The sequence below is a fragment of the Arthrobacter sp. TJ-236 genome (genome assembly GCF_058269235.1).
In genome coordinates, this window is record NZ_JBZCNI010000006.1 from 1 (window position 1) to 85,597 (window position 85,597).

The following is an 85,597-nucleotide window of genomic DNA, read 5'->3' on the forward strand; positions in this document are numbered from 1 at the left end:
ACTGCGTCGACGTCCCCTGCGTCGAAGGTCTCGAAGTAGGCATTGCTTGCGATGTCGCGGGCGGTGAGTTGCGTTGTCATGGTGGTCTCCTGGTTGCGGATTGGTAGACCCACGATGCACTATGGGAAGTAGTTTCCCGCAAGATACTAATGGAGTCGACATGAGTAACGTTTGGACAACGCTGCCGCATGACACCGACGAGTGTCCGGTCGATCGCACGGTGCAGGTTGTTGAGGGCCGTTGGGCGACGTTGATCGTTCGCGAGCTTCTCTCGGGGACGAAGCGTTTCGGCGAGCTGCGTGCGGCGTTGCCGGGTATCAGTCCCAAGACGCTCACCGATCGGCTCCGGCACCTCGAGGCGCAGGACGTCGTGATTCGGGAGGCTTTCTCGGAGATTCCTCCCCGGGTCGAGTATCGGCTGACCGAACGGGGGTTCCGTCTGGAGCCGATCCTGGTCGCGATGTGGGAGTGGGGACACGAGGATCTCACTGCGAGGCCGCGATGAGCCCGTGGGTGCGCCGTATCGCTCGTGGTGGATCGGTTCGGGTGGCCCTGCCGAGTGACGAGGTGGGAGTCTGGTCGGTTGCAAGGTAGGGAGGACCCGCGACTGTTGCGCACGAGGGCGAAGGTCCTCCTGGGCTCTACTCGACAGGTGAATTCTTCGGAGACGTCGCAGGTTTTGCCGTAACTTGGCTCCTTGTCGCGAGTGCTGGCGTTCTCGGCGGTGGAGCAGGGCTTGTGGTATCCGGTGCTGCCATCGGTGGATGCCTCGGTGGAACTGTCGGAGAAGGCTCAAGTAACTACATCGACGGCGAAGATACAAGCTTGGGTGATGTTGCGGCTACTTGCGCTGTCGGAGCTGTGTCAGGCAGCTTGCTCGGGTAACCAGATCAGAGACCAGAACGGATCTCTCGAACGGTAGATAAGTGAGAAGGGCGGGTGATCTGAGATCACCCGCCCTTCTTCATGGGCGGCCCTCAGAGAAGGCCAACGGGTGTCACCCGGCGCCTGGTCTTACCTTCGACGAATCGTCGATAATCCATCTTATGTCGACTAATGTTGACGCGCGCCCTATTCGCTGCCGTTCGAGCTGATCTGAGCAAAGGCGGCCGTGAGGTCGTCGGCAACTGGCAGTGCCCGTTACTCCGCACCCGGCAAGCTCTCATACGTGTACACCCGGATCGGCTGAGATTCCTTCGCCGGAACGCGTGGAGAGTTCGCCTCCGGAACTGGTCGAGGCACCAAACCCAAGTGATGTGGACTAGCCCCCGCCAGCCTACCTGCTGAGCCCTTCACCAGAGGCCTGTCAGGCCGCGGTGAGCTCGGCGAGCAGTTCGTCGGACCTTGTTTGACCTCCCGGATCAGCCATTCCGCCACTGACCAGTAGTTCGTCGGCTCCGGTCCGTGTTTGCAGCGCGACAAGCTGCTGCACCACGTCCTGCGGCGTCCCGTGGACGGCGCTGGTAGGGGATTTTTCGACGAGCGTTCGTTCGCGGGTAGTCGAACTGTCATCCAGGGCGGGATCAAGCGGTGGGAAGTAGCCCTTGGTACGCGAAGTGGCCAGTGCGTGGGCCTCCGGCAACAGTAAGTCGCGGGTTGCGGACGTCGTGTCACTGACGGCAATGGTGAGGGTCGCCGACACGTACGGGTGGGACCACCACGAAGACGGTTGAAATCGTTTCGGTACCGCTCGAGTGCCGCATTCCCCTCATCCGACAACGCAGGTCCCCCCCACCACGACGGCGAGCCCGGCACGGGCCGCGATCTCCATGCCGTGCCCCGTGGCGAGGACGAACACAGGTAGACGCCCAGCCACCGGCGGTTGCGCGGTGATCGACGCCGACCCGTCGAGGAACTCGAGAAGTTCCTCGACGTCGTTCCCGAAGCGGCCGGCCTCCTTCGTCTCTGCTCGAAGTGCAGACGGCACTGCCGGTGTGAACCCGAGTGAGCGGCCCACACCCAGATCGAACCGACCATCAAAGAGCAGTGCCAGGGTGGCAGCCTGTTCGGCGACCACCAGCGGCTGATGATTGGGCAGCATGATGCCCCCCGTACCCACGCGGATCGTCGAGGTTGCCGCGATGACGGCCGCAGCGAGGACGGCGGGAAAAGAACCAGCAATCCCCGGTCCCCCGTGGTGTTCCGCCACCAGAACCGCTGGTAACCCGACGTCTCGGCCCGCTGTGCTCGTTGTACGACGCTCCGCAGCGCACCCGCGGCGGACTGACCAAGGTGTAATCGGGCACGGTCGAGAATGGACAGGGAGGAGAACGGAAGCACACGCAGTGAACGGGACGCCAAGACTGAGCACTCCGCTCGTGTTCTCACACTCGTTGTGCTCGCCCCATCCGCACAATGAACCTTCCCCGGTCCTTCGGTCCGCGTGCCTGCCCGAGGAGGGGGAAGCTCACTACAGTTGGTCCTGCACGGACAGCACTCATGCCTCACAGGTACTTCTCGCAGGCATCTCGCATCAGGGGGGGACGCATCACATGATCAAGGGTTTCAGGGACTTCATCCTGCGAGGCAACGTGATCGAACTGGCCATCGCCGTCGTGATCGGCAGTGCCTTCACCGCGCTGGTCAGCGCGTTCACGGCCAACATCATCAACCCGGTGATCGCCTCGGCCGGGGGCATCGACGCCGAGGGGTTCGGCTTCGCGATCCGCCGCGGCAATGACGCCACGTTCGTCGACATCGGCGCCGTGCTCACGGCCGTGGTGACGTTCCTCATCACCGCAGCCGTGGTCTACTTCGTGTTCGTGGTCCCGATGAACCGCGCCAACGCGCGGCTACGCACCCTCGCGGCTCCCGAGGAGCCCGCCGAGACCCCGACCCCCGTGGACATCGTGCTGCTCACCGAGATGCGCGACATCCTTCGTGAGATGTCGACGAGGGACGCTCGGCCATGAGCGCCGGCGCGGAGAGGACGGCCGCTCCCGCGGCCGGAACGGTCCCCGTCCGCGCGATCGTCCGGATCGGCGTCGCGGCGCTGGTGGCCCTCGCGGTCGTCTCCACGTATCTCGACACCGCATCCAGGGCCACCATCAACCCCTTCAACTTCTTCGGTTTCTTCACGATGCAGAGCAACATCATGGGGGCGGCGGCCCTGCTGCTGACGGCCGTCCTCCAGCTGCGCGGAGTCCGTGATCCGCACTGGTTCGCACCGGCCCGTGCCGCGGTCACCACCTACATGGTCGTCGTGGGCGTGGTCTACAACCTGTTGCTCGCCGGGCTGGCAGGCGGTGTGGAGCTCGCGTGGGCCAACTGGGTGCTGCACGTGGCGTTCCCGGTCTACGCGGTCCTGGACTGGGTGTGCACCAGGGACCGCCGGCCGCTGTCCTACCGCGTCATCCGCCTGATCCTCGTGTACCCGCTCCTGTGGGCCGTCGTCGTCCTGGTTCGCGGGGCCACGGACGGGTGGGTGCCGTACCCGTTCCTGGACCCGGCCTCGGGGTACGGCTCGGTGCTCCTCTACGTGGTGGGGATCGCCCTGACTTTCGCGGCGTTCGGAGCGCTCGTCATCCTCGTCAGCCGCCGGGTGCCACCGCTCGGCCGACTCCTCGTAGGGCTGACCGGCCGAACCCGCCGGGCCTGATCGCCAGGCCTGATCGCCCGGTCCCGCCCGGATCAGCGGCGCGTGTCCGAGAGGTCCGACGTCGACGGACCCTCGAGCAGCGTGCCGTCCGCCGTGAAACGCGACCCGTGCAGCGGGCAGTCCCAGGACCGCTCGGCGTCGTTCCAGCTCAGGATCCCCTTCAGGTGCGGGCACACGGCGGAGACGCGGTGCTGCACGCCGTCGACCGTGCAGATCCCGATGGGCCGGGCGCCCTCGCGGACCACCCGTCCCTCGCCCTCCGCAGGAGCGGAGGTGCCGGCCTTCGCGAGGCCCCCGAGCCAGCCGGACACCAGTTCCAGGCCCACGACGGCGTTCTTCTGTACGGTCTCGAGGGCGTCGGTCGCGCTGACCTTCGTGCGGTACAGCGTCCGTGCCCACGGCATGTTGCCCCCGAGGATCTCCGCGGACAGCGCGAGGGAGGCGGCGACGGCGTTGGTCATGCCCCACTTGTTGTACCCGGTGGCGGCATAGATGTGTCCGCCGCCCGCCGGGACCTTGCCCACGTACGGCACGCCGCTCGACGGCGTGTAGTCCTGCGCGGACCAGGCGTAGGCGGGCTTCGCGGTGGGGAAATACTCCTGCGCCCAGCGCGTGAGGTCGTCCACGCGCGCCTGGGTGGTGGAGCTGCGTCCCGTCTTGTGGCCGTTGCCGCCCACGATCAGGTACTTCGTGCCATTGACTGTCGCGGTGCGGAGCGAGCGCGTGGGCGAGTCGGCGCTGAGGTACATCTCCTCGGGGACGTCGTCGACCACCGTGAGGGCCACGCAGTACGAGCGCATGGGCTGGAGCACGGCGAAGTAGCCGCCGCGATCGAGGATCGGGATGCCCGTGGCGAGCACCACGTTCTTCGCCGTCACGGTCCCTGCGCTCGTGGCGAGTTCGACGCCGTCGTCCCCGGTCCTCGACACCCCCTTCACGCGCACGCCTTCGACCAGCGAGCCGCCGTGCCGGTGGAGCTCGGCGGCCATCCCCGCGAGCACCTCGAGGGGATGGAACTGTGCCTGGTCCCTCAGGCGCAGAGTCTTCCGCACGGGGAAGGGGAGCGATGCCGCCGCGCCGAGCTCGGTCTCGAGCCCGGCCGCCGTGCAGGCCTCGTGCTCGGCGACCAGCGCGCGGGCGCCGGTGTCCGTGGTGGCGTAGTCCACCGCGTCGCGGCGCTGGTAGGCAATGCCCTGCTCGTCGCAGAACCGCAGCAGCCAGCTCTGACCCTCACGGTTACCGGTGACATAGGCGCGCGCGAGCTCGTCGTCGTGGTGCTTCCGCACGGTGGAGATGCTGGTGCCCTGGAGGAGGGAGACCTTCGCGGTGGTGTTGCCCGTGGTCACGGCGCCCGTGGTGCGGGCCTCGAGCACGGCAACGCGGTGCCCGGCCCGGGCCAGCAGGAGGGCCGTGGTGAGTCCCGTCAGCCCGGCCCCCACCACTACCGAGTCGTAGGAGCCCGGCTGCAGCGTGTCCGTCGGGATGGAAGGAGCGGTGTCGAGCCAGAGCGATCGCATGGGGGTCCCTTCGGTGCCTGTCGGTACTCCTCACGCAATCACTCAGCATGCTGACAGTCAAGGAGTGCTGTCGGCGGCGGGCGCTAGGGTTGCGGATGTCGCTCGTCCACCACCGGAAGGCCCGCAGCGTGCACGTCCAACTCGTCCTGCCGCACCAGTTGTTCGAGGAGCACCTCGAGGCGTCCCCCGAGACCCGCTTCGTGTTCCTCGAGGACGATCTCCTGTTCCGGAGCCTCCGCTTCCACCAGCAGAAACTGGTGCTGCACCGCGCGGGGATGATGATTTTCGCCGAGCGAGTGCGTGCCGCGGGCTACGAGCTGGACTACATCGAGACGTCGGCCGACGCTCCGAGCCAGGACCGGCTCGCCGCCGTCCTCACCGACCGCGGAGCCACCACCGTGACCTACTACGACGTCGTGGACGACTGGCTGGACCGCCGCCTGACGCGCACGCTGGCCGCCGCCGGCGTCGAGGCACGCGTGCTGGAGACCCCCCAGTTCCTCACGTCCCGTGACGTCTTCGGCACCTACTTCTCCTCCCACACCTGGCGCATGCAGACCTTCTACGAGTGGCAGCGCAAGCGCCTCGGCATCATGGTGGAACCCGACGGCTCGCCCACGGGCGGGCGGTGGAGCTTCGACGCCGACAACCGCAAGAAGCTGCCGAAGAAGATCGAGCTCCCGGACCTGCCGACGTTCGAGCGGCCGCAGGAGGTGGAGGACGCCATCGCCTGGGTGCAGGAGGCGTTCCCTGACAACCCCGGCCATGCGGAATCCTTCAACTGGCCCGTCACGCACCGCCAGGCGTACGACGCCCTCGAGGCCTTCCTCACCGAGCGCTTCGAGCTCTTCGGTCCCTACGAGGACGCCATCGCCGAGGGGCAGACGTACCTGTTCCACTCGGCACTGAGCTCGAGCATGAACACGGGACTGCTGAGCCCGGGGGAGGTGGTGGATCTTGCGCTCGATTTCGCGGAGCGCCACGGGACGGCCATCGCGAGCGTGGAGGGCTTCATCCGGCAGGTCATCGGCTGGCGTGAGTACATCCGGGCGTCCTACGTGCTCCGGGGCCGTGAGATGCGCATCGGCAACACCCTGAAGCTCACGGCCGATCTCGACGAGCGCTGGTGGACGGGGAAGACGGGGCTGAAGCCCGTGGACACGGTGATCGCCCGGATCCTCGACACGGCCTACGCCCACCACATCGAGCGGCTCATGATCCTCGGGAACGCCGCGCTCCTCATGCGCGCCAAGCCCGACGCCGTCTACGAGTGGTTCATGGAGATGTTCATCGACGCCTACGACTGGGTGATGGTCCCCAACGTCTACGCCATGAGCCAGTACGCCGCCGGGTCCATGATCACCACCAAGCCCTACGTGAGCGGCAGCAACTACGTGCGCAAGATGAGCGACTTCAAGGACGGCCCGTGGTCCTTCAGCTGGGACGCCCTGTACTGGGAGTTCATCGGTGACCACCGCGACATCTTCGCGCGGAACCCGAGGTCGAACATGGTGGTGAGGCTGCTCGACCGCATGGACGGCGAGCGCCGCACGGAGCTGCAGCACGAGGCGGCGCGCTGGATCCCCGGGAAGGGCTCCACGGCCGTGGGGCGGCAGCAGGCGGACGCGCGCTCCGGTGTCCGGTCGCCCTCCGGGGCCCGGGCACCCCTCGAGGACGGCACGACGCCGGAGGCCGGCTCCCGCGAGGAGCGGGCGATGGCTGCCGGGAAGGAACCGGCGGAGGCCACGCTCCCCGGCCTATAGTCGAAAGCATGGAACAGAGAACCCTTGGAAGAACCCGCCGTCCCGTCTCCGTCGTCGGGCTCGGCACCTGGCAGCTCGGGGCCGACTGGGGTGAGGTGGAGGACAAGGACGCCGTCGCCGTCCTGGACGCCGCCGTGGAGGCGGGCGTGACCTTCTTCGACACCGCGGACGTGTACGGCGACGGGCGCAGCGAATCGACCATCGGCGGCTTCCTGAAGGACAACCCGGACATCGAGGTTCTGGTGGGTACCAAGATGGGCCGGCGGGTGGACCAGACGCCCGAGAACTACACTCTCGCGAACTTCCGGCAATGGACCGACCGCTCGCGGACCAATCTCGGCGTCGACACCCTCGACCTCGTGCAGCTGCACTGCCCGCCCACCGCGGTCTACAGCTCCGACGAGGTGTACGACGCCCTGGACACCCTCGTGGCCGACGGCGTGATCAGGAACTACGGCGTCAGCGTGGAGCGCACCGACGAGGCCCTCGCGGCCATCGCCCGCGGGAACACGGCCAGCGTGCAGATCATCCTCAACGCCTTCCGCCTCAAGCCCCTCGACGAGGTGCTGCCCGCCGCGAAGGCCGCCGGCGTCGGCATCATCGCGCGCGTCCCCCTCGCCTCGGGGCTGCTCTCGGGCACGTACACCAGCGAGACCTCCTTCCCCGAGAACGACCACCGCAACTACAACCGCCACGGGGCCGCCTTCGACGTCGGGGAGACCTTCTCCGGCGTCGACTACGAGACCGGCCTGCAGGCCGCCCGCGAGTTCGCGGACCTCGTGCCCGAGGGGGTCACGACGGCGCAGGCCGCCCTCGCGTGGATCATCGCGCAGGACGGCGTCAGCACCGTCATCCCCGGAGCCCGCAACCCCGAGCAGGCGCGGGCGAACGCCGGAGCGGTCGCGCACGTGGCGCTCGGTGCAGGGATGAACGACGACGTCGTGGGTATCTACGACCGCCACTTCCGCGCCGTCGTGCACGGGAAATGGTGACCCGGACGCCCGCGCCACGCCGCTGAACGGACGCCCCGGGAGGCCGGGTTCCGGAAGGCACGGGGCTCGGCTAGGGTGGCATCATCCAGGTCAGACGGAGTTAGAGGACGTCTGTCATCGATCACCGGCAAAGGAATCGACATGACTGAAAACACCTCAAGCACAGGCGAGACGCACACCATCCGCGACTGGACCGATCTCGCGGAGGAGATGTGGTCCTACCTGACCGGACGCGGCGCAGCCATCAACTACACGCTCGAGCAGATGACCGTCGAGGTGCCCCGCGACATCGGGCCCGACGCCCCGCGTGCCACGTGGAAGTTCGACGGGACCCTGCGTATCACCACGAGTGACAACGCCTCCGGCGGCTCCGACCCCCACGCCAACTGAGTCGTAGCGAGAACATGACGTCATCAGTACGGTTCGACATCGACATCGGCTTCTCACTCGAGGAGCCGGCCGTCGACGGCAAGGCGGCGACCGGCCTCACCGGCACCGTGAAGGCTGCGGGCACCACGGTCGAGGTCTTCGTGGATGACCCCGCCGCGTTCCGCGGCAACAACCTGCCCGGCATCGGTCAGGTGCGCACCGTGGCCAAGCAGTTGGCCTCCCGCGGGCTCGCCGTGTCGGTCAGCGGACCGAAGGGCCTGTTGGTGGCCATCGGCGCCGTGCAGACCAACATGGCGCAGCGGCTCCTCACACGGTCGCCGCACATCCGCCTCGGGTCGCCGGGGACGCTCGCGCCGCTCGTCGGGATCGGTCGCCGGGCGTTGGAGAAGGGCGACTCGCCGTCCCTGATCCCACCGGGTACTCCGTTCCCGCTCGTGCCGACGGTCAATCGCCGCATCAACCGCCGCATCACCACGACGCACTACTCCCACGGGAGCGGGCGCCCGCGCCTGATCTTCGTGGAGAACTCGCAGGTCTGGAACGGGCAGGTGCCGCGGGAGTTCGAGCTCGTGGGTGACCGCGTGGTCATCGGCAGCGGTGACGGTGCCGATCTCCTGCTTCCCGGGCTCGAGGACGTGCACGCCGAGGTGATCCACACCGAGGACGACGAGTACGTGCTGGTGCCGCACGGCCCCATCACGGGCAGCGTCAGCGGTAACCGCGAGACGGTCCTGAGGACGGGCGCGCGGATCAAGCTCGGTGACTGGGCGCTCGCGTTCTTCCGTGAGGAGTACGCGGACCACGGGCGTCCCTTCGGCGGGCGCAACGGTGGCGAACTCGCCTACCAGCGTCCCCAGCGCAACCCCCGTACCGGTGCCACGGAAGTCGATGGCACGGGTGGCATCGGGGATTTCCGCCGGCCACTGGCCTGAGGTGAGCGGATCTGGCACTACGGACCCGGCAGGAGCGACGACGCGTGGCCGATAGCGTCGAGCTCCTGCTGGATCCGGAGTCCCACCGTCTCCTGCTCGACGACTGGTCTGCGCTCGAGGCGGAGGACCTTCCGAACCAGGGGCGGCACCAGTCCTTCAGCAACGCACCCCACATCACGCTCGCGGCGGCCACTCGCATCGATGCCCGCTACGACGCCGACCTCGCTGCCGCCGCGGCAGGGCCCGCGCTCACGCTGGTCACCGCCGGATTGCTGGTCTTCCCCACGCGCCGGAAGTTCGTGCTCGCGCGCCACGTGGTCGCCGACGTCGCACTCACCGCCCTCCACCGCCGGGTCTGGTTCGCCCTCGACGGCGTGGCCGAGCCCGTCCCCACGACGGTGCGGGGCTCCTGGACGCCCCACATCACCATCGCGCACGGCCTGACCGCGGAGCAGCTCGCGGCCGCCTGCGTCATCCTGAAGAACCGGCCCGTCGACCGCCTCGGCGGCGGCACGGTACGCCGCTGGGACGCGAAGAACCAGCAGCTCGTGACGCTCGGCGGCGGAGGCCTCGTCTGGCCCGAGCCCACAGGGCCCGTGCCCTAGGGTCGGGAGGACGCCGTCAGGTCGACGAGCGCCTGGACGGGCGCGTGGTCACTGGCCCACCGCCCGTCGAGCGTGGAGACGTTGACAGCCGCCTGGCGGACCAGGACGTCGTCGGTCGTGAGGATCCAGTCGATCCGACGTCCACCCACCTCCGCCGTCCGGTAGCGAGGGAAGGTGCCGAAATCGGGCGTGAGCCGCTCGTCGGCGGCCACCCAGGCGTCACGCAGTACACCGGAGTCCACGAAGCTCCGGTACGCGGAGGACGGCCCGGCGTCGGAATTGAAGTCCCCCATCACCACTGCCGGTAACTCCGGGCGGAAGAATCGCACCAGGTCGAGCACGGCTCCGGCGCTCCGGACACGCGCCTCGTCCGACTCGTGGTCGAAATGCGTATTGACGAGCAACATCTCGCAGCCCGTCGCGGTGTCGTGGAAGCGCCCCCACGTGACGATGCGCGTCACGCCGTTGCCCCAGCTGCTCGACCCGATCAGGTTCGGCGTGTCCGAGAGCCAGAACTGGCTCCACTCGATGAGCCTGAGCCTCAGGGAGTCGTAGAAGATGGCCGAGTACTCACCGCGACTGCCGCCCTCCCGGCCCACTCCGACCATCCGGTACGTGGGGGGCAGCGCTGCGGCGACGACGTCCAGCTGGTGCAGGAGCGCCTCCTGTACGCCGAGCACGGCCGGCACCTCGCGCGCGAGGATGTCCTGCAGCGGCGCGATCCGGTCCGCCCAGTAGTCGATGTCACCCGGCCGCGCCGAGGGGCGGTCGTAGCGGATGTTGAAGCTCATGACGTGCAGGAGGGTGGCGTTCGGCGCGATCAGGGGTGGAGCGGGCGTTCCCGACATGGGCTCTTTCCGGTGGGGCGGATGACGTACGCGGCGGGGCGGGGGCTCAGTCGAGATGGTCCACCAGGTCCGCCGCAATGCCGGTGTAGCGCGCCGGAGTGAGCGCGAGCAGGCGCTGCTCGGCCTCCGGGCTCAGCCCGAGGCTCCCGACGAACTCGCGCATCCGCTCGCCGTCCACCCGGTGCCCGCGGGTCAGGTCCTTCAAGCGCTCGTAGGGATCGTCGAGCCCGGGGACGCTGGCGATCGCCTCGGCGCGCATGACCATCTGGACGGCCTCGGCGAGCACCTCCCAGTTGCCGTCGAGATCGGCGGCCAGGACGTCCTCGGCGACGTCGAGCCGCCCGAGCCCCTTCGCCACGTTCGAGATAGCGAGCAGCGAGTGGCCGAGGGCCACGCCGATGTTCCGCTGGCTCGACGAGTCCGTGAGGTCCCGTTGCCAGCGCGAGGTGACGAGGGTGGACCCGAGGACGTCGAGCAGGCCGGAGGAGATCTCGAGGTTCGCCTCGGCGTTCTCGAAGCGGATGGGGTTCACCTTGTGCGGCATGGTGGAGGAGCCCGTGGCGCCCGCGACGGGGATCTGCGCGAAGTAGCCGATCGAGATGTAGCTCCACACGTCCGTGCAGAAGTTGTGGAGGATGCGGTTGAACCGCGCGACGTCCGCGTAGAGCTCGGCCTGCCAGTCGTGGGACTCGATCTGCGTGGTGAGCGGGTTCCAACGAAGGCCGAGGCCTTCCACGAAGGACCGTGAGACGGACTGCCAGTCGGCCTGTGGTGCCGACGCGTAGTGGGCGGCGTAGGTGCCCGTGGCGCCGTTGATCTTGCCGAGGAATTCGGTGGCGGCGATGCGCTCGAGCTGGCGGGTCAGGCGGTGCGCGACGACCGCCATCTCCTTGCCGAGCGTCGTCGGCGTCGCCGGCTGGCCGTGGGTGCGGGAGAGCATGGGTGTGGCGCGGGAGGTCCGGGCGAGCTCACCGATCGACGCCACCAGCGCACGGGCGGCGGGCAGCCAGACCTCCGTGATGGCCCCCTTGATCCCCAGGGCGTACGCGAGGTTGTTGATGTCCTCCGACGTGCAGCCGAAGTGCACGAGCGGCTTGAGGTGGGCAATGCCGAGACCGTCCAGGCGCCGCCCGATGAAGTACTCGACCGCTTTGACGTCGTGCACGGTGACGGCTTCGAGGTCGGCGAGTTCAGCGACCGACGCCGCGTCGAAGGACGTCACCATGGCGCGCAGGCCCGTCTCCTGGTCCTCGGCGAGCGGCTGCGTCCCGGGCAGCACGGCGTTCTGCGTGAGGTGGAGGAGCCACTCCACCTCCACGTGCACGCGGTCACGGTTGAGCGCGGCCTCCGAGAGGAAGTCGATCAGGGGGGCCACGGCCTCCCGATAACGGCCGTCCAGGGGTCCGAGGGTCAGGGACGTCGCCTCCCCTCGGGGGAGTGCAGCGAAATGGACCCGGGAGCGCGCGGAGTCAGCCATGCGTCCATCCTTCCACGGCCAGTCCGTCGGGGCCTGATCGCCTGTCCACATACGGGGTCGCCGGGCGGGCACGTCCGCGTCCGGCTCGTAGCGTCGGCATATCGGGGAGGGAAGAGGGGATGTCATGGAAGGCTCGGGACGAGCACTCATGGGAGCTGGACGCGGGCCGTTCGCGGCGACGACGGAGGCGGGTGAGCGGATCGATGCGCTCGGCGTGGCGCTCCGGCGGCAGGCGCAGCAGCTCCGGGAACTCCAGCGGCAGGCTGCGGGGGTCAGCCGGCTCACGTGGGAGTCGCCCGCGGGTGATGCCTTCAGGTCCTATCTCTCGGAACGCTGCCGGAACATCATGGGCTCGATCGATCTCCTCGAGACGGCCGCCGCCCGGCTCGAGGAGTACGGACGGCTCGTGGCCGAAACCGAGCTGCTGCAGCGGGGTGTTGCGCCGTGACGGAGCGGCTCCTGCCGTTGCCGGGCGACGACGGCGGGCTGAACGTGCGCGGCGGCGTGGGCGGCATCCGGTTCCAGTGGGAGGAGCTCGAGGAGGCATCGAGGGTCCTCGAGGGACTTGCAGCAGACGCGGGGGAGGTGGCTCTCGCGCTCGGTATCACCGCCCGGGACGTCCGCGAACTCCCCTGGCGCGTCCTGCATCTCGACACGTCGGGAGGAGGGTTGTTCCTGCACCAGGAGGCACTGAGTCAGGTGGACGCCGCGTCGGCCTCGGTACGGAGCAACGAGGAGGAGCTCGAGGGGACGAAGGATCGGCTGGTCTGGAACCTCCGCACCTACCGGGCCGCGGACGCCGTCGCGCTGGCGGCGACCGAGGCGGTGCGCATGGCGGGCGCCGAGGTGGCTCGGCGGGCTGCACGGGTGGCGACGGCCGGCGGCGCGGTGGTCGTCGGGCCCGTCGTGGTGGAGCCGGGCGAGGGGAGCGAGGCGGTGACCTTCGACGGGTCGGTGTCGGGCGTCCTGGACCGTCTTGCGGCGGTCGAGGCCGGACCGCCCGGGTCCTTCGAGATCCTGACGGCGGGCACCGCGGAGCGGCCCGTCCACGTGGTCGTCCTGCCGGGAACGCAGACGGGAACCGTGGACGGCCGCACCGGCAGCAACCCGTTCGACGTCGGAGGGATCGCCGAGGCACTCACCGAGGACAGCCGGTACACCGAGGAGGCGGTCCGGGCGGCGCTGGTCGAAGCCGGAGCGAGGCAGGGGGACGGTGTCATCATCGCCGGCTACAGTCAGGGCGGTCTCCACGCGGTGAACCTCGCGAGCCCGGAGCGTTTGGGCTCCCTCTACGACGTACACCTCGTCCTCACCGTCGGCTCGCCCACGGGGTGGGAGGCACCCGTGCGCGGGGAGTACCTCCATCTCGAGCACGGGCGCGACGGCGTACCGGTCCTGGACGCCTCGGCGAACGGGGACGGCCGGAACCGGACAACGGTCTCCTTCGACCACGAGGTGCCACCCCTTGGCGTCGCAGGGGACGGCACGCCGGAACCCTGGGGGCTGGGCCCGGCGCACAAGCTGGAGAACTACGCGGAGGGCGCCCGGCTGGTCGATGCGAGTGACGCACCGTCGCTCGCGCCTGCCGCGGCGCTGCTCGCGGCGGCCGGGGCATCCGGGACCGCCCGTCGGCACTCGTTCACGGCGGTGCGCCCGCTGCAGGGCGCGGCGCCCGCGCCCGCACGCCCGCAGGGCCGAAGGCGTGCGGTCTAGGCTATGGCCATGACTTCGATCGACGACCTCCCGGCACCCTCATCCCACGACGCCCCGGCGGGCGAAGCGGCCGGCACAGCGACGGGCGACGCGCCGGTCGACGCAGCCGTCGAGGCTGCGCAGTCCGACGGCGTCCGCACGGTCAGGCCCCGCGGAGTCGTCGGGAGGCTCCCGCGCTATGCCGCCGGGAAGCCGCCCGTCGTGGTCGAGGGCCTGCAGAGCTTCAAGCTGTCCTCCAACGAGAACCCCCTCCCGCCGCTGCCCGCCGTATTGGAGGCGATCGCCGCCGAGACGTCGATCAACCGGTATCCCGATCCCCTGACCACAGCGCTCCGCACGGAGCTGGCCGGGTACCTCGGGGTCCCGCCCACGGACATCGTCACCGGGGCCGGCAGTCTCGGGGCCCTCAACCAGATCCTCGCCACCTTCGCCGGGCAGAACGACTTCGACGCACCCGACGAGGTCGTCTACGCCTGGCGCTCCTTCGAGGCGTACCCGATCAGCATCGGACTCGCGGGAGCAGCGGGGGTGCAGGTGGCGGTCCGCCCTGACGGCACCCATGACCTGGACGCCATGGCTGCGGCCATCACGGACCGGACGCGCATCGTCATGCTGTGCACGCCGAACAACCCCACCGGCCCCGCACTCACGCGGGACCAGGTGGTGGGGTTCCTGGCGAAGGTCCCCGCGGACGTCGTCGTGGTCATCGACGAGGCCTATCAGGAGTTCGTGCGGCGCCCGGACGCCGTGAACGGGATCGACCTGTACCGCTCCTACCCCAATGTGGTGGTGCTGCGGACGTTCTCGAAGGCTCACGGTCTCGCCGGCCTGCGTGTGGGGTACTCCGTCTCGCAGGAAACGCTCACGCAGCATCTTCGCGTCAGCGCCGTACCCTTCGCGGTGTCGCAGATCGCCGAGCACGCCGCGGTCACCTCCCTGCGCCACATCGACAAGGTAAAGCAGCGCGTGCAGTCCATCGTGGACGAGCGCGTGCGCGTCGTCCTGGGTCTGCGGGAGCTGGGCTGGGCGGTGCCGGAGGCTGAGGGGAACTTCGTGTGGCTCGCGCTGGGCGAGCACACCCAGGACTTCGCGGAGCGGGCAGCAGCACAGGGACTGTCGGTGCGGGCCTTCGGGTCCGAGGGAGCACGGGTGTCGATCGGCGAGCCGGAGGCGAATGCGCGGTTCCTCGAGCTCTGCAGAGGCTACGCACATGGTCCCTCTGCGTGACCAGCCCGTCTTAAATAGGCCCGAACGCGCCCGCTGACTAGTCTTGATCAGTACGCCGCCGGAACATATGTACTCCGGTGTATGACTCACGACATACATTCCCTCCTCGGCATATCAAGGGAGGGTGAGGAGCAGCGATGAACAGCAGCCGTCTGCCTGCCGCGGAGTTCGAGGTCGAGGAACTCACGCTGGCGGCTCATCGAGCCGACGCCGATCAGCACGCCGATCACGCCGAGCACGTCGCTGGTGGGCTGGAGAGGCCGGGCGGACCGGACGGGCCGGACGGCGACATGCTGCAGGTCCTGACTCCCGACGGCTCCCTGGCGACGACGCTCGAGACCAGCATCATGGGCGAGCGCGTGGACCTCACGCCGTACCTCGCCCCGGAGGACGCCGACCATCTGAGGTCGCTGTACCGCGACATGTTCCTCGTCCGGCGGTTCGACCAGGAATCCACGGCGCTGCAGCGGCAGGGACAACTGGCGCTCTGGGTGCCGCTCACGGGTCAGGAGGCAGCCCAGATCGGGTCCGGCCGGGCGCTGGCTCCGCAGGACTACGCCTTTCCCACGTACCGCGAGCACGGCGTCGCTCTCACGCGCGGCGTGGAGTTCGCCGAGATCCTGAGGCTCTTCAGGGGAGTGACCAACGGCGGCTGGGACCCCCGCGAGAAGAACTTCCACCTCTACACCCTGGTGCTCGCGGCGCAGTCCCTGCACGCGGTCGGCTACGCCATGGGTATGCAGCGCGACCAGCTCGCCGATCCGTCCCTGCCGCCCGGCGCGTCCATCGCCTACTTCGGCGACGGGGCGAGCTCGGAGGGTGACGTGCACGAGGCCATGGTCTTCGCCGCCTCCTTCGACGCGCCCGTGGTGTTCTTCTGCCAGAACAACCAGTGGGCCATCTCCGTGCCGGCGACGGTGCAGACCCGGGTGCCACTCGCGAAGCGGGCCGAGGGCTACGGCTTCCCCGGTATCCGCGTGGACGGGAACGACGTCGTCGCGGTCGAGGCGGTCACCCGCTGGGCCCTCGAACACGCACGCTCGGGGAGGGGACCGGTGCTCATCGAGGCCTACACCTACCGCATGAGCGCCCACACCACCGCCGACGACCCCACGAAGTACCGGCTCACGCGTGACGAGCAGGAGTGGCAGCCGCGTGATCCGCTGCTGCGCCTCGAAGCCCACCTGCGGGCCGCCGGGCTGGCCGACGATGCTTTCTTCGAGGCGCTCGGTGCGGAAGCGCGCGCCATGGCGACCTCGCTCCGGGAATCGGTGCTCGCCATGAAGGCGCCCGATCTCGAGAGCCGGTTTGCCGCCGTGTACGCGGAGCCGCACCCCCTCGTGCAGGAGGAGCTGCGCTTCTTCCAGAGGTACGAGGCCGGTTTCGCCGAGGAAGGACGGCAGGACTGATGGCCACGATGACCATCGCGAAGGCGACTAACGAGGGGCTTCGCGCTGCACTGGAGAACGATCCGAAGACGCTCCTCATCGGTGAGGACATCGGCGAGCTCGGCGGCGTCTACCGCGTCACCGACGGCCTCAAGCGCGACTTCGGGGCCCTGCGCGTCGTCGATTCGCCGCTCGCCGAGTCGGGGATCATCGGCACCGCGATCGGCCTCGCCCTGCGCGGCTACCGGCCCGTCTGCGAGATCCAGTTCGACGGATTCGTGTTCCCCGGGTTCAACCAGATCACCACGCAGCTCGCCAAGCTCCGCACCCGCAGCGACGGCATGCTCAGCGCGCCGGTGGTCATCCGGATCCCCTACGGCGGCGGCATCGGCAGCGTGGAGCACCACTCCGAATCACCGGAGGCGCTCTTCGCCCACACGGCCGGGCTCCGCATCATCACGCCGTCGAACCCGCAGGACGCCTACTGGATGATCCAGCAGGCCGTGACGTGCGAGGACCCGGTCATCGTCTTCGAACCGAAGCGGAGGTACTGGCTGAAGGGCGAGGTGGACACGACCGCGCCCTCCGGTGATCCGTTCTCGGCGCACGTGCTCCGTACCGGGACCGACGCGACCGTCGTCGCCTACGGCCCGCTGGTGCCGGTGGCGCTCGCGGCCGCCGCCGCGGCGGAGGAGGACGGCAGGAGTATCGAGGTCATCGACCTGCGGTCCATCTCCCCGATCGACTTCGACACCGTGACCGAGTCCGTCCTGCGCACCGGACGCCTCGTCGTCGCGCACGAGGCCCCGACGTTCGGCGGCATGGGCGGGGAGATCGCCGCGCGCATCACCGAGCGCGCGTTCCTCTCCCTCGAGGCACCCGTGATCCGCGTGGGCGGCTTCCACATGCCCTACCCCGTGGCGCGTGTCGAGGAGCAGTACCTGCCGGACATCGATCGCATCCTCGAGGCACTCGACCGTGCCCTCGCGTACTGAAGGGCCGACCATGACGCTGAAGACCTTCAACCTGCCCGACGTCGGCGAGGGCCTCACCGAGGCGGAGATCGTCCAGTGGCGCGTCGCCGCGGGCGCGAGCGTGGCGGTCAACGACATCATCTGCGAGATCGAGACGGCGAAGTCCCTCGTCGAGCTGTCCTCGCCGTACGCCGGGACCGTGTCGGCGCTGCTGGTGGACGAGGGCGAGACCATCGAAGTCGGGACGCCCATCATCTCGGTCGACGAGGGTGCCGCGGCAGGTCAGCCCCGTGACGACGACGGCGGAGCAGGCGTGGGCACAACCGCCAGGGGCACGAATGGGGCCGCCGACGGAGCCGGCGACGACGGCGGCGACGGCAGTTCTGCTGTGGTCGGCGAGGCGAACGGTGCCGTGCCCAATCCTCAGATGCCGGGCGAGGTGGCCGGTCCGGCGACGGCGGCGGACGGCGACAACACCCAGCAGGCCTCGGAACCGTCCACGTCGACAGCGCGCGCCGGCGGGGCCGCGGCGGGTACCACCGATCACGCGCCGGGCGAGTCGGCACCCGGGCCCCTCGTCGGCACGGGCCCGAAGGCGGACGCCGTCAAGCGCCGTCCGCGCAAGCCTCAGGACCACCAGGAGCCCACACCCGTCGGAGGGCCGCAGCAGCAGCCTGACGCCGTCACGAGCCCGCCGTCGCGCGCGGTCCACGCCGTCGCCTCCGCAAGCGGAGCCTCCGCGAGCGGATCCGCCGCACCGGACGCCCCCACGCCCGCCCGCGTGCATCCGCTGAACCAGCTCATCAACCGCGTCCTCGCGAAGCCCCCCGTCCGCAAGGCCGCCCGGGACCTCGGCATCAACCTCGCGGACGTCCCGGCCACGGGCAGCGCGGGTGAAGTGACGAAGCAGGACCTGATCAGCTACCAGGCGCAGCGCGAGGCCGAGCAGGACGGCGCCGAGTCCTTCTGGTCGGGGCGGAAGCTGATGGGCGGTGACCGGGTGGAGCGGATCCCGGTGAAGGGCGTCCGGAAGGCCACGGCGAAGGCCATGGTGCAGAGCGCGTTCACGGCGCCGCACGTCAGCATCTTCGTGGACGTCGATGCCTCGCGCACCATGGAGTTCGTCAAGCGGCTGAAGACGAGCCGCGACTTCGAGGGCATCAAGGTCTCGCCGCTGCTGATCCTCGCGAAGGCGGTCATCTGGGCCGCCGCGCGCAACCCGTCGGTCAACGCCACGTGGAACGACGACGAGATCCTGGTCAAGCACTTCATGAACCTGGGGATCGCCGCGGCCACCCCGAGGGGTCTCATGGTGCCGAACATCAAGGACGCCCAGGACCTCTCGCTGAAGGAGCTGGCTCTCGCGCTCAACGAGTTGGCGACGACGGCGCGCGCCGGGAAGACACAGCCCGCGCAGATGCAGGGCGGCACCCTGACCATCACCAACATCGGCGCCCTCGGCATCGACACGGGGACGCCGATCATCAATCCGGGCGAGGTGGCCATCGTGGCCTTCGGGACCATCAAGCAGAAGCCCTGGGTGCTCGACGGCGAGGTGATCCCGCGCTGGATCACGACGCTGGGTGGATCCTTCGACCACCGCGTGGTGGACGGCGATCTCAGCGCGCGCTTCATGGCGGACGTCGCGTCCATCCTCGAGGAACCGGCGCTGCTGCTGGACTAGGGTCGATGAGCCTCGATACGCCTCGATTAGGGTTGGCAGCATGAGTCAGAACCCGCAGGGGCGCGATCCTGCCCGCCGTCCCCGCTACTCCGTCAGCCGGTTCGCGCTGGTGGTGGCGATCGGCCTGGCGGCGTCGCTCGTGCTGCAGGCCCTCTTCCCTGACCTCGGCACCATCGCGCGGCTGTCCATCCTGCTCATCGCGGCCGCGCTGATCTCGATCGGCGTGACCCTGTGGCAGCAGAAGAGGCCCCCGCGCTGACGCTCAGTGCCTCCCGGCGCATCCCGGCGCCGGCGTTGCCGCTACTGCTTGCCGTACTTGCGGTGCACCGCCTGCTTCGTCACGCCGAGACTCTGCGCGATCGCTTCCCAGGAGAGCCCGGCCTGACGGGCGCTGCGCACGAGACCCGCCTCCGTGCGCCCGACCTCCCGGTGGAGCTCCGCCACGATCTGCAGGGCTTCAGCGGGTCCCTTGCCGTCCATCGATCCGACGAGTGTCTTCATGCGTCCCACCTCCATTCCGTCAACATTAGTTGACGAAGGGACGTGGCGGCAAGAGCCGGGAAAGTCTCGGGCCTAGGCCCGGTTCTCCTGAATGGCCGTGCGCAGGATCGGCGCGAGGCGTCGGACGCCCTCCACGATGTCCTCCGGGGACACCGCACTGAAGGCGAGTCGCAGCTTGTTGGACGGCTCGTCCGAGGGCGTGAAGGCCGCCCCGGGGATGAAGACCACGCCGGCGTCGATCGCGGAGTACAGCAGCGGGTAGGTGTCGATGCCGTCGGGGAGCGTGACCCAGATGAAGAAGCCGCCGTCGGGAGTGGTCCAGTGCACGCCCTCCGGGAACTCCTCGGCGAGCGCCCCGAGCATGGCGTCGCAGCGTTCGCGGTAGAGGCTCCGCATCGAGTGAAGGTGGCCGCGCCAGTCGTACTCGGTGAGGTAGTCGATGACGAGCATCTGCGTCAGCGGTGACGGGCAAAGCACCACCGCTTCGCAGGCGAGGTAGAACCGGCGGTGCAGGTGCCTCGGTACCAGCGCCCAGCCCAGCCGGACGCCGGGCGCGAAGATCTTCGAGAAGGAGCCGAGGTAGATGACGTCCTCGGGGTTGTCCGCACGCAACGGCGTGAGGGGCTCGCCGTCGAACCGGAGCATGCCGTAGGGGTTGTCCTCGAGGACCAGGATGGTGTGGTCCCGGCAGATGTCGACGACGCGCTGGCGGCGATCGGCGGACATCGTGATGCCGCTCGGGTTGTTGAAGCTCGGGATCGTGTAGAGCAGCTTGATGGCGCGCCCCTGGGCCTCGAGCTCGGCGATGACGCGCTCGAGCTCGTCCGGGATCAGCCCGTTCTCGTCCATCGGGACCGTCACCACCTCCACCTCGTAGGCCTCGAAGGTGTTGAGTGCGCCCACGTAGGTGGGGTCCTCGCAGAGGATCACGTCGCCGGGGTTGCAGAAGACTTTCGCGGCGACGTCCTGCGCCGACTGCGAGCCCGTGGTGATCACGACGTCGTCCGGGTGGGCTCCGGTGATCCCCTCCGCCGCCATGACGTCGCAGACGAGGCGGCGCAGCTCCTCCATCCCCTGCCCGCCGCCGTACTGCAGGGCCTCGAGGCCCCGTTCGGCGATGATGCGCTGGGCGCTCCGGCCGAGCTCCTCCAGCGGGAGGGACTTCAGGTAGGGGCTGCCGCCGGCCAGGGAGACGAGGCCGGGCCGGATGGAGATGTCGAAGACGTCCCGGACGGCTGACTGCTTGATGTTGGCGGCGCGCGAGGAGAACAGTGCCTGGTGCCGCTCGGCGGCGACGACCGCCCGTTCGAGGGCGGCCTCGGTCTCGGCGGGAAGGATGTCGGGGGAGTTGTCGCTGACTGAGGTCACGCCCGCAGTCTAGGTGGCAGGTTAACCAGCAGGCAACACCTGTTGCCCTGATGGCGTGGTCGGATCACGGTCAGATCCAGCCGGCGTCCCGCGCCTTCAGGGCCGCCTGGAACCTGCTCTCGGCGCGCAGTGTCTCGAGCATCCAGGCGATGTGCCGCCGGCAGGTTCTCACGTTGATGTCGAGGCGACGCGCGATCGACTCGTCGGACAGGCCGCTGGCGAGGCCGTGCAGGATGGAGCGCTGCATGCTCGTGAGCGGCGAGGCGACCTCGGCGGGAGCGAGGAACGGTTCACTCAGCTCCCACGCGAGGTCGAACAAGCCCGTGAAGATGCTGATGAGGTTGTGGTCCCGCACCACGAGCGCCGCCTTGTCGTCACGCGAGAGCTGACGGCCCACCACGGCGAGCTTGTCGTCGAAGATCAGCATGCGCAGGGGGATGAACGGCAGCACCCCGAACTCACCGCCGCCGGCCGCGATCGCCTCGACGGCCTTCCGTGTGGGCACGTGGTCCCTCGTGCTGGTGTCGTAGAGCGTGCGCCGCCGCACACCGTGCTCGAGCAGGTCCAGGTCCTTCCGCACGCTCTCCTCGTGGACGTCCGCCGTGGAGCCCTGACCCGGCTGCGAGATGTACACCTTCTCCGTGACGTCCCGCCCGTAGTCGATCAGGACACGGTGGATGAGGTGCGGATCCTCCAGCGTCTCCACCGAGGTGGTGGACAGGACGTCCTTCCGTGCCTCGAGGAACGTGGGCAGGAGTGTGGAGAGCTCCCGTCGTCGCGCGCTGATCCGCGCCTTGAGGTCCTGCACACTGCGTTCATCCGCGTCCACGAGGTCTGCGAGGGCGACGTCGGGGGAGACGGCGACGAGCCCGTCACCGGAGCCCGCGCGCGGGCTGAGGAGACGCTGGGCGGAGAGCGCCTCGATGGACTCGTCGATGCGGCGCAGGGTCAGCCCGAGCGCGTCGGAGGCCTCGGAGCGGGTCCAGCCGGGATGCGCGACGGCGTAGCGGTAGACCTCGAGCGACGTCGCGTCGAGCATGAGCGGTCCCCGTCCCTGTCGCTGAGGCCAGCGGCATCTGCCCTCGAAAAAGATGACATGTCCAGTTAATGACACTACGCCAACGGTCGCAAGAAGAGTGCGCAATGAGACGTCGCGAGCCCGGAATGACGCGGATCCGAGGTGATCCCGTGAGCTCGGTGCGGCGGGCAGGCCGACCGCTGCGTCCTCTTCACGTCATGTCCACAACCGGCCAGCCCTACCGCTGGACACCGACTTCCGCCGCCGGACATCCTTGGGAGGCCGGTCCACCTCGGCTGTCCGACTGGACGCCGACGGTACCACGGGCGCTGCACCCCGCAGCGCGGACCAGCTGAACCGACCCGGACAAGGGTGAGGAAGGACCGCCATGAAGAAGGTATTGGGCGCAACTGCAGGCCTGTTGATTCTCATGGGGGCCGTTGCGCCGGCAGGCCAGTCCATCAGCGCAGGGAGCTGGGATTGGCCGAAGGGTCAGCCCACAGCGAGCAGCTGGGACTGGCCCAAGTAAAAGGGGTCTCCGGACTAGAGCCCGGAGGTTCCGCCCAGAGCCCGCCCCAGCGGGGGTGATCACAAACCCTGAAGGAGAGAGCCATGAGCCAGCTGACAGCCATTCGAACCGCCTCACGGACGGTCGTCAGCACTCAGTGGTGGCATCTCTCCCTCTCGACGGGTGGCTTCGATGTAGCGGACGGCATCATCGAGGAGCAGGTCACCCCGCTGGTGGCGCAGGCCCAGGCGCTCGGCGCCAAGCGCTGGTACTTCACGCGGTGCGAGGACGCATCCACGGGAGTGGTCAGCCAGATCAAGGTCAGCATCCACGCGCACCCCCGCGTGCTCGAGAGGCTGCGCGCCTTCCAGCGCGTGCTGCAGACCCGCAGTGCACGCACGCTGCCCCTGCTCACGGTCCGGCAGCAGTTCACCGCCCCGGCCAGCAACACCTACTACTCCGGTGGTCCCGAGATGGCCGACCCGCAGATGGAGGCCAACCTCGTGAAGTACGGCGGGGTGGAGGGCCTGCATCTCGCCGAGGAGGTCTTCGAGCTCAGCTCCGAACTCGCCGTCTGGGCGAACCAGCGCTTCCCCCGCATGCAGAGCCGGTCCGCGCTGGGCGCCCTCGTCCTCTTCGACGCCGCGAACGCCATGATGCGCGGCCCGCGCTCCGCCGGCTGGCCCGACCGCCGTCGTCTGTCCTGGGACTTCTACTGGGACAGTCACCTCCGCACCTGCACGGCCGACGTCGGACCGCGCGCGGCGGGAGTGCGTGAGGCGATGACGGCGCAGGTCTCCTCGAAGTCCACGGGCTTCCACGCCCTCATGGCCGCCACGGCGGCGGAATCCGCGGTGCACAACTGGCGACGCCGGTGGTCACGCGCGGTGGACACCTACCTGTACCGCGCGGACAAGGTGCGCGTCAGCCGCAGTGCGCAGCACCTCACCGTGTACCAGGCGCACATGGCGCTGAACCGCCTGGGCTTCGTGGCCCGCGAGGAAGCCGCCCTGGGTCTGTATGCACGCTCCTGGCGGCCGCAGGTGGATCCCCTGCACTCTGCCCGCGCCACTCCCTGAACCGACCCCGAGCCACCACGCACCGATCGAAGGAGAGCACTATGAACGCCAGGAACAGCATCGTGCTCGCGGCGGACGACGCCGCCCTCTCCGAGGCCCTCGGGTGCTCCTTCGAGACGGTGGAATCGCTGCAGCACGACGGCGTCCTGGAGTTCCAGGGCCAGCTGTGGGAAGTGGGACCGGCGCGTGACTACCTGCGTGACGCGGCGTGGGCCGACAACATCTGGCACTGATCCGTTCGTCGTCCGGTATCGATCTGCGAGCCGCCGGACCCGGCTGTCAAGAACAGAGGACGCCGTCGCACCGTGCGACGGCGTCCTCTGCTGTGGGTGTGGGTTGCGTGTCGGCTCAGGCGGCCACAGAGACGGTCGCGGCGTCGGCGAGGGCCGCGAGGACGTCCGTCACCTGACCGGCGACCTCGGCGTCGTCCTTCGGGTGCGTCTCCGCGAAGCGCGTGATGGAGCTCCCGATCGACAGCTTCGCGTCCTCGAGGACGTCCGCGCCGGCCACGCCGAGTGAGCGGCGTGCCTCGTCGTGCGCCCAGACGCCGCCGTACTGCCCGAAGGCCGATCCGATGACGGCGGCGGGCTTGCCGGAGAGCGCTCCCGCACCGAAGGGGCGTGACAGCCAGTCGATGGCGTTCTTCAGGATCGCGGGCATGCTGCCGTTGTACTCGGGGGAGACGAGGAGCACGGCATCGGCGTCACCCGTGACGGCCCGCAGATCCGTGGCGGCCTGGGGCCGGTCGGCCTCGTTGTCGATGTCCTCGTTGTAGAAGGGGAGGTCGCCCAGCGCGTCGAACGTGACGACGGTGACGTCGCGCGGAGCGTGTTCCGCAGCGGCTTCGGCGAGTTGGCGGTTGATCGACCCCTCGCGCAGGCTTCCGACGAGGGTCAGGATCGTGGTGGACATGCATTCTCCCTGGGGTGTGTGGCCGTGCTTCCGGCCGTCCGTGCGGGAGCGCTGATCGAGCGCCCCTTTCCCTCAAGGGCCTCGGAGGCCGGCTTATTCCAGCCCCCGCCCCCGCCTCCTTCGTACCCCTGCGCCCTTGTTCCGGCCACGAGTGCCTGATCGGCCGGAGGGCTTCCGTGGGGGAGCAGGCTTGTACACTGTGGCCACAGTGACAGCAACAGAAGTGTCGGGCGCGCCCGGACGTTGACAATCGAGGAGGCCCGCGGCGCCATGTCCGATTCCCACCACCTGACCGACGACGACGTCGTCGGCGAACGCCACCTCCACATGGTGGCCGAGGGCGAGATGCCCTCGGCGGAGGAGAGCGCAGCACAGCTGCAGGACCTCCTCGTGAATCACCCCGACGTGCAGGCCTTCCTCCAGCAGCTCGCGGAGTTCACGGCGGGCACGCTCAGCACCCAGGGGACCACCTGGTGCGGGATCACCCTCCAGCAGTCGCGGGCGAAGCGCTTCACGGTGGGAAGCAGCGACGAGAAGGCCCGCAGCATGGACGAGGTGCAGTACGCGCACGACGACGGCCCCTGCCTCCATGCGCTGCGGGTCCACGACGAGGTGTTCATCACCGATACGCGCGGCGAGAAGCGGTGGCCGGACTTCATGCGGCAGATCTCGGAGAGCGGAGTCGGCGCGATGTTCTGCCTGCCGCTGGACCTCGAAGGTCACGCGAAGGCTGCCCTGAACCTCTACGCAGAGGATGCCTCGGTGTTCACCGAGGACTTCCGGCACGTGGCGCGCAGCTTCTCGGTCCAGGCCTCGCAGGCGCTGAAGCTCGCGGTGCGCGTGGCGCAGCACGCCGCGAAAGCCGAGGACCTCCACTCCGTGCTGCAGTCGCGCACGGAGATCGACCTCGCGGTCGGCATCATCATGGGCCAGGACCGGTGTTCGCAGAGGGAGGCGTTCGACAAGCTGCGGCGCGCGTCCAACGCACGGAACGTCAAGCTCCGGCTACTCGCGTCGGGCATGGTCGAGGGCTACAACGGCTCAGCCCCCGCAGCCCACTTCGACCCCGCCTGAGGTCACCCGCTCGGCGTCAGACGAGCGCCGTCCAGTCCTCCGCCAGCTCGAGCCCGTGCGCGTTCGACACGGACTGGTGCGTGACCTTGCCGCCGGCCACGTTCAGGCCTCGGGCCAGGGAGGCATCGGCGTCGAAGGCGCCGCGGACGCCCTTGTCCGCCAGGGCGACGGCGTAGCGCAGGGTCACATTGGTGAGCGCATAGGTCGAGGTGTTCGGGACGGCGCCCGGCATGTTGCCCACGCAGTAGAAGAGGGAACCGTGCACCATGAAGGTGGGGTCCTCATGCGTGGTGACGTGGGAGTCCTCGAAGCAGCCGCCCTGATCCACCGCGATGTCCACGAGCACACTGCCGGGCTTCATGCGCGCCACGAGGTCACTGGTGACGAGCTTCGGCGCCCGTGCGCCGGGGATCAGCACCGAGCCGATCACGAGGTCCGCCTCGAGCACGGAGGTCTCGATCTCCAGCGCGTTCGACGCGATCGTCTTGACGCGGCCCGCGTAGAGAGCGTCGAGGTCGCGGAGGCGTGCGATGTCGATGTCGAGGATGGTCACCTCCGCACCCGTGCCCACCGCCATCGCCGTCGCGTTGGTCCCCGCGACGCCGGCGCCGAGCACCACCACCTTCGCGGGTCGCACGCCGGCCACGCCGCCGAGCAGCAGGCCGGGGCCACCGGCTGGGGCGGTCATGACCTGCGCTCCCACCTGGACGGACAGGCGCCCGGCCACCTCGGACATCGGGGCGAGCAGCGGGAGTGTACGGCCGTCCTGCACGGTCTCGTAGGCGATGGCGGTGACCCCGGCGTCGAGCAGGGCGCGGGTGAGCTCCGGCTCGGCCGCGAGGTGCAGGTAGGTGAACAGGACCAGGCCCGGACGGAAGCGGTGGTACTCGGAGGCCACGGGCTCCTTGACCTTCAGCACCATGTCGGCGCGGCCCCAGACGTCGTCGGCGGCCTCCACCAGCTCGGCACCGGCGGCCTCGTACTCGGCATCCGAGATGTTCGACCCCACCCCGGCTCCGCGTTCCACGAGGACCTCGTGGCCACGGGTGCGGAACTCGTGCACACCGGAGGCGGTGATGGCCACGCGGTACTCATTGTTCTTCACTTCTCGGGGGACGCCGATGATCATGGGTTCTCCAGTGCGATCGGGGCGGATGGGTCAGCACAAGGATAGGGAGCGACGAAGCGCGGTCCGCGGGCCCGTGGAGGGCTTGCACTGCGCCGCGCAGGGTAGTGATCACGCGCCGACGGCGGCGTGCCGGGGATCTGTGCACGTGTGACGGCGGACACGGCCACTTCGGGGTCGACAGATGTCGAGGCGCAGGGCGGCAGATGTCGTCTGTCGGACGTGCGGCCACTACTGTGGGGGCGTGCAGAACCAGGCTGTGGAGGACCTCGTCGAGTCGATCGCGGTGACGCTGGGTCGCGGTCTCTCGCTCGAGGACCCGGACGGCGTCCTCCTCGCGTACAGCAGCCACCAGTCCACCGCCGACCGCGTCCGCGTCAACTTCCTGCTGAGCAAGAAGGTGCCCGAGGACGTCAGCGAATGGCAGCTCCGGCACGGGATCGCCCACGCCGTCCGGCCCGTCGTCGTCCCGGCCAATCACGAGCTCGGCATGTTGGGGCGGGTCTGCGTGCCGCTCCTCGCCCGCGGGTTCCGCGTCGGCTACCTCTGGGTGCAGCACCACGCGCAGGAGGACCCGGCGTCCACCATCCTCGAGGCCCTCGCCGCCGTCCGCCCGACGGTCGACCGCCTCGCCGAACTCCTCCTCGAGACGGACGCGGCGTCGTCGGAGCGGCGGTCGCAGCGGGAGGCCGCCTTCCTCGCTGCCTGCCGCGGCTCGGCCGCCGCCGTCGAGGAACTGCGGGGGTGGCGGGAACTCGGCGGGCGCGGACCGTGGCGGCTCGCCGTGGTGCACGAACTGCTGCCCTCCGACCGGGGCGCGGGCGGCGACGGCGAGCAGGGCGGCGGGGGAAAGGGCGCCGGCGGTGCTCAGCCGATGGTCGGGGACCCCCACGAGGGCGTCCTGCTGCAGCGGACCCTCGCGCTGCAGGCGACGGTGGGCGTTGCGTCCGTGCTGTTCAGTGCCGCTGCCCCGACCTCGACCGTCCTCGTGTGTGCGCCGGACGCCGGGAGGCCCGCGCTGGAGCAGGTGCTGAGCCGCTTCCGGAGCGAGGTGGGCAAGCGTGCAGGCCGGGAGGCAGGGCGCGTGATCCTCGGCCTCAGCGACCCCCTCCCGGACCCACGGGACCTCGCGGACGGCCTCGCCCAGGCCCAGCAGGCGGTGCAGGCAGCCGCCGTCGACCCTGCCCTCGGAGACGTGGTGGCCTACGCGGAGATCGGGGTGTACCAGTTCCTCGGCGCGCTCGGCTGGCAGGTGCCGGGCCGGGGCAGCGTGCGCTTCGCTGACCTGGAGGACGCCGACCGCGCGCACGAGCTGCTGCCCGTGCTGGAGCTGCTCTACGACAAGAACGGCTCGGTCCAGGACGTCGCGGCCCAGCTCCACCTGCACCGCAGCAGCGTCTACAACCGGCTGGCCCGGATCCGCGGGCTGATCGGCGTCGACCCCCTCGCGGGGGCGGTGCGGCTGGACCTGCACCTGGCACTCAAGGCACGACGGTGGCGCATGCGGCCCCGGTTCGAGCAGTCCTAGGGGTTCCGTGAAGCGTGCCGGTCAGCCGGCCGCTGTCGCGTCGCTCTCCCGGGCGGCGTCGATCACGGGCCCGCGCTCGGCGGTGCGCCGCAGCTGACCGCGCAACCACTCCTCGACATCGGACCTCCGGAGCCTGCGGTGCGAGCCCCGATATTCGACCGGGAGCGTGCCGGCGTCCGTGAGCTTGCGCAGGTAGCTGTGCGAGATACCGGCGAGCTCGGCGGCCTGTGAGGTGGTGAGGAGTTCGGCGACGGAGGTCACCTGCACGGCGTCGCCGTCGGACAGCCGTGCGAGGAGATCGACGACGGCGGCCTGCGCGTCCGTGGTGAGACGGTGCGCTGTGCCGTCCACGAACACGGTGACGTCCGCGCTCCCGCCCAGGGCGCGGCGCAACGGTGCGCACTCCTCGGGTGGCAGCGCCGCGGTGGATCTCGGAGCCCTGGCCGTCATGGGGACATCATCCCACTACCTCGCCAGGGTGAGCCCTGCGGTCACGGCGAAAACGCCTGTGAGTGTGTCAACTTCATCCAGGACCACTTGGACGGCTTGATTCAGGACCACAAGGTGATTTCCGAGGCTGCCGAATTCTGTCGGTCAACGGCGAAGAGCTGGTGCTGGATGGAATATCCCTGCACCAGCCCTTTGCCGATGACATTCGGTGTTTAAGCCGCGCGACTGCGATGGCTCTAACGTTCGCGTTACGCGCCGTTGGTCGTGAAGAGGGTGTTTGACACCGCTGCAACGGCGCACCGGGTATTCACCGTAGCGTCGTCGCTTGCCGTCAGTCCGTAGGACCGCCCAGTTGCGTTGTTCACGCGATCCATTTCGGCTAGATCGGCTGTGTTGCTTTGGTTGGTGATCTCGTGCTGGTTGCTGATCAGTGCTGCAGCTCGTTCGCCGATGTGCCGGGTCATCAGCCCATTCCAGTAGCAGTGACGATATGCGTCTCCTCGACCCCCAGCTGACTTTGCCCGCTAGGGTACGTTGCCAATGAGGCGCTGGTCGCGGTTGCCGCGTCATCGGCTGCGACGTTGCAGGATGCGATGTCGGCAGCGACCACACAAGCGGCCCGTTCAAGCACGCCCCAGAAGTCGGAGAAATCACCCTCCGCGCGAAGTGTGACTTCTGGTGGCTGTGAGGTCAGGATCTTTTCCTCCAGCTCAGGAAGCAGCTCCCCTGATTCGTTTTTCATCAGCGGGAATACAGCTTGCTTCTCGTCTGCGGTCAATTCGTCGAGAGCGACCAGCGGATCTGGTGCGGCGAGGATCACCGCAAGGTTGGAAGCTGGGTCGCTGGTTGTTGTCGCGAAGCCCGGACCGGCCATACCCATAGCCGTGAAGGCAGTTGCTAGTGCAATTGCTGCGCCAGTATAGCGTTTCATGGTTCCCCCTTGTGTTGGTTGGCTTACCCTTTTACGGTTTCACAACGGCTTCGGACTTCACGAGGATTTTCGTCGTCGCTCTTGATAGGCAGAATCGTCTTGGATAGTGAATGCAAGAGTGTGTTCAGGAGGTACTTTGAACTCGGCTGATACCGTTCGACTATGGTTGGGCCGGAAGTGGGGTTCGCTCCCGTTCCATAGCGGCTGCACGGCCAAGGAAAGCCAGCAGCCCGCCGACGATGATGGTGGCTCCCAGGCTCAGAGTGGGCCAGAGGTAGTAGCCGATTGCGAATCGACCGTCGTCACTGACCGGGTCCGTAGGGTCACTAAGCGCACTTTGCGCGGCAAATAGAAGACACCAGCCGATGACCGCGGCCCCAACCGCCCAGGTGTATTTTCGCCAGCTCAGTAGTGAGGATTGTCGTTTCATAAGTAGAAGTCCTGCTACGAAGATTCCAATGGGTAGACCTAGGAAACCGATGGTCAGGCAAGCAAGAAGCAACGTGTCCATATGACCAGCGTAAGCGGGAGGGTGTTCTGGGCCCATCGTCCTATGATCACCAAATCATCACCGCCCTGGCGTTAATGGGTCGATCTAGCTGTTGCTCCGGCTGGCGAGGGTGTGTGCGAGGCGGTAGGAGTCGGTGCCGGTTTCGATGATGGCTCCGTTGAACGTGAGTCGGTCGACGATCGCGGCGCAGAGACGTGGGTCTGTGAAGGTTTTCGTCCACCCCGAGAAGGACTCGTTGGACGCAATCGCGATCGAGTTCTTCTCCTCCCGTTCGGTGAGGACCTGGAAGAGCAGTTCGGCGCCGCGGCGGTCGAGTTCCATATAGCCGAGCTCGTCGATCATGAGCAGGTCGACCCTGCCGTACCGGGCAATGGTCTTGGCGAGCACCTTCTCGTCAGCGGCTTCTACTAGTTCGTTCACGAGCCTGGTGGCGAGTGTGTATTTCACCCGGTAGCCCTTCTCAGCGGCCGCAGTACCCAAGCCGATGAGCAGATGCGATTTCCCGGTCCCGGAATCCCCGATCAGACACAAAGGCTGTCCTTTGCGGATCCAGTCCCCGGTCGCCAGCGTGTGGATCGTCGCGGCGTTGATGTTCGGGTTCGCCTCGAAGTCGAAGTCCCCGAGCCACTTGTCCCGCGGAAAGCTCGCCGCTTTCACCCGCCGGCTCGAGGACCGGGGGTCCCGGTCGTCGCACTCGGCCAGCAGCAACTCGGCAAGGAACCCCTGGTAGGACAGCTGCTCCTTCCCGGCGACAGTCAGGGCTTCGTCGAGGACCGCACGGATAGTCGGAAGGCGTAGCCGGCGGCATGCCTGGTCCACGGCCGCGACAGCAGCCTGCTCCGTCAGACCACGGCGCCGGCGCAGCGTCGGGGTCACCGTGGTGGTCGAGGTGGTAGGGCTCATGAGATGTTCTCCTTCGACATGCTGACGGACGCGCTGACAGAGGTGTCCGCGGGCGGGTCTGCTGGGGAGCGTTTGGCGAGCAGCTCGTCATACGAGCTGACGGACGGGATCGGGCGGCTGTCGGGTGGAAGGCCTGCAATGACAGCGGCTGGGTCCATGAGCCGGCGCTGGGTGAGACTGACAACTCGTTGCTCGCGCTGATCAGTGTGAGCACCACGATGGCCGTCGGAATGACGGTCCGAACTGGACCCACCCATGGATGCCAGGTCCTTCGCGGTCCGGTCCTGGTCGCTGGTCAGGTGTTCGGTTGCGTGTCGGCGTGCTTCGACCGCGACGACGTCGGCGCTGACCGCCCCCACCGTGAGGGCGGCGCGGATGCCGGCCTGGATGTCATTGGGGTGCATGAACCGGTGCAGGAGCAAGACATCGATGAGTTCTCGGGTCCCATCGGCATCACCGTTGACCCGCCGGGACGCCGCCCAGAACGCTTTATGGGCGTTGGTGAATGAACCAGCCTCCCGTGCCCTGGCTAAAGGAGTGGAACCGGGGAACGCTCCAGCCCGAATACCACCGACGTCACCGCAGCAGTGAGGTTGTCGTACCGAATATGTCTGGTCGGGACACCACCCAAGGCGGTGAACGCGTCGATGTGTCCCTCGAGGAACGCTTCCTGCGCCTGCGTCGGATACACCCGGTGGACGGCTTTCCCGGAGTGGGAGAGCCGGTAGACGAACATGTGGCACTTCGTCTTCACCCCGTCGAGGACGACCCAGACCTCACCGAAGTCGACCTCGGCTTCCGCGCCTGGTGCGTGTTCCTGCGGGACGAACACCTCGACCCTGCGGCCGGCCTCAACATCGATCTCCGCACGACGTACCCGGACGTAGTCCCGAACCGTGGAATACGACAACTCCTCAGCCCCGTGTTCCTCGATCAGTCGGGCAAGAATCCTACGAGCGGTATGGCGTTGCTTCCGGGGTGCTGTGATGTCCTCGACGAGCATCGTGTCGATCGCAGGCTTGAAGCCATCCAAGCGGGGCGCGCTCCGTACCGGAATCTTCCGGGCCGGTGGGACTGGACTCGCGAGGGCCTGACGGACCGTGTCTCTGCCGACCTGATACCGCTTGGCCAATTCCCGGATCGAAGCACCCTCAACTCGGGCATCTCTACGAATGCTGGCAAACAACTCCATACGCAACCTCATCCGAACCTCCACCAGCTCGTCCCATCACATGAGAACAAGAGTGGAGGTGGTCCTGAATCAAACCGTCACAGGGAACCGGCGAGTCGCAGGTGGTCCTGACTCAGGCCGTCCTAGTGGTCCTGAATGAGGCTGTCACAGTCACGCCTGCTTCCACTGGGAGAAGCAGGCGTCTATATTCGAAGTATCAGTCCCCTTACTACTTGCATCCAGCGTTGAATGCAAGACGGAAACGGTGAATCTCATGACAATGATCGATCACACCGGAAGCCTGCAGACCAGCAGGTCCTCCACCACCGACGAGCTCGCGGGAGAGGCACCCACCTGCCCCCGCTGCCACACCGACGACTACCTCATCTACGAGGAATTCGTGCCGGCGCGGCAGGCCGATCACACCTCCAGACTGCTGCCGGCCAGCGTCAGCTACGCCTGCTCGGAGTGCGGCACGTTCAATGCCCACGCCGTACCGGCATCGTGGCGCCCGCCGCAGTGGTTCTGGTACAACTGACGCGCTCGGCGTAGCGGGACACCTTTCGCTGCGCCGCCGCTGGTCCGTGACAGGTGCGCGCGAGCGGCCTGCGCGTCCCGAGAGTGCCCACGGCAGCCCCGCGACGGGCGTCCGGCGCCGATGTCCCCCGGTCAGGCGTCGGGCGTGGTTGAGGATTGGGCCGCTGTGGACGACGCCGCTGTGGCCGACGCCGGCACAGCCGGTCCGCCCGCTGCCCGGCCCTCGTGGGTTCCACTCGCCGCGCGCCGCGACCCTGCGGCTTCCTCGTCGGCGGTCGCTCGCTCCTCCGAGGCGCGTGAGGCCCGCCTGAGCGCCGCAACGCGGTAGGCGATGCCGCCGTCGACCGGTCGGTACTCAAGGATGTGGAGCAGCGAGGCGAGGCAGAGTGCGAGCCCCGTCATCTCGAGCGTCTCCTCGATCAGGGTGAGCACGAAGAACGACGGCGCCGCGCCGCCGTTGACGAGTGCCATGCCGGAGAGCGATTCCGCACCGACGGACCCGCCGACGAACACGGCGCCGGAAACGATCAGGCCGAGCATCACCGAGCGGGGCAGGGAGAGCACCAGCCGCAGCAGCACGGCGCACGGGACGGCGGCGATGAGCACACCCGGGATGACCCACGTGAAGCCGAGCTGCACGGGGAGGTAGGGCGCCAGCTGGTTGCCGATCACGTCCAGCCGCTCGTGCAGCTCGAGGGTCTCGTCGAGCGAGAGGAACACCGCCACGAAGGAGAAGAAGCCCCAGGAGAACCGGAAGCGCGTGGCCCGGCGGGCGCAGTAGCCGGTGAGCACGCCTATCAGGATCCACAGGCCGGCGCTGAACCAGGTGGGTACGTTGATCTCGCGGCCCACGTCGAAGAAGTAGAACCAGAAGTGGATGTCGGCGTAGGTCTCCGGCGTGGACCGGGCGATCGCCCGCCACAGCAGGTAGCTCGTCAGGGCGAGCACGGCCACGGGGATCAACAGCACGAGGAAGGTCCGGATCAGACGCAGGCGTCGCCAGGCGTCGTCCGCCACGGACGTGCCATCCCCTTCGACCTGCATCATCCAGCCTCTCCGGCAGCCTCAACGGGCCGACCTCGGGAGCCTAGTCGCCGTTCATGAGACAGGGATGAGAGCAGCGGGCCGGCGGGGTTGACCTTGCCGCTGCGTCAACTCCTACCGTTGACCACACAGAGCACGTCGGATCATCCGGACCGAGGGAGGCGGCATGGAACACCCGATCTCCGCCGTGGCCCGCGTCAGCGGGCTCACGAGCCGCACGTTGCGCCACTACGACGACGTGGGGCTGCTCCCGCCGTCGCGCGTGGGTCCCAACGGCTACCGCTACTACGACGGCGCGGCACTGGTGCGCCTGCAGCGCATCCTCCTGCTCCGCGAACTGGGGCTCCCGCTGCCGGCGATCAGGGAACTGCTCGCCGACACGGCGGCTGGGACGCCGGCGGCGATGCTCCGGAAACACCTCGACCACCTGCGCGGTGAGCAGCTTCGGCTCGACCGGCAGATCACAGCTGTGCTCACCACCGTGCGGGCACTCGACGAAGGAGAAGAACCCATGCCCGAGACCATGTTCGACGGATTCGACCACACGCGACACCGCGAGGAGGCGGAGCAGCGGTGGGGTCAGGACGCGTACGCACAGGGCGACGCGTGGTGGCGCGGCCTCGGCGAGGACGGCAGGGCCGGGTTCTCCCGTGAGAGCCGCGACCTCGGAGCGGCATGGACGGACGCCGCTGCCCGTGGTGTCAGCCCCGAGAGCGAGGAGGCGGCCGGCCTCGCGGCGCGGCACGTCGCGTGGCTGTCGGGCGTCCCGGGCGTACCGGGCGACGACGACGGCGCACTGTCAGCGGAGTACGTCCGCGGACTGGGCGACATGTACGTCGCCGATCCCCGGTTCGCCGCGAACTACGGCGGGCAGGGCGGCGCGGAACTCGTGAGGGAGGCGCTCGACGCGCTCGTGGCCACACGTCCCTGATCCGGCGTCGGGCAGATCACCAGGTAGGCGTCGGTGATGCTCCCTATGCTGGGAAGCGGTGCGCGAACAAGCGCACTGCAGCGCGACGCGGAGGAACACGGATGACGCACGGCGGAGCCCATCGGCGGAGCCTGCCTGCGCGCGCCGCCGACGTCGTGGAGCAGGCCTCGGACCTCCGGGCTCTCGACGTGGCCGCGCGCCTCGGGTTCGGAGCGCTCGCCGTCGTCCACATCCTCATCGGCATCATCGCCCTGCGCATCGCCTTCGGCGGAGACGGGGAGGCGGAACCCACCGGCGCACTCGAGGAGGTCGCGGGAGGCCTGCTGGGGACGCCGACGCTCTGGATCTGCGCCGTCGGCTGCGCAGGCCTCGCCCTCTGGCAGCTCAGCGAGGCCACCCTGCGCGCACGGCACCTGCCCATGCGCGAGCGCCTCGGCAAACACATCTCCTCCGGCGCCCTCGTGATCATCTACGGCTCGATGGCGGGGACCTTCGCGCGCTTCGCGCTCGGCGAGGATCCGGACTCGTCCGAGTCGACGGTGGACTTCACGCGGTCACTCCTCGAGACCGGCGCCGGGGTACTGCTGGTGTTCGTGACCGCCGGGGTGATCCTCGGGATCGGAGTGCACTTCGTCATCAAGGGCGCCCGGCGGAACTTCAGGCCTGAACTGCGCAGGTTCGAGGACACGGCCCACGGGCAGGTCATCGAGGTGCTCGGCGTGGTGGGTCACGTGGCGAAGGGTGTTGCGCTGCTGCTGGTCGGAGGCCTCTTCGTCATCGCGGGGCTGGACAGGAATCCCCAGGAGTCCACCGGGTTGGACGGCAGCCTGAAGGCGCTGCAGGCCCACCCCCTGGGCGCATACGTTCTCACGGCGATCGCCGTCGGCCTGATCTGCTACGGGATCTTCGCGGTCATCCGAGCCGTCTTCGGGCGCATGTGAGCAGGAACGGCAGGAACCGGACGCAGGGCAGGGCGGCAGCGGTCACGCCCGAGCCGAAGCACTGCAGGTCCTGCGGGCGTGTCATCGAGTGGCGGAAGAAGTGGGAACGGTCCTGGGACTCCGTGGCCTACTGCAGCGACGCCTGCCGGGTGCGGAAGGTCTCGGCCACGGACACGGCGCTGGAGGAGTGGCTCCTGGAGCGCCTCGCGGCGGGTGCCTGGAACGCGGTGGTCGATCCCGCCGCTGCCGCAACGGTTCTCCCGGTGGGCGGTGCATCGCCCGGAAGCGGCGCCGACCATCGGAGGGGTGACGGATCATCCGCGGGGGTCGCCCCTCCGGCGAACGACTCGGCTGAGCTGCGGGAGGCGGCCCGGCGCGCAGCACGGCGACTCGTGAACCGAGGCCTGGCCGAGATGGTGCAGCACGGGGCCGTGGTGGACCCGTCCACGGCGAAGGGCCCCGTGGGCCTACGCAGACCGCGCTGACGAGAGCGGCAGGGAAGGTTTCGCACCGGCATCCGACGACGGCTCGTACCGCACGGTCGTCGCAGCCTGCCGGGCCGCGACGCGGAGCGCAGCGAGACCACCCTCGGTGGGTAGGCGCCCGGCGGTGCGGGCCTGCACCAGGACGTTGCCGAGCGCTGTCGCCTCGACAGGCCCGGCCACCACGGGGAGCCCGGTGCGGTCGGCCGTGAGCTGGCAGAGCAACGCGTTCTGCGACCCGCCCCCCACCACGTGCACGACGTCGATGCGCCGACCCGAGAGCCTCGCGGCGTCGTCGAGCGTGCGGGCGTAGGCCTCGGCGAGGCTGTCGACGATGCAGCGCACGACCACGGCCCGGGCCTGCACCGCAGCGGTGCCGGCGCCGCCCGTGATCCCGCCGTCGTTGCCCCCGCCGTTGGTGATCCCCCCGCTGGTGCCGGCGCCGCCCGTGATTCCGGCAGCCCGACGGATGCGACCCGGCATGCCCCCGGGTGCCAGGAAGTCCGTGCTGTCGGCGTCGATGGTGGGGCCTCCGGCCGGAAGGCGCGCAGCCCGCTCCAGCAGGTCCGCGAGCACGGGTTCGGGGCCCTCGGCGGCCCACTCGCGGAGGCACTCCTGCAGCAGCCACAACCCGCCCGTGTTGCGCAGGTAGCGGACGGTGCCGTCCACGCCCCGCTCGTTCGTGAAGTTCGCGGCGCGGCTCGCGGAGGTGAGGATCGGCGCGTCGAGTTCCACGCCCACGAGGGACCACGTGCCGGAGGAGATGTACGCGAAGTGCGCCGACTCAGCAGGTACCGCGGCAACGGCGGACGCCGTGTCATGGGACCCGACCGCGACGACCGGCGTCCCCGCGGGGAGACCCGTGGCCGCGACGACCGCCTGCAGCAGGCGGCCGATGACCTGACCGGGCTCCACCAGTGGCGGGAAGAGACCGGGTTCCAGGCCGAGGGCGGCGAAGAGGTCCTCCGCCCAGGCACCGGAGTGGGCGTCGAGCAGGCCCGTGGTGGAGGCGTTCGTCGTCTCGGTGCGGCGCTCGCCGGTGAGCCGGTACGCGAGCAGGTCCGGGATCAGCAGTGCCTGCACGCCTGCCAGGAACGGCTCGGCGGCCAGCTGGTACACCGTGTTGAAGGGGAGGAACTGCAGGCCCGTCCGGGCGTAGAGGTGCTCGGGCGGTACGGCGGTGTGCACGGTGTCCACCGTTCCGCCGGTGCGGGCGTCGCGGTAGCTGAACGGCAGGTGGCGGAGCGTCCCGGCGTCGTCCACCAGCCCGTAGTCCACCGCCCAGGTGTCGATTCCGATGCTGACCACCGTGTGGCCGTTGCGGTGCGCCACCTCGGCGGCCGCCCGCAGACCGACGATCACCTCCGCCACCAGGGCGTCGAGGTCCCACCGCAGGCCGCCATCGAGGTACCGCGCGCCGTTGGGGAACCGGTGGACGGTCTCCAGCTGCGGCCCCGCGACGGTCAGGCGGCCGAGGATGACCCGCCCGGAGGACGCACCGATGTCCACGGCGGCGAAGCTCTGGTGGAAACCGCCCGCATCGGCGGCACCGTGCCCCTGCAGGTCCGGCGGTGTCCGTGCTCGCCCACCCGGGGTCTCGTCCGCGTCCATGCGTCGTCCGCCCTGTCCGTCAGCGCAGGAAGGCCGCGGCGACGCCCGCGTCCACCGGGATGTGCAGGCCCGTGGTGTGCGAGAGCTCCGCGGAGGTCAGCACCGCGACGGCGTTGGCGACGTTCTCGGGCAGCACCTCGCGCTTGAGGAGGGTGCGCTGCGCGTAGTACTCACCGAGCTTCTCCTCCTCGACGCCGTACACGGCTGCGCGCTTGGCGCCCCAGCCGCCGGCAAAGATGCCGGAGCCGCGCACCACGCCGTCGGGGTTGATCCCGTTGACCCGCACGCCGTACCCGCCGAGTTCCGCGGCGAGGAGGCGCACCTGATGAGCCTGATCGGCCTTCGTGGCGCTGTACGCGATGTTGTTCGGGCCCGCGAACACCGAGTTCTTCGAGGAGATGTAGATGATGTCCCCACCCATGTCCTGCTCGATCAGCACCTTCGCGGCGGCCTGCGACACGAGGAAGGAACCCTTCGCCATGACGTCGTGCTGCAGGTCCCAGTCCTTCTCGGTGGTCTCGAGGAGCGGCTTGGAGATGGACAGCCCGGCATTGTTGACCACGAGGTCCAGCCCGCCGAAGGCCAGGACGGCGGCCTTCACGGCCTGGAGCACCTGGGCCGCATCGGTGACGTCCGCCTGCACGCCGATCGCGACGTCGGGGCCGCCCAGTTCCGCGGCGACGGCGGATGCGCTGTCGATGTTCAGGTCGGCGATGACCACGCAGGCGCCTTCGGCGGCGAGGCGGGTGGCGATCGCCTTGCCGATGCCGGACGCCGCGCCTGTCACCAGTGCGATCCGCCCCGCGTGGGACTTCGGCTTCGGCATCCGCGCGAGCTTGGCCTCCTCGAGCGACCAGTACTCGATGCGGAACTTCTCGCTCTCCTCGATGGGGGCGTAGGCGGAGATCGCCTCGGCGCCGCGCATGACGTTGATCGCGTTGAGGTAGAACTCCCCGGCCACGCGGGCTGTCTGCTTGTTCGCCCCGAAGGAGAACATCCCGACGCCGGGCACCAGCACGATCGCGGGGTCCGCACCGCGCATCGCAGGGGAGTCCGGTGTCGCGTGGCGCCGGTAGTACGCGGCGTAGTCCTCGCGGTAGGCGGAGTGCAGCTCGCGCAGGCGCAGCAAGCAGCTCTCGACGTCGGCGTCCGACGGGAGGTCGAGGACCAGCGGCTTCACCTTCGTCCGGAGGAAGTGGTCCGGGCAGCTCGTGCCGAGGGCGCCGAGCCGGGGGTGGGCCTCGCTGCCCAGGAACTCGAGCACCCGGGGGTCGTCCGTGAAGTGGCCCACCTGGGCCTTGTCCGTGGAGGCGAGGCCGCGGATGGTCGGTGCGAGGGCCGCGGCCTTCGCACGACGCTCGTCCGCGGACAGCGCGCCGTACCCCTCGAGCGCGGCGCCGAAGGGCTCCGGGCGGCCGTGCTCGGCGATGTAGTGCTCGGCGGTGTCGATGATCCATCGCGAGTTCGCCTCGGCGTCCTCCGAGGTCTCACCCCAGGCCGTGATGCCGTGGCCGCCGAGGATCGTCCCGATGGCGTCGGGATGCGCGGCCTTGATCGCCGCGATGTCGAGTCCGAGCTGGAAACCGGGCCGCCGCCAGGGCACCCACACGACCCTCGGTCCGAAGATCGTGGCGGTCAGCGCCTCGCCGTCGGCCGCCGTCGCCACGGCGATGCCGGAGTCGGGATGCAGGTGGTCCACGTGTGCCGCGTCCACGAGCCCGTGCATGGCGGTGTCGATGGACGGAGCCGCCCCGCCCTTGCCGTGCAGCGTGTAGTCGAAGGCCGCGACCATCTCGTCCTCGCGCTCCACACCCGGGTAGACGCCCTGCAGGGCGCGCATCCGGTCGAGGCGCAGCACCGCGAGACCGGATTCCGTGAGCGTGCCGAGGTCACCGCCGGATCCCTTGACCCACAGCAGTTCGACGTCCTCGCCCGTGACGGGATCCGTACCGACGCCCTTCGCCGACGTATTGCCGCCGGCGTAGTTGGTGGTCCGTTTGTCGGCGCCGAGCCGGTTGGAACGCGCGATGAGCGCGCTGACGGTGGGATTCGTCGTCGTGCCGGGACCTGCCGTCGTCGTTCCTGAGCTCATGCTCATGCTCCCCATCCGGCCTGCCGGCCACCCTGTCGCTCGCCGTTGATGCGTTGCTGGTACCCGCTCGCCGCGTAGGCGGCCATCGGATCCGCGGGAAGCCCCTTCGCCGCGCGCCAGGCGGCGAGGCCGGGGCGCACGTCCGTGTAGAAGGCGTCCATGAGGATCGCGTTGGCGCCGAGCACGTCCCCGGCCTCCTGCGCCGTGGCCAGCGCCGTCCGGTCGATGAGCAGCGCCCGCGCCGTCATCTCCTGCACGTTCAGCACCGAGCGGATCTGCCCGGGGATCTTCTCCTCGAGGTTGTGGCACTGGTCCAGCATCAGCGCTATCCCGCTCGACGGGTCCAGGCCGCCCCCACGCACCACCTCGGCCATGATGCGGAAGAGCTGGAAGGGGTCCGCGGCGCCCACGATCAGGTCGTCGTCCGCGTAGAAGCGGGAGTTGAAGTCGAAGGAGCCCAGTTTGCCGAGGCGGATGAGCTGCGCCACGATGAATTCGATGTTGGTGCCCGGCGCATGGTGACCGGTGTCCAGGCACACCAGCGCCTTCTCGCCGAGCTGCACGCAGTGGGCGTAGGACGTTCCCCAGTCCGGGACGTCCGTGTGGTAGAACGCCGGTTCGAAGAACTTGTACTCGAGGACCAGCCGCTGGCCCTCGCCGAGGCGGTCGTAGACCTTCCGGAGGGACTCCTGCAGCCAGTCCTGCCGGGAGCGCATGTCAGCCTGGCCCGGGTAGTTCGAACCATCGGCCAGCCAGATCTTCAGGTCGCGGGATCCGGTCACGTCCATGACGTCGATGCACTCGTACATGTGGTCGATGGCCTTGTTCCGCACCGCGGCGTCGCTGTGCGTCAGGCTCCCGAACTTGTAGTCGTCGTCCTGGAAGGTGTTGCTGTTGATGGTTCCGAGCCTCGTGCCGTGGTCCGCGGCGAAGGAGGCCAGGGCGCGGTAGTCGTCCACCCTGTCCCACGGGATGTGGAGTGCGACGCTCGGTGCGAGCCCCGTGAGGCGGTGGACCTCGGCGGCGTCGGCGATCTTCTCCTGGACGGTGCGGGGGGTGCCGGGGGTCGCGAACACCTTGAAGCGTGTCCCGGAGTTGCCGTACGCCCACGAGGGCACCTCGATGGCCAGCTGGTCCAGCCCTGCCGCGATGTCGTCGATGACACTCATGTACTCTCTCCAGCGCTAGAACGATGGGTCACCACGCGGGTGCTCCATCACACCCGGCGGCGAGGGACGTCCCGATGCCCGGACGGACGGGGCATGGGGACACAAACTCGTCATGTCGTTGAATCGTTTCATTGACACGTTTCAAAGTAGCGTTGGCCTTCTGGAGTGTCAACAGCCCCGCCACGGCGGGCCGGACGGCGGGCAACGCATGGAGAATCGACCAGTCAGCATCAAGGACGTCGCCGACCGCGCCGGCGTCGCGATCGGCACCGTCTCCAACGTGCTGAACCACCCGGACCGCGTGTCCGAGGCGACACGCGCCAGGGTCCAGGGCGCGATCGACGACCTGCATTTCGTCCGCAACGACGCCGCGCGCCAGCTCCGCGCAGGCCAGAGCCGCACCATCGGACTGATCGTGCTCGACGTCGGCAATCCCTTCTTCTCCTCGCTCGCGAGGGCGGCGGAGGACTGCGCTGCCGAGAACGGCAGCACCGTGATCCTCGGTGACAGCGGCCAGAGCGCGGAGCGCGAGAGCCGGTACATCGACGTCTTCGAGCAGCAACGCGTCCAGGGCATGCTCATCTCGCCGGTCGGTGACGTGGGCGCTCGCGTCGAGGCACTGCGACGCCGGGGCATGCCGGTGGTCCTCGTGGACCGGACGGATCCGCAGCGGCGCTGCAGCTCGGTGTCCGTGGACGACGTTGCCGGCGGCTACATGGCCGTGCGTCACCTGCTCGAGGCGGGCCGGAGGCGGATCGTGTTCGTGGGCGTCGAGGCAGACTACCGCCAGGTCGCAGAGCGTCTCGCGGGTGCCAGGCAGGCCGTCGAGGAGCAGGAGGGTGCGGTGCTCGAGGTCATCGAGGCCGACGCCATGACCGTCCTCGCCGGGCGCCGGGTGGGTGCGGTGATCTCCGAGCGCCGGAAGGGTCACCTCCCGGACGGCATCTTCTGCGCCAACGACCTCCTCGCGATCGGCGTGATGCAGGCCGTGCTGCTGATCCGCGGCCTCAACATCCCGGAGGACCTCGCGCTGATCGGGTACGACGACATCGACTTCTCGGCCTCGGCGGTGGTCCCCCTCACCAGCGTCCGGAAGCCCACCGAACTCATGGGCCGGACGTCCGTGGAGCTCCTGCTCGAGGAGATCGAGGCGCCCGGGGCCCGACGCCGCCAGGTGATCTTCGATCCGGAACTGGTGGTGCGCGGTAGTACTGCCGCCCCGGTCCATACGGTCGGCTGAAGCCCGCGCGCCTTCCGGCCCCGTCCATCACAGCTCCTTCTCGGAGTGTTGACGGTGATGTGGCTCACGCCTACTATTCGAGGTGAACCGTCACTCTGAAACGATTCATTTTCTCGAGGAGTTGCAATGACGCACAGTACCGGTCCTGGTCGTGACACCGTGGACCCTTCGGCCCCGGCCCGCGAGCCGGTGCTCAGCCTGCGCGGCGCCCTCAAGACCTTCGGACCCGTCATCGCCCTGGCGGACGGAACCATCGATCTCCTGCCCGGTGAGATCCACGCCCTCGTGGGCGAGAACGGCGCCGGGAAGTCGACGCTCGTGAAGATCCTCGCCGGGGTGCACCAGCCGGATTCCGGCGAGTTCATCGTGGCCGGGGAACCGGCGAGCTTCCGGAACGTCGCGGACAGCAAGGCGGCCGGCATCTCGGTCATCTACCAGGAGCCCACGCTCTTCCCGGACCTCACCGTCGCCGAGAACATCTTCATCGGCCGCCAGCCCACGGGCCGCTTCGGCCTCATCAGCCGTGCCGAGATGCGCCGCCGCGCCAAGGAGCTCTTCGACCGGCTCGGCGTCCCGATCGACCCCGACCGCGTGGCGGAGGGTCTCTCCATCGCCGACCAGCAGATCATCGAGATCGCGAAGGCCATCTCCCTCGACGCGCGCGTCCTCGTGATGGACGAGCCCACGGCGGCGCTCAGCGGGGTCGAGGTGGAGCGCCTCTTCACCGTGGCCCGCGCACTGCGCGACGCCGGCAGCGGCATCCTCTTCATCTCGCACCGCTTCGACGAGGTCTTCGGCCTCTGCGACCGCATCACGGTGATGCGGGACGGCACCTACATCGCCACGCACGAGACGGGGGCGACGTCGGTCGAGGCGATCGTCCGGGAGATGGTGGGCAGGGACATCGAGGCCCTGTTCCCGAAGACCGAGACGGAGGCGGGCGACGTCGTCCTCCGCGTCACCGGCCTCACGCGCCCCGGGGTCTTCCACGACATCGACCTGGAGGTGCGGGCCGGCGAGATCGTGGCGCTCTCCGGCCTCGTGGGTGCGGGCCGCACGGAGGTGGCGCGGGCCGTCTTCGGCATCGATCGCTACGAGTCGGGCAGTGTCGAGATGTTCGGGAAGCCGCTGCGCGGCAGGGACCCGCGGGCCGCGATCGACGCCGGGATCGGCTTCGTACCCGAGGACCGTCGCAAGCAGGGCCTCGTCATGGAGCTCTCGGTGGAGCGCAACGCGGCCCTCACGCTCCGGCACTCCCTGGCGAGATTCGGCCTCATCAGCGCCAAGGCCGAGCGCGAGGCCGCGGAGACGTGGGGCAAGCGGCTGCAGGTCAAGGCCGGCTCACCAGAGCACGCCGTCTCGACCCTCTCCGGCGGCAACCAGCAGAAGGTGGTGCTGGCGAAGTGGCTGGCCACGGACCCGAAGCTCCTCATCATCGACGAACCCACCCGCGGGATCGACGTCGGCACCAAGGCCGAGGTGCACCGGCTCATCTCCGAGCTCGCGGGCCGCGGGATCGCGATCCTCATGATCTCCTCCGAGCTCCCCGAGGTGCTCGGCATGGCCGACCGCGTCCTCGTCATGCGGGAAGGCCGCATCACGGGCCGCCTCGACCGGTCGGAGGCCACCGCCGAGACCGTCATGCACGCCGCCACCGCCTCCCTGGAGCACACCCGATGAGCCTCGACAGCACCACCGCCACGCCTCCGGTTCCGGCGCCGGCCCACGCCCGGCCCTCGCCCCTGGCCTCGTTCCTGAAATTGCGCGAGCTCCCCGTGATCCTCGCGCTCGTGGTCCTCGTCGCCGTCACGGCGGCCCTGAACCCCCTGTTCCTCAGCGAGCAGGGCGTCAAGGACCTCCTGCTGAACGCGACCATCCTCATGATCCTCGCCGTCGGGCAGACGCTCGTGATCATCACGCGGAACATCGACCTCTCGGTCGGCTCGATCCTGGGGCTGGTGGCGTTCGGGACGGGCAGCATCTTCGTGGCCGCCCCCGGGCTCCCCATCATCGCCGTCTTCGCGATCGGCATGCTGTTCGGTGCCGTGCTCGGAGCGCTCAACGGCCTCCTGATCACCATCGCGAAGGTGCCGGCCCTCGTGATCACACTCGGCACGCTGTACATCTTCCGAGGCATCAACAACGCCTGGGCCGGCGGCACCCAGTACTTCGCCGGTGACCGCCCGGAGGCCTTCGGCAACCTGTCCGTGGACACCGTGCTCGGGTTCCCCGTGATCACGCTCATCGCCGTGCTGGTGGTGGTCGTCGTCGCCGTCTACATGATGGGCACCCGGTCCGGGCGCGATCTCTACGCGATCGGGTCCGAGCCCGACGCCGCACGGCTGTTCGGCATCCCGGTGACGCGCCGGGTGCTCCTCGCGTTCGTGGTCAACGGGCTGCTGGCCGGGCTCGCGGGCGTCCTGTACGCCAGCCGCTTCAACTCCGTGGGCGCGACGACGGGCGCCGGTCTCGAGCTCGACGTCGTCGCCGCCGCCGTGGTGGGTGGCGTCGCGATCTTCGGTGGCAGCGGCACGGTGGTGGGGGCCGCGATCGGAGCGCTCCTGCTCACCACCATCACCAGCGCCCTGACCGCACTGCGGGTGGACAAGTTCTGGCAGCAGGCGATCGTGGGCATCCTGATCCTCGCCGCCGTCGTGATCGATCGCGTGGCGAGCGTCCGCTCCGCCCGGAAGCTCCGGATCGCCGAGGCCCGCAATGTCTGAGCGCCTCGATTCCCAGCCGGTCCGGCCCGACCCCCGCACCGGGGACACCCCGCTCACGGCATCACCCACGAAAGGCAGGCGGATGGCGGCGGCAGGCAGCACCTCCGAGGACAAGAAGACGCGCCGCCCGGTGAAGGCGGACACCACGAAGGTGCTGGCCGTCCCCAAGGGGCGCACCGGTGCGGCGCGGCTCCTGCTGGGCCGCGACGCCGTCATGATCTACGTGCTCCTGGTGGTGGTGATGTACGCGTGCCTGTCGATCCCGCGGTTCGCCTCCCCGGTGACGGTCGGGTTCCTCCTGCTCGACGTCATCCCCACCCTGCTGATCGCCCTGCCGATGACCCTCGTGATCATCTCCGGGGAGATCGACCTCTCCGTGGCGAGCATCGCGGGCCTGACGAGTGCCCTGATGGGCGTGCTCTGGCAGGGTGGCATGCCGATCGCCCTGGTGCTCGTGATCTGCGTCCTCGCCGGTCTCCTGGCCGGCGCGTTCAACGGGGTGCTGATCGCCTATCTCGGCTTGCCCTCCCTCGCGGTGACCATCGGCACGCTCGCCCTGTTCAGGGGGCTCGCGCTCGTGGTGATCGGTGACAACGCGGTGGCCAACTTCCCGCCCGCGCTGACCGCCTTCTTCACCTCGAAGCTCGGCGGCACGGGGATCCCCACCGTCATGATCGGGGTGGTTGCGCTCATCATCGCGTTCGCCGTCGTGCTGCACTTCACGCCCTTCGGCCGGGGGCTCTTCGCCCTCGGGTACAGCAAGGAAGCGGCCACGTTCGTCGGCATCGACGTCGCGAGCTCGAAGTTCCTCCTCTACCTGGCCACCGGGACGGTGTCGGCACTGGCGGGCATCTACTGGACGCTCCGGTACTCCAGCGCCCGGAGCGACAACGCGAGTGGGCTCGAACTCGCCGTCATCGCCGCGGTGCTGCTCGGCGGGGTCTCGATCTTCGGCGGCAAGGGCTCCATCCCCGGGGTCCTCGCGGGTGTGCTGCTCATCGGCACCATCAACTACGCCCTCAAACTGGACCGCGTCTCCGAGGTGGTCCTCATCATCGTGACCGGCTCGCTGCTCATCGTCTCGGTGGTGGCGCCGACCATCGGCACCGCCATCAAGGGGGCCCGCCATTCCCGGCGGGTCCGTTCCGCTCCACTTCCCTAGGACTCCCAGGGTTGCTCCCGGCGACTGGTCCCCAGCGCTCATCGAAAGGAAGAAACAATGAGGTTTATTCACTCCGGCTCCACCCGCCGGCGGGTGGCTCTCGCGGCCCTCGCAACGAGCGCAGCGCTGGTCCTCAGCGCCTGCGGCGGCGACGCAGGCACCGAAGGCGGCGGCACAGAGGGCGGCAGCGGCACGGACGGCGAGCAGACCATCACGTTCCTCCCCAAGCAGCTCAACAACCCCTACACGGATGTGGTCCTCGGCGGCGGGGAGGCCGGCGCGACGGAGGCCGGCTTCGCCTCCTCCGAGGTGGTGGGTCCCCTCGACGCCAGTGCCTCCAGCCAGGTGTCCTTCATCAACGCCGAGACCCAGCGCGGCACCAACGTGATCGTGATCGCCGCGAACGATCCCGACGCCGTCGGGCCCGCCCTCGAGGAGGCCCGCACCGCGGGCGCCAAGATCGTGGCGTTCGACTCGGACACGAACCCCGACTACCGCGACCTCTTCGTCAGCCAGGTCAACGCGAAGGACGTGGCGCTGATCCAGCTGAAGCTCATCTCGGAGCAGATCGGCGGCGAGGGGGAGATCGCGATCCTCTCGGCCACGGCCAACGCCACCAACCAGAACGAATGGATCACGTTCATGGAGGAGGAGCTCGCGGCCAACCCGGACTACGCGAATATCGAACTCGTGGCGAAGGTCTACGGCGACGACGACGACACGAAGTCCTTCCAGGAGGCCCAGGGCCTGCTGCAGGCCTATCCGGACCTCAAGGGGATCATCTCGCCGACGACGGTCGGCATCGCGGCGACCGCTCGCTACCTCTCCACCTCGGAGTACAAGGGCCAGGTGGCGCTGACCGGTCTGGGCCTGCCCAACGAGATGCGCCCGTTCGTGGAGGACGGCACGGTCACCGAGTTCGCCCTCTGGGATCCGGCACAGCTCGGGTACGTGGCCGCCTTCGCGGGCAAGGCCCTCGCGGACGGCAGCATCACGGGTGCTCCGGGCGACACCTTCGAGGCCGGAGAACTCGGCGAGCGCGAGGTCGGCGAGGGCGGGATCGTCCTGGTCGGTCCGCCCACGCAGTTCAACGCGGAGAACATCGACGACTACGACTTCTAGCCGTCCCGACCCGGGCGGGGCGCTCATGGTGAGCGCCCCGCCCGCACCACGTCCCTTCCACCCCTTCCCCCCCCCCCCCCCCGGAGTGCAGATGACCGTTCAGCCTGACGCCGCAGCGCAGCCGCGCGTCCTCACCGACCTGATCGAGCCGGTCCGCCGCAGGCCCACGCGCCTCGGTCTGGTCTCGGGAGGGCTCGGCGCGTACTGGCCGCAGTTCCCCGACCTCCTCCCGCAGCTGCAGGAGTCGGCGCGCTACGTCACGGCCCGGTTCAACGAGCTCGACGCCGAGGTCACCGACGTCGGCTTCGTCTCGGACGCGCGGGAGGCCGCCCTCGCGGCGGAGCAGCTGCGGAAGGCCGACTGCGACCTGATCGTCATCTTCCTCACCACCTACCTGACGTCCTCGATGGTCCTGCCGATCGCGCAGCGCGCGCAGACGCCGGTCCTCGTGATCGACCTCCAGCCCACCGAGGCCATGGACCACGCGAACTTCGACACCGGGAAGTGGCTGGCCTACTGCGGCCAGTGCCCGGTGCCGGAGGTGGCGAACGTGTTCAAGCGCGCGGGCATCCCCTTCCGGTCCGTCTCCGGCCACCTGAAGCAGGAATCGGCATGGCAGCGCATCAACCAGTGGGTGCACGCTGCCGGTGTGCGCGGCAGGCTGCGGCACGCACGCCACGGCGTGATGGGCCACGTGTACCCGGGCATGCTCGACGTCTCCACCGATCTCACCACCGTCTCGACGACGTTCGGCTCGCACGTGGAGGTGCTCGAGTTCGACGACCTCCGCGAGTTCGTCGCGGAGGTCACCGAGGAGCAGGTGCGCGAGCGCGTGGCACTGGCCCGGAACCTGTTCACCGTGGACGGCTCCGTGATCGACGAGGACTTCGTGTGGGGCGCGAAGGTCTCCGTGGGGCTCGACCGCCTCGTGACGGAGTTCGACCTCGACTCGCTCGCCTACTACCACCGCGGGCTCGCGGGGGAGCAGCACGAGCGGCTCGGTGCCGGCATGATCCTCGGCGCCTCGATCCTGACGGCTCGCGGCGTCCCCATGGCCGGCGAGTACGAGCTGCGCACCTCCATCGCCATGCTCGCCGCTCAGGCCATGGGCGCAGGCGGCTCCTTCACGGAGATCCAGGCACTCAACTTCTTCGACAACGTGGTGGAGATGGGCCACGACGGTCCGGCACACCTCGCGGTGAGCGCCGCCGACCCCTTACTGCGCGGCCTCGGCGTCTACCACGGCAAGCGCGGCTGGGGCGTCTCGGTGGAGTTCGACGTCCGCCACGGGCCCGTCACCACCTTCGGGATCGGCCAGGACCCCGACGGTTCCTATGTCTTCATCACCTCGGAGGGCACGGTGGTGCCGGGTCCGCTCCTCGCGATCGGCAACACGACCTCACGCGTGGACTTCGGCGGCGATCCGGGCGTGTGGGTGGACGAGTGGAGCCAGACCGGTATCGGCCACCACTGGGCCCTCTGCGTGGGCCATCGCGCAGCCGACGTGAAGGCGGCGGCCTCCCTCCTCGGCGTGGAGCACCGGCACGTCTCCCTCACCTGATCCTCAGCAGACCCCCGGAACACTCCCGGTGGTAGCCCCGCACGAACAGCCACGACGACGTGGCGGAACGGAGTCCCATGTCCCAGTCGATCACCACCAGGAGCAGGGCGCACCGGGCGACGGCGTGGCTCGCCACGGCCGTTCTCGGCGCCGGGGCGCTCGCGGTGTCCGCGCCGCCGTCGTCCGCCGAGGTCACCGCGGCTGAGGGCGTCTCCTTCACCGACGACTTCCAGCGGCCCGACGGCGCGGTGGGCAACGGCTGGACCGCGCGCGGCACCTGGGGGATCAGCAACGGAACGCTCGTCAACACCGGGGGTCCGCAGAACAACGCGCTCACGCAGAGTGGCGTGGACCTCGGCTCCACCTATGAGCTCGACGCCGACGTCACCCTGAAACCGCTCTCCGGCGACGGCCGTGAGTGGGTGGGTCTGACCGGGAATGTGCAGCAGAACGCCGACGGCACGCAGAACTACTACCTGCTGCGCGTCTCGGCGTCGTCGACCAACGGTACCCAGGCCGCACGCTGGCAGGTGCTGCGTCTGCAGAACTCGACGTCGATCGTCGGTGGGACCACCGTTGCCGGCGGCACCATGCCGGACGTCCGGCCGGGCTCACGCGTGCAGCTCGGGCTGGATCGCCTGCCGGGCAACCAGCTGGGCGTCTCGGTCACCAACGCCGCCGGCGTCGTCGTCGTCGACCAGGACGTGCCCCTGCCGCAGGATGCCACGCGCGTGGGCGGCAAGGCCGGCCTGTACTCCAACACCGGCAACCTGGTGGGGCACTCCTTCTCCGTCTCGACGTCCTCGCCCCCCGTCTTCCCACCCGGCCCGCTGCAGTGCGCGGTCCCCGGCGAGGCGTACCCCTTCCCGGAGCAGAGCCAGCAGGTGCTCGATTCGAGCGAGCTCGGGATCTCCTGGGCGGGAATGGTGGTGGTGCAGGACCTCCTGACGCGCGGTGACCGGCAGTACGTCGGGTTCTACGACGCCGACCGGACCATGGTGATCGCATCACGCACGCTCGGCGAGGAGATCGGCGACGAATCGGAGTGGCAGTACCAGGCGCTACCGACGAGGATCGCCTGGGACAGCCACAACTACATCTCGCTCGGTCTGGACCGCGACGGGACGCTGCACGTCAGCGGCAACATGCACAACGTGCCGCTCATCTACTTCAGGACCGCTCCCGGCGGCGACATCTCCACGCTCACCCGCGTGACAACCATGATCAGCGCCGGCACGGAGAACTCCGTCACCTACCCCGAGTTCGTGAACCGGAAGGACGGCTCGCTCGTCTTCAGCTACCGCAACGGGGGCAGCGGCAGCGGGGTCACCTACTTCAACGTCTACGACGAAGCCAAGGGTGCCTGGGAGCGGCTCATCGACCAGCCGCTGTTCAACGGCAACGGCTCCGCGGGCAATCCGACGGGCACGTGGAACTCCTACTTCCAGGGCCCCACCCTCGGGCCGGACGGGTTGTTCCACCTGCTCTGGGTATGGCGCGACACCCCGGACGCTGCGACCAACAGCATGCTCACGTACGCCAAGAGCGAGGACCTCGTCTCCTGGACGGACGCCGCCGGCAACCCGCTCGCCACCCCGTTCACGTACGGCGCGGGCGACGTCGTCGATCCCGTTCCGGACTACGCGGGCCTGCTCAACGGCAACGCGAAGATCGGGTTCGACGCCGAGGACAACGTACTCATCACCTACCACAAGTACGACGACGACGGCGCGTCGCAGGTGTACGCGGCCCGCCCGTCCGCTGCCTCGGGCGGCGAGGACTGGGACATCAGCCAGATCAGCGACTGGGACGGGCGGTGGCAGTTCGGTGGGAACGGCACGCTGATCTTCGAGGTGGTCATGCAGGGTTCCAGCGTGCTGCCCAACGGTGACGTGCGTGTGGACTTCGGCTGCTTCGGGGCGAAGACCAGCATCGTCATCGACGATCAGCTGAAGCCGATCACGCAGGTGCCCACGCCCACGCTGCCTAGCGAGGTGTCGACGGTCCGCTCCGCCTACCCGGGGATGCAGGTCAACGTGATGAAGGATCGCGGTGACATCGGTGGCACGGCCACGGAGCGCGGGAGGTACGTGCTCCGCTGGGAGAGCCTCGGCGAGAACCGGGACCTCCCGCGCAGCGAGTGGCCCACGGAGGGCAGCACCCTCGAGGTGGTACTCCTCGGGGAACCGCGGCCCGATCCGCCGACGGACACGGAGACCGCGCCGCCCGCGGGCGGCGACCTGACGCACGAGCGGCTCGCGGTGCGCGGACCTGCGGACGACGACTACGCGCTCACCGTCACCGTGGCCGACGGTCCCCGAGCGGCGTCGATCGCGCTGTACGAGGACGGGGTGCTCGTCGAGGAGCAGGCGCAGGACCTCACCACCGTGGGGGCACAGCAGGCGCGCTTCCTGGTCGTCGACAAGCCGAACGGCACCTACCGGTACACCGCCGTCCTCACGAACTCGCAGGGTTACGTGACCACCACCGAGTTCGTCCTGAAGGTCAAGCACAGCGGTAAGCAGGCCGGGAAGTCCGGATACACCGGCACGATGGGTGTGGGTAGCTGATGGAACGCGCGTGCTTCCAGCTGCAGGTGCGGCCCGAACGCATTCCCGAGTACCGCGCCCGCCATGCGGCGATCTGGCCGGACATGGCGCGGGCGCTCAAGGACACCGGGTGGCACAACTACTCGCTGTTCCTCCGGCCCGACGGCCTGCTGATCGGCTACGTGGAGTGCGAGGACTTCGCCGCCTCGCAGGCGGCCATGGCCGCCACGGAGGTCAACGCCCGGTGGCAGGCGGACATGGCACCGTTCTTCGTCGCACTCGAGGGCCGGCCGGACGAAGGCTTCGTGCGCCTGGATGAGGTGTTCCACCTGGAGGACCAGCTCTAGCGGTCCAGCCGGCGCGTTCCACGCGCGACAACGGAAGCTACTCACCTTGCCGGTCGCGGGATGACGACCACGGTGATGTCAGTAGTGATACCTGGCCTGGAGGAGGATCACCGTGTGATCGTCTGCGGTGTACACGAGACGATTGACCTCGTCGATACGTCGTGACCACGTTCCGGCGAGTACGTGTTTGAGAGGCTCGGGTTTGCCGATCCCCTCGAAGGGGTCTCCCCTTCGGATGTCTTCGATCAGCGTGTTGATCCTCCGGAGCGTCTTGCGGTCCTGGCTCTGCCAGTAGAGGTAGTCCTCCCATGCCTCATCGACCCAGAGGAGTCGGCGCGAGGTCACGGCTCGGTCAGGTCGTGATCAGAGGTTGCATCGGTTCGGGCAGATGTGAGTGCGGCAAGCAGGCGCCGAGCGTTCTCCGGGGAGCGGAGCAGGTAGCTCGTCTCGACCAGTGCATCGTATTCGTCCTTCGACATGAGCACGGCTGCTCCTCGCCGGGACATGATCTCCACTTCGGTGTGGTCCAGATTCACCTGCTCAATGAGGCCGAACAGGTCGCGCCGTGCCTCGGATGCCGTGATTGCCATGATGTTCCTCCTAGTTGTACTGGATACGGTACCAGTCGTGGGCGGCGCTGCATCCCCCGATCTCGGACGTCAGCGCTTGGATCGACGCCGCGAGAAGGAGCGGTCGACGGCGTCGAGCGCTGTCGTCGACCCGACGTTGCCCCCGCGTTCCTACTCCGCGAGCAGCGCCGCCACGTACTCCTTCAGCGGCGTCATCGGGCGCCCGATGATCCGGCTGAGCGTGCCGTCGCTGTCCGAGAGGCACCCGGCCGCGATGTTGGCGTCGAGCGCGGCGACGAAGCCGGCGGTGTCGGCGTCGAGCCCTGCCTCGGTGAGGGCGGTCACGTGCTCCTCCGTGCTCAGCTGCGTGACTGTCACGTCACGGCCGGCCACCGCTGCGACGGTGGACGCCAGCTCCTCGACGTCCCAGGGGGCGTCACCGCCGAGCTCGAGGATCTCGCCGGCGTACTCGTCGGAGAGCAGGACGACCGCGGCGGCCTCCGCGTAGTCGACGCGGGAAGCACTCGCCACTTTGCCCGCGCCGGAGCTGGCGACGATCCGGCCCTCCGAGGCCGCGCGGCGGATGGTGTCGGCGTAGTTCTCCGTGTACCAGTTGTTGCGCAGCACCGTGTAGGTCAGCCCCGAACCCTGCAGCAGCCCTTCGGTGGCGGCGTGCTCGGGGGCGAGCACGAGGTCCGTCGACGTCGCGCGGGGTGCGCTGGTGTAGAGGAGTTCGGCGCCGACCTTGCGTGTCGCGTCGATCACGGCCTTGTGCTGCACCGAGCGCTGACCCACCTCGTTGCCCGAGATCAGCAGCACCTTGTCCGCGCCGGCAACGGCGTCGTCGATGGTGGACGGGTCCGCGTAGTCCACCCGCGCGGTGCGGACGCCGCGTGCGGCCAGGTCGGCGAGTGCCTGCTCGTTGCGGCCGCCGGCCGTGATGGTGGACGGGTCCACCCCGCGTGCCAGCAGCTGCTCGATGACGAGACGGCCGAGCTGTCCGGTCGCTCCGGTGATGACGATGTTCATGGGTCCTCCTGGTGGTGCATCGGATACTGCGTCTCGATGGTGCCTGCAGGCGACAACCGCGTGCACCTGCGAACCCTTCCCGCGAATGGCACCCGACACCGCTGATGACCCCGGTCCGCGCGGATCAGGGGTTCGCGGTGCGGGCTTCGAGCTCGGCGATGCGATCGATCCTCGAGCGCAGCAGGCGCTGCAGGCCCACGGGGTAGAGATGCAGCGGTATCGCGAGGCCCAGCAGCCAGGCGGCGCTGGTCCACAGCCCCGCGGTGACGGCGAGCACGGCGACGACCATCACGACGGCGATGCAGGCCAGGTGCGCCACCTCGGAGCGGCGCGTGTCGTGGTCGAGAGCGGCGAGGCCCGCGCGGGAGCCGTCGAACGCCCGCTCCGCTTCGATCAGGCGGTTCCAGCCGATCACGGACAGGATGCGGTCGAAGATCCGCACCCCGAGCACCTTGTACACCCGGGGCTCGCAGGCGCGCACGCGGAACCACGACGCCGTCAGGCCACTGCGCGGGACCCCGACGACGGCGGACCACGTCATCAGCACGACATTCGAGACGAGCGAGATGACCGCGCCGCGCTCGCCGGTGACCCGCCAGGCCACCACGAGGCAGGCGGCAGTCACGGCCGTGGACACGACGGCGACCACGACGGCGACGACGGCGGTGCGGCGCGGGGTGGAGCCGGGCGGGGGCAGTGCAATGGATGAGTTGTCGGCGGACACGGAACGAGCCTAACCTCGCCGCTACCTGCTCTTGCTGAGTACCGGAACCTAGTCCTACTATGTAGCGACTACACGGTACTGAGTATCACTCACTAGCTGGAGGGCGCATGAGCAAGCAGATGACCGAGATGCTCAAGGGCACGCTCGAGGGCATGGTCCTGGCCACGTTGTCGGGCAGGGCCGCCTACGGCTACGAGATCACCGGGTGGCTGAGGGAAAAGGGCTTCACGGACATCGCGGAGGGCACCGTCTATGCGTTGCTCATCCGCATCGAGCAACGCGGCCTGGTGGACGTCCGAAAAGCTCCCTCCGAGAAGGGGCCGCCGCGCAAGGTCTACTCGCTCAACGAGCTGGGACAGCAGTACCTCACCGAGTTCTGGAGAACCTGGGACTTCCTCTCCGATCATCTGAACACCCTCAGGAAAGAAGGCGCATGACCATGTGGATCGAGAAGATGGTCGGCGATCTCGCCGCCAAGAAGCAGTACCGCGAGTACAAGGAACGCGTGCGCAACCTGCCCGATGGCTATCGCGAGGCAGCGGGGGCGCTCGAGCGCTATGTCCTGAACCTCGGCCCGAGCTCCGACAGCGACAGCCTCATCGCCATGCTGACGGACCTCGCCGACCTGCTGGAGCAGAGCGTGGCGGCGGGCACCCCCCTTCGCGACGTCGTCGGGGCGGACCCCGCGGACTTCGCCGAATCCTTCATGCAGAACTACGACGGCGGGAGCTGGGTCCGCAGCGAGCGCGATCGCCTGGCGAAGGCGATCGACCGGGCCGAGGAGCAGGGCCGGCCATGAGCGCGCCGTCCGTGGTCGCCCTGGGGACGTACCGATGCAGGACCGGCCGCGCCTGAGGCGCGGTCCCGGGTGCCTGCAGGACTTGTCCGTCGAGCGGTGTTCCTGTAGCTGTGGAGCTTCGGGTCGATGAGAGGATCAGGCATGGCGCGGGAGTTGGTCTGGACGGGTTTCTTGTCACTGGACGGTGTTGCCGATTCACCGGGTGACGTCAGTGAGGGGCATCGCAACGGTGGGTGGGTGCTCAGCACCGAGATGCTCCCCGAGGCGTTCTCGCTGAAGGAGGACGAGCTGCAGGAGACCACGGCGCTCATGTTCGGGCGTCGCAGCTACGAGGCGTTCGCCCCGATCTGGCGGGACTCCGAGGACCACGCGGCGTACCGGGATCTTCCCAAATACGTGGTCTCGACGACGCTCGACGAGGGATCGCTGATCGACGGCTGGGGTGCCACGGAGCTCCTCCGTTCCACGGAGGACGTCGCGGCGCTGAAGCAGAGCGACGGCGGAGCCATCTTCATCCACGGGAGCGCGGAACTGGCGCGCACGCTGTCCGAGGCCGATCTGATCGACCGGTACAACCTGCTGGTCTTCCCGGTGCTCCTGGGTTCGGGGAAGCGGCTCTTCAGCGTGGAGGACAACGACAGCCGGCCCCTGCGCCTCCGCGAGTCGGAGACGTACTCCAACGGGGTCATGAAGGTGATCTACGACCTCGTACGGTGACGGCATGGTGACGGAGTCTCGCGTGCGGTGGATCGGCACGCGATCGTAGATGAGGCCCGGTCGGCGTTGTCACGCCGGCCGGGCCTCAGCCGTTCTCGAGCCCTACTTGTCGTCCTGACCAGGTAGGGCGTCCTTCGCCTTGTCCTTGGCCTGATCCACCTGTTCCGGGTGGTCCTGAGCCGCGTCCTTGGCCTTGTCAGCCATTCCACCAAGATCTGCCATGGATAGCACTCCTTCGATCGGACTGTTGATCCGCGCTGCGATGCTTCCACCGTCGCGGTCTGACGTCCCCATCGTGCGGCATCCCGGCAGTCGGTGGCCAGCGCTCGACGGGGGTTGACAGGCGCCGTGATGGAGGCGGGAGTGAGAGGCGATGAGGAGCGAGCTGCGGAGGAGTCTTCCGCTTCCTTCCTCCCCGCCGTACACTACTCATTGTCACATTGACAAAATATGAGGAGCGGGACATGGATGCAGTGGTCACCTGGATGTCATCACCGGCAGCACAGCTGTTGGGGGCACCCGTCAGCTGGATCGAGGTCATCGGCTTCGTCACCGGTGCAGCGTGTGTCTACGGCGTGGCCCGGCAGAGGATCTGGAACTGGCCGGTGGGGATCGTCAACAACATCGCGTTCATGATCCTGTTCTTCGGCGCGGGGCTCTACGCCGAGACCGTCCTCCAGGCGGTCTTCGCCTCCGTGGCCGTGTACGGGTGGTTCAACTGGGTCCGGGGAGCCAGGGGTACGCAGAGGAGCGGCGACCTGCCCATCAGGGACGCCACGCGTCGCGAGGCGCTGACCGGCGTCGCCGTCGTCGCCCTCGCCACGGTGGGGATCGCCATGATCCTCACGCGCGCCACCGACTCGCAGGTCCCCTGGCCGGACGCCTTCATCCTCGCGGCCTCCCTGCTCGCCACCTACGGTCAGGCGAAGAAGATCTTCCAGCACTGGTACGTCTGGATCGTCGTCGACCTCGTCTCCATCCCGCTGTATTTCTCACGCGGCCTGAACCTCACCGCGCTGCTGTACATCGGCTTCACCGCACTGTGCGTCTACGGGCTCATCGACTGGACCCGGAGCCGCAGGGCCGGGACGGAGACCGCCACCGCGGCCACGCCCGTACCCGCCTGACTGGTGCCCTCATGCCCCGGCGGGGATGATTGACCGGGTGATCCCACAGCGCACCCGCTCTTCCGTCCCCGCTGGGGACGCTCGTGTCCCGCCGGAGCGCGCCCGATGAGCGGTGGCGGGGTGGAGTCTTCCGAGGGCGGGACGACGACCTACCCCTCCGTGGCGCTGACCGTGGATCTCGTCGTCTTCGCCGTCGAGGGCAGCACACTGCACGCCGCCCTGGTGCGACGCGCCGGCCAGCCCTTCGAGGGGGCCCTGGCCCTTCCGGGAGGGTTCGTCGAGCCGCATGAGGACGCGCTGCAGGCCGCGTGGCGGGAGCTCGAGGAGGAGACGGGCCTGGATCTCGGGGCGCACCGTGCCCACGTGGAGCAGCTCGCCACCTTCAGCTCGCCCGCCCGCGATCCGCGCCGCCGCGTGGTGTCGGTGGCGCACCTCGCGCTCCTCGCCACCGACGGCCGGGAACTGCCCGCACTCCGGCCCGGCAGTGACTCCACCGCGGCGCGCTGGCGGCCCGTCCACGACGTTCTCGCCGGGGAGCACCTGGCGTTCGACCACCGGGAGATCCTCGCCGCCGCGCTCGAGCGGCTGGCCGGCAAGATCGAGTACACGCTGGCCGCGGCCAGGCTCGTCCCCGAGGAGTTCGCCCTGTACCAGTTGCGCCACGTCTACGAGGCGGTGTGGAACACCGAGAAGCTGGACCCCGGGAACTTCACCCGGAAGATGAGCACTGCCCTGGCGGACACCGGGAAGAAGGTGGCGCGTTCCAAGGGTGCTCCCGCCGCCGTCTACAGGGTCGCCAGCGAGTACCTCAGCCCTCCGATGGTCAGGCCTGCGCCCGACCATCGCGCTCCCTGAGACGTCAGGCCGTCCAGCCGGCGTCGATGTTCACCGTGGATCCGGTCATGTAGGCGGCGGCGTCGCTGGCGATCCACGCGACGAGCCCGCCGACGTCGGAGGGCTTGCCGAACCTCTTGAGCGCGGTCAGCCCGGCCAGGAAACCGCCCTGCTCTCCGTCGGCGGGGTTGCCGTCGGTGTCTATGGGGCCCGGCTGGATGTTGTTCACGGTGATGCCGCGGGCCCCGAGGTCGCGTGCGAGGCCCTGGGTGAATGCCACCAGCGCGGCCTTGCTCATGCCGTAGACGGTGCCTCCCGAGAAGGGGATGGAGACGGCGTTGATGCTCCCGATCGTGATGATGCGGCTGTTGTCCGGAAGGTACTTCAGGGCTTCCTGCGTGGTGTAGACGGTGCCCCGGATGTTGAGGTCGATCGTGGCCTCGATGTGCTCCTCGGTGGCGTCGCCGAACGGCTCGAACCAGCCGCCACCGGCGTTGTTCACGAGGATGTCGAGGGAGCCCAGCGCCTCCACGGCGTCCCGCACGCCCTGCCGGGCGGCATCACGGTCGGCGCTGTCGGCGTGGATCGCGTGCGCGGTGCCGCCCGCGGCGCGGATCTCCGCGACGAGCTGCTCCGCGGCGTCCCCTGAATTCCGGTACGTGATGGCGACGGCGGCGCCCTGCTCGGCGAGCGAGCGCGCGATCCCCGCGCCGATCCCCCGTGACGCTCCGGTGACGAGGGCGGTCTTGCCGGCGAGGCTGGTGGTGCTGGTCATGATGGCTCCTTGAATACTGCGGGACGCGTATTACGTCCTTCGCGGTACATATAACGGGAGCCGCCGGATTATATTCCGGACGGTACGTAATGCGTCGGGGTCAGAAGGATCTGCAGCCCCGTCATGGGAAGGCGGTGAGCGCACGTTCCGCGACGGCCATGAGGTCGGTCCGCTCCGCACCACCCGCCGCCTGGACGGCCAGCCCGGCCGTCACGGCAGCGAGGTACCGGGCGAGCTCGGCCGGATCCTCCGTCTCCGGCAGGTCGCCCTCCTCGACAGCGCGCCGAAAGCGCTCCGTGAACCGGGCCTCGCCTCCGCGGCGGCTCGCACTCAGGACGTCGATGATCTGCTGGTCGTTCGGGTGCCCGGCGAGCCCGCCCTGGATCGAGAGGCACCCGGGCGGGCGGCCCGGCAGCGTGACGGCCTCGGCGTTGGCGCGCAGGTAGTGCTCCGCGACCTCCCGGGCCGTGGGCTGCGCCAGTGCCTCGTCCACGTACGCCAGCTCGACCCGCGCGTAGCGCTCGAGGGCGCGCCGGAACGTGTCCGCCTTGTTGCCGAACGCCGAGTAGAGGCTCGGCCGGCTGATCCTCATCGCGCTCGTCAGGTCGTCGAGCGTCGTTCCTTCGTAGCCCCGGCGCCAGAAGACGTCGACCGCGCGCTCAAGGGCTGCGTCGACGTCGAACTCCCGTGGCCTTCCCCGAACTGCCATTCGTGCTCCGTCCTCCCCGGCCGTCGGCCTCTGAAGGACCACCGTACCGCCCGGGATAGAAGTCGGCCGATCGTCAGGAGCTCGACGACGGCGCGTCGGTGTGGGCCGGGTCCTCATCGGCCGGGCGGAGGCCCCGCGCACGCATGAGTGCGGCGGACCTGATGGCGTCGTCGACGAAGCGTTCCGTCAGGTCGGTGTAACGCCGGATGTCCGAGGGCGACCAATCGTCGAGCACTTCGGAGATCATGCGATCCCCCAGCGCGTAGACGCCGCGGGCGGCCTCCATTCCTGCGTCGGTCAGGCGAATCAGATGCGCGCGGCGGTCGGAAGGGTCGGCCGTCCGTTCCACCAGTCCGGCTCCTTCGAGTCGACCCACGATCTTGCTGATGTACGACGCCCCCACGCCGAGTTCGTCCGCGAGCGCGGTCGGCCGCATCGATCCCCAGGCGAGGAGGAGCCGGAGGGTCTGGTGCGAGGGCTGATCCAGCGACTCACCGCTCTTCGCGAGTATCTGGCCCTGCAGCGCAGGCGAGTTCCACAGCAGGATCAGTGCGCTGAGGTTCGCCAGGAGCTTCGACCGGTAGGGGAAGTTCCCGGGGGTAAGAGACTGCGGCTGCTCTACGTCGGGATCCTCGTTCGTCGTCGCCATTCGAGCACTCTATCGGCACCCGTCCACGCATGCGGATCCAAAGTATTGTCCTGCAGGACAGTACTTGGTACGGTGGGAGCTCCTTCAACGAGAAAGAGACACCATGCCTGACATCACCCTCCCGACAGCTGTCCACCGGTTCGTGGAAGCCACGAATGCCCACGACGCCGAGGCGCTCTTCGACGTCTTCGCGCCCGGCGCGGCCGTCGTCGACGACGGCACCACCTATGAGACCGAGGCAGCGGTGCGTGAGTGGATCAGGGTCCACCAGATCGAGCCGATGATCGTCATCACGCCGACCTCCTATGCTGCGGATCGCCTCGTGGCCTCGGTCGACGGGGAGTTCCCCGGAGGCCCGCTCACCTTCTCCTTCACCTTCACCCAGCAGGACGACGCCGTCATCGGTCTGTCGATCGGGCAGGCATCATGACCGCGGGAGGAGGAGCGAGCGCAACTCTCCGGTCCCAGCAACGCGAGTCACCGGCGGTGCCCGCCACACGCGATCGACTGGACGGACGCCGTGCGCTCGTCACGGGAGGGACGAAGGGGGCCGGCAGGGCGGTGGTCGCGCGGCTCCGTGAACTCGGTGCGGATGTCTTCGTGACGGCGAGGGCGATCCCGGATGATGATGACATCGTGGACCGGTTCATCAGGGCCGACACCTCGACCGTCGTCGGAGCGCAGGCCGCCGCCGCACGGCTGGGGGAGGCGGGCGGCGTGGACATCCTCGTGCACGTCGTGGGTGGTTCGTCGACACCTGCGGGCGGCTTCGCGGTCATCGACGACGAGCAGTGGCTGGCGGAGCTCCAGCTCAACCTCCTGGGTGCTGTGCGGCTCGACCGGGCGCTGCTCCCGGCCATGATCCGCGCCGGTTCAGGTGCGGTGGTCCACTTCACCTCGATCCAGAACCGGATGCCCCAGTTCGAGGCATCTCTTGCCTATGCCGCATCGAAAGCCGCGCTCCGTACCTACAGCAAGGGACTCGCGAAGGAGGTCGCGCCTCACGGGATCAGGGTCAACGCGATCAGCCCCGGTGGCATCGAGACGGAAGGCTACGAGCGGCTGGTTGACCGGATCGCCCTGGGCAGCGATCTCGGCCGGGAGGAAGCACGGCAGAGGATCTTCGACTCCCTCGGCGGGGTTCCGCTCGGCCGCTTCGCCAGGCCGGAGGAGGTGGCCGATCTCGCGGCCTTCCTGGTGTCCGATCGGGCATCGTCGATCGTCGGCGCCGAGTACGTCATCGACGGCGGAACGGTGCCCACCATCTGACGTGGCCTAGTAACTCGCCGGGTCGCCGTCGGTCGCTGGACCGGCCGCCGAACCGGCCTCGGACGCGGGCACGTACGCGGCGGCCAACGCCTCCGAGCCCCGCGCGAGGAGCGCGACGTCGGCTCCCACGAGGACGAACCGGGCACCGACGTCCAGGTAGTGCCGCGCCGTGGCCGGGGTGAAGGCGTTGACCCCGGCCGGTGTCCCGGCACGGGTGGCAGCTGCGAGGCAGTGCTCGACGGCGGCGCGCACGTCGGGGTGTTCCTGCTGGCCGAGAAGGCCCATGGACGCTGCGAGGTCCGAGGGGCCGAGGAAGATCGCGTCCACGCCGTCCACCGCGAGGATGTCATCGACGGCGTCGACGGCGGCGGCGGACTCGATCTGCACCGTCACGCTGATGGTCGACGACGCCGTGGCGAGGTAGTCCGGCACCCTGTTCCAGCGGGCGGCCCGGGCGAGGGCCGAGCCGACGCCGCGCACCCCGAGGGGCGGGTAGCGGGTGGCGGCGACGGCGGCCACGGCATCCGCGGCGGAATTCACCATCGGGATCAGGAGGTTCTGCACCCCGAGGTCCAGGTACTGCTTGATGAGCACGGTGTCATTGACCGGCGGCCGGACGAGCACCTGCACCGGATACCCGTGGACGGCCTGGAGCTGGGCGAGCACGGACTCGAGGCCGTTGGGGCTGTGCTCCGCGTCGATCAGCAGCCAGTCCAACCCGGACCCGGCGCAGAGCTCGGCGACCAGCGGGCTGCCGGAGCACACCCACATCCCCGCGAGCGGACGTCCCGCCGTGGCGAGTGCGGCGGCGAACGTCGGCTCTAGTGGAAGCGGCACGTGACGGCTCCCAGCGGTCCGTAGTCCGCGTGGACGGTATCGCCGCGGTCCACCCAGAGTGGCCGGGTGAAGGAACCCGCGAGGATGATGTCCCCGGCCTTCAGCCCGTCGTCGTGCGCGGCGATCTTGTTCGCGAGCCAGTGCACGCCGGCGGCGGGGTGGTCGAGGACACCGGCCGCGACGCCGGTCTCCTCCACCACCTGGTTCTTGTACAGGATGGCGGCGACCCACCGGAGGTCGACGGCGTCGGGCCTCACCGGCCTGCCGCCCACCACCATGGCGCCCATCGCCGCGTTGTCGGAGATGGTGTCCACGATGGTGCGGCCCTCCATCTCGATCCGCGAATCCAGGATCTCCAGGGCGGGCACCACGTAATCGGTGGCGTTGAGGACGTCGAAGAGGGTGCAACCCGGACCGGTGAGGTCGTCCTTGAGCACGAACGCCAGCTCGACCTCGACCCTGGGTCTCGTGTAGCGCTCCCACTCCACCGAGCAGCCCGTCTGGAACACCATGTCGTCGAAGATGGACCCGTAGTCCGGCTCGGTGATCCCCGTGGCCACCTGCATGGCGCGGCTGGTGAGCCCGATCTTCCGCCCCACGAGCGTGCGGCCGGCGTCCACGTTCCGCTGGCGCCAGAGGCGCTGCACCGCGTAGGAATCCTCCACCGTCATGCCCGGGTGGCGGGCGGTGAGCAGCGGGACCGGCGTCCGCGTGCGGGCGGCGTGGAGGAGCTCGTCGGCGATCTCGCTGATCACGTGCGGCTCGAGCATGGGGATCCTTTCCGGAAGGGGGCGGCGGTACGGTGCGCGTCGGAGCTGTTCCTGGAGTCGTCTAGAGCTGGTTGCCGAGCTTGAAGCCCTCGGCCGGCGCGCCGCCGTCGTCCCTGCGCGTGTAGGAGAACCCGTCCGCACCCACCGTGACCGCCTGCTCGCTGCGGTCCTCGCGCTCCGCCACCGGCTGCGGGTTGCCGTCGAGGTCGAGGACCAGGGAGGCCTCCGAGTACCAGGACGGCACGACGGCGTTGCCCCACCAGTCGCGGCGCTGGTTGTCGTGCACGTCCCAGGTGATGGTCGGGTTGTCGGGGTCGCCCGTGTAGTAGTCCTGGCAGTAGATCTCGATGCGGTGGTCGTCAGGGTCCAGGATGTAGAGGTAGAAGGCGTTCGAGACACCGTGGCGCCCGGGTCCGCGCTCGATGCGGTCGCTGATCCGCAGGGCGCCCATCTTGTCGCAGATCTGGATGATGTTGTGCTTCTCGTGGGTCGCGAAGGCCACGTGATGCATGCGGGGACCGTTGCCGCCGGTGAGGGCGGTGTCGTGCACGGTCTGCTTGCGGTGCATCCACACGGCGTAGGTGACGCCGTCGGAGTCCTGGATGTCCTCGGAGACGCGGAAGCCGAGGTCCTCGAGGTACGCCTGGCCGCGCGGTACGTCCGGGGTCACCTGGTTGAAGTGGTCGAGGCGCACCAGCTCGCCCGCCGAGTAGAGGTCGTAGCGCTGCGTGAGGCGTTCCACGTGATCAACGGCGTGGAAGAACTCGTAGGGGAAGCCCAGGGGGTCCTCCACGCGCACGGAATCGCCCACGCCCTTCGTGAAGCCGCTCGGACGGCGTTCGGTGCGGCAGCCGAGCTCCCGGTAGTAGGCCTCGGCGGCGTCCACGTCCTCGGGCGTCCGCACGCGGTAGGCGAAGGCGGCGACGGCCGCCACGGGTCCCTTCCGCAGCACGAGGTTGTGGTGGATGAACTCCTCGAGGGAGCGCAGGTAGATGGCGTCGTCGTCCTCCTCGGTGACGTGCAGGCCGAGGACGTCCACGTAGAACTGCCGCGAGCGTGCGAGGTCGGTGACGACGATCTCCATGTACGCGCAGCGGACGATGTCGGGCGCGGGGACGGACGGCGTGGGGATGCGGGATGCGGGCGCGTGGGTCACCGGTCAGCCCTCGTTCCGGGCGGAGGCGTCGATGCTGCCGAACTTCGGCGTGTGCACCGTGCCGAGCGTGATGTGCACGGCCTGCTGGTCCGTGTAGAAGTCGATGGAGCGGTAGCCGCCCTCGTGGCCGAGGCCGGAGGCCTTGACCCCACCGAAGGGGGTGCGGAGGTCCCGGACGTTGTGGCTGTTGAGCCAGACCATGCCCGCCTCGACGTCCTGCGAGAACGTGTGGGCCCGGGTGAGGTCCTTCGTCCAGACGTAGGCGGCGAGGCCGTACCGGGTGTTGTTCGCGAGCTGGAGGGCCTCGGCGTCGGTGTCGAAGGGGGTGATGGCGACGACGGGCCCGAAGATCTCCTCCTGGAAGATCCGCGCGTTCGGGAGGACGTCCGCGAAGACCGTGGGGGCGATGTAGTTGCCCTCGGGAAGGTGGTCCGGGCGTCCGCCACCGGCGAGCAGCCGGCCCTCGGTCTTGCCGATCTCCACGTAGGAGGCCACCTTGTCGAAGTGAACGGGGTGGACGAGCGCGCCGACCTCGGTGGCCGCGTCCTGGGGGTCGCCCACGACGATGGCCTTCGCGCGGGCCGCGTACTTCTCACAGAAGTCGTCGTACACGGGACGCTCGACCAGGATCCGGGACCCGGCGGTGCAGCGCTCGCCGTTGAGCGAGAACACCCCGAAGAGCGCGGAGTCGATCGCGGCGTCGAGGTCGGCGTCGGCGAAGACGATGCAGGGTGACTTGCCACCGAGCTCCATGGAGAGCCCCTTGAGGTGCTCGGCGGCGTTCCGGAAGATCGTCCGGCCCGTGGTGGTCTCGCCCGTGAAGGAGATCAGCGGCACGTCGGGGTGCTTCACGAGGGCGTCGCCGGCCTCCTCACCGAGGCCGTTCACGAGGTTGAACACGCCGTCCGGCAGGCCCGCGTCCGTGAAGATCTGCGCCCAGAGGGAGGCGGAGAGCGGCGTGAACTCGGCGGGTTTCAGCACCACGGTGTTGCCGGTGGCCAGGGCGGGCGCGAGTTTCCAGGACTCCAGCATGAAGGGCGTGTTCCAGGGGGTGATGAGCCCGGCCACGCCGATGGGCTTGCGGTTCACGTAGTTGATCTGCGCGCCGGGCACCTTCATGGCGTCGTCGAACTGGGCCACGATGAGGTCCGCGAAGAACCGGAAGTTCTCCGCGGCGCGCAGGGCCTGCCCCTTCGCCTGCGTGATGGGCAGACCGGTGTCGAACGTCTCGAGCTCGGCGAGGCGCGCCTCCTGTGCCTCGACGGCGTCGGCGATGCGGTTGAGCACGCGGGCGCGTTCGCGCGGCTTCATGCGGGGCCAGGGGCCGTTGGTGAAGGCGTCACGGGCCGCGGCCACGGCGGCGTCGACGTCCTCCTTCTGGCCCGCTGCGGCCGTGGCGTAGTTCCGGTTCGAGACCGGGTCGAGCACATCGAAGGTAACCCCACCGATCGAGTCGACGAAACGGCCACCGATGTAGTGCTGGAGGTGGGACGGCAGGCCGTCGGGGACGAAGTGCTGCGAGGCTGCGCTGGTGGTCGTCATGGTGGTCCTAACGGGGCTCGTGGGCGGGATCGCCGCCGTCGTGATGGGTGGGTTGGGGCGCACCGGCGTGCGCCAGGTAGGCATCGAGGGTGGCGCTGCGGTGCGCGCGGGCCGCCCGTTCGACGTCGTCCGCGCCCGCCCCCGATTCGATGAGGGCGAGCAGCCGCTCGTGTTCCTCCACGGAGTCGGGCGCGCGGTGCGGCACGAAGCGGAAGGTCGACGCGCGCAGCAGCGCGAGGCGGTTCCAGCCGCGCTGCACGAGGTCGAGGATGTGCGGGTTCGGGCAGCGCTCGAAGAGGATCGCGTGGAACTCCCGGTTGAGCTCGGTGAACAGCAGCGGGTCGAAGTCCGCGAGGCTCGCGCGCATCCGCTCGTTGACGGCGCGGGCCCGTGCGATGTCCCCGGGACCCATGAAGGGCGCCGAGAGCGACGTCGCGGCCCCCTCGACGAGGCTGAGCGTCTGCATCGTGTAGAGGTACTCGGTAGGGTCGATCCCGGCGACGGTGGCGCCCACGTTCCGCTCGAACGTCACGAGCCCCTCGGCCTCGAGGCGGCGGATGGCCTCGCGGACCGGGACCACGCTGACGCCGAGCTCGTCGGCGATCTTCGAGAGCACCAGCCGGTGCCCGGGAGGATAGGCGCCGTCGATGATCGCGCGCTTCACCGCCGTGTACGCCTGCTGCGACTTGCTGCCCGAGGGCGCGGTGCCCTCTGAGACGTCGGCGAGGTCAGTCATCGGACCGCCAGGCCTCGTACCGGAGCCGCCACTGCGCGTTCAGCGGGTACAGGCCGTCGACGCCGTGCCCGGCCGTCACCATCTCGGCGATGAACGTCTCCTCCCGTTCCTGCGCCAGGGCGTCGTCGGCGACCTCCTCGGCGAGAGCGGGCGGGACCACGAGGATGCCGTCGGCGTCCGCCACGATGATGTCGCCGGGCTGCACGGTGGTGCCGCCGCAGGCGATGGTGACGTCGGTGTCCCAGGGGATGTGGCGCCGGCCGAGCACGGCGGGGTGGGGGTTGGCGTAGTAGGTGGGCATGTCGAGGGCGGTCACCGCGGCGATGTCCCGCACACCGCCGTCGGTGATGACGGCGGCGGCGCCGCGTACCTGTGCGCGGAGGGCGAGGATGTCGCCGATCGTGCCGGTGCCCTTCTCGCCGCGCGCCTCCATGACGAGGATCTCGCCGTCGTTCACCGTGTCGATGGCGCGCTTCTGCGCGTTGAAGCCGCCGCCGTGCGCCGCGAACAGGTCCTCGCGGTTCGGCACGTACCGGAGCGTGCGCGCGAGCCCGACGACGCGGCGGCCCGGCTGCGTGGACGTCAGGCCGTCGATGCTGACGTTGTTCAGGCCGCGCTTGCGCAGCTGCGAGGAGAGCGTCGCCGTCGCGACGCGCTCGAGCTTCCCCCGGAGCTCGGGGGACAGCGCGGGGGACGACGGCGGGAGACCGGCCGCCTCGCGCGACCCGTAGGCCTCCTCCCGCTGCAGGTCGTCGGCCACGGGCCGCGCACCGAACACGGCCAGTGGCTCCGTACCGTCGGTGACGGTGGTGGTCAGCCGTCCGGTCGAGAGCGTGCCCGCGGTGACCTCGACCTCGAGGACGTCACCAGGGACGGCCACGGATGCACCTGCGGGTGTGCCGGTGAGGATGATGTCGCCGGGTTCGAGCGTGATGAGCTGCGAGAGGTCGGCGACCAGGCGGTCGAAGGGGAAGAGCAGCCCGGCCGTGGTGTCGTCCTGCACGAGCGTGCCGTTGTGCCAGGTGCGCAGGCGCAGCGCGGCGGGGTCCACGGCGTCGGCGGGCAGGAGGGCCGGACCCACCGGCGTGAAGCCGTCGCCGCCCTTGGACCGCAGGTTGGAGCCCTTGTCGGCGTAGCGGAGGTCGTAGACGCCGAGATCGTTGCTCGCGGTGACCCCGCGCACGTGACCCCAGGCGTCGTCGACGGAGACCCTCCGCGCCGTACTGCCGATGACGATCGCGACCTCGCCCTCGAAGCCCAGCAGCTCGCAGCCGGCGGGGCGTTCGACGTGGGACCCGGAGAGAGCGAGGGAGGACGTCGGCTTCAGGAAGTACGAGGGCTGCTCGGGGGTGCGGCCCCTCTGGGCGGCACGGCTCGGGTAGTTGAGGTGTATCGCGATGACCTTGCGGGCGGCAGTGAGCATGCCGTCGTCAACCTGATCCACCGTTGCTCCTCATCGAGTACGAAATCGTATACGAACAGTAGGCAGGGGCGTTCGGACCCGTCAAGCCGCCCGGTCCCCGCCGCAGTGGCGTCGCTCAGGCTCGTGGCGATGACGTCGTACAGCCGTGCGTCGGGAATGGCACCAATGCGGTCACCGCACGATCTACCACGACGTTTCGGGTTGCTTCACAGGTAGCTGCAGGAAGGTCAGAATGGCAGGCAACAACAGGATGGGAGTGGCCATGAACACGGACGGCTTGGGCGGTATGCGCAGCGAGGTCCTCGAGGACCTCCCGATCAGCGCGGGCATGACGGTTGACCCCTTCCCGACCACCGAGCTCCGCATCGCGGTGGCGACGGCGATCGACAACGGTGAGCCCCTGGCCGTGGTCGCGGCGGCCGCGGACGTCCCGTCGCTGGCGGTCCTGGACGCGCTCGACGCCGTGCGGACACTCTGACCGCTCGCCACCTCGCGGACCGGATGGCCGCGTGCAGGCCGGGCGAATTGAGTACCGTCGTCGCGAGGAGCTAGCATCGCCCTGCACGAGAGAAGTGCGGTGCCCGCTCGCCGGAGCGCCGACGCCTGCGGGACCACGATGAAGTGAGGCACGCCCATGCAGTTCCACCACCACGGTTACACCTCGGGCGATCCCCGGGTCCAACCGGCGGCCGGCGTCGGTGTGGACCGGTCCGCGGACCTGCCGGACGAGGTGGACGTCCTGATCATCGGTACGGGCCCGGCCGGCATGATCACCGCCGCGCAGCTCTCGCAGTTCCCCGGCATCACCACACGCATCGTCGAGCGGCGGTCAGGGCGCCTCCCCATCGGGCAGGCCGACGGCATCCAGGCACGCAGCGTCGAGACGTTCCAGGCCTTCGGCTTCGCCCAGCGCATCACGGACGAGGCCTACCGGATCGTCGAGATGGCGTTCTGGAAGCCCGACCCCGCCGATCCCTCGCGCATCATCCGCACGGCCAGGCCCGCCGACGACCCCGCCGGGATCAGCGAGTTCCCGCACCTGATCGTGAACCAGGCCCGTGTACTGGACTACTTCGCCGAGTTCATGAGGAACGCACCCACCCGGATGGAACCGGATTACGGCCACGAGTTCGTGGACCTCACCGTGGACGACTCCCAGGAGTACCCGGTGACGGTCACCCTCACGCCCACGGGGGGCGACGGCGCACCGCGCACGGTCCGTGCGAAGTACGTGGTGGGGTCCGACGGCGCCCGGAGCGGGGTGCGCCGGGCCATCGGCTGCACGCTCGCGGGCGACGCCGCCAACCACGCGTGGGGCGTCATGGACGCCGTCGCGGTCACCGACTTCCCGGACATCCGCCGCAAGTGCGCCATCCAGTCCGGCGCCGGGGGCAGCATCCTGTTGATCCCGCGCGAGGGCGGTCACCTGTTCCGCATGTACGTGGACCTCGGCGAAGTGGATCCGGCCGGCAACGGTGCCGTCCGTAACACCACGATCGAGCAGATCATCGCGCAGGCCAACCGCATCCTCAGCCCCTACACGCTCGACGTGCGGAACGTCGCGTGGCACAGCGTCTACGAGGTGGGCCACCGGCTCACGGACAGGTTCGACGACGTCCTGCCGAAGGATCTCGGCACGCGCACCCCGCGCGTGTTCATCACGGGCGACGCCTGCCACACGCACAGCGCCAAGGCCGGCCAGGGCATGAACGTCTCGATGCAGGACGGCTTCAACCTCGGCTGGAAACTGGGGCACGTGCTCGAGGGCCGCAGCCCGGAGGAGCTCCTCGGCACCTACTCGGCGGAGCGGCAGGTGGTCGCGCAGAACCTGATCGACTTCGACCGCGAGTGGTCCACCCTCATGGCGAAGAAGCCGGAGGAGTTCGCGGACCCGTCCGAGCTCGAGGACTTCTACGTGCGCACCATCGAGTTCCCCGCGGGCTTCATGACGCAGTACGCGCCGTCGCTGCTCGTCGGCGAGCCCGTGCACCAGGAGCTGGCCGCGGGCTTCCCGATCGGGCGGCGCTTCAAATCCGCCTCGGTGGTTCGCGTGTGCGACGGCGTCCCCCTCCACCTCGGACACCAGGCGACGGCGGACGGGCGGTGGCGGATCTACGTCTTCGCGGACGGGGCGCAGCCGGGAACGGCCTCGGCGGTCACCGAGCTCGCGGACTGGCTCGACGGCGCGCCCGATTCCCCGGTGGGCGCCACGCCCGCCGACCTCGATCGGGACGCGTGGTTCGACGTGAAGATCGTGTACCAGCAGCACCATGCAGCGGTGGACATCACGCAGGTGCCCCGTACCTTCCTGCCGTCGGTCGGACCGTTCGGGCTGACCGACCACGAGAAGGTCTTCGCGGCCGGCTCCGCCGAGGTCTCGGAGGACATCTTCGACGTCCGGGGGATCACCCGCACCGGCGCCGTCGTCGTCGTCCGTCCGGACCAGTACGTGGCACACGTGCTGCCGCTCACCGAGCCCGCGGCGCTCGGCAGGTTCTTCGCGCCCATCCTGGCGGGCCGCCATGCCCACGCGGGCCGGTCCTGAAGCCGGCTGGAAGGAGTACCGATGACCACCGTGCCACTGCGGGCGACGGCCGCTGATCCGGCGTCCCTCGACGACGAGGAGACGTGGAGCCGCGACCACCTCGAGGCCGTGCAGCTCGAGCGGCTGCAGGCCACGCTCGCGCATGCGTACGCCAACGTGCCGCTGTACCGGCGGAAGTTCGACGACGCCGGCGTGCACCCCTCGGACCTGCGGTCCCTCGAGGATCTGGCGCGGTTCCCCTTCACCACGAAGGAGGACCTCCGCAGCACCTACCCGTTCGGGATGTTCGCCGTGCCGCAGGCGCAGGTCGCGCGCGTGCACGCGTCGTCGGGCACCACGGGCCAGCCCACCGTCGTCGGGTACACCCTCGGGGACCTCGACCGGTGGGCGTCGCTCGTGGCGCGCTCGCTGCGTGCCTCCGGGGTCAAGCCGGGCTGGAAGGTGCACAACGCCTACGGGTACGGCCTGTTCACGGGCGGGCTCGGCGCGCACGCGGGCGCCGAACGGCTCGGCTGCACGGTGATCCCCATCTCGGGAGGGCAGACCGAGCGTCAGGTGCAGCTCATCCGCGACTTCGAGCCGGACGCGATCCTCGCGACGCCCACCTACCTGCTGACCATCCTCGACGCGATGGCGGCTGCGGGGATCGACCCGCGTTCGACGTCCCTCAAGACCGCCGTGCTCGGCGCCGAGCCGTGGACCGAAGGCATGCGCCAGGAGCTCGAGGGCCGCATGGCGTTCGACGCCTGCGACATCTACGGCCTGTCCGAGGTGATGGGGCCGGGCGTCGCGGGGGAGTGCGTGGAATCGAAGGACGGCTCGCACGTCTGGGAGGACCACTTCCGCCCCGAGATCATCGACCCCTTCACCGAGCAGGTACTCGCCGACGGTGCCGCGGGGGAGCTGGTGTTCACGTCCCTCACCAAGGAGGCCCTGCCGATCATCCGCTACCGGACGCACGACCTCACGCGGCTGCTGCCCGGCACGGCGCGGCCGGGCATGCGCAGGATGGAGCGGATCACCGGGCGGAGCGACGACATGGTGATCGTCCGCGGGGTGAACCTGTTCCCCACGCAGGTCGAGGAACTGGCGCTGGCGATCCCGGCGCTGAGCCCGCACTTCCAGCTGGAGCTGACCCGGCCGGAGGGCCAGCGCATGGACCAGCTGACCATCCGCGTGGAGCCGCGGGACGGCGTCACGGCCGTCGAGGCGACGGCGGCGGCCGAGGAACTGCGGCACCGCATCAAGACGCACATCGGGACCACGTGCCAGGTCGCGGTCGTCGAGCAGGGCTCGCTCGTACGCTCCAGCGGGAAGCTGAAGCGCATTTACGACCTCCGACCGCGCTCCTGACTCAGCTACGGCGCCGGGCCAGCAGGCTGTAGGAGTTGGGAAGCTGCCCGCTCCACGCCGCCGCGTGAGTGCCGGCCGGCTTCCAGAACGGGTCCGGGTGCTCCGTGAGGTGAAGGAGCTCGAAACCCGCGCCGAGAAAGGCCATCACCACCTCGGCGAGCGTGCGCTGGTGTTCCACGGTGCCACCCGCGGGGAAGGAGTCGTTGACGTGGCTGCGCTCGAAGTACCCGCGGTCGGGGCGGAGTTCTGCCTGCTCCTCGTCCCAGGTCCACAGCGGCGTCAGGGGGTGCGCCTCGTAGACGAACACGTGGCCGCCTGATCGCAGGATCCGGTGCATCTCCACGAGGAACGCCCCGAGGTCATCGCCCCACCCTGTCAGGGTTGACCGATACCGCCAACGTTCCGCAGGAGAGGATCGCCATGACCCTCGAGGATCTGCTGGACGAGCTGAGGGCCGGCAGGACCATCCCGGGAGGCTCTCCGCTGCACGCGGTCATGCACGAGACCAGTCAGGAAGCCCTGCGCATCACCGGCGAGTTGAACAGCGGGTGGAGGGAGCCGGCCGAGGTGCGTCGGCTCCTGTCCCGGCTGATCGGTGCGCCGGTGGACGAGTCCGTGACCGTCTTCCCGCCGTTCCACACCGATTTCGGCAGGAACATCACGATCGGGCGCCGGGTGTTCATCAACGCAGGGTGCATGTTCCAGGACCAGGGCGGCATCACGATCGGGGACGACTGCCTCATCGGACACAACGCGGTCCTCGCGACCCTCAACCACGACCTCGCCCCGAGCCGCCGAAGGATCTCATCCCGGCGCCGATCGTGCTCGGTCCGAACGTCTGGATCGGCGCGAACGCCACGATCCTGCCCGGGGTGACGGTCGGGCGGAACGCCGTGGTCGCGACGGCGTCCGTGGTGACCCGGGATGTTCCCGACGATGCGGTCGTCGTGGGATCTCCGGCGAAGGTGGTCCGGTACGCCACCTACTGACGCGACGACGCCGTCGCGCTGATCCACGTGCACAGGAGCCGTGCCCGCGCGGCTTTGTTCGCCCGTCCCTCGTTCGCCGTCCCACCGCCTGCCCGCCGCCCGTCCCGCCCGCGCCCCGCCGCCCGTCCCTCGCCAGGAGCGGGCCCGAGGGCTAGCATCGCGGTACACCGCACCGACCGGACGCGGCTCGAGGGATGGGGGTCCCATGAGGAAGCTCGTCATGGTGTGCGCGCTGGGCGCTGTACTGGTGGTCTCGGCCTGCGGGCAGGGGCCCGCGGAACGCCAGCCTGTGGTCGGCGAGACCGCCGGGAGCACCCCCGGGAGGTGGCAGATCGGCGTCGGTGGCGTTCAGGATGGCGATCCGGCGCAGTGCATCGAGGATCCGTCGGTCGCTGAAGCCTGGCAATCTGCGTCCTACCCGTCGTCGAGCATGGGGCTCGCTCTCGTGGCCGATGCGAGCGGGACCGACGCCGAACGCATAGCCCAGTGCCTCCGCGCGGCTCTCCCGACGAACGAGGTGACGGTCACGAGGGTCGCGCAGACGCAGACGATCCCGGAGGGCCCTCCCGTCATCGGTGCAGAACCCGTGGGCCCAGATCCCTCCGCGGTGCCCCTCCCGGACCACGCTCCCGACGCCCCTCCACCCTGCACCTCGGCCGCGCAGCCCCCGCTGATCACGCACGAAGGGGGAGTCGTCGCAGCGACAGCGTGCTCCGGATCCGAGGGTGAACCGCTGACCCCGGAGGAGATGCAGAACGCACAGCCGATGCCGATGCCGGTGCAGCCCGATCCGGCCGGACCGGCAGCAGAGCCAGGGCAGGGTGCCGACCCCGGCCGCGCTGTCCCGGCCGAACCCCTCCCGGCCCACTCCGGTGCGGTCATACCGGCGGCGCCTTCCACCGATTCGAGGTAGTGCGCTCACCTGTTCGGCGTCGCCCCGGCGTTGTCGCACACCCGCGACGCGTCAGGTCAGCGGCGGGATGACACGGTCGGCAGCGAGCGTGTTGAACAGGTCGAGGAAGCGGTCCTCCGTGTCGAGGCAGTCGCCGAAGCCGTGCTGGCGCGCCTTGATGGTCGAGGTGACGTTGTCGAAGTCCGAGCGGAAGAGGAAGTCGCCGAATGACCACCCGGCGAGGTCGGCGAACGGCGTCGGGACCAGCCCGTGCTCCTCCACCATGCCCGCCCAGAGCCGCTCGTGGTGCGGCATGGCCTCGGCGAGGTCCACCGGCTGAGGCTCGGCGTAGTCCATGCCGAAGTGGCGCGCGAACACGGGCCAGAGGTGTCGCCAGCGGATCTGGTCGCCGTTGGTGATGTTGTAGACCTCGCCGGCCGCCCTGGGTTCGGCGCCGGCCCAGACCGTGGCCCTCGCCAGGAGGGATGCGTCCGTCACCTGGTACAGGGCGTCGTAGGCGGCGTGCGTACCGGGGAAGCGCAGGGGCTGACCGAGTTCGCGGCAGATGCTCGCGTACACGGCAATGACCATGAGGATGTTCATCGGGTTGCCGGTCGCGTACCCCACCACGCCCTCCGGACGCAGCATCGTGGCGTCGAAGCCGTGCTTCGCCGCGGCTGCCCGGAGGATGTCCTCCTGGTCGTAGTAGAAGTTCGGCTGCACGAGGCGCGGGTCGCGTTCCTTGGCGGGCGTGTTGAAGTAGCCGAGGTGCGCGCCGTAGGCCTTGCCGCCTTGGTACAGCGTGACGTGGCGCAGCGGTGCGCCGGCGGCCTCCAGGCCCTGCAGCGCATTGGTCAGCAGCGCGGAGTTCACCTCGATCTGCTCCGCCGTGGTGGGCCGCTCGATGTACGCGCCGAACACGAGATGCGTGGTGTCGCTCGCGGCCTCGAGTCCCCGCCCTGTCGCCTCCGCATTCAGGAGGTCGACGGCGAGGTGCTCCCAGCGCGCTCCGTCGACGGGCCGGCGGCTGAGCCCTCGGACGGGCACACCGAGGCGGGTGTGCTCGTCGGCGACGTGCCTCCCGATGACACCCCCCGCGCCGGCCACGAGCACGGAACGGTCGTCGGCCGCCCCCGGGGGTACGGCTGCGGTCGGGTTCGTCGTGGCGGTCACGGTGGCTCCTCGGAGGATGGTCTCGGCACCCTGGCCAGCCGCGGGATCCGACGGTGTCGGTGCGCGCGGCCCGGGTGGTTCCTGCTTCGACCCTAGTCCGCTGCGGCCACACCGTCGTCGCCCGGGGACCGCTCGAGAGGAGACGCCGGAAGCGCTTGACGCGGGCCGCTACCTCCGGCCCCAGCAGCCGCTACGTCCGAGCGCCCGTCGCGACCGCGACGATCTCCTGCATGTAGGGAGCCACGATCTGCTGGGAGATGCGGCAGTCGAGCAGGAGCACGCCGTCGTCGTCGGACCCGAGCCACTCCTCGACGCCGGCGAGATCCTCCAGGCCGGCGATCACGGCGGAGTGCGCGCCGAGCGCGGAGGCGAGGCCCGCGAAGTTCACCTCGTCGATCATCATGGGCCCGGAGTCGATGCCGCGGACCGCGTACTGGTGGATCTCGGCGCCGTACGCGGCGTCGTTGAACACCACGATCACGGCGCGGCGGGCGGTTCTGATCACGCTGTCGAGGTCCGAGAGCGCCATGAGCCCGCCGCCGTCGCCCGTGCAGAGCACCAGCGTGGAGTCCGGCAGTGCGCGGGCCGCCCCGACCGCACTTGGGAATCCGAGGCCGATCGTCTGGTACGCCGTCCCCACCATGATCAGGCGGTTCGGCGCGGACACGCGGAGATAGGCGGGAGCCCAGCCGATGAAGTGGCCGCCGTCCTGGACGATCGCCCGGTCCGCGGGGAGCATGCGGTCGAGCGCGCGGCAGAGGCTCCGCGGGTCGAGGCGACCGTCGGGCGCGGTGGCGTCGCCGTCGGGCCGTGCGTCGTGTGCGCCGCGGGTGTCGACGGCGTCGCGCCAGCGGTTCGCGGCGCGGTGGGGCACGACGGCGAGGAGGGCCTCCGCGGCGAGCCGCGCGTCGCTGCGGACGTACCGGGTGACCAGGGGCGATGTCGGGCCGGGCGCGACGCCGACCTGGACGACCTCCGCGTCCGCGGAGAAGCAGTGACCGAAGCGGGTGGTGAACTGGTTGAGCGCGGCACCGAGGACCAGCACTGCGTCGGCCTGCTCGATCAGCTCGGCTGTCCGCTCCGAGGCCCAGCCGCCGGCGATCCCGAGGGCGCCGCCGTGCTCCGCGAAGAAGCCCGCGCCGAGGCCGGAGGTGGCGGTGAGTGCGCCGAGGCGGTCGGCGAGCTGGGCGGCGACATCCCGGGCGCCGCTGATCCACGCTCCCCTGCCCGCGAGGACCAGCGGACGCTCGGCCCGGGCGAGGAGGGCAGCGATCTGCGCCATGTCGGTGAGGGCGGGCTCCACCCGGGCGGGGACGGCCCGGGGCCCCATCGCCTCGTCGACGGCGGCATCGGCGCCCGCGAGGTCGTAGGGTATGGCCAGCACCACGGGTTCGCGGTGCAGCAGGGCGTGCGCGACGGCGGCGAGCGTGACCGCGGTGGGCCGTTCGGCGTCGACCGTGAACGTGGTGGCGCCGAGGCCCTTGGCGATGCCCGCCTGGTCCACGTCCCAGGGACGCACGCCGGTGGTAGGGGCGTCGCCGACCACGAGCACCAGCGGGATCTCCGCCTGCACGGCCTCGGCGAGCGGCGTCAGGGCGTTGGTGAAACCGGCGCCGTACGTGGTGGTCGCGACTGCGATGCGGCCGCTCGCGCGGTGATACGCGTCGGCTGCGGCGACCGCGCCGGCCTCGTGGCGGACGGCCGTGAAGTGCAGGACGGGCGAGCCCATGACGGCGTCGAGGAAGTGGGCGTTGCCGTTGCCCATCACACCGAACACCTCGGTGGCGACGGTTTCGAGGGCGGTGGCGATGCGCGCAGACACGGTGGACGCTGTGGGAGTGGTGCGGGTGGTCGGCATGGAGGTCCTCATGGAGCGGACGTCCTCCGGGCGCGGCATCGCTGCACACGGTCACCCGGACGACGACAGTGGGTGGGTTCCGTATGTGCCTCGGGCCCCTGGCCCTTATTGCCTCTTTTGCAGGCACGGCGCCTGGAGCGCCCGACGTCGACACTCTAGCGGCTCCCGCGCGGCCGATGTTGCCGTCGTCTTACCAGGGGTGGCCGCGGGTGCGGGGCAGGTGGTGGGTCGGCCGACGGCTGGCGCGGGCCGATTCAGCGATGAGGGGCCGCTTCCTCCCATTCCATCGGCGCGTGACGAGGGAATACGCCCTTCCTCCCACTGGTCGGGTCCATCACCTGGGAGGAAGCCGCCTGTCCGGGGGCGGGCACCCTGCCGCCGGGCCGCCGTCGGGCACACCCGCCCGAGCGGACCATCCCACAGTGCCTGCGTGCAGTGCGGGCATGTCCGCACATGCCCACACTGCGTCGCCTCACAGTGGAACGTTCCGCTCCCGGGAATCGGTTGGGCCCCTCACCCGGTGTGGAGGAGGGGCCCGACGACGACCGCCAGCGGCGGCGGGTCCGCCGGCGTCGGCGCTGACGAGCGGCGCCAACGCCTGCTTGCGTCAGCGGCTGGTGGCCTCGACGTGGTCGTCCGCCTCCAGCGGGGCACCCTTCGTCTCCTTGACCAGCGTCACGCCGATGAAGGAGATGACGCAGAGCACCATGATGTAGAAGCTGATGGAGATGGACTGCTGGGTCTCCCGCAGCAGGGCCTCCGCGATGAGGGGAGCGAAGGCGCCACCGAGGATCGCGCCGAGCGCATAGCCGATCCCGATCCCGGAGTAGCGGACGTTGGCGGGGAACATCTCCGCGTACATGGCGGACATGGGGCCGTAGGACAACCCGAGCCCGATGGTCAGCACGAAGATGGCGATGCCGTAGGCCCAGATGTTGCGGGTGTCGATCAGCAGGAACAGCGGGATCATCCACAGGAAGATGAGCCCGTAGCCGATCTGGAAGGTGCGGACGCGGCCGATGCGGTCGGAGAGGATGCCCCCGTACAGGGTGAAGATGAGCCAGCCGAACGCGGCCAGCAGCGTGGCGAGCAGCACGGGTGCCGCGGGCATGCCGAGGGTGCGCTGCGCGTAGGAGGAGAGGAACGCGATGACGAGGTAGCCGGCCGCGTTGTTGCCGATGAAGATCACGGCGGCGAGGACCACCTGCTTCTTGTTCGTCCTCAGCAGGCTGCGCAGGGGCGTCGCCGTCTCGCGCCTCCGCTCGATCATGCGCTTGAAGACGGGGCTCTCCGCGACGGCGGACCGGATGAAGTACCCCACGACGATCAGCACGACCGACAGCAGGAACGGGATGCGCCAGCCCCAGGCCAGGAAGGCCTCGGGGGACAGGGAGGTCCGGAGCAGGTACAGCACGAGGGTCGCCAGGATCATCCCGACGGGAACGCCGATCTGGGGGTAGGCGCCCCAGAACCCGCGCTTGTTCACGGGTGCGTGCTCGACGGCCATGAGGGCTGCCCCGCCCCACTCGCCACCGGCGGAGAACCCCTGCAGGATGCGCAGCAGCATCAGGAGGACGGGCGCCCAGATGCCGATCTGCGCGTAGGTGGGCAGGAGACCGATCAGAGCGGTTGCGGAGCCCATCAGCACGAGGGTGAAGACGAGCATGGCCTTCCGGCCGATCTTGTCACCCAGCCTGCCGGCGACCACGGCTCCAAGCGGCCGGAAGAAGAAGCTGATGCCGATCGTGGCCCAGGCCACGAGCTGCGCCAGCCCGGTGCTCTCCTCCTCGAGGGGTCCGAAGTAGAGGGTCGCGAAGACGATGCCCGCAGCCTGGGCGAAGATGAAGAAGTCGTACCACTCGATGGTTGTGCCGACCATGGTGCCTGCGAGCACCTTCCGGTCGGCGGCGCTCATGCGCTCAGGGGCTCGCGAGTTCGTCTCGGACGCCTGACGGTCTGGTGCCATGGCCATGAAAAACCTCATTGTCTTTCGGGGTGCGGTGCCGCGGACGGCGGACCGCGGGACGGATCGTATACGAATGCTAGGCCCGGGTCCGCACACGGTCAAGGTCTTTTGGTCGTAGTGTTCGCGCCTCGGCAGGCCGCCTCGGTGGCTATTGACGGCGCGCGCTCAGTACTGTTTGGAGTATGGCCACCTCCCTCAGAAACAGCCGCGCTGCCGCGCTTCCCGCCAAGCTCTCCCGATCCTGGCTGCTGGCCTCCGCTGCTTCCGAGCACACGTTCATCCCGGCCCTGACGTCCGAGGCCGATTCCGTGGTCTTCGACATGGAGGACGCCGTACCGGCGGCGAACAAGCTGGAAGCCCGCGAGCGCGTGGTCGAAGCCCTGTCCACGGGCATGACCGCGTGGGTGCGTGTGAACGGCATCGAGACGGAGTACTGGGCCGACGACCTCGCGGCTCTCTCGGGGACGCCCGGTCTGCGCGGTGTCATGCTCGCCATGACCGAGAAGCCGGAGCAGGTGACCCACACGGCCATGCGGCTGCAGGCGGGCACGCCGGTGCTCGCCCTGATCGAATCCGCCCTCGGCATCGAGAACGCGACGGCGATCGCCAGCGCCCCGGGCACGTTCCGCCTCGCGTTCGGCGTCGGTGATTTCCGCCGCGACACCGGGGCGTCGGACGATCCGATGGCGCTCGCCTATGCGCGCTCCAAGCTCGTGGTGGCGTCCCGCGTGGGGCAGCTGCCCGGCCCGATCGACGGACCGACCGTCGGAGCCCTCGGCAACGACCTTCTCGAAGCCTGCAAGGTCACGGCGTCCATGGGGATGACCGGCAAGCTGTGCCTCCTGCCGGACGCCACGGACACCATCAACCAGGGCCTGTCCCCGAGCGAGTCCGAGATCAACTGGGCCGCGGAGTTGCTGCGGGAGCACGCGGCCGGGGCGGTCGTCGGCGACGGCTCGTACCTGCCGCGCCTCGCACGAGCACAGAAGATCTCCTCACTGGCCGATTCGTACGGCCTCTGGAACGCCTGATCGGGCGCCGGGGAACCCCGGGGAAAAAAAGTGCAGCTTCCGTGCATCCGAAGCGGGGCCGACGCCGGTAGTACAGGGTGCCAGCCAGTCGAGCCCCCACCGGGGCCCAGCCAAGGAGTAGCCACGCACAGAAGCCTGTATGCCGCCGGAGCAGCTTCCGTCGTCGGAGCCGCGTCCCTCGCCGCCCCGGCGAGTGCAGCCGAAGCACCCGCACCCGCCGCGTTGTCCGTGTTGCACGCCGTGCCTGATCTCACCGTGGACGTGTACGTCAATGGTGCCCTCACCCTCGACGACTTCACCCCCGGAACCCTCGCCGGTCCGCTCGAACCGCCGGCCGGCGACTACCAGCTCGCGGTGACGGCGGCCGACGCCGCGGACGCGAGCGCCCCGCTCATCGGGCCGGTGGACGTCACCCTGGCGGCCGGTGGCAACTACACCGCGACGGCGAACCTCGACGCCGAGGGCGCCCCCACCGCCAACTTCTACACCAATGACATCTCGACCGTCCCTGCAGGCGAGGCACGGGTCACGGTGCGCCACACCGCAGCGGCTCCCGCCGTCGACGTTCTCGCGGGCGGCTCGCCGATCGTCCAGACCCTGAGCGACCCCGATGAGGCCTCCCTCACCACGGCTGCCGGCACGGTCTCCGCCGCCGTCGCGGCCGCGGGCACCACCGAGCCCGTCATCGGCCCGGCGGACCTCACGCTCGGCGAGGGAACCTCGACGATCGTCTACGCCTGGGGCAGCCTCGAAGCGGGCAACCTGCAGCTCGCCACCCAGGTGATCGAGGGTCTGCACTCCACGCCGAGCAGCGTCCCGGGTGGGCAGTCCGGCCTCGCAGCTTCCGAGGACAACGGCGCAGCGGCTCTCGGCCTCGGCGCTCTGCTCATGGTGGCGCTCGGCGGAGTCGTCGCGGCATCGCGCCGTCGCACCAGCAAGGTCTAGGACCTGCTGACGCGATGACCCGGGGAGCGGAGGGCCGTACCGGCTTTCCGCTCCCTCCCCACCGATTCCCCGAAGGAACCCACGCCGTGCACCGAGACCGCTCCGCCGTCGTCGTCCTCGCCGCCCTGCTCCTGACGGGATGCGCCCAGGGCGGGAACGGTGCCGGGGATCCGGCGCCCACCGCCGAGGTGTCGGTACAGGCGCAGCCCGGGGTCTCCGCGCCTCCGGTGAGGAACTCCGTCACGGATCCGCTGACCGCCCCGGTGACTCCGCAGGCCGCCCCTCTCGTCAGACCGGCGGATGCGGCACTCCAGCCGCCCGATCCGCGGCCCGTCTCCCTTTCCGTCGAGGGCACCGACATTGACGTCGCCGTAGTGGAGGTCGGGATCGAGGAGAACGACGCCATGGAGATCCCGGACAGCTTCTACGAGGCCGGGTGGTACCGCTTCGGGCCGGCACCCGGAGCCGACGCCGGGAACGCCGTGATCGCCGCGCACGTGGACAGCCTCACGGAGGTCATGCCGTTCGCGCAGCTCAAGGACGTGGATGCCGGGAGCATCGTGACGGTCGGTCTCGAGGACGGGCGTTCGTTGAGCTACCGCGTCACGGACGTGAGCACGGTCCCGAAGGCCACGCTGAACGGCTCCGAGATCTTCGACCGCGACGGCGCTCACGAGCTGAAGGTCATCACTTGCGGCGGGGACTGGCTGCCGGAGGAGGGCGACTATGAAGATGATGTGGTCCTCACAGCCCTGCCACTCTGAACCGTGCCGGATGCGAAAACCGGGATGAACGGTGTCCCCGCGGCGCGACTCCGGGAAGCCGCGCGCAAGGAGGGCTGGGTGGATTCTTCCGGTTCCGCGTGGACCGAGGAGCTCGATCGCAGCTTCGCAGCGGGTGACGAGACCACCCTGGCCGAGGCGTACGGGCGTGTCTCGCCGCTGGTGTTCTCCATCGCGCTCCGCTCGCTCGACGACCGCGCTGCCGCAGCGGACGTCACCCAGGACGTGTTCGTCAGGGCCTGGCGTTTCCGCGGGAGCTACAACCCGGCAGCGGGTTCGGCGCCGGCCTGGATCCTCGGGATCAGCCGCAACGCGGTGGTCGATGTCCTCGCGGCGCGGTCACGGCAGCAGCAGCTCGTGGCCCGCGCAGTGGCCCTGCCCGATACGCGGATCGAACGGAGCTCCACCGTGGACTCCATCGCGGACCGTGTGGTGACGCGCGCCGAGCTGGATCTCCTCGGGGAGCCTCAGGGATCGATCCTCAGGCTCGCCTTCTACGAAGACTTCACACATCAACAGATTGCCGAACGTCTCGCCCTCCCGCTGGGAACGGTCAAGAGCCACATTCGCAGGAGTCTGGTCCAGCTACGCACGCGATTGGGGGAGTGGAATGCGGCATCTTGACCCGGAGACGGCCGCCCTCGCCGCGATCGGCGAGACCGTGGACCCGCGATCGGCAGAGCATCTCTCCTCCTGCATCCAGTGCTCGGTGGAGGTCGAGGACCTGCGCGACGTCGTGCTCATCGCGCGCGACGGCGGCCAAGGGCCCCTCGAGCAGCCCGGCCCCGCCGTCTGGGAGGCCATCTCCCGGGAACTCGGTCTCACCGATCCGTCGAGCACGGCCGACGGCCAGGGCGCCCCGGGGGTGCGCGATGGTGCGACGGTGATTCCCCTCCGCGCGGCGCAATCACGACGTGGGGGCCGGCGCTTCTCGGGCCGCTGGCTCGCAGCGGCGGCTGCGATCGGCATCATCGCGGGCGGTGCCTCGCTGTGGGGTCTCGAGGCGTTCAGGAGCGACGACGGCGCCGTCCTCGCCCGCACCGACCTCGCAGCACTCCCCGGCTACTCGGGCGGTGGCGCGGTGACGGTCACGCAGCATAGCGACGGCGCGAGGGTCCTCGACGTCTCTGTCGAGGGGCAGCAGCCGGCGGGGTACCGCGAGGTCTGGCTGATCGCCCCCGACCTGACCCGCATGTACACCGTGGGCGTGATGGACGGCGACGAGGGCACCTTCACCGTGCCGGCGGACATCGATCTCGCCCACTTCCCGATCGTGGACGTCTCGGACGAGCCGTACGACGGCGACCCCACGCACTCCACCGTGAGCCTGGTTCGCGGGACGGTCGATCCGACGGACGGCTGACCCGCGTGGGGCTCAGCCGCCGAGGGCGCGCTGTTCCGAGCCGCTGAGCCGGGTGGTCCCGCCGCAGTTCGTGCAGGCCTGCAGGCGTGTCTTCTTGAGGGTGATGAGCGGGATGAAGAACACGGAGAGCTTCGTCTTGCGGACGATCGCCTGCTGCGGCGCGAAGACGCCGCAGTACCGGCAGGTGGCGGAGCGTGTGAAGTGGAGATGCTCACGCGTGGACAGACCGAAGAGGAAGAACATCCCTCAACGGTAGCCATCGCCGCCGATTCCGGGGCCGGATCGGCAAGGTCGCCGCCCTACTTGCGCTCCGGATCGACCATCCCATCCGTCCTTGCGAGGAAGCGTCCCTTGCGGCGGAAGTCGAGGACCGCCCACACCGAGATCGCGATGAAGCTGGTCACGAGTACCGCAGAGATCCAGTCGACATCATCGAGGAGGGAAGCGAGCGAATACAGCCAGAAGGGCAGCACGAGAAGCTGGGTCGCCGACCCTTTGCGGAGCTGCACCGCAGCTCCGCGCGCGATCCGAAGGTGATCAGGGTTCAGCGGCGCTCTACCGGAGATTTGCTTGAGCACGAGTGCGCGCTCGTCCTTCTCGAGGGCGAAGAGCACGCCCATATTCGTGCTTCGTCCGAGGTTCGCCCGTGGCGCGAGGCGTTTCGAGTTGTACAGCAGGCCGCAGATGCCTCCGCCCAGCGCGATCAGGAAGATGACGAGTTGGACGGCGAAGCCCCACTCGATCGGTCCGGGGAGGAGCGCCGCGATTCCAAGCACGAGGCCGACCGCCAGCAATGCCCCTGCCGGGAAGTACCGCGTGTAGTAGAGCCGTAGGGCCTCTCCCATGCCGTTGTCGGCAACGCCGTGCGCGTACCGCTCCGCCCGCGCCCAGCGCACGCGCTTCTTCTCCTGGAGATCGTCGAGCCCCGCCATTGCCGTTCCCCCGGTTCGTCGCGTCGGTCGTCGTCCGTTGCACTGCTCCTCATCCTGCCACCGCCCGCACACGGGATGAGTGCGCCGTCCCCCCGCGGTATGAGCCCCGGCGGCGGACGGTCCCACCCTCGCCCGACGCGCTCGAGGCGACGCGTCGGAAGCATGGAGGTATGACATCCACACCAGCCACCCACCATGCCCGGCCGCAGCCGCAGCCGCAGCCGCTGCCGCCCGAGGGCGCCCGCCCGGTGGTGCTCAGCGCTCGCGGCCTCACGAAGACCTACGACACCACCCGCGCCCTGGCCGGGCTCAGCCTCGACGTCCGTGGAGGAGAGTCCCTGGCGATCATGGGGCCGTCCGGCGGCGGAAAGACGACCCTGCTCCACTGCCTCGCGGGCATCATCACCCCGGACTCGGGTCAGGTGTTCCTGCAGCAGGGCGGAGGTTCCGAGGACATCGCCCGCATGCCGGATCGGGACCGGTCCGCCCTCCGCCGTGCCTCCTTCGGCTTCGTGTTCCAGCAGGGTCTGCTTATCCCGGAACTCACCGCCCTCGAGAACGTGGCCGTGTCCCTGATGCTGCTCGGCGTGGATCGCGCGAGCGCCGAGCATTCCGCGGCCCAGTGGCTCGCCGCGCTCGGTCTCGGCGGCCTCGGGGGCCGGAGGCTCGGCCAGCTCTCCGGCGGCCAGGCGCAGAGGGTGGCCATCGCGCGCGCCCAGGTGTCCGGTGCGAGCGTGATCTTCGCGGACGAACCCACCGGCGCGCTCGATTCCAGCACGTCCGCCGAGGTCATGGACGTCCTCCTGGACTCGACCGTCGGGACGGGGAAGACCCTCGTGGTGGTCACGCACGACGACGACGTGGCTCGCCGCTGCCGGCGCACCGTCCGGTTGCGCGACGGGCTGATCGTGGACGATGCGTGGAACGCGGAGGTTGCCGCGTGAGCGCCCCCACGCTGTCCGTCACGGACGACCGGGTGCCGTTCTCACGCGTTCCCCCGACTGTCGCCCTGCGTCTCGCCTGGCTCCTCGCGAGGCCCTCGGCCGGGGGAGCCTCCGCGGCGGCGCTGCCCGTCACGGCGTTCGCGCTCGTCACGGCGCTGCTCCTCACGGTCGTCGCCGGCGCGCTGTCCTTCCTGCAGTGGCAGGACGAGACGGCGCAGCTCTACCAGGCGCTGGCCGCGATCGCGACGGCGCTCCTCGTGGTGCCCCTCCTGACCCTCGGCGGGTCCGCGGCGCGGTTGTCGGCCCGACGCCGAGACGAGCGGCTCGCCACCCTGCGGCTCCTGGGCGCGCCGTCCTCGACCGTCGCGGTGATGACGGTCGCCGAGTCCGCGCTCCTCGCGGCCGTCGGTGCACTCGCCGGTGTGATCGGGCACCTCGCGCTCCTGCCCTTCGTGCGCATGATCCCGTTCCGGGGTGAGCCGCTCGGCAGTGCCCTGTGGATGGGCCCCGGTCCGATCGCCCTGGTGACCCTGGGAGTGGTGCTCCTGGCCGCGTTCAGTGCGATGCTCGGTCTCCGGAAGATCGTGATCTCCCCGCTCGGGGTGCGGACCCGCCAGCAGGCGCCGCGGCTGCACTGGCTGCGCGCGGTCGTCGCCGTGGTGGTCATCGCCGTCGTCGCGATGGTCATGGGGAATCTGAGTGGCGTCGCCGACCTCGCGACGATCGTGGTGATCCTCGGAGTCGGCTTCGCCTGTGCCCTGGGTGTCCTCAACCTCATCGGCCCATGGCTCATCGGGGTGGTGGCCCGGCGTCAGGTCCGTTCGGCGAGGACCACGGAGCGGCTGCTGGCCGCACGCCAGATCCTCGATTCACCGAAGGCGGCCTGGAGCCAGGTCAGCGGCGTGGCCATGACCTGCTTCGTCGCGGTGTTCGGCGGCACGGGTGCGGCGCTCATGAACGCGGCGGGGCCCGCGGAGGGCGCAGAGCGGTTCCTGCCCGACGACGTCCGCACAGGAGTGCTGATCACCATCGTGGCGTCGTTCTTGATGGTGGCCTGCTCCGCGGGGATCAACCAGTCCTCACTCCTGCTGGACCGCCGGGCCCTCTACGTCAGCCTCGACCGGCTCGGCATGCCGATGGCCACCATGGACGCCGCCCGTATCAGGGCCGTCATGGCCCCAATCGTCCTGGTGTCCGTGGGCAGCGCGGTGCCTGCGGTGATCGTGATCCTGCCGCTCGCGGGCATGGCACTGATCTTCGCGCCGCTGTCGGTGGGGATCGTCCTCGGGTGCCTCGTCGCCGGCATACTCCTGGTGTACGCCGGCCTCCGCGCCACGCGGCCCGTCCTCAGGCACATCCTCGCGAACCCGGTGGCCGCACTCTAAGAGGTCACGGCGCCGGGTCCTCGACGGTCGAGGCTCAGGTGCGGCGGTAGCGGTTGACCATGGGGCAGTCGAAGG

The 85,597-nt window shown here is 69.4% G+C and carries 88 protein-coding genes and 1 pseudogene; 51 read left to right on the top strand and 38 right to left on the bottom strand.

Annotated elements, in window-relative coordinates; genetic code table 11:
• The first annotated feature begins 160 nt into the window (after positions 1 to 160).
• Complete coding sequence (locus AC4D16_RS15825; RefSeq protein WP_490955671.1) at positions 161 to 505, top strand: winged helix-turn-helix transcriptional regulator; 345 nt, start codon at positions 161 to 163, stop codon at positions 503 to 505.
• Between the two features lie 801 nt (positions 506 to 1,306).
• On the opposite strand, the gene AC4D16_RS15830 is transcribed toward AC4D16_RS15825, so the two are convergent.
• Complete coding sequence (locus AC4D16_RS15830; RefSeq protein WP_490955672.1) at positions 1,307 to 1,642, bottom strand: hypothetical protein; 336 nt, start codon at positions 1,640 to 1,642, stop codon at positions 1,307 to 1,309.
• A 66-nt stretch (positions 1,643 to 1,708) separates the two neighbouring features.
• Positions 1,709 to 2,149: an LLM class flavin-dependent oxidoreductase gene (locus tag AC4D16_RS15835; RefSeq protein ID WP_490955673.1), complete on the bottom strand. Its 441-nt coding sequence runs from the start codon at positions 2,147 to 2,149 to the stop codon at positions 1,709 to 1,711.
• Positions 2,150 to 2,492: 343 nt separating this feature from the next.
• Here AC4D16_RS15835 and mscL point away from each other — a divergent pair, with 343 nt between their 5' ends.
• Both mscL and AC4D16_RS15845 read left to right on the top strand, forming a co-directional pair.
• Entirely contained in the window at positions 2,493 to 2,912 is a 420-nt protein-coding gene (gene mscL / locus AC4D16_RS15840) for a large conductance mechanosensitive channel protein MscL (protein WP_490955674.1), read from the top strand.
• Positions 2,909 to 3,598, top strand: coding sequence for a Pr6Pr family membrane protein (locus tag AC4D16_RS15845; protein WP_490955675.1), 690 nt, complete (start codon positions 2,909 to 2,911; stop codon positions 3,596 to 3,598). Before mscL ends, AC4D16_RS15845 begins: the two co-directional genes overlap by 4 nt.
• A 32-nt stretch (positions 3,599 to 3,630) precedes the next feature.
• Here AC4D16_RS15845 and AC4D16_RS15850 read toward each other — a convergent pair whose 3' ends face one another.
• Positions 3,631 to 5,115: an FAD-dependent oxidoreductase gene (locus AC4D16_RS15850; protein WP_490955676.1), complete on the bottom strand. Its 1,485-nt coding sequence runs from the start codon at positions 5,113 to 5,115 to the stop codon at positions 3,631 to 3,633.
• A 95-nt stretch (positions 5,116 to 5,210) separates the two neighbouring features.
• On the opposite strand from AC4D16_RS15850, the gene AC4D16_RS15855 reads away from it, so the two are divergent.
• The 5 genes from AC4D16_RS15855 to AC4D16_RS15875 all read left to right on the top strand — a co-directional run bounded on the left by AC4D16_RS15855 (position 5,211) and on the right by AC4D16_RS15875 (position 9,797).
• Entirely contained in the window at positions 5,211 to 6,878 is a 1,668-nt protein-coding gene (locus AC4D16_RS15855; RefSeq protein ID WP_490951129.1) for a cryptochrome/photolyase family protein, read from the top strand.
• Positions 6,879 to 6,886: 8 nt separating this feature from the next.
• On the top strand, positions 6,887 to 7,870 hold the full coding sequence (locus AC4D16_RS15860) for an aldo/keto reductase (RefSeq protein WP_490955677.1): 984 nt from the start codon (positions 6,887 to 6,889) through the stop codon (positions 7,868 to 7,870).
• Positions 7,871 to 8,011: 141 nt separating this feature from the next.
• Positions 8,012 to 8,260 carry a hypothetical protein gene (locus AC4D16_RS15865; RefSeq protein ID WP_490951127.1) on the top strand — a complete coding sequence of 83 codons (249 nt, stop codon included), beginning with the start codon at positions 8,012 to 8,014 and terminating at the stop codon, positions 8,258 to 8,260.
• Positions 8,261 to 8,274: 14 nt separating this feature from the next.
• Positions 8,275 to 9,192 carry an FHA domain-containing protein gene (locus AC4D16_RS15870; protein ID WP_490951126.1) on the top strand — a complete coding sequence of 306 codons (918 nt, stop codon included), beginning with the start codon at positions 8,275 to 8,277 and terminating at the stop codon, positions 9,190 to 9,192.
• A gap of 44 nt (positions 9,193 to 9,236) precedes the next feature.
• Positions 9,237 to 9,797, top strand: coding sequence for a 2'-5' RNA ligase family protein (locus AC4D16_RS15875; RefSeq protein ID WP_490951125.1), 561 nt, complete (start codon positions 9,237 to 9,239; stop codon positions 9,795 to 9,797).
• Here AC4D16_RS15875 and AC4D16_RS15880 read toward each other — a convergent pair.
• Both AC4D16_RS15880 and purB read right to left on the bottom strand, forming a co-directional pair.
• Entirely contained in the window at positions 9,794 to 10,645 is an 852-nt protein-coding gene (locus tag AC4D16_RS15880; RefSeq protein WP_490955678.1) for an endonuclease/exonuclease/phosphatase family protein, read from the bottom strand. The genes AC4D16_RS15875 and AC4D16_RS15880 overlap by 4 nt on opposite strands.
• Before the next feature lie 46 nt (positions 10,646 to 10,691).
• Positions 10,692 to 12,122, bottom strand: a complete 1,431-nt coding sequence (purB, locus tag AC4D16_RS15885) for an adenylosuccinate lyase (protein ID WP_490955679.1) — start codon at positions 12,120 to 12,122, stop codon at positions 10,692 to 10,694.
• 148 nt (positions 12,123 to 12,270) lie between these two features.
• Between purB and AC4D16_RS15890 the strand changes: the two genes are divergently transcribed.
• The 7 genes from AC4D16_RS15890 to AC4D16_RS15920 all read left to right on the top strand — a co-directional run bounded on the left by AC4D16_RS15890 (position 12,271) and on the right by AC4D16_RS15920 (position 19,367).
• On the top strand, positions 12,271 to 12,570 hold the full coding sequence (locus AC4D16_RS15890; RefSeq protein ID WP_490955680.1) for a hypothetical protein: 300 nt from the start codon (positions 12,271 to 12,273) through the stop codon (positions 12,568 to 12,570).
• Complete coding sequence (locus AC4D16_RS15895) at positions 12,567 to 13,835, top strand: hypothetical protein (protein ID WP_490955681.1); 1,269 nt, start codon at positions 12,567 to 12,569, stop codon at positions 13,833 to 13,835. The genes AC4D16_RS15890 and AC4D16_RS15895 overlap by 4 nt, the downstream gene beginning before the upstream one ends.
• Positions 13,836 to 13,844: 9 nt before the next feature.
• On the top strand, positions 13,845 to 15,062 hold the full coding sequence (locus AC4D16_RS15900; RefSeq protein ID WP_490955682.1) for a histidinol-phosphate transaminase: 1,218 nt from the start codon (positions 13,845 to 13,847) through the stop codon (positions 15,060 to 15,062).
• 137 nt (positions 15,063 to 15,199) lie between these two features.
• Positions 15,200 to 16,471, top strand: a complete 1,272-nt coding sequence (pdhA, locus tag AC4D16_RS15905) for a pyruvate dehydrogenase (acetyl-transferring) E1 component subunit alpha (protein ID WP_490955683.1) — start codon at positions 15,200 to 15,202, stop codon at positions 16,469 to 16,471.
• On the top strand, positions 16,471 to 17,445 hold the full coding sequence (locus tag AC4D16_RS15910; protein WP_490955684.1) for an alpha-ketoacid dehydrogenase subunit beta: 975 nt from the start codon (positions 16,471 to 16,473) through the stop codon (positions 17,443 to 17,445). Before pdhA ends, AC4D16_RS15910 begins: the two co-directional genes overlap by 1 nt.
• A gap of 10 nt (positions 17,446 to 17,455) precedes the next feature.
• On the top strand, positions 17,456 to 19,108 hold the full coding sequence (locus AC4D16_RS15915) for a dihydrolipoamide acetyltransferase family protein (RefSeq protein ID WP_490955685.1): 1,653 nt from the start codon (positions 17,456 to 17,458) through the stop codon (positions 19,106 to 19,108).
• 40 nt (positions 19,109 to 19,148) lie between these two features.
• Positions 19,149 to 19,367 carry a hypothetical protein gene (locus AC4D16_RS15920; RefSeq protein WP_490951116.1) on the top strand — a complete coding sequence of 73 codons (219 nt, stop codon included), beginning with the start codon at positions 19,149 to 19,151 and terminating at the stop codon, positions 19,365 to 19,367.
• Positions 19,368 to 19,408: 41 nt separating this feature from the next.
• Here the strand turns inward: AC4D16_RS15920 and AC4D16_RS15925 are convergent, their stop codons facing one another.
• The 3 genes from AC4D16_RS15925 to AC4D16_RS15935 form a co-directional block, all read right to left on the bottom strand.
• A complete protein-coding gene (locus AC4D16_RS15925) occupies positions 19,409 to 19,624 on the bottom strand; it encodes an AsnC family protein (RefSeq protein WP_490951115.1) in 216 nt (71 codons plus the stop codon).
• Between the two features lie 57 nt (positions 19,625 to 19,681).
• Positions 19,682 to 20,977, bottom strand: a complete 1,296-nt coding sequence (locus AC4D16_RS15930) for an aminotransferase-like domain-containing protein (RefSeq protein WP_490951114.1) — start codon at positions 20,975 to 20,977, stop codon at positions 19,682 to 19,684.
• A gap of 70 nt (positions 20,978 to 21,047) precedes the next feature.
• On the bottom strand, positions 21,048 to 22,016 hold the full coding sequence (locus AC4D16_RS15935) for a helix-turn-helix transcriptional regulator (protein WP_490955686.1): 969 nt from the start codon (positions 22,014 to 22,016) through the stop codon (positions 21,048 to 21,050).
• A gap of 591 nt (positions 22,017 to 22,607) precedes the next feature.
• On the opposite strand from AC4D16_RS15935, the gene AC4D16_RS15940 reads away from it, so the two are divergent.
• Positions 22,608 to 23,582, top strand: coding sequence for a lantibiotic dehydratase C-terminal domain-containing protein (locus AC4D16_RS15940; RefSeq protein WP_490951112.1), 975 nt, complete (start codon positions 22,608 to 22,610; stop codon positions 23,580 to 23,582).
• Positions 23,583 to 23,623: 41 nt separating this feature from the next.
• Complete coding sequence (locus AC4D16_RS15945; protein ID WP_490955687.1) at positions 23,624 to 23,815, top strand: hypothetical protein; 192 nt, start codon at positions 23,624 to 23,626, stop codon at positions 23,813 to 23,815.
• A gap of 115 nt (positions 23,816 to 23,930) precedes the next feature.
• Here AC4D16_RS15945 and AC4D16_RS15950 read toward each other — a convergent pair whose 3' ends face one another.
• Entirely contained in the window at positions 23,931 to 24,494 is a 564-nt protein-coding gene (locus tag AC4D16_RS15950; protein WP_490951110.1) for an NADPH-dependent FMN reductase, read from the bottom strand.
• 270 nt (positions 24,495 to 24,764) lie between these two features.
• On the opposite strand from AC4D16_RS15950, the gene AC4D16_RS15955 reads away from it, so the two are divergent.
• Entirely contained in the window at positions 24,765 to 25,568 is an 804-nt protein-coding gene (locus AC4D16_RS15955) for a GAF and ANTAR domain-containing protein (protein ID WP_490951109.1), read from the top strand.
• A 16-nt stretch (positions 25,569 to 25,584) separates the two neighbouring features.
• Here AC4D16_RS15955 and ald read toward each other — a convergent pair whose 3' ends face one another.
• Positions 25,585 to 26,697, bottom strand: coding sequence for an alanine dehydrogenase (ald, locus tag AC4D16_RS15960; protein ID WP_490951108.1), 1,113 nt, complete (start codon positions 26,695 to 26,697; stop codon positions 25,585 to 25,587).
• Positions 26,698 to 26,938: 241 nt separating this feature from the next.
• On the opposite strand from ald, the gene AC4D16_RS15965 reads away from it, so the two are divergent.
• Positions 26,939 to 28,222: a PucR family transcriptional regulator gene (locus AC4D16_RS15965; RefSeq protein ID WP_490951107.1), complete on the top strand. Its 1,284-nt coding sequence runs from the start codon at positions 26,939 to 26,941 to the stop codon at positions 28,220 to 28,222.
• 21 nt (positions 28,223 to 28,243) lie between these two features.
• Here AC4D16_RS15965 and AC4D16_RS15970 read toward each other — a convergent pair whose 3' ends face one another.
• The 5 genes and pseudogenes from AC4D16_RS15970 to istA form a co-directional block, all read right to left on the bottom strand.
• Positions 28,244 to 28,672, bottom strand: a complete 429-nt coding sequence (locus AC4D16_RS15970) for a helix-turn-helix domain-containing protein (protein WP_490955688.1) — start codon at positions 28,670 to 28,672, stop codon at positions 28,244 to 28,246.
• A 248-nt stretch (positions 28,673 to 28,920) separates the two neighbouring features.
• A complete protein-coding gene (locus AC4D16_RS15975) occupies positions 28,921 to 29,136 on the bottom strand; it encodes a hypothetical protein (protein WP_490955689.1) in 216 nt (71 codons plus the stop codon).
• On the bottom strand, positions 29,136 to 29,603 hold the full coding sequence (locus AC4D16_RS15980) for a hypothetical protein (protein WP_490955690.1): 468 nt from the start codon (positions 29,601 to 29,603) through the stop codon (positions 29,136 to 29,138). Before AC4D16_RS15980 ends, AC4D16_RS15975 begins: the two co-directional genes overlap by 1 nt.
• A gap of 595 nt (positions 29,604 to 30,198) precedes the next feature.
• Positions 30,199 to 31,017, bottom strand: coding sequence for an IS21-like element helper ATPase IstB (istB, locus tag AC4D16_RS15985; RefSeq protein WP_490955691.1), 819 nt, complete (start codon positions 31,015 to 31,017; stop codon positions 30,199 to 30,201).
• Positions 31,014 to 32,221, bottom strand: a pseudogene (gene istA, locus AC4D16_RS15990) (IS21 family transposase). Before istA ends, istB begins: the two are co-directional and overlap by 4 nt.
• Positions 32,222 to 32,462: 241 nt before the next feature.
• Between istA and AC4D16_RS15995 the strand changes: the two are divergent.
• On the top strand, positions 32,463 to 32,726 hold the full coding sequence (locus AC4D16_RS15995) for a hypothetical protein (RefSeq protein ID WP_490955692.1): 264 nt from the start codon (positions 32,463 to 32,465) through the stop codon (positions 32,724 to 32,726).
• A 131-nt stretch (positions 32,727 to 32,857) separates the two neighbouring features.
• Here AC4D16_RS15995 and AC4D16_RS16000 read toward each other — a convergent pair whose 3' ends face one another.
• Positions 32,858 to 33,772 carry a DUF8692 domain-containing protein gene (locus AC4D16_RS16000; RefSeq protein ID WP_490955693.1) on the bottom strand — a complete coding sequence of 305 codons (915 nt, stop codon included), beginning with the start codon at positions 33,770 to 33,772 and terminating at the stop codon, positions 32,858 to 32,860.
• A gap of 163 nt (positions 33,773 to 33,935) precedes the next feature.
• On the opposite strand from AC4D16_RS16000, the gene AC4D16_RS16005 reads away from it, so the two are divergent.
• The 3 genes from AC4D16_RS16005 (at position 33,936) to AC4D16_RS16015 (ending at position 36,126) form a co-directional block, all read left to right on the top strand.
• A complete protein-coding gene (locus AC4D16_RS16005; RefSeq protein ID WP_490955694.1) occupies positions 33,936 to 34,700 on the top strand; it encodes a MerR family transcriptional regulator in 765 nt (254 codons plus the stop codon).
• A 101-nt stretch (positions 34,701 to 34,801) separates the two neighbouring features.
• The gene (locus AC4D16_RS16010) at positions 34,802 to 35,641 is read left to right on the top strand and encodes a DUF1206 domain-containing protein (protein ID WP_490955695.1); all 840 of its coding nucleotides are present in this window, start codon (positions 34,802 to 34,804) and stop codon (positions 35,639 to 35,641) included.
• Positions 35,638 to 36,126 (top strand): DUF2256 domain-containing protein, encoded by a 489-nt coding sequence (locus tag AC4D16_RS16015; protein WP_490955696.1) that lies wholly within the window; start codon positions 35,638 to 35,640, stop codon positions 36,124 to 36,126. Before AC4D16_RS16010 ends, AC4D16_RS16015 begins: the two co-directional genes overlap by 4 nt.
• On the opposite strand, the gene AC4D16_RS16020 is transcribed toward AC4D16_RS16015, so the two are convergent.
• Genes AC4D16_RS16020 through rhaI form a run of 3 tightly spaced genes read right to left on the bottom strand, consistent with a single transcriptional unit; the run spans position 36,109 to position 40,995 of the window.
• Positions 36,109 to 37,734 (bottom strand): rhamnulokinase, encoded by a 1,626-nt coding sequence (locus AC4D16_RS16020; protein ID WP_490955697.1) that lies wholly within the window; start codon positions 37,732 to 37,734, stop codon positions 36,109 to 36,111. The two genes, AC4D16_RS16015 and AC4D16_RS16020, sit on opposite strands and share 18 nt — an antisense overlap.
• 19 nt (positions 37,735 to 37,753) lie before the next feature.
• Positions 37,754 to 39,826 carry a bifunctional aldolase/short-chain dehydrogenase gene (locus AC4D16_RS16025; RefSeq protein ID WP_490955698.1) on the bottom strand — a complete coding sequence of 691 codons (2,073 nt, stop codon included), beginning with the start codon at positions 39,824 to 39,826 and terminating at the stop codon, positions 37,754 to 37,756.
• A gap of 2 nt (positions 39,827 to 39,828) precedes the next feature.
• Positions 39,829 to 40,995 carry an L-rhamnose isomerase gene (gene rhaI / locus AC4D16_RS16030; protein WP_490955699.1) on the bottom strand — a complete coding sequence of 389 codons (1,167 nt, stop codon included), beginning with the start codon at positions 40,993 to 40,995 and terminating at the stop codon, positions 39,829 to 39,831.
• Between the two features lie 208 nt (positions 40,996 to 41,203).
• Here rhaI and AC4D16_RS16035 point away from each other — a divergent pair, with 208 nt between their 5' ends.
• The 8 genes from AC4D16_RS16035 (at position 41,204) to AC4D16_RS16070 (ending at position 51,699) form a co-directional block, all read left to right on the top strand.
• Entirely contained in the window at positions 41,204 to 42,235 is a 1,032-nt protein-coding gene (locus tag AC4D16_RS16035; RefSeq protein WP_490955700.1) for a LacI family DNA-binding transcriptional regulator, read from the top strand.
• Between the two features lie 126 nt (positions 42,236 to 42,361).
• Complete coding sequence (locus tag AC4D16_RS16040) at positions 42,362 to 43,915, top strand: sugar ABC transporter ATP-binding protein (protein WP_490955701.1); 1,554 nt, start codon at positions 42,362 to 42,364, stop codon at positions 43,913 to 43,915.
• Positions 43,912 to 44,958 (top strand): ABC transporter permease, encoded by a 1,047-nt coding sequence (locus AC4D16_RS16045; protein ID WP_490955702.1) that lies wholly within the window; start codon positions 43,912 to 43,914, stop codon positions 44,956 to 44,958. Before AC4D16_RS16040 ends, AC4D16_RS16045 begins: the two co-directional genes overlap by 4 nt.
• Positions 44,951 to 46,120 (top strand): ABC transporter permease, encoded by a 1,170-nt coding sequence (locus AC4D16_RS16050; RefSeq protein WP_490955703.1) that lies wholly within the window; start codon positions 44,951 to 44,953, stop codon positions 46,118 to 46,120. The genes AC4D16_RS16045 and AC4D16_RS16050 overlap by 8 nt, the downstream gene beginning before the upstream one ends.
• A gap of 57 nt (positions 46,121 to 46,177) precedes the next feature.
• Complete coding sequence (gene rhaS / locus AC4D16_RS16055) at positions 46,178 to 47,242, top strand: rhamnose ABC transporter substrate-binding protein (RefSeq protein ID WP_490955704.1); 1,065 nt, start codon at positions 46,178 to 46,180, stop codon at positions 47,240 to 47,242.
• Between the two features lie 91 nt (positions 47,243 to 47,333).
• Complete coding sequence (locus AC4D16_RS16060; RefSeq protein WP_490947751.1) at positions 47,334 to 48,803, top strand: arabinose isomerase; 1,470 nt, start codon at positions 47,334 to 47,336, stop codon at positions 48,801 to 48,803.
• Positions 48,804 to 48,880: 77 nt separating this feature from the next.
• Complete coding sequence (locus AC4D16_RS16065; RefSeq protein WP_490955705.1) at positions 48,881 to 51,373, top strand: BNR repeat-containing protein; 2,493 nt, start codon at positions 48,881 to 48,883, stop codon at positions 51,371 to 51,373.
• Positions 51,373 to 51,699 carry an L-rhamnose mutarotase gene (locus tag AC4D16_RS16070; RefSeq protein ID WP_490947753.1) on the top strand — a complete coding sequence of 109 codons (327 nt, stop codon included), beginning with the start codon at positions 51,373 to 51,375 and terminating at the stop codon, positions 51,697 to 51,699. Before AC4D16_RS16065 ends, AC4D16_RS16070 begins: the two co-directional genes overlap by 1 nt.
• A 78-nt stretch (positions 51,700 to 51,777) precedes the next feature.
• Here the strand turns inward: AC4D16_RS16070 and AC4D16_RS16075 are convergent, their stop codons facing one another.
• The 4 genes from AC4D16_RS16075 to AC4D16_RS16090 form a co-directional block, all read right to left on the bottom strand.
• A complete protein-coding gene (locus AC4D16_RS16075) occupies positions 51,778 to 52,044 on the bottom strand; it encodes a Txe/YoeB family addiction module toxin (protein WP_490947754.1) in 267 nt (88 codons plus the stop codon).
• Positions 52,041 to 52,289 (bottom strand): type II toxin-antitoxin system Phd/YefM family antitoxin, encoded by a 249-nt coding sequence (locus AC4D16_RS16080; RefSeq protein ID WP_490947755.1) that lies wholly within the window; start codon positions 52,287 to 52,289, stop codon positions 52,041 to 52,043. The genes AC4D16_RS16075 and AC4D16_RS16080 overlap by 4 nt, the downstream gene beginning before the upstream one ends.
• Positions 52,290 to 52,439: 150 nt before the next feature.
• Complete coding sequence (locus AC4D16_RS16085) at positions 52,440 to 53,297, bottom strand: NAD(P)H-binding protein (RefSeq protein WP_490955706.1); 858 nt, start codon at positions 53,295 to 53,297, stop codon at positions 52,440 to 52,442.
• A gap of 124 nt (positions 53,298 to 53,421) precedes the next feature.
• Positions 53,422 to 54,021 (bottom strand): glycosyl-4,4'-diaponeurosporenoate acyltransferase CrtO family protein, encoded by a 600-nt coding sequence (locus AC4D16_RS16090; RefSeq protein WP_490955707.1) that lies wholly within the window; start codon positions 54,019 to 54,021, stop codon positions 53,422 to 53,424.
• Positions 54,022 to 54,128: 107 nt separating this feature from the next.
• On the opposite strand from AC4D16_RS16090, the gene AC4D16_RS16095 reads away from it, so the two are divergent.
• The 5 genes from AC4D16_RS16095 (at position 54,129) to AC4D16_RS16115 (ending at position 57,519) form a co-directional block, all read left to right on the top strand.
• Positions 54,129 to 54,458, top strand: coding sequence for a PadR family transcriptional regulator (locus AC4D16_RS16095; RefSeq protein WP_490947758.1), 330 nt, complete (start codon positions 54,129 to 54,131; stop codon positions 54,456 to 54,458).
• The gene (locus tag AC4D16_RS16100; RefSeq protein ID WP_490955708.1) at positions 54,455 to 54,820 is read left to right on the top strand and encodes a DUF1048 domain-containing protein; all 366 of its coding nucleotides are present in this window, start codon (positions 54,455 to 54,457) and stop codon (positions 54,818 to 54,820) included. The genes AC4D16_RS16095 and AC4D16_RS16100 overlap by 4 nt, the downstream gene beginning before the upstream one ends.
• A 141-nt stretch (positions 54,821 to 54,961) precedes the next feature.
• On the top strand, positions 54,962 to 55,537 hold the full coding sequence (locus AC4D16_RS16105; protein ID WP_490955709.1) for a dihydrofolate reductase family protein: 576 nt from the start codon (positions 54,962 to 54,964) through the stop codon (positions 55,535 to 55,537).
• Positions 55,538 to 56,001: 464 nt separating this feature from the next.
• Entirely contained in the window at positions 56,002 to 56,664 is a 663-nt protein-coding gene (gene pnuC / locus AC4D16_RS16110) for a nicotinamide riboside transporter PnuC (RefSeq protein ID WP_490947761.1), read from the top strand.
• 120 nt (positions 56,665 to 56,784) lie between these two features.
• On the top strand, positions 56,785 to 57,519 hold the full coding sequence (locus AC4D16_RS16115; protein ID WP_490955710.1) for an NUDIX hydrolase: 735 nt from the start codon (positions 56,785 to 56,787) through the stop codon (positions 57,517 to 57,519).
• A 4-nt stretch (positions 57,520 to 57,523) separates the two neighbouring features.
• On the opposite strand, the gene AC4D16_RS16120 is transcribed toward AC4D16_RS16115, so the two are convergent.
• The 3 genes from AC4D16_RS16120 to AC4D16_RS16130 all read right to left on the bottom strand — a co-directional run bounded on the left by AC4D16_RS16120 (position 57,524) and on the right by AC4D16_RS16130 (position 59,631).
• Complete coding sequence (locus AC4D16_RS16120) at positions 57,524 to 58,273, bottom strand: SDR family NAD(P)-dependent oxidoreductase (protein WP_490955711.1); 750 nt, start codon at positions 58,271 to 58,273, stop codon at positions 57,524 to 57,526.
• 121 nt (positions 58,274 to 58,394) lie between these two features.
• Positions 58,395 to 58,982, bottom strand: a complete 588-nt coding sequence (locus tag AC4D16_RS16125; protein WP_490955712.1) for a TetR/AcrR family transcriptional regulator — start codon at positions 58,980 to 58,982, stop codon at positions 58,395 to 58,397.
• Between the two features lie 73 nt (positions 58,983 to 59,055).
• A complete protein-coding gene (locus AC4D16_RS16130; protein WP_490955713.1) occupies positions 59,056 to 59,631 on the bottom strand; it encodes a MarR family winged helix-turn-helix transcriptional regulator in 576 nt (191 codons plus the stop codon).
• 103 nt (positions 59,632 to 59,734) lie between these two features.
• Between AC4D16_RS16130 and AC4D16_RS16135 the strand changes: the two genes are divergently transcribed.
• Together AC4D16_RS16135 and AC4D16_RS16140 are read left to right on the top strand one after the other, a co-directional pair.
• Positions 59,735 to 60,061, top strand: coding sequence for a Cif family virulence factor (locus AC4D16_RS16135; RefSeq protein WP_490955714.1), 327 nt, complete (start codon positions 59,735 to 59,737; stop codon positions 60,059 to 60,061).
• A 56-nt stretch (positions 60,062 to 60,117) separates the two neighbouring features.
• Entirely contained in the window at positions 60,118 to 60,900 is a 783-nt protein-coding gene (locus AC4D16_RS16140) for an SDR family oxidoreductase (RefSeq protein ID WP_490955715.1), read from the top strand.
• 6 nt (positions 60,901 to 60,906) lie between these two features.
• Here the strand turns inward: AC4D16_RS16140 and AC4D16_RS16145 are convergent, their stop codons facing one another.
• The 6 genes from AC4D16_RS16145 to AC4D16_RS16170 form a co-directional block, all read right to left on the bottom strand.
• Positions 60,907 to 61,737: an HpcH/HpaI aldolase family protein gene (locus AC4D16_RS16145; RefSeq protein ID WP_490955716.1), complete on the bottom strand. Its 831-nt coding sequence runs from the start codon at positions 61,735 to 61,737 to the stop codon at positions 60,907 to 60,909.
• Positions 61,722 to 62,507, bottom strand: a complete 786-nt coding sequence (gene hpaH, locus AC4D16_RS16150) for a 2-oxo-hept-4-ene-1,7-dioate hydratase (RefSeq protein WP_490955717.1) — start codon at positions 62,505 to 62,507, stop codon at positions 61,722 to 61,724. Before hpaH ends, AC4D16_RS16145 begins: the two co-directional genes overlap by 16 nt.
• A 61-nt stretch (positions 62,508 to 62,568) precedes the next feature.
• Positions 62,569 to 63,663: a 3,4-dihydroxyphenylacetate 2,3-dioxygenase gene (gene hpaD, locus AC4D16_RS16155; RefSeq protein ID WP_490955718.1), complete on the bottom strand. Its 1,095-nt coding sequence runs from the start codon at positions 63,661 to 63,663 to the stop codon at positions 62,569 to 62,571.
• A gap of 3 nt (positions 63,664 to 63,666) precedes the next feature.
• Positions 63,667 to 65,205 carry a 5-carboxymethyl-2-hydroxymuconate semialdehyde dehydrogenase gene (hpaE, locus tag AC4D16_RS16160; RefSeq protein ID WP_490955719.1) on the bottom strand — a complete coding sequence of 513 codons (1,539 nt, stop codon included), beginning with the start codon at positions 65,203 to 65,205 and terminating at the stop codon, positions 63,667 to 63,669.
• A 7-nt stretch (positions 65,206 to 65,212) separates the two neighbouring features.
• A complete protein-coding gene (locus AC4D16_RS16165) occupies positions 65,213 to 65,941 on the bottom strand; it encodes a GntR family transcriptional regulator (RefSeq protein WP_490947770.1) in 729 nt (242 codons plus the stop codon).
• Positions 65,934 to 67,385 carry a fumarylacetoacetate hydrolase family protein gene (locus AC4D16_RS16170; RefSeq protein WP_490955720.1) on the bottom strand — a complete coding sequence of 484 codons (1,452 nt, stop codon included), beginning with the start codon at positions 67,383 to 67,385 and terminating at the stop codon, positions 65,934 to 65,936. Before AC4D16_RS16170 ends, AC4D16_RS16165 begins: the two co-directional genes overlap by 8 nt.
• Positions 67,386 to 67,596: 211 nt before the next feature.
• Here AC4D16_RS16170 and AC4D16_RS16175 point away from each other — a divergent pair, with 211 nt between their 5' ends.
• The 3 genes from AC4D16_RS16175 (at position 67,597) to paaK (ending at position 71,262) form a co-directional block, all read left to right on the top strand.
• Positions 67,597 to 67,842 carry a hypothetical protein gene (locus AC4D16_RS16175; protein WP_490955721.1) on the top strand — a complete coding sequence of 82 codons (246 nt, stop codon included), beginning with the start codon at positions 67,597 to 67,599 and terminating at the stop codon, positions 67,840 to 67,842.
• Positions 67,843 to 67,998: 156 nt separating this feature from the next.
• Positions 67,999 to 69,909, top strand: coding sequence for an FAD-binding monooxygenase (locus AC4D16_RS16180; RefSeq protein ID WP_490955722.1), 1,911 nt, complete (start codon positions 67,999 to 68,001; stop codon positions 69,907 to 69,909).
• 21 nt (positions 69,910 to 69,930) lie between these two features.
• Positions 69,931 to 71,262: a phenylacetate--CoA ligase PaaK gene (gene paaK / locus AC4D16_RS16185; RefSeq protein ID WP_490947773.1), complete on the top strand. Its 1,332-nt coding sequence runs from the start codon at positions 69,931 to 69,933 to the stop codon at positions 71,260 to 71,262.
• 1 nt (position 71,263) lies between these two features.
• Here the strand turns inward: paaK and AC4D16_RS16190 are convergent, their stop codons facing one another.
• Positions 71,264 to 71,569: a hypothetical protein gene (locus AC4D16_RS16190; RefSeq protein WP_490955723.1), complete on the bottom strand. Its 306-nt coding sequence runs from the start codon at positions 71,567 to 71,569 to the stop codon at positions 71,264 to 71,266.
• Between the two features lie 113 nt (positions 71,570 to 71,682).
• On the opposite strand from AC4D16_RS16190, the gene AC4D16_RS16195 reads away from it, so the two are divergent.
• The 3 genes from AC4D16_RS16195 (at position 71,683) to AC4D16_RS16205 (ending at position 73,164) form a co-directional block, all read left to right on the top strand.
• On the top strand, positions 71,683 to 72,138 hold the full coding sequence (locus tag AC4D16_RS16195; protein WP_490955736.1) for an LbetaH domain-containing protein: 456 nt from the start codon (positions 71,683 to 71,685) through the stop codon (positions 72,136 to 72,138).
• The gene (locus tag AC4D16_RS16200) at positions 72,084 to 72,251 is read left to right on the top strand and encodes a DapH/DapD/GlmU-related protein (protein WP_490955724.1); all 168 of its coding nucleotides are present in this window, start codon (positions 72,084 to 72,086) and stop codon (positions 72,249 to 72,251) included. The genes AC4D16_RS16195 and AC4D16_RS16200 overlap by 55 nt, the downstream gene beginning before the upstream one ends.
• A 205-nt stretch (positions 72,252 to 72,456) precedes the next feature.
• Complete coding sequence (locus tag AC4D16_RS16205; RefSeq protein WP_490955725.1) at positions 72,457 to 73,164, top strand: hypothetical protein; 708 nt, start codon at positions 72,457 to 72,459, stop codon at positions 73,162 to 73,164.
• Between the two features lie 51 nt (positions 73,165 to 73,215).
• Here the strand turns inward: AC4D16_RS16205 and AC4D16_RS16210 are convergent, their stop codons facing one another.
• From AC4D16_RS16210 to AC4D16_RS16220, 3 genes are all read right to left on the bottom strand, one after another.
• Positions 73,216 to 74,316 (bottom strand): SDR family oxidoreductase, encoded by a 1,101-nt coding sequence (locus AC4D16_RS16210; RefSeq protein ID WP_490955726.1) that lies wholly within the window; start codon positions 74,314 to 74,316, stop codon positions 73,216 to 73,218.
• Positions 74,317 to 74,506: 190 nt separating this feature from the next.
• Entirely contained in the window at positions 74,507 to 76,186 is a 1,680-nt protein-coding gene (locus tag AC4D16_RS16215) for a thiamine pyrophosphate-binding protein (protein WP_490955727.1), read from the bottom strand.
• Positions 76,187 to 76,781: 595 nt separating this feature from the next.
• Positions 76,782 to 78,089 (bottom strand): MFS transporter, encoded by a 1,308-nt coding sequence (locus AC4D16_RS16220; RefSeq protein ID WP_490948749.1) that lies wholly within the window; start codon positions 78,087 to 78,089, stop codon positions 76,782 to 76,784.
• Between the two features lie 233 nt (positions 78,090 to 78,322).
• On the opposite strand from AC4D16_RS16220, the gene AC4D16_RS16225 reads away from it, so the two are divergent.
• From AC4D16_RS16225 to AC4D16_RS16245, 5 genes are all read left to right on the top strand, one after another.
• The gene (locus AC4D16_RS16225) at positions 78,323 to 79,171 is read left to right on the top strand and encodes an HpcH/HpaI aldolase/citrate lyase family protein (RefSeq protein ID WP_490947782.1); all 849 of its coding nucleotides are present in this window, start codon (positions 78,323 to 78,325) and stop codon (positions 79,169 to 79,171) included.
• Positions 79,172 to 79,306: 135 nt separating this feature from the next.
• Positions 79,307 to 80,116, top strand: coding sequence for a DUF4397 domain-containing protein (locus AC4D16_RS16230; protein ID WP_490955735.1), 810 nt, complete (start codon positions 79,307 to 79,309; stop codon positions 80,114 to 80,116).
• 86 nt (positions 80,117 to 80,202) lie between these two features.
• Positions 80,203 to 80,880 carry a class F sortase gene (locus AC4D16_RS16235; RefSeq protein WP_490955728.1) on the top strand — a complete coding sequence of 226 codons (678 nt, stop codon included), beginning with the start codon at positions 80,203 to 80,205 and terminating at the stop codon, positions 80,878 to 80,880.
• A 78-nt stretch (positions 80,881 to 80,958) separates the two neighbouring features.
• Positions 80,959 to 81,522, top strand: coding sequence for an RNA polymerase sigma factor (locus AC4D16_RS16240; RefSeq protein ID WP_490955729.1), 564 nt, complete (start codon positions 80,959 to 80,961; stop codon positions 81,520 to 81,522).
• A complete protein-coding gene (locus tag AC4D16_RS16245) occupies positions 81,509 to 82,261 on the top strand; it encodes an anti-sigma factor (RefSeq protein WP_490955730.1) in 753 nt (250 codons plus the stop codon). The genes AC4D16_RS16240 and AC4D16_RS16245 overlap by 14 nt, the downstream gene beginning before the upstream one ends.
• Before the next feature lie 12 nt (positions 82,262 to 82,273).
• Here the strand turns inward: AC4D16_RS16245 and AC4D16_RS16250 are convergent, their stop codons facing one another.
• Together AC4D16_RS16250 and AC4D16_RS16255 are read right to left on the bottom strand one after the other, a co-directional pair.
• On the bottom strand, positions 82,274 to 82,504 hold the full coding sequence (locus AC4D16_RS16250; RefSeq protein WP_490955731.1) for a zinc ribbon domain-containing protein: 231 nt from the start codon (positions 82,502 to 82,504) through the stop codon (positions 82,274 to 82,276).
• A 56-nt stretch (positions 82,505 to 82,560) separates the two neighbouring features.
• Positions 82,561 to 83,193 carry a hypothetical protein gene (locus AC4D16_RS16255; RefSeq protein ID WP_490955732.1) on the bottom strand — a complete coding sequence of 211 codons (633 nt, stop codon included), beginning with the start codon at positions 83,191 to 83,193 and terminating at the stop codon, positions 82,561 to 82,563.
• 170 nt (positions 83,194 to 83,363) lie between these two features.
• Here AC4D16_RS16255 and AC4D16_RS16260 point away from each other — a divergent pair, with 170 nt between their 5' ends.
• Both AC4D16_RS16260 and AC4D16_RS16265 read left to right on the top strand, forming a co-directional pair.
• A complete protein-coding gene (locus AC4D16_RS16260) occupies positions 83,364 to 84,137 on the top strand; it encodes an ABC transporter ATP-binding protein (protein WP_490955733.1) in 774 nt (257 codons plus the stop codon).
• The gene (locus AC4D16_RS16265; protein WP_490955734.1) at positions 84,134 to 85,522 is read left to right on the top strand and encodes an FtsX-like permease family protein; all 1,389 of its coding nucleotides are present in this window, start codon (positions 84,134 to 84,136) and stop codon (positions 85,520 to 85,522) included. Before AC4D16_RS16260 ends, AC4D16_RS16265 begins: the two co-directional genes overlap by 4 nt.
• Positions 85,523 to 85,597: the final 75 nt, after the last annotated feature.

Excerpts from the sequence above, each read along its gene's own strand:
- AC4D16_RS15850 (WP_490955676.1), bottom strand. The coding sequence starts at position 5,115 with ATGCGATCGCTCTGGCTCGACACCGCTCCTTCCATCCCGACGGACACG.
- AC4D16_RS15825 (WP_490955671.1), top strand. The coding sequence starts at position 161 with ATGAGTAACGTTTGGACAACGCTGCCGCATGACACCGACGAGTGTCCG.
- AC4D16_RS16000 (WP_490955693.1), bottom strand. The coding sequence starts at position 33,772 with ATGATGCAGGTCGAAGGGGATGGCACGTCCGTGGCGGACGACGCCTGG.
- hpaE (WP_490955719.1), bottom strand. The coding sequence starts at position 65,205 with ATGACGACCACCAGCGCAGCCTCGCAGCACTTCGTCCCCGACGGCCTG.
- AC4D16_RS16250 (WP_490955731.1), bottom strand. The coding sequence starts at position 82,504 with ATGTTCTTCCTCTTCGGTCTGTCCACGCGTGAGCATCTCCACTTCACA.
- AC4D16_RS16105 (WP_490955709.1), top strand. The coding sequence starts at position 54,962 with ATGGCGCGGGAGTTGGTCTGGACGGGTTTCTTGTCACTGGACGGTGTT.
- AC4D16_RS16220 (WP_490948749.1), bottom strand. The coding sequence starts at position 78,089 with ATGAGCGCCGCCGACCGGAAGGTGCTCGCAGGCACCATGGTCGGCACA.
- AC4D16_RS16085 (WP_490955706.1), bottom strand. The coding sequence starts at position 53,297 with ATGAACATCGTCATCACCGGAGCGACCGGACAGCTCGGCCGTCTCGTC.
- AC4D16_RS16255 (WP_490955732.1), bottom strand. The coding sequence starts at position 83,193 with ATGGCGGGGCTCGACGATCTCCAGGAGAAGAAGCGCGTGCGCTGGGCG.
- AC4D16_RS15970 (WP_490955688.1), bottom strand. The coding sequence starts at position 28,672 with ATGACGGCCAGGGCTCCGAGATCCACCGCGGCGCTGCCACCCGAGGAG.
- AC4D16_RS15845 (WP_490955675.1), top strand. The coding sequence starts at position 2,909 with ATGAGCGCCGGCGCGGAGAGGACGGCCGCTCCCGCGGCCGGAACGGTC.
- AC4D16_RS16080 (WP_490947755.1), bottom strand. The coding sequence starts at position 52,289 with ATGGCAATCACGGCATCCGAGGCACGGCGCGACCTGTTCGGCCTCATT.
- AC4D16_RS15890 (WP_490955680.1), top strand. The coding sequence starts at position 12,271 with ATGGGAGCTGGACGCGGGCCGTTCGCGGCGACGACGGAGGCGGGTGAG.
- AC4D16_RS15855 (WP_490951129.1), top strand. The coding sequence starts at position 5,211 with ATGTCGCTCGTCCACCACCGGAAGGCCCGCAGCGTGCACGTCCAACTC.
- AC4D16_RS16180 (WP_490955722.1), top strand. The coding sequence starts at position 67,999 with ATGCAGTTCCACCACCACGGTTACACCTCGGGCGATCCCCGGGTCCAA.
- AC4D16_RS15980 (WP_490955690.1), bottom strand. The coding sequence starts at position 29,603 with ATGAAACGCTATACTGGCGCAGCAATTGCACTAGCAACTGCCTTCACG.
- AC4D16_RS15940 (WP_490951112.1), top strand. The coding sequence starts at position 22,608 with ATGAGCCAGCTGACAGCCATTCGAACCGCCTCACGGACGGTCGTCAGC.
- AC4D16_RS16010 (WP_490955695.1), top strand. The coding sequence starts at position 34,802 with ATGACGCACGGCGGAGCCCATCGGCGGAGCCTGCCTGCGCGCGCCGCC.
- pdhA (WP_490955683.1), top strand. The coding sequence starts at position 15,200 with ATGAACAGCAGCCGTCTGCCTGCCGCGGAGTTCGAGGTCGAGGAACTC.
- paaK (WP_490947773.1), top strand. The coding sequence starts at position 69,931 with ATGACCACCGTGCCACTGCGGGCGACGGCCGCTGATCCGGCGTCCCTC.
- AC4D16_RS16195 (WP_490955736.1), top strand. The coding sequence starts at position 71,683 with ATGACCCTCGAGGATCTGCTGGACGAGCTGAGGGCCGGCAGGACCATC.
- AC4D16_RS16215 (WP_490955727.1), bottom strand. The coding sequence starts at position 76,186 with ATGAGGACCTCCATGCCGACCACCCGCACCACTCCCACAGCGTCCACC.
- AC4D16_RS16100 (WP_490955708.1), top strand. The coding sequence starts at position 54,455 with ATGACCATGTGGATCGAGAAGATGGTCGGCGATCTCGCCGCCAAGAAG.
- AC4D16_RS16005 (WP_490955694.1), top strand. The coding sequence starts at position 33,936 with ATGGAACACCCGATCTCCGCCGTGGCCCGCGTCAGCGGGCTCACGAGC.
- AC4D16_RS15865 (WP_490951127.1), top strand. The coding sequence starts at position 8,012 with ATGACTGAAAACACCTCAAGCACAGGCGAGACGCACACCATCCGCGAC.
- AC4D16_RS16165 (WP_490947770.1), bottom strand. The coding sequence starts at position 65,941 with ATGACTGACCTCGCCGACGTCTCAGAGGGCACCGCGCCCTCGGGCAGC.
- ald (WP_490951108.1), bottom strand. The coding sequence starts at position 26,697 with ATGATCATCGGCGTCCCCCGAGAAGTGAAGAACAATGAGTACCGCGTG.
- AC4D16_RS15955 (WP_490951109.1), top strand. The coding sequence starts at position 24,765 with ATGTCCGATTCCCACCACCTGACCGACGACGACGTCGTCGGCGAACGC.
- AC4D16_RS16175 (WP_490955721.1), top strand. The coding sequence starts at position 67,597 with ATGGCAGGCAACAACAGGATGGGAGTGGCCATGAACACGGACGGCTTG.
- AC4D16_RS15945 (WP_490955687.1), top strand. The coding sequence starts at position 23,624 with ATGAACGCCAGGAACAGCATCGTGCTCGCGGCGGACGACGCCGCCCTC.
- AC4D16_RS15975 (WP_490955689.1), bottom strand. The coding sequence starts at position 29,136 with ATGACCCGGCACATCGGCGAACGAGCTGCAGCACTGATCAGCAACCAG.
- AC4D16_RS15925 (WP_490951115.1), bottom strand. The coding sequence starts at position 19,624 with ATGGAGGTGGGACGCATGAAGACACTCGTCGGATCGATGGACGGCAAG.
- AC4D16_RS16135 (WP_490955714.1), top strand. The coding sequence starts at position 59,735 with ATGCCTGACATCACCCTCCCGACAGCTGTCCACCGGTTCGTGGAAGCC.
- hpaH (WP_490955717.1), bottom strand. The coding sequence starts at position 62,507 with ATGCTCGAGCCGCACGTGATCAGCGAGATCGCCGACGAGCTCCTCCAC.
- AC4D16_RS16045 (WP_490955702.1), top strand. The coding sequence starts at position 43,912 with ATGAGCCTCGACAGCACCACCGCCACGCCTCCGGTTCCGGCGCCGGCC.
- AC4D16_RS15935 (WP_490955686.1), bottom strand. The coding sequence starts at position 22,016 with ATGCTCGACGCGACGTCGCTCGAGGTCTACCGCTACGCCGTCGCGCAT.
- AC4D16_RS16025 (WP_490955698.1), bottom strand. The coding sequence starts at position 39,826 with ATGAGCTCAGGAACGACGACGGCAGGTCCCGGCACGACGACGAATCCC.
- AC4D16_RS15860 (WP_490955677.1), top strand. The coding sequence starts at position 6,887 with ATGGAACAGAGAACCCTTGGAAGAACCCGCCGTCCCGTCTCCGTCGTC.
- AC4D16_RS16035 (WP_490955700.1), top strand. The coding sequence starts at position 41,204 with ATGGAGAATCGACCAGTCAGCATCAAGGACGTCGCCGACCGCGCCGGC.
- mscL (WP_490955674.1), top strand. The coding sequence starts at position 2,493 with ATGATCAAGGGTTTCAGGGACTTCATCCTGCGAGGCAACGTGATCGAA.
- AC4D16_RS16065 (WP_490955705.1), top strand. The coding sequence starts at position 48,881 with ATGTCCCAGTCGATCACCACCAGGAGCAGGGCGCACCGGGCGACGGCG.
- AC4D16_RS15880 (WP_490955678.1), bottom strand. The coding sequence starts at position 10,645 with ATGTCGGGAACGCCCGCTCCACCCCTGATCGCGCCGAACGCCACCCTC.
- AC4D16_RS15920 (WP_490951116.1), top strand. The coding sequence starts at position 19,149 with ATGAGTCAGAACCCGCAGGGGCGCGATCCTGCCCGCCGTCCCCGCTAC.
- AC4D16_RS16120 (WP_490955711.1), bottom strand. The coding sequence starts at position 58,273 with ATGACCAGCACCACCAGCCTCGCCGGCAAGACCGCCCTCGTCACCGGA.
- AC4D16_RS16070 (WP_490947753.1), top strand. The coding sequence starts at position 51,373 with ATGGAACGCGCGTGCTTCCAGCTGCAGGTGCGGCCCGAACGCATTCCC.
- AC4D16_RS15910 (WP_490955684.1), top strand. The coding sequence starts at position 16,471 with ATGGCCACGATGACCATCGCGAAGGCGACTAACGAGGGGCTTCGCGCT.
- AC4D16_RS16020 (WP_490955697.1), bottom strand. The coding sequence starts at position 37,734 with ATGGACGCGGACGAGACCCCGGGTGGGCGAGCACGGACACCGCCGGAC.
- AC4D16_RS15995 (WP_490955692.1), top strand. The coding sequence starts at position 32,463 with ATGACAATGATCGATCACACCGGAAGCCTGCAGACCAGCAGGTCCTCC.
- rhaI (WP_490955699.1), bottom strand. The coding sequence starts at position 40,995 with ATGAGTGTCATCGACGACATCGCGGCAGGGCTGGACCAGCTGGCCATC.
- AC4D16_RS16095 (WP_490947758.1), top strand. The coding sequence starts at position 54,129 with ATGAGCAAGCAGATGACCGAGATGCTCAAGGGCACGCTCGAGGGCATG.
- AC4D16_RS15870 (WP_490951126.1), top strand. The coding sequence starts at position 8,275 with ATGACGTCATCAGTACGGTTCGACATCGACATCGGCTTCTCACTCGAG.
- AC4D16_RS16260 (WP_490955733.1), top strand. The coding sequence starts at position 83,364 with ATGACATCCACACCAGCCACCCACCATGCCCGGCCGCAGCCGCAGCCG.
- AC4D16_RS16060 (WP_490947751.1), top strand. The coding sequence starts at position 47,334 with ATGACCGTTCAGCCTGACGCCGCAGCGCAGCCGCGCGTCCTCACCGAC.
- purB (WP_490955679.1), bottom strand. The coding sequence starts at position 12,122 with ATGGCTGACTCCGCGCGCTCCCGGGTCCATTTCGCTGCACTCCCCCGA.
- AC4D16_RS16205 (WP_490955725.1), top strand. The coding sequence starts at position 72,457 with ATGAGGAAGCTCGTCATGGTGTGCGCGCTGGGCGCTGTACTGGTGGTC.
- AC4D16_RS15900 (WP_490955682.1), top strand. The coding sequence starts at position 13,845 with ATGACTTCGATCGACGACCTCCCGGCACCCTCATCCCACGACGCCCCG.
- istB (WP_490955691.1), bottom strand. The coding sequence starts at position 31,017 with ATGAGCCCTACCACCTCGACCACCACGGTGACCCCGACGCTGCGCCGG.
- AC4D16_RS16125 (WP_490955712.1), bottom strand. The coding sequence starts at position 58,982 with ATGGCAGTTCGGGGAAGGCCACGGGAGTTCGACGTCGACGCAGCCCTT.
- AC4D16_RS15915 (WP_490955685.1), top strand. The coding sequence starts at position 17,456 with ATGACGCTGAAGACCTTCAACCTGCCCGACGTCGGCGAGGGCCTCACC.
- AC4D16_RS16050 (WP_490955703.1), top strand. The coding sequence starts at position 44,951 with ATGTCTGAGCGCCTCGATTCCCAGCCGGTCCGGCCCGACCCCCGCACC.
- AC4D16_RS16225 (WP_490947782.1), top strand. The coding sequence starts at position 78,323 with ATGGCCACCTCCCTCAGAAACAGCCGCGCTGCCGCGCTTCCCGCCAAG.
- rhaS (WP_490955704.1), top strand. The coding sequence starts at position 46,178 with ATGAGGTTTATTCACTCCGGCTCCACCCGCCGGCGGGTGGCTCTCGCG.
- AC4D16_RS15950 (WP_490951110.1), bottom strand. The coding sequence starts at position 24,494 with ATGTCCACCACGATCCTGACCCTCGTCGGAAGCCTGCGCGAGGGGTCG.
- AC4D16_RS16130 (WP_490955713.1), bottom strand. The coding sequence starts at position 59,631 with ATGGCGACGACGAACGAGGATCCCGACGTAGAGCAGCCGCAGTCTCTT.
- AC4D16_RS16245 (WP_490955730.1), top strand. The coding sequence starts at position 81,509 with ATGCGGCATCTTGACCCGGAGACGGCCGCCCTCGCCGCGATCGGCGAG.
- pnuC (WP_490947761.1), top strand. The coding sequence starts at position 56,002 with ATGGATGCAGTGGTCACCTGGATGTCATCACCGGCAGCACAGCTGTTG.
- AC4D16_RS16040 (WP_490955701.1), top strand. The coding sequence starts at position 42,362 with ATGACGCACAGTACCGGTCCTGGTCGTGACACCGTGGACCCTTCGGCC.